Origin of the sequence: Sediminispirochaeta bajacaliforniensis DSM 16054 (genome assembly GCF_000378205.1) — a bacterium.
In the GTDB taxonomy this organism is placed as follows: Bacteria; Spirochaetota; Spirochaetia; order DSM-16054; family Sediminispirochaetaceae; genus Sediminispirochaeta; species Sediminispirochaeta bajacaliforniensis.
This window is the reverse complement of record NZ_KB899409.1, coordinates 57,672-173,014: the sequence shown is the minus strand read 5'-3', so window position 1 is coordinate 173,014 and position 115,343 is coordinate 57,672. Positions and strand designations below refer to the sequence as shown.

Genomic DNA, 115,343 nt, shown 5'->3' with positions numbered 1-115,343 from the left:
AACTGGTATACCGCAAAGCGGATTCGCATTGTAAAAATATCGCAGGTCAACATGCGTTTTGATTACTTTACCCAACTTATTAAGGTGGATCTGGAGGGAGCACCATCCCAGTACTTTCTTCCCGATTGGCAGGGCTATATCGGAAGTGGATGGACCAGCGAAGCAAAGGCAAGCGCGGTATGGCCGCGTCTGTAGGAGAAAGGAGATATACGATGAGATCGAACCGAGGAAGTTTCTGCAAAAAGGGAATCATTCTCATCCTGGCGTCGCTTTCTTTACTTGTCGTCTCTTGTACTGCGCTGCAAGAGCTTACCGCTTCGGGATCTTCTCCGGAAACGGTAACGCCTGGAGAGCCTGCCAAACTTGTGCTTTCCATCCCGAAAGACGATCTATGCGAAAGCCTTCGGGTCGCCAGTTCCATGATTGTTGCCGATGAAAAGGGGAGAAGGTGGTACTATCTTACCCTCGTTCCCGAAGCGTCGGTCCAAGAGTTTGACTACATCTGGTTCCAGAAATATGAACTTCATACGGGAAAGCTTGCTCAGACAAAGAAGATCAAGACCGTACTGAAGCATAAGCCCTACGCCGGCCCCCTGGCGTTGCCCTTCGACTCTCCTCCTATTTGGGACGAGATTCAGGTGTTGTCCCCGGAGCTTGCCGTTACCGCTTCCGGCGTCGGCTTCGCTCGTAATAGCTCATCTGATAGCGATACAGGTGGAATATACTCACCGACAACAGGGAGGGCCCTTATCAATTTTCACAAGCCCCCGATAGTTGGAGAGTTGAGTGACCGTTTCGGCCACGATTTATCCATGCTTACACAGATCTCTTCCTCCATACCCATACGACCTTTTGCCTCGTATCTTCCTTCTTATACCGGTATCAGTCCGTTCGGACGATACAGTGCAGCAAAGATTCTTCCCACCATGAGTTCTCCCCAACAATTCTACAGCGAGGGGATGGAAATGGTGATATGGGACAACAATAGCGGAGCGGTTTTTCTCTCGTTTCGCCATGCCGATGTCCACACACCTGCCGGCGGCCCCGCTTTTCGGTTCAGCGATGATGAAAAGAGTCTCTTGTACTGCGCGAGCTATGCCAGGCTTTTTGCCGACGACTTTGATCCGGCACAAGATGCCGACCTGATGACCTATTCGCTTCTTGACGGCAAGGCTCTTCCCCTGTTCTGGAGCATCAAGCCGGAATCCCATCCGAAAGGGGCGAAAGATTTGCTTTCCGGTTTATTCGAGAGTGACGACACCCTCCTCATCGACGGTGCCGGAAATCTTTTGTTTAGCGGATATTGGCTTTCGAAGGGGCTTCTTGATGCCAAGGGTGATCTTCTCTGGTACCGTGATCGGACCTATCCCGTCAGCCAGTGCTACGACGAGTCCGGGCTTTTGCTTGAGCTTTGGTCTAATGCCGTCGACGTTTCTTATACAAACGGAAAGACCTATATTCCCTCTATTGCAAGGACCATTGTTCCAAACTACTACGAAACCAACGGCATCGGGGCAATAGGCCTGAAATTATGGTACGGGGGAGGGGATGGTTTCTCCTATATAGTACCGAAAAAAGATGCCTCCCTTGCTCCGGGAACAAGCTTTGACTGTGGTCCTTATCTGATCAATAAGCCTCCTACGGAACGAGTCGAGGCGATCGATGAGTTTCTGCGTGGCCTCGAACTCCTTTCCATGGACCTTGTCGACCTTGAGACGTCTGCCCTTCCCTCGCTTTTTGAGAACAATGCGTATGATTTCTGGGAATTCGGTCTTACCTCCGCTTTTCCCGCGGTGGCGGAGGATTATGGCATCACTCCTGCTCTCGCCGATCGCATTCTCTTTCAACTTTATTCTCAGGCCGAGAGGGGCGCACCCGAGGCTGCGGATGGTGGTGGACAGGACCGCTTTCTCATAGATATCGAGCTTGCGTATCATCTGCTTGGTATGAAACAGATCGATCTTTCTTCCCAAGCCTATGCCACGGCCGTCTCCCTTATGGAGTCGGGGGCTGTCGAGGACAACGGCAGGAACAGGGCGGCCCTTGCCATGCTTTGGGCGCTCGGCCGTGCCGTGAATGGTTATACAGAGGATGCCGTCAAGGCCCTTGTAACGGTTCCCGAGCCCGACTGGAACCTTGCCCTTTATCACATGCGCTCAAGGCAAGAGCTTTTTGCACCGCTTTTGGCAGATAAGGAAAGGCTTGCTGCGGCCATGAATATCGACATATCACAACTGCCCTGATCCCACGATATGGTCCGCCATCTTCTTACGGCTTCCGCTTTCCCCTTTGGGCAGGCGGAAGCCTTCTTTTTATAGTGTTGCGAATCGTGGTGATAGTCATGTATGATGGGGAAAAATATCAGTGAGGTTGAAGATGCTGGTTACACTGAAAGATGTTTTGGAAAGAGCAAAGCGGGGAAACTATGCGGTCGGGGCCTTCAATATCACCAACGGCCTCTGTTTGTCTCCTCTTCTGAAGGCAGCGGAGGCACAACGCTCCCCTGTTATCATAAATATTGCGGAGATCTCCTTTGAGGATGTCGACATCCTGAGGCTCTATCCCGCCATCATCCACTCGGCAAAGGAAGCAACGGTACCTGTCGTCGTGAATCTTGATCACGGGTTGACGGAAAAGGCATTGATGACGGCCCTGCGATGCGGTTTTAGCTCCGTCATGTTTGATGCGACGAAGTATTCATATGAGGATAACATCAGACTCACGAAGCAGTATGCTGATATGGCACACAGCGTGGGTGTTTCTCTCGAGGGGGAACTCGGTGTCATCGGTGGTTCCGAGGCGGGTGAAGGGGTTGCCGTTGCGGCCAACTACACCGATCTACGGAAGGTAAGGCCCTATGTGGATGCTACCGGGGTGGATGCCCTTGCGGTTTCTATTGGGAATGTTCACGGTTTTTACAAGGGCGAGCCGAATCTTCAGTTTGATCTTTTGGCCGATATAGCGGCTGCATCTGCGGTTCCTCTTGTCCTTCACGGGGGATCGGGCATTTCCGACGACGATTTCAGAAAGGCCGTTTCTCTTGGGATTTGCAAGATAAATTTCTACACCGGCTCGAGTGTCTCGGTTTTTCATGCGCTGAACGCCTATATGAAGGAACTCAACGACGGCTATGCAGATATGGCTGCCATATCCTGGACCATGATGAACGCCTTTCAAAAAACAGTGGAAGAGCGGATGCAGGTTTTCGGAAGCGCCGGAAAGGCGTGAGTGTTCCGGATGGAAGGGCTATAAATGTCTGAGTTCGAAATGATCTGCGCCGGAATTACCTGTCTGGATATCGTTGTGACCGGAAACATCGGCCCCCATGTCTTTCAGGTGGATAGCACGCCGGTCGATACTATTTCCCTCGGCATCGGGGGGGATGCTGCAAACCAGGCGATTACCGCCTCTTCTTTGGGGCTGTCGGCAGCACTTTTTAGCTGCGTGGGGAATGATTGGAAGGCCGAAAATCTCTCCGGGCTCCTATCGGAGAAGGGGATTTGTACCGAGTATCTCCAGAGGTATGAACACGATACCACCATGTCCTCTCTCGTTTTGGTCGGCAGGGAAGGACAGCGGAATTTCCTTTTCGATCGCGGTTGCGGTAAGAACTATGTTCCAAACGCATATAGTCTGGAGGCGGTAAAAAAGGCCCGACTCTTGTCAATCGGCAGCCTTTTCGTTATGCCGGAATTTGACCGTCATGGGGCCGGAAGCTTGCTCGCCGAGGCTAAAAGACATGGAGTGATTACGGTGGCGGATATGACCTGCGATACCGAAGGAGCTGCCGATGAAGTCCTTGATGTTCTTTTGCCGCATATCGACTATTTGATGCCGAGCCTTGAGGAAGCCTCCGCGGTGACAGGGGCTGGTGATCCTGCCGAAATGTGCCGGAAACTTCGTGATCGTGGGGCCGGTAACGTCGTAATTAAATTGGGTTCTCAGGGGTGTTATATCGATATCGACGGTGTGAGAGGGCAAATCCCCGCTTTTACGGATATAAAAGTGCTTGATACCACCGGCTGTGGCGACACGTTTGTGGCTGCCTTTTCCTACGGCATTCTGAAAGGGTATCCGCCGGAAGAGTGTGCTGCCTTTGCCCAGGCCGCAGCAGCGATAAATGCCACCCACATCGGGGCTTGCGGTCATATTCCTTCGGTGGAGGCGGTATGTTCTTTTCTCCTCGACCATCCGACGCAAAAGATCGTGTCGTAATGATGATGTTTTTTTACTGAATTTGTCGGGATTGAAGTTGTCGATGGCAAAGCGGCCTTCGCTACCGATCACACAGGCCGCTTTACTTCACCAACGGTTATTTGAACCTATTTGAACAAAAAGGCCTCAACAGCGTCGAGCTTCGGTTCGACGCTGTTGGGCATCTTTATCGTATCTTCCACAGCCTTCATATCCTTAAAGCCTATGCCGGTAAGAAGGACGACCGCTTCCGCTTCTGGAGTGATCTTGCCTGAAGCCAGATCTTGTTTGTATCCGGCCCATGCTGCCGAGGCTGCCGGTTCTGCAAAAAGGCCTGCCTCTTTGCAGAGTTCAAGCTCCGCTTCGATGATAGCCTCGTCACTCACCTGGCTTGCCCAGCCCTTACACTCGTTGATAAAGTCAACAGCCATGCGGCCGTTGGCGGGGCTTGCCACGCTGATGGAATCGGCCTTCGTCGTTGCCGCCGGGATGGTTTTTGCCTCACCGCTTTCCCAGGCTTGGGCTATTGCGTTGCTTTTTGTCGATTGAACGCAGATAACCTTCGGCAAGCGTTCGATTAATCCTGCATCGAGGAGGTCCTTGAAGCCCTTAACCACGCCGCTGTAGATTACTCCATCCCCCACCGGCACATAGACATATTCGGGTGCACGCCTTGCAAACTGCAGGAAGAGTTCGATGGCCACGCTCTTTTTGCCTTCGACGGTCATAGGATTGTAGGCGGTGTTCCGATTGATGCCCCCATGTTTTTCGGTAAACTCGATGGAAAGTCCGAAGGCATCATCATAGGTTCCCTTTACCGGAACTACCGTTGCTCCGTAAAGCACCGACTGCATCAATTTGTTCCTCGGCGCCGTTTCCGGAACAAACAGTATGATCTCCAACCCGTAGGCGGCTCCCGCACAGGCCATGGCACTGCCTGCATTCCCCGTCGAAGCGAGGGCAACCTTTTGTTCCCCGAAGTGGAGGGCCTGCCCCACCACAAGCTGGCTTGCCCTATCTTTAAAGGAACCGGAAGGGTTCATGCCGTCGTTTTTCAAAAACAGCCTGGGGACCTTATATCTTTTTCTCAGCCGCTCGGGACCGAGAAGGGGAGTATTCCCTACCGGATATGCCTGGGGTGTGGGGATCTCATAGGGAAAGAAGTCAAAGGGCGAAAGGTTTTTTTTGTCCGCCAGGCTTTTAAGATAGGCAGGATCGATGATGGTACGCAGGTTTCCCCGTTGCATCTCTCCCTCTGCTGCCTTTCCGCTGCAGGCCGGGCAGCGGTAGATGATATGTTTCGAGTCGTATTCTGCTCCGCAGTCGTTACATATGTAATGAAACTCCATGGAAGGCTCCTCTTGAATAATCCTTTTTGCGTAAACGTTCTTTGAGACGAAAAAAAGGCCGGCACAGTGCCGGCCTTTTTTTGTGAAATCGCTTAGATAAGGCCGACTTCGGCGTTGAACTCTTCGATCAGCTTATCGATTTTAGGAGTAAGGGCCTGGATATTTGTCCAGTAGTCCCTGTCGTACCACTGAGCATTGATCTGGGCATAGGTCTTTCCCTGCTGCTCGACCCACGTGTAGTATTTGAGGTTGTGGACCCGCAGGCGGTCCCGGTAACCGAGCTCCATCATGTTGTCGATGCCCTGCTTCTCAAGGCTGCCGTGGTAAATCTGCGCCGCCTTTACAGTATCCAGTTCGCCGTCCCGCTCTTGCATCTCTTTGATTCTGCTGGGGTACATCTCGAAGGAGTCGGTAAGGACGGTTACCACAACATCATCCTCGTCCATCTCGTAGTATTTCGCCATCTTAATGGCACCGAGGACATTAGCAATGCCGCTGATTCCAAGAAGCTCGGCGTTATCGACGAAAGAGGCAGGGATTCCGATTTTCTTCATATATTCCTGGCCTGCCGGCTCGTTGAAAAGTCTGAGCAGATCCATGGAATCGTCATCGTCGATGGCGATGACCATATCGGTATTCCGTACGTTATGGATCCAGGGCACATGCTTGTCGCCGATCCCTTCGATTCTATGCCCGCCGAAACCGTTACTTAGCAGGGTCGGGCACTGAAGTGCTTCCCCTGCCGCGATCTTCAATTCTGGAAATTTCTGCTTCAGATAATCTCCCGCACCGATGGTGCCCGCAGAACCGGTGGTGGAGAAATAGCCCTTAAACCGACTCTTCGGCCCCATCTCTTTTTTCACGATCTCTTCGATGGCATTTCCTGTTACTTCATAATGCCAGAGATAGTTCCCGAACTCATCAAACTGGTTGAAAATAACGATGGCATCGCCACGCTGGGAAGTCAGCTCATGGCACTTGTCGAAAATCTCCTTAACGTTACTTTCACAACCGGGAGTGGCAATAACCTCTCCTGCCACCTTTTTAAGCCAGTTAAACCTTTCGGCACTCATCTCTTCAGGGAGGATGGCGATGGAATCACAGGCGAGAAGGTCGGAGTTATATGCGCCGCCGCGGCAGTAGTTGCCGGTAGAGGGCCAAACAGCCTTCTGCTTTGTAGAGTCGAAATTTCCGGTTATGAGGGCGGGAGCAAGACAACCGTACGTGGCTCCTACCTTATGGGCTCCGGTGGGAAACCATTTCCCTACAATCGCAAAGACCCGTGCTTTGACCCCGGTTATTTCTTTGGGAATCTCAATGTAGTTGACCCCTCCGAAGGTTCCTCCATCCTTGGTCGGCTCGTTTTTCCAGGTGATGCGGAAAAGGTTGAGGGGATTGATGTCCCACAGGCCAACCTCTTTTAGTTTTTCACGGACAGAAGCCGGAATTTTTGAAGGATCTTTCATTTGGGCAAAGGTGGGCAGAATGATGCCTCGTTCACGACATCTTTGAACATTTTTCTTTTTTACGTCCTCGTGCATGGTCAGATCGATCATTTCGTATCCCTCTCGTTATGATGTTTTTTTGGTTACTGGAACTTCAAAGCGAGCCAATCGCCTAAAAGATACAATAACCTGTACATTTACGCAATCACTACAGCATAAAGATCGGAAAAATTGAAATATCTAAGTGAAACTTTCGTATTTCTCAAATTCCAACCCTACTTCATCTATACTACACCCTGTCCCCCACGTCAAGATACGAGCGTAAAAAATGTTGCAAATTGTTGCATTCGTTGTTGACAACAGAATGAAACACGGTACAATAAAGTCAGACCGGGACACAAAAGTCAGCTTTATTCTATTTCAACGTAATAAGGGGTGCGTATGGGAGATATCATGCGGCCTGTTCCCTTGCGGGAGCTGGTAGAGAGAGTTTTTGGAGAATATAGGAAGTCACAGTCGATATTCGGTATACCTGTTTCACGATTTTACCGACCGTCGTCGGGAAAACGGATTTCCGTTTTTCACGGAAGCTGTAGTTCTCCCATGGGACCTGCCGCCGGGCCTCACACTCAGCTCGCTCAGAATATTATTGCCGCATATCTTTCCGGTGGCCGTTTTATGGAGCTGAAGACTGTTCAGATCATGGATACCCTTGAGATTGCAAAACCATGTATCGATGCAAGAGATGAATGTTACAACACCGAGTGGTCCACCGAGTACACCCTCACCAAGGCATACGATGAATATGTAAAGGCGTGGTTGCTTCTTCACGTGCTTGAGGAGTTGTTTGAACTTGGCGACGGTAAGGGGCCCTCTTTTATCTTTAATATGAGTGTCGGCTATGATCTCGCCGGCATCAAAACGGAACGGATGGATCAATTTATCGAGAGGATGATTGATTCTTCACATGATGCGCGATTCAAGGAACAGCTTGAGAGCCTTGAGGCTGTCCTTAGCGACGGCGCTTTGTATGCAGGCACCGATCTGGAAGCTCGGTTTCCTGCTTTACAGGGGATATCGAAGAGAATCGGTTCGAAGATCACTCCTTCGGTGACCCTTTCGACTATGCACGGCTGCCCACCAGACGAAATCGAGGCGATCTGCAGCTACATGCTCACAGAAAAGAAGATCCCCACCTATGTCAAACTCAACCCGACCCTTCTGGGCTATGACAGGGTACGGGAAATATTGGATGGTATGGGCTACTCTTATTTGCACCTAAGCCGAGAAGCTTTCGGCCATGATCTTCAGTGGGAGGCCGCCAAGGAGATGCTTCTGCGGCTTAAGGGGCTGGCGGAAAAAGAAGGGCTGACCTTTGGGGTTAAGCTTTCCAATACCCTCGGATCGGTCAACGACCAGGGGGCACTGCCCGGAGACGAAATGTATATGTCCGGCAGGGCCCTTTATCCCCTGACCATTAATCTCGCGGCCCTCATCTCAGAGGAGTTTGACGGAACGATGCCCATCAGCTACGCCGGTGGTGCCTCCGCCTTTAATGTGAAGGCCATTTTCGAGGCTGGAATCCGTCCCATCACCTTGGCAACGGATATGCTCAAACCCGGCGGTTATTTCAGAATGGCTGAACTTTCGGCCCTCACCGACGCCTCTTCAGGGTGGGAAAAGGGTACGGTCGATGTCGGGGCGGTAAAGAAGATGGCACAGCAGGCCCTTTCGGCGCAGAATGCGGTGAAAGATTTCAGGGGAAAGAGCCGGATAGAAACCCACCGGCCGCTGCCGCTGTTCGACTGTTATGTGGCTCCCTGTACCATCGGCTGCCCCATCGGACAGGATGTTCCCGAGTATGTCAGGCTCACCGGCGAAGGTCGCTACAGCGAGGCCCTGGATCTTATCTATGAAAAAAACGCCCTTCCCAACATCACCGGCCAGATCTGCGACCATCAGTGTCAGTATAACTGTACACGGCTTGACTACGAAGGGGCGGTAAAGATCCGAGAAATGAAACGAATCGCAGCCGACAACGGCTGGGATGAGTATATTCGCCGCCACAACACGGCGACCAGGAAGAACGGCCGGAAAGTTGCGGTAGTCGGGGCAGGTCCTGCCGGATTATCCGCCGCCTACTTCCTTGCACGGGAAGGGTTTGATGTAAAGGTTTTTGAGAAACACGACTCTGCCGGCGGGGTTGTGCGTCATGTCATTCCCCATTTCCGTCTTCCCCTTTCCGCCATTGAAAAGGATGTGGAGTTCATCAAATCCCACGGCGTTGAGTTTGAGTTTAATATCAATTCCAAGTCCGTCACCATCGACGGACTGATTGCAAAGGGGTTTGAGTTTATCTTTCTCGGGGTAGGAGCGGAGAAGGGTAACGTAATGGCCCTCGACGGCTCCGACAACAGGGTCCTGGAATCCCTTGACTTCCTGTGGGAGTTCCGAAACGCCCCTGAGAATGTGAAACTGGGACGGCGTGTTGTTGTCGTGGGCGGGGGAAATACCGCAATGGACAGCGCCCGGGCGGCCCTTCAGGTCCCCGGTGTGGAGAAGGTTTCGGTCCTCTACCGCAGAACCAGGGAGCAGATGCCCGCCGACCTGGAAGAATATGATATGGCCGTTGAGGACGGCGTGGAGTTCCATTTTCTCCGTAACCCCGAGTCCTTCGATGCCGACGGCAGTGTCACCTGCCGGGTGATGGAGCTCGGCAACATGGACGCCTCGGGACGACGCAGACCGGTTGCCACTGCAAAGACCGAAACCATCGAGGCCGATACCATCATCACTGCCATTGGGGAAACCGTCGATGCACAGGCCCTCCGTGATATGGGACTTCCCCTTGGCCCTGACGGATGGCCCGAGGTGGATGCCTCTACCCTGGAAACGAAAATTCCGCGGGTATACCTTGGCGGAGACGCTCAGAGCGGGCCTTCTACCATTGTCCGCTGTGTCGCCGCAGGGCGAAAAGCAGCCGATTCGATCTGCCGTTCTGCCGACAGCCAGTGGAAGCACGAGATACGGCTTCCCGAATCCGGCGATCGTGCAGCTGTTTTGCTTCAGCGAAAGGGAAAGATTCTCGAATCCGAAGATGTGAAGGCCGCGGGCGATGCGAAATTCGCAGAACGGGAGGCCGCGAGGTGTCTGGAGTGCAACTACGTCTGTAACAAGTGTGTGGAAGTGTGCCCCAACCGGGCAAACATCGTCATAGAGAGCCCTGAGTTGGCCGATTTTCACGATCCGGCGCAGATCCTCCACATAGATGCCTACTGCAACGAGTGCGGAAACTGTGCGACCTTCTGCCCCCACGACGGCAGGCCCTATCGAGACAAGTTCACCATCTACAACAGAAAAGACGATTTCGAGAATTCGTCCAATCCCGGCTTTTTCATCCAGGAAGGAAGGCTCTTCCTGCGCCAAAACGGACAGGTTACCGAATACTCGATAGACAAAGAGGGTAGGATTTCCGGCGGCTTTGTGGACAGAAGGGTTTCGGCTGTGATCGGAAAGGTGGCAAGTGAATACAATTATCTGCTTACGGCAGTGGGAGAATAACCAGTGATCATTATTAAAGATGCTCAGGCAATGCAGTTTAACCCTCCCAGGGTTTGGGAGAAGGCCGATATCGTTATCGACGGTGATACCATACTCGCCGTGGGGGAAAATGCCGGAGTAGCGTATCGGGACCGGGCGGAGAAGGTGATCGATGCATCGGGCAGACTGGTCTATCCGGGCCTTGTCTGCAGCCATCATCACTACTACAGCGGCCTATCCCGTGGGGTCATGGCCAAGGTCGGTCCGACCCCGGACTTTGTCTCGACCCTTCGGAACCTCTGGTGGCTCCTTGATCGGGCCCTGGACGAGGAGTCGGTCTACTATTCCGGACTCATTTGCTCTATGGATGCCATCAAGTCCGGAACCACTGCGGTCATCGATCACCATGCAAGTCCCAGTTATATCAAGGGAAGCCTTGCCACCTTGAAGAAGTCCTTCGAAAAGGTGGGCCTTCGGGGTATGACCTGTTACGAGACCACGGATCGAAACGGCCTTGAGGGCATGGAACAGGGGATCGAGGAGAATATCGAATTTGCCAAGCTTATCGACGAAGAGAAGAAAAGCGGCAGGGGCGATCATCTTGTGGAGGCGGCCATCGGAGGACATGCCCCCTTTACCCTTCCCGACGCAGGGCTTGTTGCAATGAAGGAAGCGGTCGATGTAACCGGCCGGGGAATTCACCTTCATGTTGCCGAGGGGCGCTACGATGTCAGTGATTCTCACCTGCGTTTCAACAAGGATCTCGGCCGTCGGCTTGCCGACCACGGTCTCCTTAACGAGAAGGCGCTTTTGGTCCACGGCATCTACCTTTCCGATGAGGATATTCGGCTTATCAACGAGGCCGATGCCTATCTTGTGCATAACGCCCGAAGCAACATGAACAACGGGGTCGGCTACAATGTCAATCTGCCGAAGTACAAGAATCTTGCCCTGGGAACCGACGGGATCGGCGCAAACATGTTCGAGGAGTTTAAGTTCGCCTACTTCAAGCACAAGGATGCAGGCGGCCCGCTCTGGCCGGATGATTATCTGAGGTTTCTCTACAACGGAAACGCTATCCTGGAGCGCTATTTCGATGAAAAGTACGGCCGCCTGGAAGCCGGCTACAAGGCGGATATCGTTATTGCCGACTATCTTAGCCCGACGCCGCTTGCCCCCGAAAATATCGCTGGGCACATGGCCTTCGGTATGACAAGCGGTGATGTCAAAACCGTACTTGTTAACGGCCGCGTGGTGCTGGAAGATGGCCGCTTCCCCTTTGATGCAGAGGCACTGTATGCCGAAGCCCGCAAGGCGACAATGCGGGTCTGGAAGAACATAGACAGATTAGCCGATTGAAAAAGACGGCGAATATAGAACGACAGAGGAGAATTAATATGGGAGTTCGTGACGATATTCTAAAAAAAGCGAAGGAATACCGTGACTATACGGCACAAGTCCTGAGCGAAATGGTAAAGATCAAAAGTTACAGTGGGGATGAAGAGGCAGTCTGCCGAAAGATTGTCCAGATGTGCCAGGATGCCGGTTTCGACGAGGTTCGTATCGACGGTCTTGGAAGCGTGATCGGCAGGGTTGGAAACGGACCTAAGACCATTGCCTTCGACGCCCATATCGATACCGTAGAGGTTGGCGACCCCGACCAGTGGAAACTCGATCCCTTTTCCGGCCTTATCAAGGATGGCCTGATTCACGGTCGCGGTACAAGTGATCAGAAGGGTGGAGCCGCCAGCATGATTGCCGCTGGTCGAATTCTGAAGGAACTTGGCTACAGCGGTGAATACACCATCTACTTTACCTTTACCGTCATGGAAGAGGATTGCGATGGTATGTGCTGGAAGTACCTTATCGAAGAAGAGAAGTTCAAGCCGGACCTCTTTGTCTCTACCGAACCGACCAGCTGCCGTATCTACCGCGGACACCGGGGAAGGATGGAGATGATGGTGCGCCTCAAAGGGGTTTCCAGCCATGGTTCCGCCCCTGAGCGGGGTGAAAGTGCCGCCTACAAGGCAGCTCGTGCCGCCCTTGCCATGGAAAAGCTCAATGCAGATCTCCAGCCCGACGACGATAATTTTCTCGGAAAGGGAACCGTCGTGGTAAGCCAGATTGATGTAAAGGGCCCAAGCCAGTGCGCGGTTCCCGATCAGGCTATGCTCTACCTTGACCGGCGCCTGACCTGGGGTGAGGACAAGGAACTTGCCATCGCCCAGGTGAAAAAGTACATTTCCGAGGCCATCGGCGAGAGCGAGGATAAGGTACAGGTCGAGATGCCCATGTACGAAGAGTTCGGCTGGAAGAAGCTGGACTATCATCAGGAGCTGTACTTTCCCACATGGAAAATTCCCGAGGACCATACACTGGTCCAGGCAGGTGTGAGCGCTTATAAGGAGCTCTGGAACAAGGAGCCGGTTGTCGATAAGTGGACGTTTTCCACAAATGCCGTTGCCACTACCGGACGCCATAAAATTCCGGCCATCGGCTTCGGCCCCGGGGATGAGGCACAGGCCCACGCCCCTAATGAGATCACCAGGGTAGATGATCTTGAGATCTGTTCGGCTTTTTATGCCATGCTTCCCTATGTACTTGAGGGGAAAAACTAGTATATTACTAGTGTATAGAATTGTATGCCCGTCCGCCGATGACGACGGACGGGCTTTTCGACGCTAACCTCCGTCCGGGAGGAAGAAGGGTAGGTCTTGAATGAATGCAAACATCAGTAAGGCCGTGACGCGAGTCGATGCCACCGCAAAGAGTACCGGAGCTGCCAAGTATGTCTCAGATCTCCAGTTTCCGGGACTCTTATACGCCAGGGTTCTCCGCTCGGATCGCGCCAGGGCAAAGATCCTTGAGATACATGTCCCAACGCTACCCGAGGGCTATTTTTTCATAGATAAAAACGATATCCCCTCTGGTGGCACCAATGAAGTCTTAATGATCAAAAAAGATTGGCCCGTATTCGCCGACGGCCGGGTCCGTTATATCGGAGAAGCCATCGGCCTGGTTGTAGGGCCTGATCGACAAAGGGTGCTGGAAATCCTGAAAGGAATCGAGGTAGTCTACGAGGATCTCGATCCTGCTTTCACGCTGGAGGAGGCCCTGGCACTCAAAGGGGGGCCGCTATACGGTGATGATAATCTCTATGCCGATTACCATCTGGTAAAGGGAGAACCCGACGCCGCCTTTGCCGCTGCCGATCAAATCATCGAAGATGAGATCAGCACCGGCTATCAGGAACATATCTACATGGAGCCTCAGGGGGTCATCGGAACCCTGGAAGAGGGGAAGATTACCTTTTACGCCTCAAGCCAGTGTCCCTTTTATATTCGAAAGGCCGTTGCGCATTGTTTAGGCCTTTCTTCCGACGAGGTGAGGGTGAAGCAGGCTGTTACCGGAGGCGCTTTCGGCGGCAAGGAGCACTTCCCCGATGTGATGGCCACCCCTGTCGCCGTTGCGGTACACAAGATAGGAAAGCCTGTTCAGCTGGTTCTCGACCGCATCGAGGACATCAGCTTTACCCCCAAACGGCATCCCAGTACAACCCGTTTCCGAACGGCCCTGGACAAAGATGGGAAAATCATCGGTATGGATATCGATGTACAGATAAACGCTGGGGCCTACGAGAGCTGCTCGCTTGTCGTTCTTCAGAGGGCGATTTTCAGCTCCAACAGTGTCTACGACATTCCCAACGTCAAGATTCGGGGCAGGGCCATTGCCACGAACAATGTGCCCAGCGATGCCTACCGCGGTTTCGGGGCGCCCCAGGGGCTTTTTGCGGTTGAGATGCATATGAGCCATCTTGCACGGCAGCTTGGCGCCGATGAGCTTACCTTTAAAGAGCGTTATTTTACGGAAAAGGGTGGTGTAACCGTCACCAACGGCAAGATCAAAGAGGATGTCAAGCTGCCGGAGATGCTCCAAAAGATCAAAGAAGCCTCCGACTACGATCGAAAGGCCTCCGAGTATAGTCGTGGGGCCCTTCGGGGAATCGGCATATCGATTTTTAATCACGGCAGCGGTTTTACCGGTAATGGAGAACAGGCGATCATAAAGGGCCTTGTTACCATGCGGGGAAGGCGTGACGGAAAGGTTGACCTGTTGGTGAGTAACGTAGAGATGGGGCAGGGACTCCAAACCACCTTTCGTAAGATCGCTGCCCAGGTTCTCGGCCTGCCGGTGGATGATGTCGGTTATGATAATCCCGATACCGACCGTGTCCCCGATTCCGGCCCGACCTGTGCCTCTCGCTCCATTGCGGTTGTGGGTTTTCTGGTCCAGGAATGTGCAAAGAAGTTGAAAGCCGCCTGGAAGCCGGGGAAAATGGTCGAGGTTTCCCACCGTTACGCCCCGCCTCCCGGACTGGAATGGAACCAGGATGATCTTCAGGGGGATGCATATCCCTCTTTCGGCTGGGGCATTAACGTTGTCGAAGTGGAGGTTGATCCTGTTACCTATGAGGTTTCCACAAAGGGAATCTGGTCGGTTTTTGATGTGGGAACGGCCATCGACGAGAGGGTGGTTGAAGGGCAGGCTCATGGCGGTATCATCCAGGGGCTCGGTTATGCCAGCCTTGAAAAGCTGGAGGCGGTAAACGGACGCTTTCGCCAGCATACCATGGCCGATTATGTCATTCCGACCTCCATGGACTTCCCATCCATCCACAACCAATTGGTAGACAATCCCTATCCCTACGGTCCCTTTGGAGCAAAGGGGGCGGGAGAGCTGGTTTTCGACGGCGCCGCTCCTGCCTATGCCGATGCGGTTCAGTGGGCGATCGACAAGCCTATAGACCGGATTCCGGTCACGCCGGAATATCTGATGGAGGTGATCGAAGGATGAGCTTGGTATCTTTTACATTAAACGGGGAACCGGTAAGCGTGGAAGCCGATCCGCTTCTGCGCCTACTTGATCTGCTTCGTGAAGATCTCGGCCTTACCGGCGTCAAAGAGGGCTGTGGAGAGGGTGAGTGCGGAGCCTGTTCCGTTCTCAAGGACGGAAAGATTGTTAATTCATGTCTGATCCCCGTGGCTACCGTTGCGGGATGCGAGATCGTAACCCCGGAAGGACTCCGGGACACGGATCGGGGTAAGTGCATCGTCGAGGCCTTTGCGGAAAGCGGGGCTGTTCAGTGTGGTTTCTGTACGCCCGGAATGATGATGGCAACCGAGTCTCTTTTGCGCAAGAATCCCGATCCGAGCGAGGCAGAGGTGCGGGAAGGGCTTTCCGGTAACCTCTGTCGTTGTACCGGTTACGACATGATTGTTCGCGGGGTTTTGCTTGCCGCGAAAAAGGGGAGGGGGCTATGGTAACGGGATACAAACCTCAAACCCTCCGCGAGGCGCTCGAATTACGGAAAAATAGCGGGGCTCTTCCCTTTGCCGGAGGTACGGACCTCATGGTTCGCTACAAAAGCTGGGCGGGGACGCTTCCTGCTTTTCCAAAATCCGTGCTCTTTTTGGGCCATTTGAAGGAACTCCAAAACATTGAGCTAAGCAGTGGAAAGATTATCTACGGTGCGGGTGCCACCCTGACCGAAATCATGGAGTATCCCGGCACCCCGGCCCTTCTTGCCGAAGCAATCCGGGGAATCGCCGCACCAGCCTTGCGAAATGTCGGCACCATGGCCGGGAACCTCTGCAACGCATCTCCTGCCGGAGATTCGATTTGCGCCCTCTATGCTCTTGGAGCCTCTGTCGTCTGTAAAAGCCTTTCCGGTGAACGACAGATTCCCGTCATTGATTTTGTGACGGGGCCGGGCCGAACAGCCCTCGCCGATGATGAGATTGTGTCGGCCATCATTGTCCCCGCTCTCGATTGGACGCTTACTTTTTATCGCAAGGTGGGAACGAGAAAGGCAAACGCCCTTTCGAAACTGAGCTTCTGCGGCCTCGCCAAGATCAAGGGCGGCCGGATCGATGATGTCAGGATTGCCGTCGGTGCTGTTGGTCCGACGGTTGTTCGTAGCCTTGAGTCTGAAAGGCTCCTGGCCGGGGCGGGATCCGGCGAGCTTGAAGAGCTTCGCGAGCGCCTCCTGCAATCCTATGGTGCCATGATCGTGCCTATAGACGATCAGCGTTCCACCGCAGCCTATCGAAAAAGGGTTGCCCTCAATCTTCTGGAACTATTTATCGATGACGAACTGAAGAAAGGAGTCTCCTGACCATGGCAAAACTGCTTTTAAAGGATATCTATTACCTGCATCCCGGAGGCCAGGCCGAAGGGCTTCGCGGTTATGATATGTTGGTCGACGGCAACAAAATTGCATCGATCGCCCCGAAGATCGATCCTGCCGGGGCCGACCGGGTTATTGACTGTTCCACCCATGTGGTGGTTCCCGGTCTGGTAAATACCCATCACCACTTTTACCAAACCCTGACACGAAATATTCCGGCGGTGCAGAACGCCAAACTTTTCGACTGGCTGGTCTATCTCTACGAGGTCTGGAAGCACATTGACGAAGAGGCTGTCTACTACTCAAGCCTTCTCGCCATGGCCGAGCTTCTGAAGACCGGCTGTACCCTTACTACCGATCACCACTACCTCTACCCCAATAATTTTGCCGGTGACCTCATGGGGCTTCAGTTCGAGGCGGCCGAAACCCTCGGTATGCGCTTCTCACCGACCCGGGGATCCATGAGCCTCTCGAAAAAGGATGGGGGGTTGCCCCCCGACTCGGTGGTGCAGACCGAAGAGGTTATCTTGGCCGACAGCGAGCGGGTCATCTCCCAATATCACGACAGAAGCGATTTTTCTATGCGCAAGGTTGTTCTGGCCCCTTGTAGCCCCTTTAGCGTAACCGAACAGCTCATGAAAGATTCTGCGGCCCTTGCGAGGCAGCATGGGGTTCGCCTGCACACCCACCTTGCCGAGACCCTGGATGAAAATGATTTTTGTGTTCAGGTCTACGGCAGACGCCCGGTACTGGTGATGGCCGACTGCGATTTTCTCGGTGATGATGTCTTTTTTGCCCACGGTATCCATTTTAACGATGAGGAACTCGATATTTTGGCCCAAACCGGCAGCCACATCGCCCACTGTCCAGCCAGCAATATGCGCCTGGGAAGCGGTATCTGTCGGGTTTCGGAGATGCTGCCGCGGGGGATAAATGTCGCCCTTGGGGTGGATGGCTCTGCCAGTAACGATACCAGCGATCTTTTGGGAGAGGCCCGTCAGGCCATGCTGCTCCAGCGGGTCAAGTACGGAAGCGGTGCCCTTACCGCAAAACAGACCTTCAAGATCGCCTCGGAAAACGGTGCAAGGTTACTTGGTTACGAAAAGGTGGGAAGGCTTGAAGAGGGGATGGCGGCCGATATGGCTATCTGGAATGTCGATCGGCTCGAATATGCCGGGGCCCTTTCCGATCCCCTTGCCGCGTTGCTTTTCTCCGGTTACGACCATGGGACCGCCTACACCATCGTGAACGGCGAGGTGGTCGTCGATGAGGGCTGCCTTGTCGGTTTTGACGAAAGAGAGCTGACCGGGAAGGCCAATGCCATTGCTGCCAGGCTTCTCGAGGAGCGATAGGGAGGTGGATATGGTAGGAGAATACGTGAAACCATCTCGGGCCGAAGAGGCTCTGAAGTTAAAAAATCGGTATGGAAGCGAGGCCTTTTTTCTCGCCGGCGGGAGTGAGGTGAACAGGCTTCACTCGTCTGTTTCCGGGAGTATCGCAATTGACATTTCCGCTGTAACGCCGAAAAGGATCGAAACGTCGGCTTCTTCCCTTATCATTGGAGCTGGTATATCGCTTCAGCAGATAGCGGAAGAAGGTTCCCTGCCTGATCCTCTTCGCCATGCTGCCGGTCAGGCCGCAAGCCGTCCCCTGCGTCACATGGCGACGGCCGGAGGCAATATTGCCTCCGATCGCCGGGACAGTTATCTCATCCCTGTGTTGCTTGCCTACGATGCCCTCCTTGAGATGTCATCGGGAGAAACAGTATCCCTGGAGCAGTGGCTTTCCGATAAGCAGGGTTTGATCATGAATATCATCGTCCCTGATCCGAAGCGACTGTTGCGAACCGCAAGGCTTACCAGGACCTCCCAGGGCTCTCCCGTTTTTGTCATGGCCTGTGCCTTTACCGAAGTTCCTGAGAAGGGTGTTCGTTTTGTCGTCGGAGGGCTTCCGGGAAGTCCCCGGCGAGTGAAATCGGTAGAGACGCTTTTGGCTTCGGAACCCGAGGCTCTTGAAAGGCTTCCTCAGCACCTTGAAAACGCGATAAAGCCGGTTTCCGATTATCTCGGTTCTGCAGAATATAAACGTTACATTGCAGGCGTTAGTGCTATGGATCTTTTTACGGCCTGTATCGCTGCCGGGGATAGGGGGTAAACGCAATGGAATTGACATTCACCCTAAACGGGGTTGAGAAACGACTTTTTACACATCCCGGCGAGAACCTACGCGAATTGCTTTATCGCCTCGGCATGCTCTCTGTTCGTGACAGTGATGACGGCGAGGGTTTCGCCGGTAGCGATCTCATCCTCGTGGATGGAAAACCTGCCTATGCCAATCTCATGATTGCAGCCCAGGTAGGGGGGCGGACGATCCGGACCGCCGAGTCTCTGGTGAAAGGAAAAAAGCTTTCGATCGTCCAGGAATCGATGATAGATGCGGGGGTAGTCCAGTCTGGTTACAACAGCCCTGCCGCGGCTCTCGCCCTTGCCGATCTCCTCGAACGGAGTCCCGATCCTTCCCGAGTGGAGGTGATAGACGCACTTTCCGGGATCTATAATCGTGCCACCGGGTATCAGCAGTTTTTCAAGGCTGTGGAACTCGCATCCCGACGGATGAAAGAGCCTGGCTATACCACACAGATCGCTCCCGAGTTTCGGGAAGACCTCGATGTGGTCGGGAAGGTGAGAAAAAAGGTGGACGGTGCCAAATTGGTTACCGCCCGCAAGGCCTTTGTCGAGGATTTTGTGGAACAGGATGCCTGCATCCTCAAAATGCTCAAGAGCCCTCATGCCCATGCATATATTACCAGTATCGATACCAGTAAGGCCGAGGCCTTGCCCGGGGTCGTCATGGTCATCACCTATAAAAACTGTCCCGATGTTTGGTACACCTTCGCCGGTCAGGGCTTTCCCGAGCCCTCTCCCTATGACAGACGGATGTTCAATCAGAAGCTTATGCATGTAGGTGACCGTGTCGCTGCAGTTGTTGCCGAAAACGGGGAGATCGCCGACAAGGCCTTGGGCCTTATCGAGGTCGAATATGAGGTACTGGAGCCTGTATTTACCATCGAAGAAGCCGCTGCCGAAGGCGCACCCGTCATCCACGGTGGAACCGTTGAGTATGTGGCGGGAGCTCCCGACGACCTGGATTCCTACAACAAAGGGGCAAATCCCCGGGACGGTAAGATCATCTATCAGTTTCCAATCCACGGTGATCCTCGTCATAATATTGCCGCTAGTGTGACAGGCGGGATCGGAGATGTCGACAGCGGCTTTGCTCAAGCCGATGTGGTCATCGACCGAGAATATGAGACCAGCCAGGTGCAACAGGCCCCTCTGGAGACCCATGTTGTCTATACCCAGATGGATGGGGAGCGACTTGTTATCCACGCCTCTACCCAGGTTCCCTGGCATCTTCGCCGGATTGTTTCCACGATCCTCGGTGTCAGTGAAAACCAGGTTAGGGTGATCAAGGAACGTGTCGGCGGCGGTTACGGATCGAAGCAGGATATCGTTCTCGAAGAGGTCGCCGCCTTTGCCACCTGGAGTACCGGTAGATCGGTCTTCTATCATTACACCCGGGAAGAGGAGTTTACCAGCAATTCCAGCCGCTTTCCCATGAAGGTCCGGGTCAAGCTGGGGGCAAAACGCGACGGTACCCTCACTGCAGTCTACATGCGGGTGCTTGCAAACAGCGGATGCTTCGGCAATCATTGTCTCACCGTTCCGATGAATGCCTGTTCCAAGAGTCTTCCCTTGGTGATGTGCGACAACTTTAAATTCGATGTTGTCACCTATTATACCAATATCCCCATAACCGGTGCCTACCAGGGCTACGGAGCACCTAAAGGCTCCTTTGCCCTGCAAATGGCTCTGGCGGAACTCGCCGATGAGTTGAAGATTGATCACCTCAAACTTGTGGAAAAGGTACGGGTCAAAGAGGGGGCCATGCTGGAAATCCTTCGCTGTCTCGGTGAGGGACGGGAGGGTACTCCTGCGCCGGTCGGCAGCTGCGGTCTTGGCCCTGCTCTGGAGGAGGGAGCGGATCTGATAGGCTGGGGAAAAAAGAATCAGCCTGCGGATCCCGATATTCGCATCGGTCAGGGGCTTGCCATCATTCAGCAGGGGTCGGGACTTCCCGGTCTGGATCATTCCTGTGCCGATGTCAAAATGCTTGCCGACGGAAGCTTCATGATCCACTCCGGCGGTGCCGACCTCGGAACCGGCCTTGATACGGTTTCGGTGAAGGTGGCTGCCGAGACCTTGAAGGTGGATATGGAGCAGGTTTCGATCCTTTCCGGCGATACCGATACAACACCCTTCGACACCGGCGCCTATGCCTCAAGCGGAACCTTCTTTTCCGGCAACGCTTCCCTCAAGGCGGCCGAGGATTTAAAAGAAAAAATTCTGCAGGCCGCATCGAGGATGCTCGGTGAATCCCTGGAGGATCTTGCCGTTGAACGCCCCGGTATGGTTGTCGGAAGGAAGGGGAAGGTGAGCTACAAGGAGATTGCCCAGGACACGCAGGCAGGGCTCGGTTCAGGTCAGCTGGTAGGCTACGCAAGCTTCACCAGCGAGGATTTTGCCTTTCCCTATGGGGCCCATTTCTGTCAGGTCGCGGTCAATACCCGTACCGGCGAGGTAAAGGTGCAAAAGTATCACGCCCTTCAGGACTGTGGGACTCCCATCAACCCGGAACTTGCTCTCGGACAGATTTACGGGGGTGCCTTTAAATCGATCGCCCACAGCTTGTGGGAAGAGATGGTGATCGATAAAGAGGGCGTCCTAACCAACCCGACCCTGAGGGACTACGGCATCCCCATGATTACTGACTTACCTGAGGAGTTCGGCGCACATTTGGTCTTTACCGACGACGCCTACGGCCCCTTCGGCGGAAAATCCGTATCGGAGATCAGCCTGAACGGTGCCTCTCCCGCCCTTGCTTCGGCAATCCACGATGCCGTCGGGGTTTGGATCCGGGACTGGCCCTTTACACCGGAGAAGGTGCTTCGGGCTCTGGGAAAGCTCTAAGATTCGGCTAATAGCGCTCGCATTGCCCCTCCTTATGGCGGGGCGAATATCATACTGAAATAGAGAGAGAATAATTTTTGGAGGAACAGTTTACATGGACAAAATTGGAATCGAGGAGATGATCAGATCCCTCTCGACCCTTAGAACCGAGAAAATGTATCTGAAGGATTTTTTCCACACCTGGAAGCACAGTGACGATGAAATTCGGGCCACCTTTGAGGTTGCCGAAATCCTTCGCGGCATGAGGGAAAACAACATATCGAGCCGGGTCTTCGATAGTGGTCTTGCCATCAGCCTTTTTCGGGATAATTCGACCCGTACCCGCTTCAGCTTTGCCAGCGCCTGTAATCTTCTCGGCCTCGAGGTACAGGACCTTGACGAGGGAAAGAGTCAGATTGCCCACGGTGAAACGGTTCGGGAAACGGCAAATATGATCAGCTTTATGGCAGATGTCATCGGTATTCGTGACGACATGTACATTGGCAAGGGACATACCTACATGAAAGAGGTTGCCCAGGCCGTGGAAGACGGACACTACGACGGGGTGCTTGAGCAGCGTCCCACCCTTGTCAACCTTCAGTGTGACATAGACCATCCGACCCAGGCCATGGCCGATGCCCTTCATGTCATCAATGAGTTCGGCGGTGTTGAAAACCTCAAGGGAAAAAAGCTTGCCATGACCTGGGCCTACAGCCCCTCCTACGGCAAGCCACTCTCCGTTCCTCAAGGGATCATCGGACTCTTTACCCGCTTTGGTATGGATGTGGTCCTTGCTCATCCGGAAGGCTATAATGTCATGCCCGAGATGGAAGGGGTTGCTTCCAAGAATGCTCAAAAGAGCGGAGGCTCCTTCTCCAAGGTTAACTCAATGGCCGATGCATTTAAGGATGCCGATATTGTCTACCCGAAAAGCTGGGCTCCTTTTAGCGTCATGGAAGAACGGACCAAGATTGTTGAGACCGGTGATCAGCAGGCGCTCAAGGAGCTGGAAAAGCGTTGTCTTGCCCAGAATGCCCAGTTTACCGACTGGGAATGTACCGAAGAACTGATGTCGACCACTCGGGAGGGAAAAGCTTTGTATATGCACTGTCTTCCTGCCGACATCTCCGGCGTTTCCTGTGAAAAGGGTGAGGTTGCGGCATCGGTTTTCGACCGCTACCGGGATCCTCTTTACAAGCAGGCCTCTTTTAAGCCCTATATTATTGCGGCAATGATTTTTCTTGCAAAGTTCCGCAATCCTTCGGAAAAGCTTCTTGGCCTTTTAACCGACGCCCGCAAGCGCATCTATTAATCACCTTCACCGATGGGATATCGTGCCGGAGCCTTTTGGCTCCGGTTTTTTTGTCGCAGCGGAGAATGTTAATGATCGTTGAGAAGGCTGTGTAGGCTTTAAGCGGTGTATCACCACTATTCGGGACAGTAAAACGTGCGAAAAATCCTTGACAGCACCGGTTTTTTCTTGTTTAATTAATTCATTGAATGAATTAATAAGGAGGTTTCTATGACAGAAACTGCACGTAAGAGAGTGCGATCACTGGCTTTGGCCGGACTGATCTTGCTACTTTCATCTACGCTTGCCTGGGCAGGAGGTGACCAGGAAAAGGGAAACGGAAAGATTGTTCTTTCCACCTATTTTCAGATCGACCCGGCAAACCCGCAGTACGAAGGACACAATGAGGTGATGAAAGCCTTTGCCGCGGCACATCCCGAGATTGAATTCAAGCATGAATATGCCACCGGCGAATCGTTTCATCAAAAATTTCAGGCCATGGCTGCTTCCGGCCGCATGCCCGATGTCTTTACCACCTATGTGGGGAAGCGGACTGCATATATTACCGAAACCGGGAAGGTTCTGGACCTTCGAGCCTACCTGGATGATGCCTTCATGAAATCCTTTAATCCCGCGGCGTGGGAAGCGCAGGGGAGTGAAGGGGAGATCTACACCATTCCACCTTCCATGGCAGTCTGCCATGTGATGTATGCCAATACGAAAATTCTCAATGAGCTTGGTCTCTCCTTTCCCAAAAGCTATAAAGAGCTTCTTTCCCAGGTCGACACCATCAAGAAGGCAGGCTATTATCCCGTTTCTCTCGGAAACAAGGACCAGTGGCCCGTCAATTCGTGGCTTTTAAGCGCCCTTGTCGATAGGATGGGAGGCAAAGAGTGGTTCCAAAAGGCAATGGTTGGCAAGGCCTCCTTTACCGATGAACCCTTTGTTCGCTCGCTTGAAATCGTAAAAGAGATGGTGGATAAGGGCGTCTTCAGCCCCGGCGTAAACCAGATGTCCAATACCGAGGCCGATCAGGAGTTTTACCAGGGCAAGTCTGTCTATTTGATCGATGCGGGCTGGAGAACCTCTGCCATGACCACTTCACTGCCTCAGGATTTTCAGAATGCGGTCTATATGGGGGTGTTCCCCGAGATAGCGGGGGCTGTCGATCATGGTACCAGTGTTGCCGTTCCTTCCGAGGGCTTTGGCATCAACAAGGAACTTGCGGATGATCCTGCAAAACTTGAGGCTGCCCTTACCTTTCTGAAGTTTTACAACGGTCCCGAAGGGGCTGCCATTCGCTTAAAGTATGGAGAGATTCCCACCTGTAAGCTCGACTACTCCCAGTATGATCTTCCGCGTCTTCAGATCGCATATGCCGATTTTCAGGAAAATACTCCCATGGGCTATGTGATCGATGCAAAGATGGATGGTGAAGGTATGGGCGTCCTTAATCCTTCCATTCAGGCGATGATGTTCGGTAATATGACCCCGAAGGAGGTCGCCGAAAAGTACGAAGCCTGGGTAAAGGAAAACGATTCCAACCGGCTTGGTAACTAAATAAAGGGGGAAGATAATGATCGAGTCGAAAGATAAAAAGCTTAGCTTCTTTATTCTACTTTTACCCGCTTTGTTGATTTACCTGTCGATCATTATCTTTCCGATAGGTGTCAGCACACTACTCTCGTTTACCAAATGGAAGAACTTCGCCCTTGTGGGGTTTATCGGGGTGAAAAACTACATCTCGATTTTTACCGATCCGGAGTTTCTCCAGGCTCTGTGGCACAATATTCAGATCATGTTGATCTCGATTTTGGGGCAGATTCCCCTTGGAATCTTACTTGCCTATCTGCTTTATCGGAAGCTGGTCAGGGCCACCCGCTTTTTCGAGATGATGATATTTCTTCCTATAACCATTTCCGCGGTTGTCGTCGCACTTTTGTGGAACCGGATTTTCTCCCCGGTGGGTATCTTCACCATTTTTATGAGGATGATCACAGACAATCCGGACTATGTGGTGACCATATTCGAGAGTCCCCAATGGGCCATGATTCCGATTCTTTTTGTGCTTCTGTGGATGCATACCAGCCTGTATATGGTCATGTTTTTGGCCAATATGCAGAGAATTCCCCAATCGGTTATCGAAGCGGCCAAGATCGACGGGGCATCGGAATCGGCGATTCTTACCAGAATTGTTATCCCTGCCCTGGCCAATGTGATTTTCACCAGTTCGATTTTCGCCATTTCCGGAAGTTTGAAAAGCTTCGATCTTGTCTATGCCATGACAGGGGGAGGGCCGGTGAATTATACCAGTGTCATGTCGATCTACCTCTATAAACACACCTTCACCTACAACAACTACGGTTATGGAAGCGCCGTTTCTGTGATCATTGTGATTCTGAGTGTGGGCTTGATCACACTCTCCCGCTCGCTCTACGGCCGATACCAGAAAAAATACGAATAGGGGGATGTGTTATGCAGAAACTGAACCGGGATATTTCCGCCGGATGGCGCTTGTTCGCATATGTTTTTTTGATTTTCTTTACGCTTATTACGCTTATGCCTCTCCTCTGGATGCTCTATTCCTCCTTTAAACTTCAGGGAGAGATCATGATGTACCCCCTCGCTCTTCCCAAGGAACCGACTTTTAAAAACTACCAGGATGCCTGGAGTATCGGCCATATGGGAATTGCCGCAATCAACAGTATCCTCTACACGGGGATAGGAACCTTCTTCACCGTTCTTTTTTCCCTCGCGGCGGGATTTGCACTGACGAAGTTCAACTATGCTTCGGCAAAGTGGTATTATGCCGCCTTTACCCTGGGGCTTTTGATTACGGTGAATTCGGTTATTGCACCGCTTTTTATCATGGAAACACGCATGGGACTCTACGACACCAGAATTGGTGTGATTCTGCCCTATATCGCCTTCGGCCTCCCCATGGCTGTACTTCTTGCCACCTCCTACATCCGGGGGATTCCAGATTCTTTGATCGAGGCGGCGGTGATCGACGGAGCCAGTTACATCCAGATTTTTCTCAAAGTGATCATTATTGTATCGACACCGGTGATGGCGACCATTACCGTTCTCACCTTTCTTCGCAACTGGAATGAATTTATCCTTGTGTTTATTCTCACCAGCGGCGAGCATATGCGAAGTCTTCCCGTATCCATCAATGCCTTTGCGGGAAGGCTCAACGTGAACTACGGCATGCAGTTTGCCGCCTTGGTCATCGGCACGATTCCCATGATTCTCTTTTACATCGGGGCACATAATATGGTTATCAAGGGTTTTGGTGAAGGTGCACTCAAGGAATAGCATAAGGAGTTTCTCTTACATGGACACACAACAAATTTTACAAGAAATTTCAATTGAGGTATGTCTGGACTCTGTCGAGTCGTCAATTAATGCACAACAAGGCGGAGCCGACAGGGTTGAGCTCTGCGACAACCTCTTTCAGGGCGGCACAACGCCCAGCATCGGTACCATTCGTGCCGCCAGAAAGGCGATCGATATTGGCCTTCAGGTCATCATCAGACCCCGCGGAGGTGATTTTTTCTACAGCGATTACGAGTTTGAGGTTATGAAAGAAGATATTCTTGCTGCCAGAGAGGCCGGGGCCGACGGTGTCGTTTTTGGTATTCTTACGCCCGACGGCCTGGTCGACAGCGAGCGTAATGCACTTCTTCGGGAGCTTGCCGGTCCCATGAATGCTACATTTCACCGTGCTTTCGATGTGACACGAAATCCCTTCGATGCTCTTGAAACTATCATCGATCTCGGCTTTAACCGTATTCTGACCAGCGGGCAGGCTCCCACGGTGCTTGAGGGGGTTGATCTGGTACGTGAACTTGTTGATCGGGCACAGGAGCGTATCATCATCATGCCGGGCAATGGTATCACCCCCCGGAATATGCAGAAAATCATTGAGCTTACCGGTGCCCGCGAGTATCATGTTTTTGTCGATCGGGAGCGAGAGAGCGGCATGACCTACCGTCCCGGTGATGTATACATGGGCGGACTCCTTAGGCAGCCGGAATTTGTCAACAGCTTTACCGACCGGGATATGGTCACACGGCTCCGGAGTCTCGGCTCAAAATAGGAAACGAGATCGGAGAAGATCATGAAGATTGTAGGTAACAGCAAATACCAAAAAGCGGCAAATGGCTCTCTTATCCTTAACTATCTGCGAAAGCAGGGTGGCACCTCCAGAAGTAGAATTGCGGAGGAGCTTGGTCTCCAGCCATCCACTGTTACCTACATTATGAATAGGTTGCTGCAAGCCGGCTTGGTCCGGGAAAGCTCCGGTATCGGTGGGAACGGGAGCGGGCGTAAGGCGATCAGAATCGAACTCAACAATGATTACGGTACGGTGATAGGTCTCGATTTGCAGGCCGATTACTACAATGCCGTGGTTACCGACATAGGTGGAAGGGTTGTCGGATCTTTCCACCGGGAATACGACGGTGAGGCAAAGACCTTTGAAAGGCGTTTTGCAGCTGTGCTGAAAGAGGTTCGTGAATCCGTGGGAGGGGAAGGCCCTGTCCTCGGGGCAGGGGTTGCCATCCCGGGGGTGGTCGATCCTTCCGGACCCATCATCGAAGAGTGCTGGACCCACAACCTTCAGCATCATAACCTCGGCCCTTTTCTGGAGGAGAACTTTTCCTTTCCGATTTTGGTGGAAAACGATGCAAATTGCTGTGCCTGGAAAAATCTTTGGTATGAGAGTAGCGGCGACCACGATTCGTTTATCTATCTGCTTCCGCGTTTTCATCGCAGCGAGTTGCTTCCGGAGAATTACCCTTCGGTCGGTATCGGGATGGGCCTTGTCTATAACGGCGAAATCTATCAGGGCTTTACCCATCGTGCCGGTGAATATCGGAGCCTTTTCTTCAGGCAGGAGGAGAAGGTCCCGGGACAGCTCTCGCTCTCTCTTGCGGAGATGAGGCTTGTGGCCTCCGATCGTGCCGTTCGGCGGAAGCTTGTCGTCGAGCTGCTGGGAACCCTGATCCTTATTATGCATATCACCAATCCCCGGGCCCTTTTTATCGGTGGAGATCTTGCCGGAGAACAGGATCTCATCGCAGGTGTCCTGGAAGGGGAGTTCGCCCCTCAATGGAGGCGTCTCTCTGCCAACGGGGTACGAGTCGAGGTTCTTGAGGATGCCGCTTATGATGCGGCGACGGGGGCCTCTGCCGCCATGCTGAATACCTTGTATGCAATTCCTCAGGTTGGTAACGGAGAGCAGAATGTGAGAATTTGGAATTCACTTTTGACAAACCTTATTGATCAATGACGATATATACAAATCTATGTTTAGGAGTCATGCGATGCGTAAGATATTAGTGGCTGGAATCCATCACGAATCAAATACCTTTAATCCGATCCTTACCGGGAAAGAAGATTTTTCCGTGCAGCGGGGGGATGAACTTTTTTCTTTTCTGAACGACAGCGACAGCGTCAGCGGGATCGTCCGGACGCTTCAGGCGGCCGGCTATGAGGTCGTTCCCGCACTTGTCGCCCGGGCCGTTCCCAACGGTGTGGTCCAAAAACAGTTGTACCTCGATCTGAAGCGGGAACTCTTGCAGCGTGCCGAGGCCTCAGGCCCCTATGACGGCATAGCACTCTCACTTCATGGTTCCATGAGGGTTGAGGAGATAGGGGAGGCCGAAGGAGATTTGTTGCGGGACCTCCGTGCCCTTTTCCCCACGCTTCCGATCACGGCTTCCCTTGATATGCATGCCACCATTACCGATGCCATGCTGGATGGGCTCGATGCCTTTACCGGCTACAAACAGGCACCCCATACCGATTGTTTCGAGACCGGCGAGCATGCGGCAAACATGCTGATCGAAATTCTGGAAAAGGGAACCGTTCCCTCCATTGCCTGGTGTAAACTTCCTCTCCTCATCGCAGGAGAAAAGAGCGAGACCAGTGTGGAGCCGATGCATGAGCTTATCGATCTCCTGCGCGAGTATGAAACCCGAGAGGAGGTGATGGCAGCCTCGTATCTTCTCGGTTTTCCCTGGGCCGATTGCCGGGAGAATGGGGTTTCCGCGGTTGTCGTTACAAGGAACGGCAGGGAGCAGGCGGGAAAACTTGCCGAGGAACTGGCTGATGCCTTTTGGCAACGCCGGGAGCAGTTCAAATTCCATACCGTCACCCGGGAAGAGGACGAAGCGATTGCCCTTGCCTGTCGGGCGACGACGGAAGTAGAGGGGCCTGTCTATCTTTCCGATTCGGGAGACAACCCGACCGCCGGATCTTCTGCAGATTGTACCGGCTTCCTCAAAAAGGTACTTGCAAGCGACTGTCTTGCCTCGCTGAAAAAGCCCGTGGTCTATGCGGGCATCTACGATCCTGCGGCCACCTGCGCCTGCTTTGCCGCCGGCGTTGGCGGCAACGTTGATATAAGCGTGGGCGCCGCTTTCGATCGAAAGACAAGTGCCCCGCTTCCCATATCCGGGAAGGTCCGTTCCCTTGTCTCCGGTTGGGAGCGCTTCGCCGCGAATATGGCCATGGTACGCGTCGGTCATGTCGACCTAATCCTCGTTTCGAAGCACATCGGTTTCATCACGCCCGATATGTTTACCGCCTTGGGATGTGAGGCTGAAGATTATAGCGTTGTGGTTGTAAAGCTGGGCTATCTCACCGCATACCACAAGGCAAGGGCGAAGCGATCGATAATGGCCCTGAGCAAAGGCAGCAGCAACGAACTTCTGGAAAGTCTGCCCTACAAGAACCTTTCCCGACCAATCTTTCCTCTCGACCGTGAGCTGCATTATAGGCCGAAGTCAGTTGGCAAGGAAGGTCGGGAACGGAAATAGCATCTTTTTCCTTGTACTTCCGCCGCTCTCCCTTGTGCTTTCAAAGAAAAAAACGTACCCTGTTCGGAAAATTCAATAAAACAAGGGAGGCCTGCCATGGCAAAAATCCTGGAAGATATTTCCAGAACCTTTGACGAATACCTGATTCTTCCCGGGCTGACGACGAAGGAACATCTTCCTTCCAATGTTTCTTTGAGAGTTCCTGCGGCAAAGTATCGTCCGGAAAAAGAGGAACCGGCAAGATATCTTGAAATCCCCTTCAGCAGTGCGGCCATGCAGTCCGTCTCCGGTTCCGATCTTGCCATCGCCCTTGCCCGAAAGGGTGGTTGTTCCTTTATCTTCTGCAGCCAGCCCATCGAAGAGCAGGCGGCGATGGTTCGAAAGGTCAAGGAGCATAAGGCAGGTTTTGTAGATTCCGATTCAAATATTTCTCCCGATGATCCCCTTTCCGCGGCAATCGCCATCAGCAAGCGGACCGGCCATTCCACCATCGCCGTTACCGAGGATGGTGGGCGCCATTCCAGGCTCCTGGGGATTTTGACCGATAAGGATTATTGGGAATTTAAGGATGATCCCGATCGGCCTGTCAAAGATTATTTCACCCCGCTAAAGCGACTGGTCTGGGCCCCTGAGGGGGTCTCCCTTGAAGAGGCTACGGGGATCCTTCATCGGGAAAAGAAGGAATGTCTGCCGATTATCGACAAAAACGGTAATCTTGCTTCTCTTGTTTTTCGGAAGGATTATTTCGACCACAAGGCAAACCCCTACGAACTTACCGATAATCGCAAGCGTCTCTTTGTTGGAGCCGCCCTGAATACCCACGATTATCTGGAACGGGCCGAGGCACTCATTGCTGCGGAGGCCGATATTTTCTGCTTCGATTCTTCCGATGGCTATTCGGAATGGCAGGTTGCTGCGGCCAGGGATCTGCGTGCCCGTTACGGTCGTTCCATCGTTCTCGGCGGTGGAAATGTCGTTTCTGGAGACGGTTTCCGCTACCTGGTTGAAGAGGGTGATCTTGATTTTGTCAAGATAGGAATCGGCGGCGGATCGATCTGTATCACCCGGGAGCAGAAAGGAATCGGAAGAGGACAGGCCTCCGCCGTTGTCGAGGTTGCGGCCGAACGTGATCGCTATTTTGAGGAGACCGGTATCTATGTTCCGATCTGTTCCGACGGCGGACTTAATAACGATACCAATATCATTATGGCTCTTGCCCTTGGTGCGGATTTCGTCATGATGGGCAAATACTTTGCCATGGCAGAGGAGAGTCCTACCCAGAAGGTCAACTATCGCGGGATGCTGTATAAGCCCTACTGGGGTGAGGGGTCGGTTCGAGCACGGAACTGGCAGCGCTATAAAGACGAAGAGGGCAGTGGCATGCTTTTCGAGGAAGGTGTCGACGCTTATGTTCCCTATGGTGGCCCTTTAAGCGAGAAAATGGATACGACTTTAGCGAAATTACGCGCTTCGATGTGTAATATCGGCGTTCTTTCGATGAATGAACTTCACAAACAGGCAAGGGTTGTTCGGGTCTCTTCTATGACCCTCGTGGAAAGCGGGACCAGCAGGGTGGAGCAGTTCGACAGGATGCGTACCGAGCAGTAGCTTCGAATATTCTTTTATCCTTTTCAGATCCTTGGGCGATATCCCTTGCTTTCGAAGTATATATCGTAGGCAAGGCCTTGTCCCCCTTCCCATTCGATGCGGCCTTCCAGCTGCTGGACCAACACCTGCACCGTTTTGAGTCCGAGGCTTTTTGTCTTATCGGGTGAAAAGTCTTTGGCTACTCCTTTCCCGTCGTCTGAAAAGTGTAAATGGAAGCCTCGCTCCTTGACCAGCTCCATGGTGAGGCTTATTGTTCCCGTTCTATCGTTGGGGAAGGCGTGTTTGATTGCATTGCTTATTAATTCGTTGACGATGAGTCCGATAGGAATGGCGACGTCGATCAATATTCGGACGGGGGCACAGCTGAAACTGACCGAGATATGCTCTTGGTTCGGAAGCAGCGCATCAAAGAGCTGAGATAGCAGGTCCTGAAGATAATTCTTTAGGTCGATGCTTGAAAGGTCCTGGGATCTGTAAAGGTGCTGATGCACCAGAGACATAGCCAGGATTTTCATTTCTGCCTTTTGGAGTGCTGTTGCAACCTGTTCGTCACCTGCGTCGGAGGCCTGCAGGGCAAGCAAGGATTGGATAAGCTGCATGTTGTTTTTTGTTCGATGAAACAGTTCTTTGATCAAAAGCTCCTTTTCCTTTAGTGACGATTCAAGGGCCCTGTTGGCTCTGCGGATGGAGCTAATGTCGCGGATGACGGCAATGGCGTCGTTTGCCCCGCCTATAACGAGCCGACATTCAAATTCACGAATTTCACCATTAATCTCCAATTCATAGTCGTACTCCTGCCTGTGGTTTGTTTCGAAGAGGTTCGCCAGTTTTTCTAAGGTCAACTCGGTTAGATAGGGGGGCAAAACCTCTCGCAGCTGCTTCGAGATGATTTCTTCAGGCGCTTTTAACGCTTTCGTTGCGCCTCCTTCCCGAATGTCCAGGATTGTTCCTTCCCTGTCCAGGAGGAGAACAAGATCGGGAAGGGCTGTAAGAAGGGCCATATTGTGGGCTTTACTGCTTTCAAGATCTTTGACGACCTGTGACCACTGCCTGAAAAGTTCACGCTGTTTGACGTTGTTATAGGCCCTGAAAGAAAGATCTCCGGCAATGACCGATAGTGATTCGACGATCTGATCAAATCGTTTCAGTTCGATCATGGGAACCTCTGAGAAAGCCTTCATAAACGCATCACGGTCGGCCCCGATATCGTCTGCATAGGCGGCAACTGCCTTTTCGTCTGTCTCTTTCGTTCGTACCTGCCCGATGAGCCAATTGGCAATATGAATACCTCCGACAATGATCGGAGTTCCCGCATCCAGCAGGCCACAACTAAGGCATGCATGGATAGACGGGTGCCCGTCGCTACCTTTTCCAATGAGCGCATCCGAATACCGGCAGTTTTTCATCCCGATTGTTGTACCTCGTATCATTTTACAGAGCTGGGTGAAATTGCTTTCTTTACTTATTGGGGTGCCCTCCGGACTTGTTATGAGGGAAGCAAGGCCTGTAGCATTGGAAAAGGCATCCTGAATTTTCTGAAGCTCATCCCTGTCGAAGATATCGAGAATTGTAAAACGTATATCCGTTGTTTTAATGTTTTCTTTCATATTGACGTCACTATAGTATAGACGTTATATGTCAGCGTAAACAAGGATTTTATGCCGTAACAGGGCCTCTTTCACTATAACAGGTATCAGAACATCGACATGAAGAAATTTTCTCTGAGGAGAAAAAAACGGCGGTGCAGAAAAACACCGCCGTCAGCAAAAAACATGTACTTCTGCAATCCCTATTCTTTCCAGGTCCCTCTTCTGACCTCGCCGTTTAGAGATGGAATTTCTAAAACCAAACCGGGATGAATCAGGGATGGATTATCGGGATCGACAAGTTTGTCCTTATTTGCCTTGTACAGTTCTTTCCATTGATGGGGATCGCCGTAGATAAAGTCGTACTCGGCTATTCTCCAGAAACAATCCCTTCGTTTGGGGATTAGTCGAACCGTATAGTATTTCGGCAGAACCTTTGCATTCCCCGCTCTCTGGGGAGCAATACCTTCTAGGATGCTAAGTACCCTCTGGGATTCGGTCATACTTTGCTCGTAGGCCTTCTGATCCAGAGCCTCCTTTGCCTTGGCATAGGCTTCTTGTGCCTCTGCATATCGATCGGCTACACGTTCCGCCGCTCCAATGAGGCGTACGTAATCAATTCTTGCCTTTGCCCGATTGAGAAGGGTATTTGCCCGGTAGGCCAGGGCCATCTCCTCTGCTTTACGTTTTCCCTCTGCGGCAAGCTCGTCGGCCCGGCGTGAGAGTTCAATAGAATGCTCGTAATCTCCCTGGTCTAAGGCCTTTTGGGCTTCGATCTGTAATTGGCGGGACTGACGAAGTTCATCGTTTTGAAAGAGGTTTTGAGAAAAACCGGGGATTGTCAGTATCGAAAGGAGCAGCACTGTAATAATCGTATGGCGCTTCATTCGCTTGCCTCCTCCTGGCCGATCGTACTTGCCTCTGCTTCCGCCTCGGCTTCGCTTTCGCTTCGTTCGGTTTGAACATCGCTTTCAAGCTGGGTCACCTCTTCCTGGGTTTTCTGATATGTAGCTTCGGAATTCCTGATCGCCTCCAAGGCATTCTTCCGTTTTTCCGCGGCAATGGCTTGCGACTCTTTGAAGGCTTCTGCCGCCTTTTCATAAGCCTCGATTGCTGCTGGATAGTGGAAGCTGCTCCTCTGCTTTTGCGCCTCTTCCTGATATGAAGTTCCCTGAGTATAGGCCTGTGATGCTGCCTTTGGTGCAAAAAGCTTATCGGCTTTCTCTTTTTCAGCCTGTGCGGAGTCTCTTGCCTCGGTCAATCGGGAACCGTAACGCTTTTCCAGGATGGACAGAAATCCTTCCTTGGCCTTGAGAAAAAGCGCCTTTGATTGTTCATTGTCGCTTCCGTAAGCGGCTTCTGCTGCATCAAAGTCGGCTTGTGCAGAAGCAAAGCCTTCGACCTCGGCTTTATCGGTTCCGGTTTCAATGATGATGTCTCTGATACGTGTTGCTTCTTCCCGTTCCGCTTCCGGCAAAGGCTTTTCTTCCGCGGCCGGTTGCTGTTGCATTTCCGGTTCCGGAGCAACGGGTTCGGGTTCCGGCGTTCCTGCACAACCTGCAATAAGGAGAGAAAAAAGGACGGCTAAAGACGCCGATGTTAACCATTTTGTTTTCATAGGTCCTCCTATCTTGGTATAAGATAACACATTATAAAAGGGATACCCAAGCATTTTACTCTTGCAGACAGCCATGATTTTTAATACGATAAAAATGTATCATTATTTGAAAAATAGCAAAAAATCTATAATAAAATGAGTATATGATAAAAATTAATATAGATATTTGATGAGATACTTGACTTTTTTATCTATGTTGGTATATTGGTCACATAACGAATGAATTGTTCTTTTTTTTACGAATCGATATGTTGTGGAGGTTTTACCATGAAAAAGCTTATGTCTGTTTCTTTTGCGGCTCTTCTTATCGGGATTCTTTTGCCGATTATCGATAGCACGGTCGTCTCTGTCGAGATCGGTATTCTCGTGAGTGCTTTTGCTCTCACTGCCCTTTTCCTGCTTGAACAGCGGCGTCGCTATTATAAAGAGACAATCCTGCCGGGCAATTTTAGAGGCCGGAGAAAGGCTGCCTGATTCTGCTTTTTATGCGTTTTACCCTTCGCCGTGCTGGCGAAGGGTTTTTTGTTTTCAGGAAAGAGTTGGAGCTCCTTGGCCTGGAAAAGAGAACGTGTTATATTGGGCGAATAGCAATTGCCAAAGGAGCGTCTATGACGATTACACGAAAACCGCTTTTTCTTTCCTTGTTTCTAATAGTGGTGTTCCTATTTCCCTCTTTAATGTGGGCGGGGGGAAAGAAAGAATCAAGCGAGCCTGCGCCTGAAGCAACCGAAAGTGTAGAGACCCCTCAAAAAGAACGTACACCCATTGAGGTAGCGTCCCCATCGGATAATGCGGCTATTGTCAACGGAGTCGCCATTCCTCTGGACAGGTATCAGCAGCAGCTTAGTGTGGTTCAACAGCAGTATCTTATGCAGGGTATATCGGTACCTGAAGAGCAGATGGCCGAATTAAAGGGGCAGGTCCTCGAAAGCCTGATTGATCAGGAACTTCTTGCACAGGAAGCGAAGGGGCAGGGGTATGAAGCGGATCAGACGAAGGTCGATCAACAGCTGCAGCAGATTAAAGGACAGTTTCCTTCGGAGGAACAGTATTATCAGGCTTTGGCACAGCAGGGAGTTTCCGAGCAGGACTTCCTTACGGAGTTGAAAAAATCATTGGTTGTTCAGCAGTTCGTTTCCGATCGATTTGCAAGCCAGGTCGCCGTAACTGAAGAAGATACGAAAACCTATTACGATGATAATCCTTCCTATTTTGTTCAGCCAGAGCGTGTTAGAGCCAGCCATATTCTGTTTTCTGTTGCTGAAGATGCTTCCGATGAAGAGGTAGCCACAGCAAAGGCAAAAGCGGAGGCGGCTCTGGAGCGTTACAAAAATGGTGAAGAGTTTAGCGACCTTGCCAGAGAGCTATCGGAGGGGCCAAGCGCTTCACAAGGGGGGGATCTCGGCTTTTTCGGAAGAGACCAGATGGTGAAGCCCTTTGAAGAGGCCGCCTTTTCTATGAAGGTGGGAGAAGTTAGTGATCCTGTACGAACGAAATTCGGCTTTCACCTCATACGGCTTACGGCAAGAAACGAGGAAGGAACACTTCCTTTTGATCAGGTTAAAAACCAGATTTCAGATCATCTTTATAAGCTTCGGCTTGGCGAATTGGTGAAGGCCTTCCTTGATCAGAAGAAAGAGAAATCGGAAATCAATAGACTCCTTGATCTTCCCCAGATTTGATTTCTTTTTGTTGCATTGCTGCAAATTTAATGCAGAAAAAAAGCCGCCGATGGGAAAAAAACATCCCCGGCGGCTTTTCTATGGCTTTTAGGATTCGAAATTATTCGGAATCAGACTTTTTATTTTCAATTTCGTCATCATCATACACGCAGACCCGTTCAACCGCTCCCTCAAGGAGTTCACTTGCGTCGTCTTCATTTTCACAGGCAGTCTTAAAGCGTTCGACCTGATGATGTAACTGATCGATTGAGTTGCTACTCTTTTCATTCAGGTCGTTCACATGAGTCATTGCGGTGCTTATATCTTTGGCTCCCGACTCGATTTCCTGAATACCGTCGCGAACCTGATCACCGATCATGGTTATACTTGACAGTGCAGTACTGACTTTAACGGTATTCTGGCTTATCTGCTCGGAATTTTCTTGAATATCCTGTGTCGTGGAGGAGAGACTGGTCATGGCATTCATAATCTCATTGCTGCCCAGTGATAGTTCTTTCATGGTGGAAGCAATTTCCGCCATTGCCTTGCTGTTTTCTCGCGTTTCCTTTTCAATTCTCTGATAGGAGTCACGACTTTCGTTGCTGGCTTCAAGCACCTGATTAATTCTGTCCGCAATAGTGGTGATGGTTTTTCTTATTCGTTTTGAATTCTCGTTTGTAGATTCGGCAAGCTTACGAATCTCTTCGGCGACCACGGCGAACCCCCGGCCTGCTTCTCCGGCATGGGCCGCCTCAATGGCAGCATTCATGGAGAGGAGGTTGGTCTGGCTGGCTACATTGTTGATGATTTCAATGACTTCGAGGATTTCTTTTACATCGGCGACACTTTCCTCGACCAGCTTGTTGGTTTCGTCCACCTGTTCTCCTCCACGGGTGGTGATCTCGGCCAGCAACTCGGAGGATTCCTGTCGCTGATTGGCTATCTTCGTCACATTCTCGATACTGGCGGTCATTTCTTCAATGCTGCTGGAGGATTGCGTTACTGCCGACGACTGATCCTCGATTTTCTCGGCCAATGCCCGTATCCCGTCGGTGATGACTCTCGTTGCATTGTCCGATGTGGAGAGGTTATCAACAAGGTCCTTGATTTGCTGGCTCATCGAAGAAATATTTGCCGACATTTGATGTACCGATGCCGCCGACTCATTGGTTGCACTGGAGACCTCACTTTTAAGATCCGCGCTTTCTACGGCAATGTCTTTTACCTCATCAATGACCGAGGAAAATTCATCAATAAAAAGATTCATCGCCTTTGCCAGACCCGCAAGTTCATCGTTTCCCTTCACGACAAGACGGCGCGAGAAATCTCCGGTAGCGAGGATTTGCATTGATTTATGCAACCCCTCAAGCTGGTTCCTTAGTTTCCGGATCATTCCCAAAGAAAGGATAAGAACTAAGACTAATAAAAGGCCTATGGTACTTCTGCTTATAATACGTATGCGCAATTGTACGGCGGCCGCCTGCTTATTGAGATAGTCGATAAGCTGTGTAAGGGTTCGTTCAAAGGAATCTCCGAGGTATATGGTAAGGTTCGTTACCTCATTACTCGCCACGTTAAGATCGACATCACCGTAGAACTGGTATGCGGCATACAAACCGGGGAAATAGGCGGGATACCGAGTCATCAGAGCGTCAAGCGTTTTTTCAACCTCTCCCACCTTTCTTTTGGCATAGTCGGCGATATTGGTCATGGCCTCGGCCTGTCTCTTCCCCTCTGCATTGGAAAGAACCAGTTTCTGAAACTGGTCCGACTGAAAAAATTGATCAAGAAGCTGTTCAAACTGCTTGTATTGATCCTGAAAGACCTTATAGCCAGTTTTCATGTTCGAGGTCAAAAGTAGTTCCTTTGTCATGGAATTGCTTCTGAAGAGTTCCGCTTTGATGTTGATACCCGTTTCAACCGTTTGGCGGATGTCGGCTTGCAGCGTCTGGTCGTATTGCATAATAAAAGTTGTTCCGATTATACCTGCAATGAAGAGCGCATTCAAAATAAGTAAACGGGTTTTTATTTTCATACTTGCCTCCCAGAGATCTGCAAGTATACTCAATAGAGGGAAGGGGATCAAGAAAAGATTTTTCTGCTTGATTCTTTCTATATAATATATTACTTTCCATATATACAAAAGGAGCCTTCACCGAAGGCAAAGGAGCGGAAAACATTATGGCGGAACACCTAACGAAAACCGATTTTCTTGAAAAAATCTTTGATTATGAAAACAAAAAAGAGTGGGAATATCAGGGAGAGCTACCGGCCGTTATCGACTTTTATGCGGACTGGTGTGGACCATGTAAGATGGTTGCTCCCATTATCGAGGAGCTTTCTCAGGAGTATGAGGGAAAGGTCAATTTTTTCAAGATCGATACCGAGGCGGAGCAGGAACTTTCCATGGCGTTCGGGATCCAGAGCATTCCTTCCCTGCTTTTTATTCCTAAAGAGGGAAAGCCGCAGATGGCTGCGGGCGCATTACCAAAGGATACCTTCAAAGAGGTTATCGATAAGGAATTGCTTGGCTGAAGGAGCCGGTAGAGCTTGGAGAATCCCGCTTAGGCGGGATTCCCTGAAAAAATAAGTGACATAATGCCGTCGATCCTTTGCGGGCCGAAGCCGAGGGTCGAGTGTACGATGCCACCTGTAATCATGATGAGCAGCAACTCCGCATATTCGGCCACTTTTTCCGTATCGTTCATGAGAACGGATAATCCCTCTTTAATCATGACAAGCCACTGGTCATAGGCCGATATAAGCCTTTTTTTGAGCATATCGTTATTTGTTATTGATTCATAAATAAGATAAAGGTGAAGCTTTCCTCTATTCTCCGCCGAAAACAACTCTTTAAGCACTTTTCCCACAACTTCGTCGGCAGGCATCGGCTTTTTTAGATTCTTTGCCCATTCCAGCAGACGATTGGAAATCCGCGTCATGTAGCTCTCGGAAACATCGAACAGAAGGTCGGCCTTACTGGAGTAATAGTAATAGAGCGTTCCCTTGCTGATCGACAGACTGCGAGCGATATCAGAGAGACTGGTATCCTGGGCTCCCTGCTTTATGAACAGTTCGGTTGCTGCATCGATGATACGACTGCGATTATCGACATCTGCATAATCGCGCTTACTCTTTCTCATAGGAAAACCATAAGCGGCATACTTCCTTCTGTCAAGTTCTCTCTTTTTCTTGACAGCGGTGGAAGGGATAATAATGATGGAAGAGGAGGTTCTTCACATGAATGTTGTTCTCGTCGAGGATTCCAATACGACGCGTCTTTATCTGGAGTCCTTGTTTCGTTCCCGTGATCATAAGGTGGTGGGGTCCTTTGGTGATGCCGATTCGGCAATATCCTCCATCTTGGAAATGATCGACGAGATAGACCTGATGCTGATCGACATTTTTCTCGGAGGAGAGCGTAACGGCATCGATGTCGTGGAATCCGTATCCGCGCAAAAGCCTATTCCCGTAATTTATCTTACCGCATCCGAGGATCCTCAAGTTGCCGCAAGGGCGCGTAAAACCAGTCCCTATGGATTTCTCTTGAAACCGTTTAAAGAGCTTGTTTTTTTCAGCACGATCGAGATTGTGGAAAGCCGCATTGATGCTGAGAAACGCTTTCGGCGGAGAATAGCCTTTGAACAAATGATATCCGGGATCTATCGTCGTTTGCATGAAGCCGGCGATCCCGATTTCGCCGCTATATTAAACTCGCTCGGGACCTTTGTTCAGGCCGACAGGGTGGTGCTCCTTAAGCTTTTTCCCCGGGAAGGAATCGTTCGGCATATGGCCCTCTGGCCTCCTTCCGATCAGGGGAAGATTAATATTCCGAGCGATGAGCTTCCCTCTCTTTTACACCTCCTCCCTGAGCGAAGGGATCAGTTGCTTCGGCTCCGCTCCCGCGAGGCTCAGCTTATATTTTTTGCTCCGCCGCTCAATTATCTTGCCATGCCGATTTTCCTTCCCGAAGGGGGAGCAGCAGGATGTATTGCTTTCGATCGTGAAGAATCCCGCAGGCCTTGGAGCGGAGCCGATGGGAGGCTTTTACGCATGGCGGCCGAGATGATTGGCGGCTGGTGGCATAGAAAAGAGACCGAGGCCTCACTTCGTCATGCGCAGAGTTCTGTGATCAGCAAAGAAAAACTGGCCTCCATCGGTATGCTGTCGGCAGGCATCATTCACGAGATAGCAAATCCCCTCTCTTTTGTCGAATCGAATGTCAGAACCCTCGGAAAATCGATCAACCAGCTTCGTGAAGAATCTACAAGTCCCGGTTGCGAAGGTTTTTCAAAGGAGGGGCCAGAGCTGAGTGAGATCATCGATGAGACGGTTCAGGGGCTTGAACGTATTGTCGGGATTGTCTCTAGTATCCGCAGTTTTTCTGCGGGAGGAGGCGACATAGGGGCCCGCAAGGGATGGTACGAACTCAATGAAGGGATTCGATCCACCTTGGCTCTAATACGCACCTTTGCTGGCGAAAGCGCCGAGGTTGTCTTGGAACTTGGTGAGGTTCCGCCCATCTACTGCTATGGAGCGCGAATCAATCAGGTCCTCCTCAATCTCCTTACCAATGCGGCCAGGGCCATACGGGAGAAACAGAATCTCAAGGATGGAAAAATTATCGTAAGGAGCGGATCGTCCGAGGGGTATCTCTTTTGTACGGTTAGCGATAACGGCAGCGGTATTGATCCGCGGTTGATCGATACCATTTTCGAACCTTTTTTCACAACACGGGAAGATGAAAGCGGCAGCGGCTTGGGACTTGCCATTGCCCGAGAGATTATCGAAACGGACCATGGCGGAAGGTTGACGGTCGAATCCGAAGGAATCGGAAAGGGAAGTTCGTTTACACTGACGATTCCCCTTCGGCCCGAACCATGATATAGACCCGCTAGGTTTCTGCGGATATACTTATACGTTATGAAAGAGATTATCGAGCTGTCCGATTCCTCCCGCTTAGAGGATCGGCATGCCCTGGCGACGGTAGTGGATATTGCCGGTTCCGGTGTCAGAGGCGTGGGGGCTACTATGCTTGTTTCCGCCGATGGAGCAATAACCGGTTCAGTCAGCGGTGGGTGTATCGAGGGAGAGGTGATGCGGGCGGCCGTCCGCTTGCTCGAAGGGGGCGATCCTCTTCTTCTCAGCTTTTGTGAGGTGCAGGATCCCATTTTCGGTACCATATCCCCCTGTGGGGGGACCGTATCGGTCATGATCTACCCGGGATCCGAGCTTGTTGAAAAACGATACATCGAGTTAATACGAGAGGGTAAAGGAGCTCTGTGGGGAGTTTCCCTGGACGGAGAATCCGCTTCCGCCGGGCTTTTATTTGCCGGAGAGAGTGTCGATGAGCTTGTCTTTTCTTCCGATCTTTCTCTTGCCCAATTGGGGGCCCTGAAAGCGTTCATTGCTAAGGCTCCCTCTGAAGCGTTGAAGCGGGGCATTCGTGATGAACACTGGTTTGCCATGATGTCTCCTCCTCCGGTCAATCTCTGCATCGTGGGCGGCGGCCATATTTCCGTGGCCTTGAGCCGTATTGCAAAAGCCCTTGCTTGGCGTGTCGTCATCGTCGATCCCCGTGAGGCTTTTCTTTCAGCTGACAGATTTCCCGAAGCGGACGCCGTATTGAACATGTGGCCGAAACCCGCCTTCGAAAAACTATGCATCGACAAGCGTTTTGCCGTTGCCGCCTTGTCTCACGACAGCAAAATAGATGACCAGGCTATTTTCGGGGCCCTGGACTCGGACTGCTTTTATGCAGGGGTGCTCGGTAGCCGCAAGACCCTCGCCGCTCGCCGGGACCGGCTGGCGGAACAAGGGATAAGTGCCGCAGACCTTGCCCTGCTTCGAGGTCCCATCGGCCTTAATATCGGTGCAAAAGAGCCCGAGGAGATTGCCCTTGCCGTTGCGGCTGAAATTGTCGAAACAGTAAGGAGCAAGCGGGGATGAAGACCGTTCAATCACAGGACGACATGAATTTACTGCGCCAGGGGTTTTCCTATGCCCATCGCTATCGGGATGCCGTTTTTGTCGTGAAGATTGATTGTACCGTTATCGATCATCCTCAATTTCCTCTTCTAATAAAAGATATCGCCCTGCTTCAGCAGCTGGGTATCAACGTGGTGCTTGTGCCAGGCGCCAGAGAACGTATCGATGAGATCATTAGCCGTTACGGCTTTACGACAGGATATCATCGCAGCATCCGTATCACGACCGAAGAGACGATTCCCTTTGCCCGCATGGCCGCCTTCGATGTTTCCAACCGATTGATGACAGGATTGGCGGGCCAGGATGTGAACGCCGTGGTAGGCAATTGGGTCAGGGCAAAAAGCCTCGGTGTCATAGACGGTATCGATTTCCATTATTCCGGTACCGTTGAGCGGATTCTGACCGATCCCGTTCGCGAGGTCATCTCCATGGGGATGATTCCGATTTTCCCCTGCATCGGTTGGAATTCGACGGGTAAGCCCTACAATTTATCCAGCGATGAGCTTGTACTGCAAATCGCCGTTGCTTTAGGGGCGGAAAAACTCTTTTTCATCACCACCGAAGCTCAGCTTTCGGCCGATCACTACAACTGTCCTGCGGAATGCGGGATTTCCCGTGACGGAAGAATCAGCCGGATCGATGCCTCTACCGCCGCTCATTTTCTCGACCTCAATCCAGAAAAAAGCGGGGAGCTCTTCCGTATCAATCTGGCCCGAAGGGCCTGCGATCAGGGTATCTCCCGGGTCCACATCCTGGACGGGCGGCGTGAAGGGGTGCTGCTTCAGGAGATTTTCTCCAACCAGGGCGTCGGTACCATGGTTCATACGAATCTTTACGAGAGCATTCGTGATATGCGCGCATCGGATGTTTCGGATGTGCTGCGCATCATGGACCCCTACGTGGAAGAAGGTATCCTCGTACCCAGGGACAAACAGACGCTCCAGCAGTTCTATCACGATTTCATTGTCTTCGATGTCGACGGAATCGTTCATGGTTGTGCGGCTCTTCATACCTATGGGGATGACCAGGCCGAAATTGCTGCGGTGGCTGTAAATCGAAAGTATCATGGTACCGGTATAGGAGGACGCCTCGTTTCTTTTTTGATCGAACGGGCCAGAAACAGGGGGCTGCGACAGTTATTTGTTCTTACGACCCGTACTGCGGACTGGTTCGAGCAACAGGGCTTTCGCCGTGCATCACTGGATGAGATACCGGCGAGAAAGCGTCAGCAATACAACTGTGAAAGGAACTCCTCGGTCCTTGTGTATCCGCTGGATGAGAATGCCGATGCTACACTTCGGTGATAGTCTTGCAAGCTCCTTGATACCTGTCGGCGTAATACGAATCAGCGAAACCAGAGCATCAGGAAAAGCAGATATGTGGCTGCAGGTACGAACAACATGATCGCTTTCTTTTCAAGGGGGCCGAGCCTGGGTGGAATGTTGGAACCGTCTCGTCCCGTTCCCCGGCATTCCAAAGCCTCAATCAGCTGCTGACTCCGCTCCAGAAGCAAGGTAAACAGAGGATTTACGGTAGTACGTATCCTCCGGATGGGATTGCGGCACGCGGCAATCCCCCGAGCGGTTTTTGCCTCTTCAATCTCGTCTATCAATTCAAAAATCATCGGCAGAAAGCGGATGGTAAGGGCTATTGAGAGTGCACACTTTGCAGCAAAGCGGGGAGAGATAGGGGCCAAATAGGCATAGACCGCTGCCCCAAACTGCTGGGTACTTGTTGTCTCAACAGCGATATGGGCAAGGAATACGATTGAAAGAAAGCGGCAGCCCTGGAGCAACGCTTCTGCCACATGGCCTTTGTCCGGCCTCCCATCGGATAGGGCCGTAGCGACCACGAGCAATAGGGCAATCAGCAAAAGGCCACGGCTCTCCCTGAATGCTCTCAGCGGCGATATCTTTGCAGATACCGCTGCAGCGGTAGGTATCAAAAGGGATAGCAGGTATGCCATAGGGGGAAGCTTTGCCAGGCTGAATGCGCAAAGCAAGAGCATCGGAAGTTTCAACCGCGGATCGAAGCCTCTGACCGGATCATCGCCGGGCAGAAACCTGAATAGTTCACGCTGTTTCATCAAGCCAGCTACATTTTTCGATGGGAAAGGCCTTAGGCGGAGGTTTGATGCCGAAGCCTTTCAACCGCTCTCTCATGGTTTCCAGAGAACCGTTTTCCACGACACTGCCCTTCGACAGGACGATGGCCCGATCCGCCAGGGCCGCGCTCTTCATCAAATCGTGTGTCACAAGGATGATGGTCCGTCCGCCTTCCTTGAGATCTTTGAGAATCCGGAGCAGTTCAATGGCCCCCGGATAATCAAGGTTCCCGAATGGTTCGTCCAGAAGTACGATGTCCGGTTCCATCGCTTCCACTCCCGCCACTGCAAGCCTCCGTTTTTCCCCTCCCGAAAGAAGGTGAGGCCGTTTATCTTTCAGATGTAACAGTCCTGTCTTTTCAAGAGCCTTCTCACTACGTTCGATAATCTGTGGTTCAGTACATCCTAAATTTCTCGGTCCGAAGGCAACATCCTCCGCCACGGTCTGACCGACGATTTGGCTGTCGGGATTTTGAAAGATAAAACCAATTTTTTGGTGGAGGCTCCGACCATGATCGGAGAGGGGCTTTCCTTCCAGAAATACCGAACCTTCCTGAGGCTCCAAGAGGCCTGCAATGATCTTTAGAAGCACCGACTTCCCCGATCCGTTGGTTCCAAGAAGGAGGGTAAAGGATCCTCGGGTGAAATTAAGAGATACGTCCCGTAGCGCCGTTGTACCGTCGCGAAATCGGCGACTGACATTCTGAAGCTCGAGTATCACCTCTGCCGTTTCAGTCATGGAGAATCTCTTCCAATCGTTCTTTTAAGGGGAGGGCCAGCACGGCAGCGGCACAAATCTTTAGTAGGTCCCCGATGATAAAGGGATAGAGCCCGGCTGCAAGGGTCGCCTTCCAGCTGATACCTGCTGCAATCTTAAGCCAGGGCAGTCCAATTATGTAGGTAATAAGCGCCGCAACCAAAGCTGCCGAGAAATTGATGATCAGAGCCGCTGTTTTTGAGCCTTTTTCACGACGCAGATGGGCAATGAATGATCCCGCTATCATCGCCGGCAGATAGGCAAGCAAATAGCCTCCCGTGGGGCCGAAGAAGTGGGCAATGCCCCCGGTACCTCCTGAAAAGACCGGCAGGCCTGCTGAACCGATGGCCAGATAGAGGAGGATGGAAAAGAGCGCATCGCGGGGCCTCAGCAGTAAGGCGGTAAGAAAGACAAAAAAGTTCTGCATAACCAGAGGGACCGGGCCCAGGGGAATCATGATGTAGGCTCCTGCCGATATGAGTGCCGCAAAGAGGGCCGCAAATACCATCGAGGCCAGAGGCCTTGCTTTGTTCGTGTCGTTGTTAGCCATTGTAGTTCCTTTCTGTTTATTGTTCTGAAAGCATGATGCAGTCGCCTTCCCTCACCGCTTCTACATATCCTTCGTCCGATTCGATCAGGAGGGAGCCGTCGCTTCCGATATCTTTTGCTCGACCTGTCACCGCCGTCCCCCAGCTTTTTTCAATTCGGACTCTTCTGCCGATTGTTGCTGAGGCAGCCTTCCATGCAGCAATGGTCTGCTGTGGGCTCCACCGATTCATTCGAGAATGAAATTCGGAAAAAATCCCCATCGCCAGATCCGCAGAAGATGGTAGTTTTTTTTTCCTATCGACGAATTCCTGAAGTGCGCCGGAACGCGGGACCCCCGGAACGGGTTGAAGATTGATTCCGATACCAATAATCTGCCGGTCGACAAGATCGTATTTGCCGTGAAGCTCGGTGATGATTCCCGCAATCTTTCGTTCTCCTACGACAATATCGTTAGGCCAGGATATTCGGGCCGGGATATGATATGTTTTTCGAAGAACGTTGACCACGGAAGCGGCAAGCTTCATCGGCGAAAAGAAAGCGGCACCGTACTCACTGCCGGGAAAAAAAAGAACGCTGGCGTATAGACCTCCCTCGGGGCTCTGCCAACTCCTGTTTTTTCTCCCGCGTCCGGAACTTTGCTCTCCCGCGAGAAAGAGGGTGGCGATTCTCTCCTCTGCTTTTCGAGCATCTTCCATGGTAGAGCCTGTTTTCTGCCGATATTCCACCTTGAAGGGAAAAGACGAAGGAAATTGTTCCGCTCGAGGTTCTTCCGGAAGCTTGATCAGCCGATAACCGCGCGAGCTTGATTCAATCACATACCCCCGCTCTCGTAACTGCTGTATCTGTTTCCAGACGGCCACTCTGCTTAAGCCCAGATGTGTTGCCATGGTTTCACCAGAGATGCATTCCCGGTCGCCGAGCATATGAAGAATGTTTCGTGATGTGTTAACCTTCATTGGTTATATGGTTAACGAAAAATAAAGAAAAAGCAAGCACCTTGTGTACTATTTTTTCAGTAACGAATCAACCGATTGGGTAAATTCGAAGATATCAAAGGGTTTTTCGAACACCACATCAATATGAAACTGCCTGGCAAGTCCCTTCATTGAATCGCGATCGGTAGAAATTTTTCCGGTAATGGCGATCACTTTTAGGTTTTCGTTTTTAAGCCGCAGATCCATAAGCGTTTCAAGCCCACCCTTATGCGGCATTACCATATCAATGATCAAAAGATCCACGGGATACGCTTCCAGAATTCTGGTTGTTTCATTTCCGTCGGAGGCTTCAAAAAACGAATGAGGGCCATGTGCAAGACTTCTTTTTATCAGATCGCGCACATATATTTCATCATCGGCGATCAATATTTGCGCCATTGTTGTTCTCCTTTGAACAATTTTTATTTCCTACATTATAACTCATCTTTCGATATTAATCGAGGTTTAAGGGTATCTGCTATCAAAGAACTTAGTGTCTCTATGGAATAAGGTTTCGGCAAAAAAGCGGCGGCTCCCGCTTCTATTCCCTCACTGATTTGTTCGTCCCCGGAATTTCCGCTTGTAAGAATCACCGGAAGCGATGGAGCCTCTTTCTGGATCGCTTTCAAACATTCTAATCCACTAAATTCAGGCATGATAATATCGACGACGGCAATATCGTAGCGATCCGGGGTTTTTCGAAGCAATTCCATGGCGTTTTTGCCCGAGGAGGCGGTCGTTACTTCATAGCCGCAGGCGTGCAACATAGCGGATCCGTTGGAAAGAAGCATCTCTTCGTCGTCCACGAAAAGAACGGTTCCCGATCCTTTGGTCATCCTGGGGCGCCCAGAGCCATGATCGGCTATAGGCAGAGATCCGTTCATGACCGAATGGGGGAGGGGGAGATGAATGATAAAGCTTGTTCCTTCCCCAGCGGTGCTTTTTATTTCGATTATACCTCCGTGCTGCTGGACGATGTTGTAGACCATGGTGAGACCTAAACCTGTGCCCCGTCCCCTGCTCTTTGTAGAGAAAAAGGGATCGAATATTTTTTGCCGATTTTCTTCCGGAATTCCGATTCCCGTATCACGTACCTTGATATTCCAATATCCTCCCCGGTTGCTCTCGGGATGGGACGCAAAGAATTCTTTGCTTAGTATCGATCGCTCCACGGAAATCGAAAGTTTTCCGCCATACTCTTCTTTTTTCTCCCTCATGGTGGTCATGGCATGAATACCGTTGATTCCGAGATTGAGAATCACCTGCTCGATCTGAGAAGGCGATCCTTCGCAAATCGCCGCTCTTGTGAAGGGTGTAAAAGCTATCTCGACACTTTTATCTGTTGAGTTTCGTAGAAATTCTACCGAACGACTGGCTATCTCATTCAGATCGAAAATCTTTTTCTCCGATCCCTTTTTTTTTGCCAGCGTAAGCATCTGCATCACAATGTGAGAGGCGCTGGATACCGAATCCGAAATAGTCTCGAGATGATGGAGGATTGTATCCCGATTTGGGCTTGGCTCCTCTTCCAGCTCAAGCTTCATCAGGCTGATCGTCCCACTGATACCCCCGAGGATATTGTTGAAATCATGTGCAAGTCCGCCTGCCAAATAGCCGATGGTTTCCATACGCTGAGCCTGTCGTATCTGCTCGTCTTTGCGTTTGCTTTCCGTCACGTCGTCAAGGCGAATAACCCATTGGGAGTTTTTACCTTGGACGGTGAAAATCGAGAGGGCGAAAAGTAGTTCATTCTGGTTCCTGTTGATTTTTAGAAGTCGGGGACTTTCGACGCTATTGTGTGAAGTTCCTTTCGCGATGTCGGCCAGCATAGGTGAAACTTCCGGAAGAAGCTTGTCAAAGGCCATTCCCACAATCGTTCCTTTCTCCATTCCGAACATTGAGGCTGCGGTATCGTTTCCACTCTCGATCATACCTGTTTCATTCACGATAAAGATGGCAGAAGGCATTGCATTGATGATATTGCGAAAAAAAATTCTGGTTTTTTGAAGTTCTCCCGTTCGCTCGTCAATACGTTCGGCCATTTTGATGATTGCAGAGTCGATTGCCTGAAGATCATTATCTCCGGTGTGATCGCGTTTGCGAGGATGCTCTCCTCGCTCAATTTTGTGGATATTTGCTTCGATTGCGGAAAGTGGATTGAGAAATAATTTCTGCAAGAGATATATGAAGGGAATCATAATGATAAAAAGGAAAAAGAGCATAAGCGTGAAGCCATGGGCAAAGGAGCCCCTTTGAATGGCCTGTATAGGAGAAAGGTCGTAAGCAATTTCGATAAAAAGCGGATAGGAAAAATCCGTAGTTATGCTTCTGATCTGCAGCGGTTGGTATCGATAAAGGCGGCCCCCCTCCCGTATTGTTATCGTTTTACCCTCTCTGAGTTGGGGGACGACGGAAAAACGGTCGACAAAGGATCGATCTTCATCTATGAGCGACCACTGTATCCCGTGGCTTAGGTGGTAAATTCCAATTGAGGAGACATAACTTCTTCCGTTTGTAAGATCGGAAAAGTAATCGTGGAAAAAATAATCGTAGAAGTGTGGAGGATAATTTTTTCCGAAAAAACTACTGACGGAGAGGCTTCCTTCCAAGAGGTAACGTGAGGAGGGGGAGCCGTAATAAAAATATGTATTGATAATACCGGTTGTACTGGAGGGAACAAGCTTCTGGGCTGCAATGCGTCCCGATCCGGCGATATCAAAAAGAAAACGTGAAAAACGTCTGCTGAATTTTCCGATGTCGATCCCGATATCGGAGATAAGAGAGCTTTGTACAATAATCTGGTTCGGATCGATTACATAGATTTCATCTAGGCCGTAGACACTTGCTATCTTCTTTAATTCCGCAGGCGGGATCTTCAGCAGCTTTTCGATGTCGGGATAGTCGGAACTCAGGCGTGCCATTGCCTCTGTTCCTTCCTTCTGCATAGCCTCTTCGGTCCAAAAAAGAAGGAGATCGAAATTAGCGACCCGTTCTTCCACCTGACCGACAATATCTTCTTGTATTTGATCGATAATCTTCCGTTGGCTTTGCCAAAAGGTATTTCCGGCTATGCCTATCAAAAGCGTACCAGTCAGGAGGATGACGGCGGCAAAAAAGAGCAAAAGTCGTTTTCTCATTGTTCTTCTGCCTCTTCTCCTGCACATCTCCAAGGGAGAAGGACACAGTCGAGCCTTGAGGGAAATCGGTGGGCAGCGAGAAGAGGCTTGAGGTCGTCAAGGAGGGAGCCCTTCGACCACGAGGAATCTTCCGGATGCTGCAGCAGCGTTAGAATCCGTTTTACCTCGGTCCTTATCGTTTCCTCGGTAGCTCCGTTTTCGTTTCTTAACTCCTCGATCCTTCTGCAAAGCAGTTCTGCAGAGGCGGTACAAAGGGCACAGGCATACCCGTCGAAACGTCCAAGGCTGAGAGACACTTCAATATCGTCCCCACAGATGGGATTACGCAAGCGTCTGCGTTCGGGGTCCTTGTCGCATGGGCCCTTATGGAGTGGATTTCGGGAGAGTGAGAGCAAGGCCTTTTGATAAAGGTCGGATGGATTTGTCATGATTCCTCCTTGCTTAGCGAAAAAAACGAATGCAGTTTTTGATTTCTCTGGTGAGGGTCTCTACCTCCTCTTCTGTTGAGTAGATACCGAAGGATGCTCGAATACTCCCGCTCCAGTGGAGCGCAGTGTGAAGGGGATGGGCGCAATGGAGCCCGCCCCGCAGTTCAATTCCCTTGCTATCTAAAAAGGTAACGGCGTCATGGGGATGTACCCCCTCGATACGAAAGGAGACTACACCGCAGTGAGGGCGGCTGGCCACATCTATAATCTGTACCCCGGCAAGGGCTGCAAGGGCGTCGGTACACGCCTTTGTCAGCATGCATTCGTGGCGGTATATTGCCTCCATTCCGGTTTCCCGCAGAAAATGCAAGGCACTTCCTAAAGCCACGGCTCCACCGATGTCCGGTGTTCCCCCCTCATGGAGGGCGGGAAGTGATGCATACGCAGCTTCCTTTTCGTCGACCCACCGTACCATGCCTCCTCCGAGGCGGAAAGGCGGAAGCTTTTCAAGTAATTTGCGTTTGCCGTAGAGGATTCCACAGCCCGTGGTTCCGTAACATTTATGGCCGGAAAAGGCGAGGAAGTCTATGTCCAGTCTCCGCACGGAAAGGGGAATGCGTGCCGCTGCCTGGGCTCCGTCCACAAAGACCAGGGCCCCGCAGGCCTTGGCCCTGGCGATGACAGACTCCAGATCGACAACTTCACCGCTGACGTTTGAGAGGGCTGTAACGGCCACGAGACCGCAATCGGGGGTAATGATCTCTTCAATCTTGCTATAGTCTATGCCCCCCTCCTCGGTAACCGGTATGATGCGAAACGGCACGCCAAGCTCTTGGGCCGCCCTTCGCCAGGGGAGAAAATTTGAATGATGTTCGGCTTGGGTGGCGACGATGGCCTTTCCCTTTCCGAGCCGACCGCGGCTCCATCCGTTTGCAGCCATATTAACGGCATCGGTGGTGCCTGCTGTAAAAATAAGCTCGGCGGGCTCTGCGGCATCGATGAAGCGGGCAACCTCTCTGCGTGCCGCCTCATAGGCCTCTGTCGCCTTCATCGAAGAGCGATAGCCCCCTGAGTGGATGTTGGCCCGGTAGTCGTTCAGGTAGGCCTCCATCGCATCTATACTGCAGCCCAGACTCAGACTTGTGCCTGCCGAATCTAAATAGATTCGCTCCTCTTCCTCTTTTTGTCGCCCGAAAAAGGGAAAGGCCTTTCGCAGATCCGGGAAACGATTCATGGAAGCCGACCCAGGGCCTGCTCCAGATCCCCGATGATATCGACAACGCTTTCGAGACCGATGGAGAGCCGTATCATGCTTTCGGTAAGCCCGAACTCGGCAAGATGCTCCCTGTCGTAACCGCGGTGGGTCATGGCGGCGGGAAGTTCTACGAGGGTTTCACAGTCGCCGAGGCTTACGGCAAGGGCCGGAAGTTTCATGGCGTCGACAACACGACTTGTGGCAGAGAGATCGCCCGCCACCTCGAAGCTTATCATGGCCCCAAAGCCGCTCATCTGCTTTTTTGCCGTCTCGTGTCCCGGATGATCGGTCAGACCCGGATAGAGAACCTTAGAGACCTTCGGATGCTGAAGAAGGAATTCCGCAACTTTTCCCGCATTTTCCTGGTGGCGTTCCATCCGCAAAGAGAGGGTTTTCATTCCGCGAAGCAGGAGCCATGCGTTGAAGGGGCTCATGGTTCCCCCAAATTCGCACATATAACCAAATTTCAGTTCGTGGATGTAATCCATATCCTTTGAAACCGTCACTCCACCCAATACATCACCGTGCCCGCAAAGGTACTTCGTCGCACTATGAACCACTGCAAAGGCGCCGAGGTCAAGGGGCCTTTGCAGAAAGGGGGTCGCAAAGGTGTTGTCGACTACGACCTTTGCACCAATGGCTGCCGCCTGTTCGGCGATTTGCCGTATATCGATAATGGAGAGATCGGGATTGGCCGGTGTTTCGAAGTAGACAAGCTTGGTGCTTGTATCGGCCTTCCGTTCCAGCTCGCCAGGGAGCGTGAGGTCGGCGATGATGGAACGAATTCCGTAGCGGGGCAGGAGCGTCGTTATTACCGAATGGCTTGATCCATAGAGGGTTTTATGCGCTACGACAGAATCCCCCGGTTTCAGGAGACTGAAAAGAGTCGAGCTTATTGCCGCCATCCCGGATGCAAAGGCAACAGCACCGACGCCGTTTTCCAGGTCGGCCATCCTGTTTTCGAAAAGCCTGAGCGTAGGATTGTTCCCCCTGGTGTAAACGTAATCGTCGCTGCGAAAGCTCATAACATCATCCACTGCGGCGATGGAATCGAAAGTGAAGGTACTTGTCATGAAAATAGGCGGATTTAACGCCTTTTCTGGATTGGGACCAGTGCTTCCTGCGTGAATTTGCCGGGTTTCGAAGCCGTGCCTGGAACTCATTGCAGTTCCTCCTGCAGGAGCTTCATCGCTTCGGCATAGGGTGGGCGTAGAACGCCCCTGTCCGTGATGATGGCGCTGATATGTGCCCCCGGTGTGACGTCGAAAGCTGGGTTATAGACATCGATCGTTTCGGGGGCAATCTGAACACCACCGATATGGGTCACCTCTTCGGCACTACGTTCTTCAATGGGTATCTGGGATCCCGAGGAGATTTCAAAATCGATGGTGGAAACAGGGGCCACGATATAAAACGGAATACCGTGTTCTTTTGCACAGATGGATAACATATAGGTTCCGATCTTGTTACTGGTATCGCCGTTGGTGGCAATTCTGTCTGCACCAACCATGACAAGGTCTATCTTTCCCTGTTGCATGAGAAATGCAGCAGCGTTGTCGGGAATGAGCTTTGCCGGAATACCCTCCTGGACAAGTTCCCACGCGGTAAGCCGTGCCCCCTGGAGCCGGGGGCGCGTTTCATCTGCATAGACGAAGATGCTTTTGTCCTTGGAATAGGCCTCCCGAATAACCCCCAGGGCGGTTCCCCAACCCGCTGTTGCCAAGGCACCGGTATTACAGTGGGTAAGAATCCTTGCCCCTTCGGGGACCAGTTCGCCTCCGTATTCGGCCATTCGGTGATTCGTTTCGATATCTTCGGCATGGATAAGATCCGCCTCTTTTTTCAGACGCTCGATAACGAATCTGATCCCCTTCGCGCTCTCCTTGTCGGCAAGGGTGTACATGCGCCTGATCGCCCATCGTAGATTGACGGCGGTGGGCCGGGATGCCTCGAGAACATCGCAGGCCTTCTTCAGTTCGCGTAAAAATGCCTCACCCTCCAGTGTCGAAAGATCCCTTGCTGCAAGATAAACCCCGTAGGCCGCGGTGGCGCCAATCGCGGGAGCTCCCCGCACCACCATATCTCGTATGGCGAACTCCACATCGCGGTAATCGCTGCAGACGAAGATTTCATAGTGTCCCGGGAGCTTTCGTTGGTCGATCAGGTGAAGGGACCCCTCTTTAAACGCGATAGTTTCTATGCTTTTCATCTATATCATTCTCCTCTTTTTATTTCCTGACGCGATCAACGCGAGACCAAGCGGCTTGCCGCCTCTTGTGCCTTTTTGATGATCTCCTCTTCGTCGAGGGTTTCGATTATTCCCCCTGTCATGATCACTTTGCCGTCACAGATAAGGGTATCGATATCCGAGGGACCGGCTCCATAAACAACGGCCGCAACCGGATCATGCAGCGGCCGCATGTGGGCCTTGTCCGTTCGCAGCAATAGGAGGTCGGCCGGGGCTCCTTCGCTGAGTGACCCTGCGGCTTCGGCAAGCCCCAATGCCTTCGACCCTCCCTCGGTGGCTATCTGAAGGGCCTGTGCCGCAGGCATGGCCGTGGGATCACCAGAAACGACCTTGGCGAGAATAGCCGCGAGATGAATTTCCTCAAGCATGTTTTGGTTATTATTGCTTGCCGGACCATCGGTGCCGATGGCAAGGGATACCCCTGCCTCTATCATGGCTGCCGTTGGAGCAAATCCACTGGCAAGTTTCAGGTTACTTGTGGGATTGTGTACGACATGGACTCCCTTGTCGGCAAGAAGCTCTATATCGGCCTCGTCCACATGGACACAATGAGCGGCAATGGCCCTTCCTTCAAAAAGGCCTGCCCGCTCGGCGAGAAATATCGGAGAGAGCCCGTAACGCTTTTTACACTCATCAACCTCGCCGGAGGTTTCGGCCAGATGAATATGCAGCCCGCAACCCAGATCACGGGCCACCCCGGCAGCGGCCGAAAGACAGTCACCGTCACAGGTGTAGGGGGCATGGGGCGCAAGGTCCACGATAATTCTCCCATCGGCCTTTCCGTTGTAGCGATCGTAGAATTCCCGAAAGGATTGTAACTTTGGTTTACTTGTTTCCCCGTCGCCGGTAAGGCCCACCCCGATATTTGCACGAAGGCCTGCTTCGGCTGCTGCGGCCGCCACCTGGTCCATGGAGAAATACATGTCGGCAAAGGCGGTAATCCCGCTATGGATCATCTCCACCATGGAGATAAGGGCCCCGATATGGACATCTTCTTCACTCATCTTCTCCTCAATGGGCCATACCTTATCTTGAAGCCACTTCATCAGTTCAAGATCATCGGCAAGATTTCTGAGAAGACTCATGGAGACGTGGGTGTGGGCGTTAACCAAGCCGGGAAGGGCAAGGGCGCCCCCTGCGTCAATGACGCGGTCGGGAGAAAAACTCTTTGGAATTTCTCCTATACTCCGGATGGTGCCTTCCCCGATTGCAATGCTGCCCCGGAGGAACTCTGCTCCTCCATCCTTCCATTGCATGATTTCGCAATTTTTGATTTCGATCTTCATCTGTTCCCCTTCGGCGGTATGCCTTTCTTGAAAATATCACCGATGGCAACGGAGGTCAAACTATCCTTCTTTCACCCATCTACCAACCTGGCAATGAACAGGGCTTTGGTGTATGATGGAGACATGAGTGCAAGCGCATTAATATTAATTGATATTCAGAACGATTTTTGTCCCGAAGGTGCCCTGGCCGTTACGGACGGGGATGCAATTGTCCCACCTATCAACCGTCTGCTTGACTCCCCCGGCCGTTCGGGATTCGGGAAAGTGGTGGCTACCGCCGATTGGCACCCCTTAGGTCATGTTTCCTTTGCCTCCACCCATGAGGGGAAAAAGGTCTATGATCGGATAGAGACCAACGGTATCGCCCAAAATTTATGGCCGGATCACTGTGTGGCAGGAACGACTGGAGCCGATTTTCATCCCGCCCTGGATATCGACAGGGCCGATCTGATACTAAGAAAAGGAACCTCCCTCCACCTCGATTCGTACTCGGCTTTTTTTGAAAACGACGGAAAAACCCCTACCGGACTTCATGGCTATCTGCAGACCTGCGGAATCGATACGGTTTTTCTTTCGGGCCTCGCCCTGGATTGGTGTGTCTTTTTTTCAGCCCTTGATGCCCTTGCCCTTGGGTATAAAACGACGATACTGCAGGATCTTTGCAGGCCTGTCGATCAGCCTGCTGGTTTTTCCGATAAGCGGATAGGGGAACTTAGGACGAAGGGCGTTCTCGTCAGTTCATCGGAGAGCTTGATATGACGGAATGCGATGTCGAGGAGGCTGTTCCCGTCTCTCCTTTTTCGCTCATCATTTTTGGAGGAGCAGGGGACCTGAGCAGGAGGAAACTTTTTCCCACCCTGTTCAATGCCTTTAGCTCGGGAGAATTCCCTCAAACCTTTTCCATTGCTGCCTATGGACGGCAGGAACTGGATGACGGCCAATTTCGCTCTCTTGTACGTCAGTCTATTGAGGAGGAGTGCCCCGATCATCGGGCTGACGATCTCGACAGCTTTCTTTCCCGCCTCTATTTCCTTTACGGCCATTTTGAGAAGGCGGAGGGCTACGATCGTCTTGCGACGCTCATCGAATCTTTCCCCGATGCCGAACAGCTGCTCTACTATCTGGCTGTTCCCGAGGCAAGTTACGAAACCATTATCAATCAAATTGCCGCCTCTTCTCTGCCGACGGAAGCCGGGCGGGTGAAAATCATCATCGAAAAACCCTTTGGGAAGGATCTTTCCGGCGCCCGAAGGCTGAATATCCTTGTTGCCTCCGCCTTTCGGGAGGAGCAGATCTTTCGTATGGATCACTATCTGGGGAAGGAGACGGTTCAGAATATCAGCTTTTTTCGTTTTGCCAATGGTATTTTTGAGCCGATATGGAACCGCAACGGGATCGATTCTGTACAGATCACCGTGGGGGAAGATATCGGCATCGGCCATCGCGGAGGTTTCTACGAAAGGACCGGAGCAATCAGGGATATCTTTCAGAACCATCTCTTGCAGCTGCTTGCTCTTGTTGCAATGGAGCCTCCTACCGATTTTCACGCCGAACGGGTCAGGGATGAGAAGATCAAGGTGCTCCGCTCGCTTCGTCCCGTCTCCATCGACAAGGTTGCCGACTGCTCGGTGGTTGGGCAGTATGCTGCGGGGAACATTGCAGGTAAAAAGGTGCCGGGCTATCGCGAGGAGGACCGGGTCGATTCCGCCTCTGTCGTTCCCACCTTTTTCGCTGCAAAGGTCTATATCGATTCCTGGCGCTGGGCAGGGGTTCCCTTCTACCTGCGTACCGGTAAGCGTTTCCCTGTAAAGGGAACGGAGATCATCTTACAGTTCAAGCAACCCCCGCTTAAGCTTTTCCGCGACGACTGCAACCCCTTAGAACCCTCGTTTCTCAGGATTGTTATTCAGCCGGAGGAGATGATTGATTTGCATATCGGCGTAAAATATCCGGAAGCCGCCAATATGCTCTATCCCGTAGACCTTCGCTTCAGTTATAGAGAAACCTTCGGGACCCGGGCCATCCCTCCCTACAGGCGGCTTATCCTCGATGCCATGCGGGGAGATGCCTCGTTGTTTGTTCGTCAGGATGATGTGGAGGCTTCCTGGTCCTTTACCGATCCGTTTGTTAGCTACTGGGAGTCACGGGATTCGATTCCGTTCTATCCTGCCGGAACCTGGGGGCCTGGTGAGGCCCACGACTTGATCGAACGAGAAGGCAGGCACTGGATAGAGCCTCTGGGGGTAAAATGAATTTTCTTGCGGTACAAGATGCCGATCATGCGGCGCGACTAATCTATGGGCGTATCGAAGCCTTGGTTTCCGCTTCCCCATACCCCGTCGTTGTTGCCGTGCCCGGAGGAACTTCTCCCTTACCGCTGTTCCATCTTTGGCGGGATGAAGGGAAGAGCAGGGGAGCCTCCTTCTGGGAGCCCCTGGTTTTGATACAGGCCGATGAGCGCATCGTGCCTCAGACCCACCCCGACAGTAATGCCCGCCTTATTCGGGAACACCTGACAGGCGGCTGGGAAGGGCTTGAACAACGCTTTCATCCTTTTCCGCCCGATGCCGATCCTCGCGATTTTCTTGTTCAGGTGCTCGGTTCAGGATCTCCAGGTTCTGATGAGAGGCTTGCGCCACCGACCTTGACGCTTCTCGGGCTTGGGAACGATGGCCATGTAGCCTCTCTCTTTCCCTGTTGTCCTACCGATTGGAAGCGGCGCGAAGAGGCCTTCATCTCCGAATCCCCTAATCATCCCCATCGCCGCATTACCCTCTCTTTTCCCTGGATCAATGCCGGTTCCGAGATAGTGCTCCTTGCGTTGGGTGAAAAAAAACGAACCGCCATCGCTCGCTTCCTTTCGGGCGACGATAGCGTTCCAGCCGTCTCTCTTGCCCGGAATAAGCTCACCCTTGTTTCCGATATTGTTTCTTCTGATGGAAGATTAATAGGGCCTGGAGTCGTTTAGGCTTCCGGCTCTTTATCCTGGTCATCCTTGCCTTCATCCTCGTTTTCGATGAGGTGAAAAGGGGTGACCTTGTGCCGTAGACCGAGTTCGTCGGCAGGATCGCTGTCTTTTAACTCCTCTATGAGGGAGACGGTCTGAAAAGGGATCATGATATGGTCTGCTTCCCCGAAGGCCTTTGTGAGTTCATCCCGACTGGGATCGATGATGAGGCCGTTGCTTTCCGGAAGGATAAGCCCTTTCATGGAGACGAAGTAGGGATGAGTCAAATCAAGACTGGTCGCCTTTATGGCAACCTCTTTTTTGTTCCAGGTAAAATGAATTCGGTACACAGACATCACCGAGCCTCCATAAAAAAAGATGGTAGCAGATTGTTCTTGCTTGGCCAATAGCGCGTCACAGCGAGGAAACGAACGAGGCAATTCCGCTGAGGAGCATCTGTATTGCCATGGTGGTGAGAATCATTCCCATCAGCCGCTCGATCGCCTTAATTGCACGGGGTCCGAGAAGTTTGCTCAAGGTTTCGGCACTGATGAGGATAAGTGCACTGAGACTCCAGGCTATGAGAAGGGCGAGAAGCCAGAGAAGTATTTTCTCCGGTGCCTGAGTGGAAAAAAGGATGACCATTGCCATCGCGGAAGGGCCGGCGACCAGGGGGACCGCAAGAGGCACAACAATAGGTTCACTTTCCGGCTGCTGCCTGTCTCCTCCGCCGCCTGTTGGAAAGATCATTTTCACCGCAATGAGAAACAGAATCGTTCCTCCCGATATGCTTAAGGCCGGTTCGGTGATCTGCATTCCCTCAAGAATATATTTTCCAAAGAAGAGAAAGAGCATAAGAATGACGAGGGCGATAAGCATTTCACGAATGATAATCTTTTTTCTTCGTCGCTGGGGAACCGAGGCGAGGACCGAAAGAAATGTTGCAATGTTTCCGAAGGGGTCCATGATGAGGAATAGTGTTGCGGCGGCTCCATAGAGGGTAAGAGGACTCATAGTTTGTCACACCTCTTTGTGGGTTTCGTAGAAAGCGAGTATCTCGGGCAGTGTGGTCTCGAAGGCCTCCACCACCACCGGATCAAAATGACTACCCTTGCCGTTTCGTATAATTTCTAGGGATTTTTCCACAGAAAAGGGTTCTTTATACGAACGCCTGCTTGTCAATGCATCGAATACATCGGCAATGGCGGTAATTCTTCCCGCAAGGGGAATGGATTCCCCCCTCAATCCGTCGGGATAGCCGCTGCCGTCCCATTTTTCATGATGACTTTTGATGATGTCGATGGCGGTTCGCAGCAGTGAATGTTCCATCGTCTTCCGCAAGCCTCTGTCCATCGACCAAATCACCTCTTCCCCTATGGTGACATGACTTTCCATGATGCTTCGTTCTGCAGGGTTGAGAGGTCCCGGCTTTAACAGAATGGAGTCGGGGATACCTATCTTACCGATATCGTGGAGGGGGGCAAACCAGAGTATTTCCCGAATGAACCTGGGAGATAGTGAGTATACTCCTGAATTAAGAAGCTGGCGGGCGGTAAGATAGCTGTAGCGGGCCATTCGAAGAATATGGAGACTCGTTTCGTTATCTTTTTTTTCCGTCAGCTTTACAAAGGCTGTGGCGGATTCGGCTATGACCTGCTGAAGGACAAAGGTGTAGTAAAGGTTCTGCTTTATGGTATAGGCGATTCTTCTTGCATGATATGCGTGGTTTTTACGGTATGCATCTTTCATCCTGCTCGAGATAAAAAAGAAGCCGACGCATCGATTTTCGAAAAACAGCGGGACTGTTATGCTCGATCTGATTCCCTCTTCGATAATATTCCTGGTCGCTATCGATGCATGTACTGTCTCGTAGTGGGATTCAAGATCGTTAATGATCCTCGGTTCCTTCTGTGCAATGACCCTGGACAGGGTGGTGTTGTTTATGTGCTCCGTAAACCCAGGTTCGAGTACGACTTTTTCCATGGAACTGATGGCCGCCTCTGCAATGACGATTCCCTGGGTGTCGAGAAAGGCAACCGAAATGCGATCGCATGGAATTTTGTTCCCCATTAGCTCCTTTACCATGGGAAGAAGCGCTTCGATGTTTGTCTGTAGCTCCATCTCCCGCAGTGTTCGATCCTGATCGATCTGTTCGGTGAAACGCCTGACCGCCTCATTTAAGCGCCGTCCCTCTTCCCATTTCGGGGGGATGAGTTCAAGTCGATCCTGCTCGTAGTTGAGAACCTGTTGCATAGATTCCAGACCTCTGCCGATTTGTCCGTAGAAGTAGTGTGTCGCGCTCCTGAGGCTCAGGGTTACCACAAGGAGAATGACGATAGCCGCCAGGTTGAGAATGATATCAAAGGCTGCGATGGAGATGACCCACTTCCTGTTTTGATAAAAGCGGGTGGACAGGTTTCGTGCAACAGAACCCACCACATCGACGGCTTGATCAAAAGTGATGCTCCCCTCTTTCAGCTTCGCCACAAGATCATGTAGATCCTCTGTCGGCTCGGCCCTTCCCCTTGTAATCGCCGGGGTTTCGAAAAGGGCGGCCAGACGCTCCTCAAGGCGGTCGAAGCTTCGCTGATCCGGCGGCATGAGTCTGATATGGTGTAATTCAGTGATTACTCCGTTGATCTTATTCAGAGCCGCCCGGTAGTCGGTACTCATTGTCTCAAATCTTACGGCGGTAACCGAAAAAAGGATGACCAGCACTAGGATGAAGAGCAATAAAAAAAGCAAAAGGTAAAGGCGGCGTGTCGTCAAACTTGAAAGTGTTTTCATATGTAGACTATACGCTCTCCCATTTCCCTTGTTCGGCTGCCCTGAAAAGGGCCAATATGACGGCGGTGTTATGCCTGCTGTTTTCCAGAGGCACAGGTACCTCTCCTCCTGTTCTGATTGCTTCGGAGAAGGCCTCCAGTTCGAGGGTGTACTGATCTACAGCGTCGAAGGAGATCGTCTGTGGTTGTTTATTCGCTTTCGTGCCGGAGAGTAGGATATTGGCCTTTTCCTTGGGAGAAGGATTGAAAGGCATGGGAATCTCAAGCGTTCCCTTTGTTCCGAAGAAGCGAATATGCTGATAACTGTTTGTCTGCGTACCGCAGATGAAAGAGAATTGTCCGGAAGGGAATTTCAGTATCGCAGATGCAAGTCGATCAATACCGAATTGGGGGTCGCTTTCCACGACCGCACAGACCGATTCCGGCTCTTCTCCAAAGAAGAGACGGCTGGTGAAAACCGGATACACACCGATGTCCCACAAACCTCCTCCTCCCTTGTTGTACATGTTTCTGACATTTTGAGGATTATCGTTGTAATAGGTAAAACTTCCCTGTCCTCCGGTCAGCGTTCCTATGGCTCCCTCTTTTTTCAATGTTACGGCAGCCTCCCACTGGGGATGGCTTTTTACCATGAAGGCCTCACCAATCTTCATTCCTGTTTTGTCTCTGGTTCTGATCATCGCATCGATCTCCTCCAGAGAAAGGGCGATGGGTTTTTCACACAATACGTGCTTGCCTGCCTCCATTGCCGCGATCGCCCATTGTGCATGGAGATGATTTGGCAAGGGAATGTAGAGTGCATCGATGTTGGGATCCTTCAGCAGCGCTTCATAGGTTCCGTAGTATTTCTTTATGCCGAGGGATTCGGCCGCTTCCTGCGCCTTTTCCTCCGATCTGCTGGCAATGGCTGTTATTTCAAGCTGTCTGGATTTCTGGGCCGCGGGAATAACGCTTTTCCGTGCGATATTTGCGGCACCGAGGACTCCCCATCTGATTTTTTCGTTGATTGTTTTCATAGGTAAATTATAACCAATCTCTCCGATCATGCAAGCTTCTCTCCGATTTTGTGGAGACAACGCCGTATAGGATTGGCATAGGATAATGAAGTGGGCTATGAAAGGGCTTGCAAAAAAATGTGTTTCTCGGGTATACTCCTCCTAATATGGGTCAAGCAAGGATAATGCGGAGTATAGGCAACGTAAAGCATCCGGTGGGAAACGGGATGCATCTTCCGTCCTGTTTTTCCGATGAATTTTTTATGATTAATCAACCGGCCGTTGTGCCGGTTTTTTTTTGCCCCAATGTTATTAAGGAGGAAGGATGAATACCAATACGTTTCAGGGGAGGACCCTGGCAGTTATCAGGGACTTCAGTCAGGAAGAACGGCTTTATCTTTTTTCGCATACTAGAAGATTGAAGCAGGCACTTTTAGAGGGCGACAGGAAAACCGTCGATGAGTATCGCATCGACGACGGCGACTTCGGTATCTACGAGGTATTTCTGGAGGACAGTACCCGGACAAAGGAGTCGTTCAAAAATGCGGCCCAGTTTCATGGAGTCAAACTCAACAGCCTCGATGTCGGACACAGCTCCATCAATAAAAAAGAGAGCTATGCCGATACCTTCAATACCCTTTGCGGCTATGATAATAAGATCTTTATTGTCCGCAGTACCCTGGAAGGGGTCTGTCGATGGCTTGAAGAAAACGGAAAGGAGTTTGCCCGCCGAAACGGGCTTTCCGTGCCCCCTGCCTTCATCAATGCCGGAGACGGTAAGCACGAGCATCCGACCCAGGAGCTGCTCGATGAGTTCAGCTTCCTTGAACAGCTTGATTGGGACGAATCCAGGCTGCATATTGCCCTTGTGGGAGATTTGTATCACGGCAGAACGGTCCATTCGAAGGTCGACGGGTTAAGGCTCTTTGGTTCGGTTTCGGTTGATCTGATTGCACCGAAGGAACTTGCCATGCCCGAATACTATGTTAGGAAAATGGAAGAGAACGATTTCGCTATCCGCACATTTCCTTCCATCGAAGAGTATCTTTCCCAAGCGAATACGGCACCGATCTGGTATTTTACCCGCCCTCAGCTGGAACGAATGGGCGACGATATTCTGAAACGGCAGGATGAACTCCGCAGCAAGATCGTTTTTCGAAGGGACTTCCTTTCGAAAATCGCTGACGGAACGAAATTTTATCATCCCCTTCCCCGGCACAAAGAGCACCCGACCATTCCCACCTTTCTTGACGATACCGAGCTCAACGGCTGGGAGAACCAGTCGATCAACGGGAAATTGATCCGTATCGTACTGCTCTCTCTCATCGCCGGAAAAATCGGAGATGATTTTGTTCCCAAGTCAAAAAGGGCTTTTGCTTCGGTCGATGATGAGCCCTTCCTTCAGGAGGTCCCCGTTGCCCAGGATGGGCCGCCGAAGCAGTATGCCGAGGGGGTAAATCCGATCTCCGACGGTATCGTGATCGATCATATTTGCCGGGGGGACAGCGAGCAGGAGATCAGAGAGCACATGGCACGAATCATCGGGGTTCTCAAGCTCTACGGAAAGGGCGGCGAGTGGGTAACCAGCAGCCGCATCGCCCCCGGTACCATGAAAGGGATCATTTTTCGTCCCGGTTTCTCGGGCTTTGACGGGAAACAGATGAAGCAACTTGCGGCTATCGCACCGGGAAGCACCCTCAACATCATCCATGAAAGCAGGGTTGTGAAAAAGCTGCGGCTGCATATGCCGCCGAGAATATACAATTTCGACACCATCAGTTGTAGTAATACGGCATGTATCAGCCACCCCTCGAACGGCGAGTCGGTCCCTGCTGAGTTCTTCCGGGTTGCAGGAGATATTTTCGTATGCAAATATTGCGAGAAACCACACACCTTCAAGGAGATCTGGAAATGAACAGTAGGCATAGAGCACATGAATATGCGGTTGCTCTCGCAGAGGCAAGCCTTACCATCGGGGCAATCCGCCTGAGCCCGGAGAATCCCTTTCTTTGGGCCTCCGGCTATCATATGCCGATCTATAATGATAACCGAATGCTGCTTTCTTCCTGGGAATCCCGAAACCTGGTGGCATCTGCCTTTCGTCTCATGCTCGAAGAGGAAGAAAACGTCGACATCATCGCCGGTACCGCTACAGCAGGGATACCCCATGCAACTACGTTGGCGGACCAGCTCAAGCTTCCTCTGGTTTATGTCCGTTCTTCGTCCAAGGGCCATGGCATGGGCAATCGCATAGAAGGGGTTGCTTCTCCGGAAGAACTCGCTGCCAAGCGTCTGGTTTTGGTGGAAGACCTTATATCCACCGGCGGCAGCAGTATTGCCGCCCTCAACGCCCTGCGGGAATGCGGGGCGGACGTTCCCCTTTGCCTCGCCATCTTTTCGTACGGCCTGGATAAGGCGGCCGATGCCTTCTCGACCTTAGATCCGGCATGCCGCTGTCATCCCATTCTTGATTACAACACTCTCATAGAGGTGGCCCGCCGCCGCGGCGATATCGATTCGGAAGAAGAGAAGCAGCTTCGCAGCTGGAGAAGCGATCCCTTTGGATGGGGAGAAAAAAACGGTTTCCCGCCGAAAAAAGGAGAGTGAAGATGTATATAGAGTCATTGCGTACAAGCGCGCAGAAACAGGGCAATATCGTCTGTCTCGGGTTGGATCCGCTGCCCGAGCATTTCCCCTTTGAAGAGCTGCCTCCTGCCCAACGGGTGATGAAGACCTTCGAAACCCTTTTTGACCGTATGATCACCCTTTCTCTCTATCCCGCTGCCTTTAAGCCGAATATCGGTTATTATCATCGGCTGGATCGGCCCCGTGAGGGCGATTTCTCGGGAAGTCAGGCCCTTGTACAGGTGTTGACGATGATCGAGGAAGCCTTTCCCGGTGTTCCCGTCATCCTCGATGCGAAGCGGGGAGACATTGCAAGCAGCAGTGCGAACTATGCCCAGGAGGCCTTTGCCTGCTGGGAGGCAGATGCTGTGACAGTAGCCCCCTACATGGGCAGTGATTCCACCGCTCCCTTTGCCTCCTGGTGCGAAAAGGGAAAGGGGGTCTATATCCTGAATCGTACCAGTAATCCCGGTGGCGCGGAGCTTCAGAACTTGGAACTTCGTGACGATGCGGGAGAGGTTGCGCCGCTCTACATGACGGTAGCCCGGGCCATAACCGAAAGCGCCGCTCGTTTTCCCGGTTGCGGGGCGGTTGTCGGGGCTACCAATCCCCAGGAGCTTGCCCAACTCGCCGCTTTTTACGCATCGAAGCAGGTTCCTCTCCTTATTCCCGGTGTCGGCGGTCAGGGGGGTAGTGCCGGGGTGACGGTCCGCACGCTTTCGCAAAGCGGCTATCCCATCGATCTTGCACGCATCAACTCTTCCAGCGGCATCACTCATCCCTGGGTGAAACGGAAGCTTGCCCCTCCCCCGGATTGGGATAGGCTATCCACCGATGCCCTTGCCCGGCTCATCGAGGAGAGCTGCCGTGAGTTCTGAGAAAAATCGCTTCGGACTTTCCTGGCCGAAGGATGCTGGCAGCAGGCGGGATATGCTTCGAAGTCGTCTTGGTTGCGAAGGTGGGTTATTCGGTGGTTTTGCCACGGTAAGCGGCATCCTCTCAACCCGCCCCGAGATGATTCGGGAACTCGATCGCCGTATCCCCGGTTTGGTGATGATTACCACCAAGAGCTACCAGCTTGCCCCGAATCCGGGGAACCGGGAGCCTGTCATCGTCGAGGCCTCTGCAGGCTCTTTTGGAAATGCCGTCGGTCTACGTAATCCCGGGATGGGAAAGGCTGTCGAAGAACTGATTCGCCTCAGAAGTTCCTGGAAGATGCGTGCGCTTCTGAACGTAAGCCTTTCCGGCAGCAGTCCGGAGGAGTTCGTTCGACTTGCCGAGGGCTTTTCCCCTGTTGCGGACACCCTTGAATTAAACTTTTCCTGCCCCCATGCTGCGCCTGGCTACGGTATGAGCATCGGAGTCGAGCCTGAGCTTGTGGCGCGTTACGTCAGGGCAATCCGTGAGGTGACGGACCTTCCGCTTCTCCCAAAGCTTACGCCCAACACCGAAGATATCGGGGCTGTGGCTGAAGCGGCAATGAGGGCGGGGGCCGACGGCCTTGTTGCGGTCAACACCTTCGGACCCGAGCTATACATCGAAAAACATTCCGGTAAGCCGATACTGATGAACATCCACGGAGGAAAGGGCGGGAAGTCCGGACGTTGGATTCACCACGAGGCCGTGGAAAAGGTCAGGAGCATCAGAGAGCAGATCGGGACAGATCCCCTTATCATCGGTATGGGGGGGGTCGAAGATGCGAAAGGTGTGACCGCCATGCGGGAGGCCGGGGCAAATGTCGTCGGCATCGGTAGTGCCTTTGCCATGGTGAGGCCTGAAGACTGGGAGGGATGGTTCGAGGAACTTGCCCTTTCGGAAGAATCCGAAAAAGCTGTACGCCCGGCCGTTCCAAGGATAAAAAGGCCTCAGATGGTCTACCGGCCCTATCGAATCAGCTCGGCGCGGTCGGGGATCGGGGGCTTGCGTCGGATCACCCTCGACGGGAGGGTTCCCTTTGAGGCCGGGCAGTTTGTGTTCCTCTGGATTCCAGGAGTAGGGGAGAAGCCCTTTTCCGTTGCCCTTTCCGATCCTCTCACCTTTTTGGTTCGTGAGCGGGGCGAGATGACCCGTGCCCTCTGTGCCCTGGAAGCGGGGGATACCCTGTACATGCGGGGAATGTACGGCAGCGGTGCAAAGCTTCCTGTTACCCGGCGGGCCTGGATCCTTGCCGGAGGCACGGGACTTGCCGTGGTCCCCACCCTCGCCTCCGCCCTAGTCGGCAGAGGAAGCGAGCTTTCGATTTTCATGGCCCTTTCCGATCGGGAAGCGGCGGCAGGGACGAAGAGTGAAGCCGACACCCTCTTTTCCAAAGAGCTTTCCGCCTTGGGCTCATACCAGGTGGTTCAGGACGATGGAGTGATCGGCAGGGCTGTCAAGGTCTTTGCCGGCGAGCTTGCTGCAGAGGGAGCGGCGGAGGAGGGTGCTCTTTATGTTATAGGCCCGGCTCCCTTCATGGAGGCCGCCGCAGCCGCTGGCCGGGCCGCCGGGATTCCTTCGGATCGAATCAGCCTCAGCATAGAGACACCCACCCGTTGCGGTGTGGGGCTCTGTGGCGAATGTGTCTGTGCCGGAAAGCTCACCTGCAGAGAGGGCACCTTTTTCACCCTTGCCGAACTTGAGGCGCGGGGCGTAAAGCCGGGAGATTTTTCCGATGATCATTGATCCGCATGTTCACCTTCGCGATTGGGAACAGATAGACAAGGAAAGCCTGTACCACGGCATGGAGAGTGCCATGCTCTGCGGAGTCTGTGCCCTTTTCGATATGCCCAATTGTCAGCCGCCTTTAATCGACGAGTATCATGTGCGCAGGCGACTTTCCGATGCCGCAGGGGCCGCTGCCGCTCTCTCTGCACGTGCAAAAAAGGCTGCCCCCTTTTATGCCCTTTACGGGGGGCTTACTTCTGACGGAGACCAGGTTGCCGAGATGGTGGCCCTCTGGCGGGAACTTTTTCCCCGAGTCATCGGTATGAAGCTTTTCGCCGGTCGCTCGACCGGCTCTTTGGCCGTTGTTGAAAAAGAACGGCAAGAAGCGATTTGGGAACGTCTTGCCCGGGAATCATACAAGGGCCTTGTAGCGGTCCATTGCGAAAAGGAGGGGCTCTTTTCCCCTGATCTTTGGGACCCTGCGAAGCCTTCCACCCACTCCCTTGCCCGTCCTGAGGAGGCGGAAGCTGCTTCGGTTGCCGATCAGATAGCATCCGCGCGACTGGCCGGCTTTTCCGGAACACTTCACATTTGCCACATCTCCTCTCCTGACGCCCTTCGCCTTGTTGAGGAAGCGAGAAGGGCCTCGGCCGACGGCGAGCTTTCCTTTCGCATCACGTGTGGGGCGACCCCTCACCATCTGCTTTTGGACAGCTCCCTGGTTCCTGAAGGAGAGGATGGCCTGCTTTTTAAGGTCAATCCTCCCTTACGTTCTCCCGAGAGCAGGAGCGTGCTTTGGGATGCTCTTGTGAGCGGACGGATCGATTGGATCGAGAGCGATCATGCGCCCCACCGTATCGATGATAAGCGGAAGGGCTTTGCTTCCGGACTTCCCTCTTTGGTCGCCTGGCCTCTCCTCATAAGGGAGATGAGGCGAGTCGGTATGTCAGAGGAGAAGATCGAGATGCTCACCGCAGGGAATGCTATCCGCTCTTTCGGCCTCGAGTCCGGGGAGTTGCCCGACTATCCGAAGGAAGGCGATGGGGCTGTCGATGCGGCCGTTCAGGCCCTTTGCGGACGCTATGAGGCAAATGGTTGGAGTAGATACTTGACCTTCTGATCTACTCCGGTGCAAAGTGGGCGGATATGGACAGATCAAAAATGATGGGCACGGGGAGTATACCTCGCCTGTTGCTCAGCTTCTCACTGCCAGCCATCGCCGGCATGATGGTACAGGCTACCTATAACATCGTAGACAGAATCTACATCGGAAACGGGATCGGCCCCATGGGAATTGCCGGTGCTACCGTGGGTTTTCCCGTTATGCTCGTAATTATGGCTTTTGGTATGTTGATCGGAATCGGCGGAGCGTCGGCACTCTCTATCGCCCTGGGGGAAGATGACCGGGATTTTGCCCGTAGGATACTGGGAAACTCCTTTACACTGCTGATCATTGTCTCTCTTTTGCTCATGGCCCTCGGGTTGATCTTTCTTGATCCCATGCTGAAGCTTTTCGGAGCCAGTGAACAATCGCTTCCCTATGCCAGAGATTATCTGAGCGTTATCCTGCTCGGTGTTCTGGTTAATCAGATCGGATTCGGTCTCAATAACTTTATTCGAGGCGAAGGAAATCCTCGGGCGGCCATGATCACTATGCTGATTGGGGCGGGAATCAACATCATCCTTGATCCTGTTTTTATCTTTGTGCTCGATATGGGGATTCGCGGAGCAGCCATAGCAACGGTTATCAGTCAGCTTGTCAGCAGTATCTGGGTCCTCAGCTACTTCTTCGGCCCGAAAAGTGTTCTTTCCATCTCTCTTGCAGGGATGCGTCTGGACAGAACCACCGTGCTGCGGATATGCGGACTCGGCAGTGCCCCCTTTGTTATGCAGCTGACATCCAGCGTCTTGAATATGATTCTCAACAACCAGCTGCAACGATACGGTGGTGATCTTGCGATCAGCAGCATGGGGATCATCTATTCCATCCTGATGTTCATCATGATGCCCATTTTCGGTCTGAACCAGGGATCTCAACCTTTGATCGGCTACAACTACGGGGCACGTTCCTTTGCCCGCGTGCGGCAGACCATTTGGCTTGCCATCTTCGCAGCCACGGCGATTACAAGCCTCGGTTTCTGCCTTGCCCAGCTTTTCCCTTCTAAGCTGATCGCTTTTTTTGCTCCGGGAAACGGAGATCTTCTTGCCATGGCCGTTCCTGCCATGAGAAAATTCTTTCTGATGTTACCCATCGTTGGATTTCAGGTGGTCTCCTCCAACTACTTCCAGGCCACCGGTCAGCCTCAGAAGGCTATGATTCTTTCCATGAGCCGTCAGGTGCTTTTCCTCATTCCGCTTATTGTTTTTTTGCCCTCGCTTCTCGGATTGAACGGAATTTGGTTTGCGCCCCCTATTTCCGATTTCCTTGCCGCGATGGTCACCGGATTTTTCTTTTTGCGTGATCTTGCACTGTTAAAAAAAGAACCGCTTTTCACCGAGGCGCAAAACGGGTAGAATAGCGTGCGACCGGACTTTACGATTCTGACCAGAAGGGGAGGGGCGTGTAATGCAAAATGTGGTGATTGTTGGAACCGTGGCCGACAATCCTGTTGTGGAAGATGTAGCCCATCATCTCCAGCAGCACGAGGATTACTCCGATCTTATTAGTCTGAAAAGCTTTGTAAACACCGAATTTTGTCCCCGTTTCATCATCTCCGACAGATCCAACGACCAGCCCGGCAGGCAGCTTGAAGGGAAGGCCGTTGTGATCATCAGCACCAATTACGGGAGCAGCAGCCGGGATGAACTTGCGATGCGTACGCTCCTTATTGCAAGGGCTGCCCGGGACAACGGGGCCGATAAGGTGATTCTTCTCGAACCCGATCTGTTTTACAGCGCTCAGGACAGGGGGCCGAGACGCGAGCACGGTTATACCGCCTTCGTGAGAAACGAAGAAGATTATCAAAAATTCGACGGCCAGCCCTTTTCCGCCCGCCTCTATGCCGATCTGCTCAAGGCGGCGGGGATCGATGAAATCGTGACCGTGCACAACCATTCTGTTTCCGTTCAGGCTATTTTCATGGACCGTTTTGAGGGACGTTTTCATAATCTTCTTCCCGATGATCTCTATGCGGACTATCTCAGCGATTCCGACGTCGTTTCACAGAAGGGCATGGTACTCTGCGCCCCCGACAAGGGTGCACTTAATTTTGTACGACGTGTAAAAGAGTCCGTCGGAAGAGATGATGTCCCCCTGGTCTTTCTTGACAAATGTCGCAAAGACGAACGTTGTGTCGAGATCGATCTGTCACCCGAGTCAGAGATCGCGCTTTCCGATCTTGCCGGACGGGATATCGTCATCATCGACGACATGGTCAGAACGGGAAATACCATCATCGAGGCGTGCCGCCTTCTCAAGAGTGCCAATCCCAATCGGATTGTTTTTTTCGTAACCCACTTCTATTCCAGCCGAGAGTGCAGAAGCAACCTCAACGATTCCGTTCTCGACGAGATCGTTACCACCAGCACCATCCCCGAGATTTTGAATCGGGATGTGCAGGGGCGTTTGCGCCATAAAATGGTTGTTCTCCAGCTTTCCCGGTGGATAAGTAACTACCTTCTGCGAATCATTCAGCCCGATTCGACTCCTCTTCCGCCTCCCTTCTACAACGAGGACATGTCCAGTAAGAACCCCCGTTGGAAGGGGCACATGGGCCCACTTTTTTCAGTACGATAGGATAATACTCTATGGCAAAACAGGTACCCGACACCTTTCGTGTGGCAATCATTTGTGGAAAACTGGGCGATGTTGACGGCGTTTCCCTCGAAGTAGACAAGTGGATCGATGTCCTTCTCGCCCAGGGGCATGAGCTCTATACCTTTGCGGGATTCTACCCGAAACCCCTCTCTTCGATCCCCGAAGAGAGGCAGTTTGTGGTTTCCGATCTCCGTTTCGGCAGTGAGGACCAACTCGAGTATGAGAATTGGTTTTTTCCCCATCTTCGCAGCGGTCCGTTTCGGCTTTCCGACGACCGTAAGGAACGTCTGCTTGAGAAGCTCGAGGATCAGGGAACTAGGCTGGCGAACGAGCTTTTCGGTATGATCCAGCGCTATGGTATCGATGTGATCATCGCACAGAATACAAATGCCATGCCGATGGCACTGCTTGCGGGTATGGCGGTATACAAGCTTTCTACGGAGCGGCGGGTCGCCACTATCTTTCATCACCACGATTTCTGGTGGGAGCGAAGTCGTTTCAGCCACAATCATATCGAAGAACTCCTTGGCATGATCATGCCTCCCGCCGAACCGGGCCTCGAGCATGTAGTGCTTTCAAGTTATGCCGAACATATTCTGCGCTCCTTTAAGCGGGTTCACCCCCGGGTGATTCCCAACTGCGAGGATTTCGAGCATCCGCCGAAAAGGGATGATTACAACAGCCGTTTTCGTGCCGAACTTGGTTTTTCCGATGATGATATCCTCATTATCCAGCCGACGCGAATCGTCAGAAGAAAGCGGATCGAGGACTCGGTGGAATTAGTTGGGCGCTTCCTGCTCCGCTATCCGGAACTGGCCTCCAGAGTTCGTTTTGTCATCAGCCTTTATCAGGGAGATGAACCCGATCAGGACTACATCGGCCAGATTCGTTCCATGTGCAAGGAGCGGAAGATTGATTTGCGGCTTATCAGCGACAGGGTCACCGCTCAGCGGGGGAATGATGAAAAGGGGCGGATGATGTTTACAAACCGGGATGTGTTGGTCAATGCCGATCTGGTCACCTACCTCCCCATCTGGGAAGGGTTCGGTAACGCGCTTCTGGAAGCAGTTGCTGCAAAGGTCCCGATTGTAACGACAACCTACCTGGTCTATAAAACCGATATAAAAATTGCCGGTTTCGATAATATCGAAATACGTGATGTCTACGACGAAGAAAACCGCCTCATCATCCCGGATTCGGCGGTAGAAGAGATGCATCGGCTTCTGCAGGATGGCGAACGAAGAGAGCGAATGGTTGAGCACAACTTTGAGGTAGGTGCCCGTGAGTTCGGGCTTGCGACCCTCCGGCGTCTTCTCAGGGAAACCTTTGACGACTACGGCGATGAGATTCGTGCAAGCCGAAAAAGGATCGAGAAGAGCCGAAGGGAATATCCGGTATAGCCAAGCAGCGGGATCTTCCTTTACAAGCTGTAGAAGGCAGGGCGACGGTCTTCAAAGAGGTCGTTCAACGCCGTTACCGCCTTGTCTTTTGCCTTCCGGGGATCGATATCGGCATAGATGATCTCGTCTGCTCCCTGTTCGTTTCCCTTTGCGACCGCAAGAAGCGAACCGTCGCAGGAGACGATCTGGCTTGCACCGGTATAGGAAAGCTCTCCCGCCGCTCCCTTCTCTTGCCCTGTCCTGTTTGCCAAAAGCCAGAAAACCCTATTCTCCAGCGCCCTGACACGGCTTGTAAGCTGGCCGTACTCCGGCAGCACCAGGTTGGAGGGGTGGCAGATAATCTGTGCTCCCTTTAGGGCGAGAGTCCGTGCCGCTTCGGGGAACATATGGTCGAAACAGATCAGAAGCCCGATTTTTACCCCGTCGACGTCGATCAGGGGGAAGGGGGCCTCGCCGGGCCGAAAGAACTCCTTCTCTTTATAAAAGAGGTGGACCTTGCGGTAGCTTCCCTCAAGACCCTGTGGACCAACCATAATGGCGCTGTTGTAGAGTTTCCCGCCGGAAGCCTCGGGAATACCGACGACATATCGGGCGCCGGTTTTTTTTGCAAGAGATGTGAGAGTCTCCGCAGTTTTTCCATCTGCCTCTTCGGCAAGAGAGAGCAGTTGTTGTTTTGATGAAAAGTTATAACCGCTGACGGCGAGCTCGGGCAGCACCACAAGCTCCGCATCGATGGACGCTAAAAGCTCGACCATCCGTTTGCGGTTTTCTTCCGCCTCTCCAAGACGGGGTTCAAACTGGCAGACGGCCACCTTCATCAGCGGTAGGCCTTTTCGTAGATCGCAATGACCTCCTGCTCGCTCAGCGGGGCCCTGTCCATTTCAAAGAGTCCTCCCATGGTGTTGCGGGCATTTTGTGCATACGCAGGGATCTGGGCCTTCTCAAGGCCGTAATCGGACATCTTCAGTTCATCGACTCCACATGCCCTCTGGAGCTTTTCCAGGGCCGTGACCATCAACATGGGGCGATCGGCCTCCGGTACCGCGGAGGTCTCCTCTCCCATGGCCGCGGCAAGCTCTGCAAGCCTCTGGGGGACTACCGATGCAAAGTGGGTGAAATAGGCCTTGCTGAGCATGATAAGCCCTGCCCCATGGGGAAGTTTCGGCTTAAAGGCGCTTAGCGCATGCTCCATGCTGTGTTCCGAGGTACAGCTTGAGGTGGACTCCACCATCCCCGAGAGGGTATTGGCCAGGGCAACCTGACTTCTTGCCTCGATGTCGTTTCCGTCCGCAACGGCCCTGGGGAGATATCTGCTAATCAGCCGAACGCTTTCAAGGGCGTAGAGGTCGCTGATAGGCGTGGCGATATTGGCGATATACCCCTCTGCTGCGTGAAAGAAGGCATCGAAGCCCTGGTAGGCGGTTAGTTTCGGCGGGACCGAAAGCATAAGCTCGGGATCGACGATCGAGAGGGTGGGGAATGTGTCGGGGGTGCCGAAACCGATTTTTTCGTTTTTATCCTGGTTGGTGATAACGGTCCAGGGATCTGCCTCGGTACCGGTGCCTGCGGTGGTCGTTATCGCAACAATGGGCAGCACTGCTTCAGTAACCGGCTTTCCCTTACCGCTGCCGCCGTTGATGTAGTCCCAGTAGTCTCCAGGATTATTCACCATGACGGCGATACTCTTTGCCGAATCGATGCTGCTCCCTCCCCCCAGACCAAGGACGAAGTCGCAACCCTCTTGTCTTGCCAGCGCCGCTCCCTCCATGACGTGGGAAAGAATCGGGTTGGGCAGAATTTTATCGAAGATAACCGAATCGATTCCCTGCTTTTTCAGGAGAGCCACCGTCCTGTCGAGGTAGCCGTGACGCCTCATTGAACCGCCGGCCGAAACAACGATAAGCGCCTTTTTTCCCGGCAATTTTTCACGTCCGAGGCTTTCGAGGGATCCCGAACCGAACTGAATTTGCGTAGGAATATAGGTGGAAAACTGTTCCATAGGTACCATCCTTATCACTATTGATAGTTTAATAATACTAGTGTTATAGAGATGCGGCAAATATCTCTCTATGTTTCTCTTGACAGAAACGTATTTGCCTTCTACCATACTTCTATCTTAAGGCCATGCACCACATCGCGAAGGAGAAAAACATGCGCGACTATTTCAAGCAACAGCCCGATGCAAAGGGTTTTTTTGGTTCCTACGGGGGAAGTTTTATTCCCGAAGCATTACAAAAAGAGATGGACAAAATCACCGATGCCTACTATTCAATCAGCAAAAGCCATCACTTCATTTCCGAGCTTCGCAGTATTCGCAAGCACTTTCAGGGGCGTCCTACTCCGGTCTATTACGCCAGGACCCTTTCCGACGAATTGGGGGGGCGGATTTATTTAAAGCGGGAAGATCTCAACCATACCGGGGCCCATAAGCTGAACCACTGTATGGGTGAGGCCCTTCTTGCCAAATACATGGGAAAGAAAAAGCTGATTGCCGAGACCGGTGCTGGACAACATGGTGTCGCTCTTGCAACCGCCGCCGCTTATTTCGGACTCGAGTGCGAGATTCATATGGGTGAGGTTGATATTCGGAAAGAGCATCCCAACGTCATCCGCATGAAGCTTCTTGGGGCAAATGTCGTTCCTGTTAGCTCCGGATTGAAGACCCTAAAGGAGGCGGTTGATTCGGCTTTTTCTGCCTATCTTGAGGACCCTGTCAATTCAATCTATTGTATCGGGTCGGTGGTCGGTCCCCATCCCTTTCCCATGATGGTTCGCGATTTTCAGCGGGTTGTGGGAATTGAGGCAAAAGAACAGTTTTTCGAGATGACCGGCGAGATGCCGGACAATGTTGTGGCCTGTGTAGGAGGTGGAAGTAACGCCATGGGCATTTTCACGGCTTTCCTCGACGAAGAGGATACCACCCTCTACGGTGTTGAGCCTTCCGGCCGTTCCCTGCAGAAGGGGGAGCATGCCGCAACCATGTGCTATGGAAAGCCCGGACTCATACACGGTTTCAAGTGCTATCTTCTGCAGAATGATGAAGGGGAGCCTGATCCCGTCTATTCGATCGCCAGCGGTCTCGATTATCCAGGGGTGGGGCCTGAGCATTCGGCCTTGAAAGATGCAGGGAAGGTGGTATACGAGACTGCCAGCGATAAGGAGGCCCTTGCAGCCTTTTATACACTCAGCCGCAAGGAGGGGATCATTCCCGCTCTGGAAAGTGCCCATGCCGTTGCCTTTGCCATGAAGCTTGCCAGACAGGAGCCTCGCAAATCCATCCTGGTCAACCTTTCGGGACGAGGGGATAAGGACATCGACTTTATCGTGGAAAACTACGGAACAGGGCCTGAGGTAGAGGCGTAATTCCCCTACAGCCTATAGCGTATGCCCGCCAGGATGTAATGAAACATTCCAAAGGTGTATACTTCCCCGCCGCCGTCGGAGCCCCCTTCGAGTATCCTATAACCAAGGCGTAATTCGATATCGGGTTCCGGACGGTAGAGGAGGGCGGCCATGAAATCTTCTGCGCGCCCCTGGGGTGCCGCAAGGCCGTCGCCGGAGATGACAAAGCTGTAGCGTTCGGCAATGTTCCATCGGGCATCGAGATGAATAAGCGGGACAAAACCGAGATTTTTGCGAATTTCCTCGTCGCTTTCGCTCTTCAACTCGATTGAAGCGTCCCGTATTTTTCCGGTGATCCCGGCTTCAAAGCGAAAGCGGCGCTCATCAATGAGAGCATAGCTCCAGGTCAGACGGTAGGAGTTGAAAATATAGGTTCCTTCGAGGTTCGTTCCTGCAGGAAATAGCGTATCCCGGAAGGTAATGTCTTTATTCACACTTCCGTTGCTGGTGATACGCAAGGGAGCATAAAGAAAGGAAACACTATGGCGGCCGAAGTCGGCGCCGAGGCGGAGGCGGAAGAACCAAACAGCATCGGGATCAAGATCATCTGCCAGGGAGAATCGGGTACCCGTATCGGAGGGGATCTGCACATCGTTGTAGCCGGTAAAGGCCCCACCACTTTCCAGGTCTATCCAGAACGGACCGGACCAGAGGCGGCCGGCCATGAGCGTAAACAGGATCAATACCAAAAGTTTTTTGCAGCGTTTTTGCCTTCCGCGCTTATCCATGAAACTCTCCTCATATGATTCTTACCCTATAGTCTTGTCTGCGGCCAGTAAAAAATCAACAAGGGTAAGGGCTGCCATGGCTTCTACCACCGGAACGATCCTGGGGCAGATGCAGGGATCGTGGCGACCCCTTACCTCGATGATCTGTTCTCTGCCGTCGGAGTCGATGGTTTTTTGTGGTAAAGAGATGCTTGGGGTAGGCTTTACCGCCAGACGGAAGATGATGGGCTCTCCCGTCGATATGCCGCCGAGAATTCCGCCTGCATTGTTGCTTAAGAAGCCCTTCCCGTCCATTTCATCGTTGTCCGCTTTCCCGGCCATGCGTGCCGCCGCAAAACCGACACCGAATTCTATTCCCTTTACTGCCCCGATGGAGATCACCGCTCCGGCGAGCCGTGCATCCAACTTATCGAATACCGGATCGCCGATACCGGCAGGTACTCCGCTTATGGTACACTCCACAATACCCCCTGCGCTGTTGCCTTTTTCTGCAAGAGCGGTTACGGCTGTCAACATCTTTTCGGCGGCAGTAGGATCACACGCCCTCATCGGGTTTTTTTCTACGACGGAAGGATCGCAGGTTTCACACCTAATGCCTGCGGCCTCAAGGGTCCATGCCTGGACCCTGATACCCCGGGCTTCAAGAAGCAGCCGGGCAAGTGCTCCTGCGGCAACCCTGGCTGCAGTTTCTCTTCCGGAACTCCTGCCGCCGCCTCTATGGTCCCTGATGCCATATTTCTTGTCGTAGCCGAAATCCGCATGTCCAGGCCTGTAGATGTCCCGGTACTGATCGTAGTCTCCGCTTTTTTGATTTCTGTTGGCGATGAACATGGCAATGGGGGTGCCGGTACTCTTCCCCTTAAAGACCCCGCTGAGGATCTCCACCTGGTCATTCTCTTTTCTTGGGGTGGTCACCTGAGACTGGCCCGGTTTTCGCCGGTCGAGTTGAAACTGGATTGCGGCCGGGGCGATCTCTATGCCCGGAGGCATTCCGTCGACCACGACGCCGATTCCCTTTCCGTGCGACTCCCCGAAGCTTGTAATACGAAAACGAGTTCCGAAGCTGTTTCCCGCCATTGTCTACTCCTTTTTACCAGAAAGGAAGGTATCCACCCCCCTGATGATAATCTGACTGTTTTCCTTTCTCGAACGATCTTCCAGGTCAAAAACGAGATCGGCATACCTGCAATAGACCTTCTCCCTCCTGAGGCAGAGGAGATGGAAGCGTTCCCGTGCCCCCTCGATTCCTCCCTCACCCTCAAGGAAGGGAGGCAGGCCCCCTGCCACGATCCTGGCAAAAAGGAGTTCTTCGGGAAGCCTTAGATGAATGATGAGAAAAGATCTTCCACCCGTATCGTGAAACCCCGCAAGAACTCCGTCGTTGTCGGCAATTCCTCCCCCGGTAGAGACAACCATTGCCCGTTCGTCTTGTTTCAAAGCCCTGGCGGCCTCAGCCTCCAAAGCCATGAAGCATTGTTTCCCCTCATTACGGTAGAGTTGCCGAATCGAGGATTCCTTGCCTCCCGCCGCCCAATATCGTTTCATAACCAATCGGTCAAGATCGGTAAAGGGAAGGGTAAGATGTTTTGCAAGGGCCTCGCCGTGACAGCTCTTCCCGCTATGCTTCATTCCCGTTATAAGAATCGATGGTAGCTCTTTACCTGATTGCATGGCAAAGAGTATTCTATGGGCGATTCAAAGTGTCAATGGGAGCATTCATGGCGAGCAAAAAAGGGTTTCGTATCGAAAAAGATTCAATGGGAGAGATGCTTGTACCCGAGCATGTCTACTGGGGGGCCCAAACTGCACGGGCCGTTAAAAATTTCACCGTCAGCAGTCGACGGATCCCCGAAGGGCTTCGGCTCGCCCTCGGCTGGATAAAGGAGGGGGCCGCAGTTGCCCATGGTGAGCTCGGGACCTTTCCCGAATCGGTCTGTGATGCCGTAGAAGAGGCTGCCCGTGAGTTGCGTCGCGGTAAGTTTGGCGATCAGTTTCCCATCGATCTCTATCAAACCGGAAGCGGGACCAGTTGGAATATGAATGCCAATGAGGTGGTTGCCGCCAGGGCCAATGAGCTGCTTGGCTTCCCTCTCGGTTCCAGAGGGCCTGTCCACCCCAACGATACGGTTAACCGCGGGCAGTCGAGTAACGATGTCATTCCCGCTGCAATTCAGATTGCATCCAGGCTCTCAGCCAAGGGCCTTGCTCGGGATCTTCGTTATCTGACGGAAGCGGTGGAGAAAAAGGCAGAGGAGAGCAGGGACGTTATCAAACTTGGGCGTACCCACCTCCAGGATGCCGTTCCCATGACCGGTTTTCAGGAGCTTTCGGCCTGGGCCGATCAACTGCATCAGGCCCTGCGACGCCTGAAGGCCCTTTTTCCCGTTCTCGAGCGCATCCCTCTCGGCGGGACCGCGATCGGCACGGGACTAAACAGCAGCCGCAGCTTTGCCGATCTTACGGCTGCTCATATCGCCGAGGGAACGGGATGTCCCTTTGTTGCCATGGATCGCAGCTTTTCCGCAATAGCCGCCAGGGATGCCAGTCTTGAATACGGGGATGTCCTCAACGCCCTGGCGGTGATCATAATGAAGATCGCCCAGGACCTCAGACTCCTTTCCAGCGGCCCCCGGGCAGGTCTTGCGGAGATCAGGCTCCCAGAGCTTCAGCCCGGCAGCAGCATCATGCCGGGAAAGGTGAACCCCGTTATTCCCGAAATGGCCGTACAGGTGGCCGCCTCGGTCATGGGCAAGCACGTAAGCCTTACCATTGCCTGTCAGAACAGTCCCCTTCAACTCAATATCATGATGCCCCTTATCGCCGGCGAGCTGCTTGATTCCGCCGAAATGCTGAGTCGGCTCTGCCGCGCCCTTGCCAATAGGTGCATCTCCGGTATGAGCTACGATCGACAGCGCTGCCGAGATTTGATCGAAGGAAGCCTTGCCATGGTTACCCCTCTTGCCCTGAAAATCGGTTATGAAAAGGCTGCCCGGATCGCCAAGGAGGCCTACGCCAGCGGCCGGAACGTCAGAGATGTTGCCCTGGAGCAAAGCGGCCTTGATTCCGAAACCGTACAGCGCCTGCTTGATCCCGAACGGATGTGCGGCGGAGTTGATTAACCGAAAGCGGTCGGGTGCAGCATCTTGATGGGGGTGGGCTTTCCGAAGAAGTAGCCCTGGGCATAGTCGACACCAATCTGCTCAAGTTCCCGCAGTATGCCTTCGTTTCCGACGAATTCGGCGATGGTCTTAATCCTCATCACCTTACCCATGCTGTTGATAGCCTCTACCATGGCCCTGTTTACCGGATCGGTATCCATGTCCTTCACGAACATCCCGTCGATCTTCAAATAATCGACAGGCAGTAGCTTCAGGTAGTTGAATGATGAAAAGCCGCTTCCGAAATCATCCAGGGCAAAGGTCGAGCCGATCTTTTTCAGCTCGTTGATAAAGTGACTTGCAGTTTTCATGTTGCTGATCGCCTCTGTTTCCGTTACCTCGAAGCAGAAGGCGGAGGGGGGAACACCGTATTCCTGGAATTCGTAGACGAGAAAGTCGAGGCTGGTCTCATCTGCAAGAAAAGCACCGGAGAGATTGATGGTAAAGAAAAAAGGATTCCGATCCTGGCCAAGTTCGTCGGAAAGCAATTTGTACGCCTTAAATGCGTTTTGCACTACCCATCGGTCCACGGCAGGCATCAGGTTATAGCGTTCGGCAGCAGGAATAAAATCGGCAGGCATGATGGTGTTTCCTTCCTGGTCGATCATCCTGATCAGGAGTTCACATTTCTTCATTCCCGAGTTTGAGCTGTTGATCGGCTCTATCGGTTGGAAAAAGAGTTGGAAACGGTCCTCCTCAAGGGCCTTTGTCAGCCTGCTGATCCACTGCATCTCGCCGCGTCGCTTTGTAAAGAGGTTCTCCTCTACGTTGTAGACCTTAATCTTGTTGCCCCCGGCGTCCTTTGCAATGTAACATGCATCGTCCGCCGCGGCAAAAACATCGTGGATATCCTGATCGTTGCCGTTTATCATGACGATACCGATGCTTGTGGTGATATTAAAGACGTGTTTGTCCCATATCAGCTTGGTTTCCCGCAGCCGGGATTGAAGCCTCTGGGCGATCTCTGTGGCCTGATTAATGCTTGCCCCCGTAAGCAGGATGCCGAACTCGTCACCCCCAAGGCGGGCCGAGAGATCGCTGGAACGAACCACGCTTTTAATGACCGTGGTGGTTTTTAGAAGCAGTTCATCACCGGCGGTGTGGCCGCAGAGGTCGTTCACTACCTTGAATTGGTCGATGTCGAGAAAAATAAAGGCATTTTCGCTGCCGCTTTCCTTTGCAAGACCAATGGTACGGCGCAGCTGCTCGGAAAATTCGTCTCTATTGATCAATCCTGTGAGGGTATCATGGCTCGCCTGATAGCTGATGGTTTCACTCATTCTCCGCATTTCCGTCGTATCACGGAAGGCGAGAACCTGCCCGTCAAGTTTGTCCTCTCTGTCCCGAATGGCGGCAAGGCTCCCCTCGGTATGGATCGTTGCCCCTGCCCGATTTTTGAGGATACAGTTTTTAAAGACAAAGGGGCTTTCTTCCCCATCGGTAAGCAGGTTCGGAAAGGCAACCGCGGTTTCGTCCGGACCATAGTAGAGCTGAAATACCATACCGAGGGTTCGCTCTGTTGCCTCGTTTTCTTTCCAGCCTGTGATATTTTCCGCGACGGGATTCATAAACTGGATTTTCCCGTCCTTCCCGGTTGCAATGATTCCGTCTTCAATGCTGTGGAGGATGGCGGAGAGCCAATGCTCCTGCCTCTTGAGGGCCTGATCGACATTAAACTTGTACAGCGCAATATCGATGGTTGTGTATAATTCTTTTTCTTTAAAGGGTTTAAGAATATATCCGAAGGGTTCTGCTTCCTTTGCCCTGGAAAGGGTTTTTTCATCGGAGTAGGCGGTAAGAAAGATGACCGGGATACCAAAACGCTCCTTGACAACCTTTGCCGCATCGACTCCGTCGATTCCCCCGGAAAGCATGATATCCATTAAGATAATGTCGGGACGGTGCTCTTCTACTCTCCTCAGAGCCTCGTCCCCGGTTGCCGCAAGAATAGGTTCTGGATAACCAAATCGTTCCAGACGACGCTGGAGATCAAGGGCAATGATCCTCTCATCTTCTACAATCAGTATTTTTTCATTTCGCATGGTGCCGATAACTCCGGTTACACAATTTCAATATCTCCAATACTTCACTCATCATAAATACTTTTCATCGAAAGATCAAACAAATTGACGAATCAAGCCAGGGAAAGCTATAGTGAAGACATGTTTAGTTCCAAATCTTTTTTTCATTATATAAAAAAATCTCCTACGTCTCTGCATGCTGCCGCAGTCTCTGCCGACATCGTTGCCGAGAAGGGGGCCGTTGCTTTACGGCCGGAAGAGCCGTGGAGCCTTGAGGCAGGAAAGATCTATCATCTCCAGAAACGGGGGCTTTTTGCGGCGTTTCGTCCGGGCAAGCTTCCCCCCTGGGAAACGGGTATTGCCCTCTGTGCCGCCCATACCGATAGTCCCTCCCTGAAGCTTAAATTTGAATCGGGCACGAGGACCAGCCCTTTTCTCAGAGTCCCTGTGGAGCTCTACGGAGGCGCCATCGTCTCTTCCTGGCTTGATCGGGAACTCTCCTGCTCCGGACTTGTTGTCTCCGCCGATTCCAATCGTCTTTTCACGACCGATGAACCGGTTGCAATTATTCCGAATCTTGCTATTCATCTGAACCCGAAGGTAAACGACGGTTATGGGTATCAGCTTCAGGATGAGCTTCAAGCTCTCTTCCCGGGGATTCCTTCTCTCCGGGAACTGGTAAGTAACCATTCCGGTTTGCCGGGGGATGATATTCTTGCGGCGGATCTTTTCCTTCACGACCATGTTGCTCCTTCGGAACTCGGTGGAGTGATGGTTTCGGGGAGAATCGATAACCTTGCCTCCTGTTATGCCGCCCTTTCCGCTTTCCTTGATGCTTCGGCCTTGGGAGCCGGTTGGACAATGATTCTCTTTTCCGATGCCGAAGAGGTGGGCAGTACCATAGACTCCGGAGCGGATTCGGCCTTACCCATCAATCTGCTTAGACGGATCGTCGCCGTCTCCGGCGGGGGCGAGGAGGAGTTCCAGCGGACCCTTGCCCGTTCCTTTCTTGTTTCTGCCGACGGAGCGCATGCCGTTCATCCCAATTTTTCCTCGAAACATGATCCTGACTTTGCTCCGAGAATCGGAGGCGGTCCCGTGGTAAAAATGAATGCACTGTACCGTTATGCGACAAATGCCGAGAGTGCCGGTGTCTTCATATCACTTTGCAACGAAGCAGGGGTTTCCTATCAGCGGCTTATCGGTCGTTCGGACATGAAATCGGGAAGTACCGTCGGCTCTATCTTGTCGGCAGCACTTTCCATCAATACCGTGGATGTGGGGATTCCCATGCTGGCAATGCATTCGATTAGAGAGTGCGCGTCCTTCGAGGACCTTGAGGCCCTCTATCGGGTCCTGCTCCTTTTTTTCCGAAAGGCGGAGGGACAATAGAGATGGAACCTACCCCTTATCGTTTTGAGAACAGCTTACCTGATGAGTTGCTCCAGCAGCGGCAACAACCCCGAGTCGAAGATATTCGCGGTCGTTATTTTCGTGACACCACGGCTATTATTCACTGCAACCCATTTCGCCGCTTGAAACACAAGACACAGGTCTTTTTCAGTCCGAAAAACGACCATATCTGTACCCGCATCGAGCATGTCATGCATGTCGCATCCATAGCTGCTGCGGTATGCAGGGGGCTCGACCTCGATGCCGATCTCGCCTGGGCCATTGGTCTTGGCCATGATCTTGGTCATACCCCCTTCGGTCATGTGGGTGAACACATCATGGCCGATATTAGGAAAGATTCAGGGGGCTTTGTACACGAGCTCTACAGCCTGCGGGTTGTCGATCATCTTATCGGCTACGGGAAGGGACTCAACCTTACCTATGCGGTAAGGGACGGTATCGTAAGCCACTGCGGGGAAAAGTTCGAGCAGTCCATCATCCCCGTTCAGGAGATGAAGGACCTTGGAGCCCTTACCGGCCGGAACCACCTCCCCTCGACCTGGGAGGGGGCTGTTGTCCGTATGGCAGATAAGATTGCCTATCTGGGGCGGGATCTGGAAGATGCCCTTCAGCTGAAGATTGTAAAGCGAGAGGATGTACCCGAAGAGGTTGTCGCAAACCTCGGAGCGGAGAACGGCGTTATCATCAATACCCTGGTCAGCGATCTGATCGATACCAGCCGAAAGAGTGGAGCCGTCGCCTTTTCCGATGAAAAATATCATGCGATGAAGGTGCTTACTGAGTTTAACTATCGGAACATCTATCGTAATCCCCTGCTCTCGGATTATCATCGCTATTTCGACCGTATTCTTCGTTCGCTTTACGATTATCTGGAGGAACTATTCGATCGTTACCGTTTTGATGAGGGGCAGTACCGGAGGGAAAAAAATCTGCTTGCGGTACGATTCGGGGATTATGTGTGTAAAATGCGTTCTTTCTACGAAGGGGAGGATGGCGGATTTCGAAATTTGGCCGTCGACTATGTTGCGGGCATGACCGATGACTACGCCTTAGAGTGTATCCAGGAGATTATGCTGCCGCAAAAGATGGAAACTCAGTTCGACCAATTCCTTCTCGGCAATTGATCGCTTTTTCGCTTTAGATTCGAAAACGCTCCGCCAGTTCCTTCAGCTGCGCTAAGGTTTCCGGACTGTCGCTCACCCTTTCCCTGTCGCTGTTTGCAAAGGTAACATATCCGAGATTTTGGGTGGAATAGTCTTTGAACAGGCCTCCTATCACCAGCTCTGCGCCGAGAAACTGGTGCTCGAAGGCCGGGGCTCCCCCGACAAAAAGGGCGGCTCCCCGTTTTGTGGAGTGCAAAGGTTTGTCCTTGCGTACCTCACTGGCCCAGAATACCTGGAAACGGTCTATCAAAACCTTCATTTTACCGGGGATGGAGTGAAAATAGACGGGGGAAGCAACAATGATATTGTCCGCCGCATCCATCTTCGGATATATCTCCTGCATCTCATCCTTAATCGAGCAGCCGCGTTTTTTCCAGCAATAGCGGCAATCAATACAGGGAGCCACATCGGTCCTATAGCAGTCAATTTCCTCGACTTTTCCCGCTGAATTTCCCATCTCCGCGAGAAGAATATCCAGCATTGATCGGGTTATTCCCTTTTTCCGCGCAGAACCATACAATACCAATGTTTTCATCCTGTTCACTCCGTAAGGAACTCTATCACAGGATAGCTTGTCTAGTCATCCCCGTATGATGATTTCCGTCGAAAGGCCTGCTGCTTTCAGGACATCGGCATATCTCTGCATCTCCTCTTTCCCTGTGGCCGGTCTATTATTCCAGTCGGGATCAAGGCAGCTGCCCGGTCTGAAAGCCTGGAGCGACCATCTGGTCGGTGTCTCGATCCTTCCCGCTTCAACCTCCTGAGCAAGCGACTTTGCAAGGGCCGAAAGATCCTCTGGGGTGACGACGGCAGGATCGACGGTGGTCCTTGCCTCCCAGGGTACCGCGTGTCTGGCAAGTTCTCCTATACTTGTAAAGATCGCTTTTTTTACCTCTTCTGCAGCCGACCCGTCCTTGGTTTTGTATCCAAGCAGCCTTGTATAGCCCCCGAAGGAGCTTTTCAAATCTAGGGCGACAAAAGCCGGGGGATGATCGGAAAATCGGTCCAGGAGCTTCCCCAGTCGTTTGGGAAGTGTGCCGTTTGTATCCAGCTTCCAGTCGAGGTTTACCGATGTCAGCATGGCTGCAAGATCAAAGAGCCCGGGCGATAACAGAGGCTCTCCTCCGCTGATGCAGGCCCCCCCGAGAAGGGGGGCCCTTTTTCGAAGAAAGGCCTCAATTTCCGGAATGCTTTTTCCCTCCTCCTGGGATATCTGACCCATGACAAGAGCGGCATTGTGACAATAGGGGCAGCGGAGGTTACAGCCGGCGGTAAAAATCACCGCCGCAACCCTGCCCGGGAAATCGATCAGACTGGTCTTTAAAAGGGCGTAACGCTCCATACCCTACATTACCGCCTCCAGCTCGGCTCTGCTGCCAGCCCTCGCCACGACTTTTCCCGTTTCGTCGAAAAGGATGACCGTAGGGGTGCTGTAGACCTGATGATCGGCTGCGAGGGCGAGTCCATCTTCCTTATCCACATCCACGGCCTCGCCCGGGAAGGGGAGGGTAGCTGCCGCTTCCTTTACCGGCGGGCAGGAGGGACACGCCTTTCTGAAAAAGCCGAGCCACCTGACTGCTGCTTTTCCGTTTTCTTCTTTCACATGCTCCGTGGCTTCCGCCGTTTTTTCGACCTCTTCGGTCGAGTTCTTTTTCTCGTTGTTCGTGTCGAGGCTTTCCTTTACTTCGAAGAGCTTGCGCTTTCCGTATTCCTCCCTCTTGCCCTTGTTCCAGTTCGCAACGGAACGGTAGTAGCCGACGATCCTGGTGTAGACCTCGGCCACCTTCCCGCAGCGGGGACAGGTGAAATGCTCTCCAGAGAGATAGCCGTGATCTGGGCAGACGGAATAGGTCGGGCTGATGGTATAGTAGGGAATGCGGTACCCTTCCGCCATGGCGCGGACCAGGGCCCTGCAGCTTTTCCAGTCGTCGATCGCCTCTCCCACGAATCCGTGGAATACGGTTCCTCCGGTGTAGAGACTCTGGAGCGCTTCCTGGTGATCGAGTGCATCGAAGATATCGCTGGTGAAGTTGACTGGAAGCTGACTCGAATTGGTATAGAAAGGCTCGTCCTCCCCCGAAGTGATGATATCCGGATAGTGGTTGCGGTCGTGAAGGGCCAGGCGATAACTGGTGCTCTCGGCCGGTGTCGCCTCCAGGTTGAAGAGATCACCGGTCCGTTCCTGGAAATCGGCAAGCTTTTCCCGCATATGGGAGAGTATTTCCAGGGCAAAAGAGCGTCCCTCTTCGCTGGTGATATCCTTACCGAGGAAGTTGAGCAGCGCCTCGTTCATGCCGCAGATACCGATGGTGGAAAAGTGGTTTGAAAGACCGGAGAGATACTCTCTCGTATAGGGAAAAAGCCCCGCATCGTAGAGGCGTGCAATCACCTTCCGCTTAATGATCAGACTCTCGGCTGCCAATTCCATAAGATGATCGAGTCGTCGAAAAAACTCCTGCTTCCCTGCCGAGAGATACCCGATCCTCGGGAGATTGATGGTCACGACCCCTATGGAACCTGTCAGCTCATCCGATCCGAAGAGTCCGCCGCCGCGTTTTCTTAGTTCCCGTTTGTCGAGCTGCAGGCGGCAGCACATCGACCTGACGTCGCCCGGATCAAGATCGCTTGAGATGAAATTCTGGAAATAGGGTGTTCCGTATTTGCCCGTCATCTCAAAGAGCAGGCGGGCATTTTCACCGTCCCACTGGAACTCCTCGGTGATATTGTAGGTTGGAATGGGGTACTGAAATCCCCGCCCCTCTGCATCCCCCTTCAGCATCAGCTCGATAAAAACCTTATTGATAAGATCCATCTCTTTCTGGCAATCGCCGTAGGTGAACTCCTGTTCTTCTCCTCCCACAATCGCTTTCCGTTCTGCAAGATCCCGGGGGACGGTCCAGTCGAGGGTGATATTGGTAAAGGGTGCCTGGCTTCCCCATCTGCTGGGGGTGTTGACGCCGAAGAGGAAACTCTGAATGGACTGGCGGACCTGCTCCTCTTCCAGCTTTTCGATTTTCACAAAGGGGGCAAGGTAGGTATCGAAGCTCGAGAAAGCCTGGGCCCCTGCCCATTCGTTCTGCATGACCCCGAGAAAGTTGACCATCTGCTGCACCAGGGTCGAAAGATGGCGGGCCGGTTTGCTGGATATTTTCCCGGCAACGCCGCCGAGCCCTTTGATGATCAATTCCCGGAGCGACCATCCTGCACAGTAGCCGCTGAACATCGAAAGGTCGTGGATGTGGAAGTCGGCATTGCGATGGGCCTCGGCAATTTCGGCCGGATAGACATTTTTGAGCCAGTAGTTTGCCGTGATTGTACCCGAATTATGGAGAATCAGGCCCCCGAGAGAGTAATTGACATTTGCGTTTTCATTTACCCGCCAGTCGCTCTGAGAGAGGTAACCGTCCATGGTAAGATCGATGTCGAGAAGCAGTTTCTTTGTATCGCGTATTGCCTCGTGTCGGGCCCGGTAAAGTATGTAGGCCTTGGCGACGGCGGCTTCTCCTGCCTCGATAAGGGTTGTTTCCACGATGTCCTGGATCTCTTCAACCGCCGGGGCTGAGTTCGGGTGGCGGGCTGCAAAACCGCTGCGAAGCTTCTCTTCCACCGCGAGGGTGAGACCTTCGGCAAGCGATCCCTCTTCGCCCCTTCCTGTGGCCTCTATTGCCCGTGCAACGGCCGATAGAATCCGTTCCCTGTCATACGGAACAAGGCCCCCGTCTCTTCTGACGATCCACCTGACCGGTGCTTTTTGCTCTCCTGCGTGTCCCCCGTCGTGAATTTCGCTGCTGCTGCGTATTTTTGCCCACTCACTCTGCAAACTTGTCACTTTTCCCTCCCGTTTCTGTTAGTTGTTCGATTTCCCGGAGAAACTCTTCCACATTGTCGAACATGCGGTAAACCGATGCGAATCTGACATAGGCGACCTTATCCACCTTGTATAGTCGCCTGAGAACAATCTCTCCAAGCTCTTTTGTTGCTATTTCGTGACTATTTCTGGCACCGTAGGCTACCTCATCCTCTATTGCCTGAAAGAGGCTTTCTCTGGTAGCTTGTCCGATAGGACGCTTTTCCATGGCGATGTTGATCCCACGCTCCAGCTTTGCCGGTTCATAGGGCTCTAATCTGCCGTCACGTTTGACTACCATGATCGGTTTTTCTTCGATCCGTTCGTAGCTTGTAAAACGGTAACCGCAGGAAAGACACTCCCGTCGCCTCCTGATGGCACTGCCTCCGGCATTTTGCCTGGATTCCAGAACCCTGTCTTCTAGAGCTCCACAATGAGGGCATCGCACCATAAACCTCCATATGTCGAAAAGTACTACTAAATGTAGCGTTGTTAGTGCTTTTAATTGATATTATCACACTGTATATTGTGTCACAATAGATTTTCATTTTTTTTCTGTCGAATTTCTCAGGTGATGTACTGTTCTTGACCGCGGCAGCAAATCAACGTATGCTCATGATTGTTATGGATGAAGATATCTCCTATGAACATCAGCCCGTGCTACCCCTCCCGAAGTTCAGAGAGCGAGTCGTAGAGCAACTCAAGCTCAATTTCGCTCATAATAATATAGAGGTAGATGAATTCGAGCGAAGGGTCTCTCTCGCTCACGAAAGTGACGACCGGCAGGTGCTTGGGAACCTGATCCGGGATCTGCCCGTACTTCGGGATGAAGAAAATCAAGAGTGCTCTTCATCCGTTGCCTGGAATAACGGGAGGGTGAAACGGGACGATACCATGCTGGCTTTGCTCAGCGGCGTGGAACGTCGGGGGCCATGGTCTCCTGCACGAAACACAAAGATTCTGGCCCTCATGGGTGGAGTCGATCTCGATTTTACCAATGCGAAATTCCCGCCTGGAACGACGGAAATCGAGATTGTATGCCTCTTGGGCGGTGTGGAAATGGTGGTTCCCGAGGGGGTCAATGTCGATATTTCCGGGATTCCCCTTATAGGCGGTTTTGAAAACAAGATGGAATATGACTACTATCCAGATGGGCCTACGTTAAAGATTCGTGGATTTGCCTTGCTGGGTGGTGTGGAAGTACGACCTCCAAGGAAACGGAAGAGGTCGGATCGGCATCGTAAGCGGCGCCGGGGACATGGTCGCATAGAGTAATATATTCCAGTTGAAAGATAGAGGAAGAGAAGCTATGGCAGAGCGAAGGGTAAGATATGTAAAGATGGGAAAGGGCCTTGTAGCCCTTTTTGTTTTTATTACGGCGATGGTGCTTCCGTTTTCCTGTAAGAAAAACGATAGTGTCCCCGTTGAGAATTCAAGTAAGGCTGTCGGCGAAACGGAACAAACTTCCAGCCTTAAGGTCGACCGGTCGGTCTCTTCCTGGAGAAGTCGTCTCGATACCCTTTCCATCGCTTATTATCAGGAAGCAGCCTGGGGGCTTTCCGAAGGGAGCTTCGGTACTGCGACAGACGCATCTTTCCAGACAGCTCCTTCTCCTCTAAAGCTTTCGGCTTACGGCCCCGAAGGCGAACTTCCCTCCGAGGTAAAAGAACCTCTGGTCTGGATACTCTTTTCCGATCCTGTTATTCCGCTGTCCAAGATAGGTGAGAGCCGGGACGCCTCTTCCGTTTTCTCCATTGCACCGGAGATTGAGGGCAGCTTCCGCTGGTATAGTACCCGGATGATTGTCTTTCAGGCCAAGGCGAAGGTCCTCCCTCAGCGGGAGTACCGAGTGACGGTGAATGAATCGGTTCAGTCGGTTCATGGTGCGGCCCTTATCGGTAAAACCGGCTTTTCCTTTCGGAGTGAAGAGCTTGCAATGCGTAGCGCCTTGCCCGGTGCCGGAGCCCTTGAGGATTCCTATCTTTGGAAAAAGGGTGGAGTTCCCCTTGATGCTGCCGGTAAGATCCTTGTCAGATTCAATTACCCGGTCGAAATCGAAACGATTGCGGACTACCTGAAGCTTCGAAGCGAAGGATACGACTATCAGGTCACCTTTTCCAGGCCGGATAATAGCTCGGGGCGTTATTCACAAGAGGAGCTGAAGAGCCTCGTTTTGCTTTCGGTGACCGAGACGCTTCCCGAAGATAGCGATATCATCGTTGCTCTTGGCCCGGGTGCTCGGAGCCGTCCCGATTATATAGGAAGAAAAGCGGAGCAGGAGATCGTCTTTCATACGATAACCCCCTTTAAGCTGCTGCGTCACACCACCCGGTCCTATTCCTTTTCCGGAGACGCAGGGGCCACGAATCCTCTTTTTCTCGAATTTTCCCATCCCGTGGACAAGGCGAGCCTTTTGGGAGCATGTTCTTTTCAGCCTGAAGTACGGATTGCTGAGGAGAATATTACCGTTTGGCAGAACACCGTCAGACTTTCAGGCCTCGCTTATGCCTATGATTCGGAATATCTGCTTACCATCGCCGCCTCGGTGAAAGATGTTTATGGGAGAACTCTCGGCAGCCCTCAGCTTGTGAAAGTGAAGGTACCCGAGGCCGCAAGCTTTGCCAACTTCCCCAACACCGGTACCAGGATGCTTGAGTCGCAGTTTCCACCCAAGATCGTTTTCGATTACCAGAACATAGAGGACGGGATCTGGAAGGCCGGCGCAATAGACGATCCTTATGGCTTTTGGCCCGCCACGGCACTGGAACCCTATCCCTTTCCCGAGGTCGGAAAGAACGTTCACCATTTTGAGGAGATCGATCTTTCACCTTGGCTGGGAAGCGACGGCAAGGGCTGGGTCGGCTTTTCATGGAATTTTTCCCCTATAGACAAAAAGAGCGGGCAGCGGCCCCGATGGGGCCAGCGCAATCTCACCCTTCAGGTAACGGACCTTGGCCTGACCGTTCGTTATGCCTACAACAAGGTTGTCGCATGGGTGACAAGCCTCTCCTCCGGGACGGCCGTCTCGGGGGCACGCGTCACCCTTATGAGCCAGCAAGATCGCATTTTCGAAGGGACAAGCGACGATTCTGGTCTCGTGGTCTTTCCCCTTGATGATGGAGAGTTTACCCGTTACTTTCAGGACCCGAAGAGTGACTGGAGCGATTTCCTCCGTTTGCAGGTGGAATACCAGGGGGACCGTATCGAGTTTAAACCCAACGGGAGCCATAATCTTTGGAGAAGCTCACCCCTTGCCGTTTCGACGCCGGCCCGTATCCAGAGGGCTTCTGCGCAGGTTTTTCTCTTTACCGACCGTGGGCTATATCGCCCCGGAGAGGTCCTCACCTTCCGCGGCATCGACAGGACGCTGCAGGACGGCAGTTACGTTATCTACGAAGGCGATTATACCCTCAAGGTGGAAGAGAACCGCTGGAGGGGAAAAGAGATCTTTAAGAGCTCCGGTACCACCACGGCCAGCGGTGGTTTTTACGGTGAGATTCCCATCCCCTCCGATCTGGAACCAGGCAGTTATGTGATCGAATATTCCAGGCCCGGAGGTGAAACTCGTCTTCCTTTTCAGGTTTCACAGTTCGAACGGCTCAAATTTCAGGTGGGGCTTTCAATACCTGACCGGGATTATTTTGAAGGTGATACCCTGAGTGCCGAGCTTTCTGCCGATTATCTCGCCGGCGGGGCCCTCAACGAGGCTCATTACAGTGCTTCCTGGACGAAAGAACCGGCGTGGTTTGCTCCCGAGGGAGAGGAGTGGAAGGATTACCGCTTCGGTCCCTCCGGATATGATCGGCGCTACTTTCTTTCCGAATCCGAAGGGGTGCTGGGCAGCGATGGAAAGGCAACACTTCGCCAGGCAACAAGCCCTGAGGGGATTGCCGGGCAGCCTCAGCGTTACCGGGGAGAGGCACGGGTGGATGATGCCGGTGGCCAGATGATTGCCGCCCGGACATCGGTAATCGTTCATCCCGCGGCCTTTTACATCGGCGGCCGTATGAATCACAAGGGATGGTCGGGTTTCGTCCGAAAGGGTGAGGATGTCGACTTCGACTGGGCCTTGGTGCGCCCCGACGGCCGACCTTACCGGGACGACGCAAAGGATCTGACCGTTGAACTTTTTAAGAGAAGCTGGAAACGTGCCCAGCAACAGGGTGTGGCGGGTCGAATTAATACTCATTACGAAATGGTCCTCGAACCGGTAGAGAGTCTGTCTCCTGCAATCGGCGGGGAAACCAAAGGCTCCGTCACCTTTACTCCTCCCAGCAGCGGTTCTTTCCTGGTCCGTTTCAGTGCATCGGATGCCGCCGATCGCCTTGCCGTTACCGAACTCTCTTTTTATGCAACCGGCTCGGATATTGTCAGTTGGGGCTTCGATAGCCCCGAGATGATCGGCCTTGAGACCGACCGGCCTTCCTATGCCCCGGGGGATACCGCAACCATACTGGTAAAAAGTCCCCTTGCCGCTGGTGATTATCTGATTACCGTGGAGCGGGAAGGCATTTTCGACGAACGTATTGTCCATCTCGACGGCTCGGCAAACGTCATCGGTGTTCCCATTAGCGAAGAGTTTGTCCCGGTAGTCTATGTCGCCGTAAGCAGTTATTCCGTCAGGAAAAAGAAGCCGGATAATTCCTATCTGGAACCGGACCTTGATAAGCCGAAGGGCTATTTCGGTGTCGTTCCCGTCATGGTGGATACCGATTCCAAAAGGTTCAATATCGATATCCGGCCGGAAAAGGGCTCCTACCGTCCGGGGGAAGAGGCCGTGGTACACCTGAAGGCGACAAACAAGGCGGGAGATGCCGTGCCTAATGCCGAGATCACCTTTCTTGCCGTGGACCGAGGGGTTCTCGATCTGATCGATTATCATGTTCCCGATCCCCTCGATTTCTTTTACGATCCGCGTAAATTCCCCATTGCGGTTTCCGGCGGCGATAGCCGATCGCTATTGATCGATCCTGTTACCTACGAGGTCAAAGACTTACAGGGCGGCGGAGGCGAAAATGAAAAGATGGAACGGCGTGAGGATTTTCGTCCTCTTGCGGTCTTTGAACCGTATGTGACTACCGATGAGAAGGGGGAGGCGGTGGTTCGCTTTACCCTTCCCGATACCCTTACTACCTACCGATGTACCGCCGTCGGGGTCAAAGAGAACCAGTTCGGCCGTAATGAGCAGGAACTGGTGGCCCAGAATCCCGTCAATGTGCAATCCGTTCTCCCCGAATTGCTCCGTCACCGGGATACGATGGAGGGAGGGGTGATCGTTTCTAATCTGGGATCCGAGGCGGTGGATATGGATGTGACCGTGTCGAGTACGATCCTCGGAATCGAGGGAGAGACGAGCAGGCATGTGCATGTCGAGGGAGGAAAGACGAACCTCGTGCATTTTCTCTTTTCTGCTCCGGTTTCAGGCAAGGGGAAGATAAGCTTTACCGTTTCTTCCCCGGTGCTTAACGAAGAGCTTGTCCGAGAGGTCGAGGTGCAGAAGCCGGCGGTTTTCGAGAGCGTTGCTACGGGAAACCGGATTATTCCTGAAAACGGGAAGGCCAAGATCGACACCGAGATGATCCGCCTACCAGGGGGAGATGATCAGATGCCTGATCCCGAGGGCTCTCTTGCCGTTTCCCTCTCGGCTTCGAAGCTGAGTCTTTTCGAGGGAGCCGTTTCCTATCTCCTCGATTATCCCTATGACTGCTTTGAACAGCGAACCTCCAAGTTGATTCCCTATCTGCTTTTCGGAGAAACCGGCGCATTTCCTTCCTTCGAGGAGCTTGCGCTTCCGCGTTCCCACATAGCAGAGCAACTAAGGGAGATCGGAAAGGTACAGACCTCCGAGGGGGGCATTCCCTACTGGGGCGGCAGTCGATGGGCCAATTACTACGTTTCCGCACGGACGGCTCAAATCATCGCCCTTGCAAGAAACGCAGACTATCCGATTCCCGATGAGCTTGATGAGGACGCACTGTTGTCCTATCTGCGCAAACCCCGGGATACCGTAAAGAAACAGCCCTATCTCTACGTCTTGGGCCTTTATGCCAGGGCGCTTCTCGGCGACGACGTGAGAGGGGAGAGTGAGACCTTTCGTAGGCGAGGCGATGAGATCGGTATCGCCGGTTATGCACTTTCCGGCCTTGCCTCTTTTGCCTCGGGAGACCAAGATGGCGCACGGTCGGCCCTCACCAGAATTTCTTCTTTCATCCGTCCCTCTGCAAGAAGCCTGGATATTACCGAAACCTGGGAAAGCGGTGCTTCCTGGTACGGCTCGGAGGTTGAACGGCTTTCGCTGCTGCTGATGCTGATTCAACGGGCCGATCCCTCGAATAGTTTTCGGGAACTTGCCCTCGAGTCTCTTATCCAGCGTCGGCGCAGTGCCAGATGGACGAATACCGTTGATAACGGCTGGGCACTTATTGCGGCTGCCGGGGAACTTGGCCTTGATAAGGCACCGGATATCGATGTGACTGTACGTATCGCCGATAAGGATCTGCTTTCGGATCGATTTGATTCGATAGCAAACCCTCCTGTAGAAAGGATCTTCTCCTTTGATGCAGAGCCCCTTTCCGGTATCGAACGCGGCAAGACTCTTCCTTTATCGGTGGAAGCATCGGGAGAAGGCACACTTGCCTACCGTCTGGCCATGCGCTACAGCATCCCGGCAGAGAGTGCTCCTCCCATGGATATGGGAATCGGTGTTTTGCGGGAATTTTTTGATATGGAGGGGAGACCCGTTTCCGGAGATTGTCTTACTGCCGGAGAGACCTATCGAGTCGTAGTTCACCTTTCTTCGCCACTGCGGCACGATTTTCTTGCGGTGCGGGTGCCGGTTCCGTCCGGCGCGGTCATTCTCGATACCGGGTTTGTCACCACCGCCAGGTATGAGGGCTACGACGAGCCTTCGGCCGGGGAAGATGGAGTACGCAATGTAAGCCCCGATCGTTCGGTATACTATCTCAACGAAGGGCGCTTCTTTTTCGATCGTTTTCCTCAGGGAACATGCGACGTAAGTTTCATGATCAGGGCGGTTCGACCAGGTGTCTATCCGACGCCTCCTGCCCAGGCCGAATGTATGTATGAACCAGAGGTTTTCGGCAGGGACGGTGGGAAACTTCTTTTCATTGATGAGCGTTCATAAGATCCGAAGGCGGCCCGGCCGCCTTCGAATGCTTCTTTTACTGCCTCCCCTAGGCGTATTACTTTTTTTGCTCCTTCTCTTTTTTGTTTTGCGGTTCACGCCCTATCCGGAGCTTGACCATTTTCGTGTGCGGGAATGGAGCCGGGAGTATCTTGATCGCTATGGGGCACTCCTGTACGTCCAGCCCCTGGCCAATGGTATGCGGAGAATTTTTCGCGATCTGGATGAGATGCCCGATTCTCTTGTATCGACCTTCCTCGACGCAGAAGATCGCCGCTTTTACCTCCATCCCGGCATCGATCCTCTTGCCGTGCTCAGAAGTGCCGTACTTAATCTTCATGAGGGACGAATTGTTTCGGGGGCTTCCACCATAACGATGCAGCTGGCCAGGATTATTGAAACAGAAAGCGGAGGCGGCTGGAGCGGCTTCGAAGGTAAGCTTAGGGAGACCTGGAACAGCTTCAGACTCGAAAGTCGGCTTTCGAAGCGGGAGCTTCTTCAGCTCTGGATCAATGCCATTCCCTTTGGTTTTCGCTGTGAAGGGGTCCCCGCCGCAGGAATGACCTTTTTCAACCGGCCCGTGGAAGAGCTTTCTCCTGCGCAGTTTGCCCTTCTGTCAGTCATCCCCAGAAGCCCCTCCCTTTATGATCCTGTGGAACACCCCGAGACAGCCGCCCGTGCCGCGGCCAAGGAACCCGGCATAAAGGGCCGCTTTTCCTACCGCGAACTCCTGTCCGCGGCCAGGGAAGCCCGACGCGGGGTTTGGACGAATCAGGCCCCGCACTTCATCAATTACTTCAATAGCATTGCTCCTGTTCGCAGTAAGGACCTTCGTGTAAAGACCTCCATCGATGCTGAGCTCAATATGCGTCTGCGGGAACGTATTGACCAGACCCTTGATAAGCATAGCCGCAACCGGCTTGGGAATGGAGCAGGGCTGATTGTTCGTAACGACACCGGCGAGATCATTTCTTGGGTCGGCAGCAGGGAATTCTGGGATGATGAGCACCAGGGGCAGATCGACGGGGTCCTTGTGCGCAATCAGCCTGGCTCCACCCTCAAACCCTTTCTCTATACCCTTGCCATTAGGTCTGGGTTTCTTCCCAACTCAATCCTTCCCGATCTCCCATTGGAACTTGGGGGGGCTGCGGTCTATCAGCCCTTCAATTTCGACCGTAGGTTCCACGGTCCGGTGCGGCTGCGGGTAGCCCTTGCCTCGAGTCTCAATGTCCCGGCGGTCTATCTGATAGAGCGGCTCGGGGTCGATGCCTTTGCCCAATTTTTGGTGGATCTTGGTTTCTCCTCCATTAAAGAGCAGCGGGGAAGTCTCGGTACCGGCCTCGCCCTGGGAAACGCCGAGGTATCACTTTTCGAACTGGTCCATGGCTATACCCTGTTCAGTCGAACAGACGGCCCTGTTCCCTTGCGTCCCCTGCCGGTGGAACTAGGAAGTGTGGAATCTTCGGAAATCGGTCTTTCATCATCCCGTGATCGCTATGCGGTAGCCGTTGTCAGGGATATCCTTGGGGACAACCGGAGCAGGGTACTCGGCTTCGGCAGCGATTCGGTTATGAATCTTGCCTTTCCCTCCCTTTTTAAAACAGGGACGGCGAACCAGTTTCAGAATATCTGGGCGATAGGGGCGATCCCCGAGTATACCGTCGGTGTGTGGATCGGAAATTTCACCGGAGAAACAGTTATCGGGAAGACCGGAAGCAGTATCCCGGCATCCATCGTTGCGGAACTCCTTGATGTGCTGCACAAGCCGGATAGTGGCTATCCTGCCATTCCCGGTGCCGTGAGGGTGAAGATTTGTGCCGTCTCCGGTATGGCGGCAACCGCCGATGACCCTTCGACACTCTACGAATATCTTCCGCCCGACCGATTACCCGATCCCTGCACCTGGCACCACCGTGACGAGAGGGGAAAGCTTCAGGTCTCGTATCCCGATATTTTCAGGGTATGGGCACAGACAAAACGCTCCGGCGCTTTTGTAGCGGCACGTGAAGGGGAAGCTGAAGGAGAGATTGTCTTTCCACCCGACGGTTCACGTTTTTTCGCCGACCCCTCACTTTCTCAAGAGGCCCAAGCCGTCAGGATAGAGGGTAGGGGGCTGGGCCCTCCTCCTTATGCATTGACCCTCTACCGCCACGGCATGGCGGTCTTGCAACGCTCTTCAAACCTGCCGCTTTTCCTGCTTCCCTTTCCTGAAAAGGGGGCGTATCGTATCGTCATTACGGGTTCCGGTGGCTGCAGCGCCGAGAGCGGTTTCGAGGTGTGGTGATTACGATTACCTGATCTCGGGGAAGGGGGTTTTCCACTGCCATCCTGTTTTGCCAGTTTGCCGAAAGCGTTCCAGCCTTCTGATAGTCAGCTCGGCGAAAACGGGATCGATGTCGCAGGTGAAACAGCGCCTTCCCAGGATCTCGGCGGCAAGAAGGGTTGTGCCGGAATGGGCGAAAAAGTCGGCCACCACCTCGCCGTTCCGGCTTCCCGATGAGATGATCCTTCGGAGGGCTGCCAGAGGCTTCTGGGCATAGGCACCCGGAACATTCTCTTCCATACGATAGAAAACCTGTTGGATGTCGGTCCAAACATTTCCCGCCCTGAGGGTATTTGACCTGCCACGTGCGAGATTTTCTTTCCGTACGCCTCCTATCTTTTTATAATAGCCGGCAACCTTCTTGGGTTGATTCGTGTACTGCACCGTAAAGCCGGGCTTACCCTTGACGTAACAAAGCAATTCCTGCCTGACGCTCATCCAGTTCGATAGGGTGCCGTATCCCCGCTGGTTTCTCAGGGTGATGAAACTCTTTGCCGCAAGATCGGGAAATCCTCTCATGAGCATCATCACTTCGGGAAGGGGCTGGAAAGAGCGTTTCTGATCAGCCCCGATCCAGATGTAGAAATAGGCGTCCTCTGCAAGAGCGGGAAGGGCGGCCTCGATCCAGCGACGGGAAAAATCGATGTAGCTGGTGATCTCGAGGCGGGAGAGGGCATCACTCTGCATTCCCCCGACCTCGACATTGTAGGGGGGATCGTGAACCATTAGTACGGCCCGTTCCCCCGCAAAAAGATTTTTTACGGCATGAGCATCGGTAGCATCGATGACGGCAACCCTGTGTCTGCCTTCGGGATCCTCCCAAACCTCTCCAGGCTTTAACCTGCAGCAGGGAAGAATCTTGCGGTGCAGTTCCTGATTGCCGTCTATGCGTTGAAGCTCTTCGGCCGCCATGTTCTGTGGCTTTTTCTCCTTTACACCTTTACCGGAGCACCGGGAAAGCGCAGGGTGGCGAAAAGGTCGTCCATGGTCTCTGCCCGACGTATAAGCTCGACGGTTTCGGGATCTTTGATAAGCACCTCGGCGCTTCGCAGTTTTCCGTTGTAGTTGAATCCCATGGCATAGCCGTGTGCCCCTGCGTCGTGGATGGCAACAAGATCGCCGACTTCGATCTCGGGCAGCTTCCTGTCGATGGCGAATTTATCGTTATTCTCGCAAAGCGATCCGGTAACATCGCAAACCATGGCAGACGGCTCGTTTTCTTTTCCCAAAACGGTTATGTGGTGGTAGGCACCATAGATGGCCGGCCGCATCAGGTTGGCCATGGAAGCATCCAAACCAACGTAGGTTTTGTATTTTTTTGCAACATGGCGGACCCTGCTGATGAGGTAGCCGTAGGGGCCGGTGACCACTCTGCCGCACTCCATAACGATTTTCAGGGGATCGAGGCCTGCGGGAACAATCATCTTATCGTACCATCCCCTGATGCCCTCGGAGACCCGCACCAGATCCACCGGTTCCTGGTCGAGACGATAGGGAATACCGATACCGCCGCCGAGATTGATGAATTCCAGCTTGATGCCGAGCTCTTCTTTGATCTTTACGGCCAGTTCGAAAAGCATCCTTCCCGTCTCGATGAAGTATTCGGGATTAAGCTCATTACTGGCCACCATGGTGTGCAGTCCAAAACGCCTGGCCCCTTTCTCCTTTGCCATGCGATAGGCGTCCAGAATCTGGTCTCGCGTGAGGCCGTATTTTGCCTCTTTGGGCTCGCCGATAATGACATTGCCGCTCCGGCTGTCGCCGGGATTGTAACGAAAGCATATCAGCTCGGGTATCCCCGCCGTCTTTTCGAGAAAATCGATATGGGAGATATCGTCGAGGTTGATGATTGCTCCCAGTCGTTTTGCCTCTTTGAACTCCTCGGCTGGGGTATCGTTACTGGTAAACATCACCTCTTCGCCTGAAATGCCGCTTTTTTCACTCAAAATGAGCTCGGGCAGGCTGCTGCAATCGGTACCGAAGCCTTCCTTATGGAGAAGGTCGAGGATCGTTGGATTGGGACATGCCTTAACAGCAAAATAGTTTTTGAAGCCGGGTGCCCAGGCAAAGGCCTTTTTTATGTAGCGGGCATTTTCGAGTATTGCCGCCTCATCGTAGAGATGGAAAGGGGTCGGCAGGGTATCGGCAAGCCGTTCTATCACTTCTTTGGAAAAGGGAAAGCGTTTTTCGCTCATCTATCGTACCTCGTTTCTTTGATCTGTTTGCTTTCTCAGAGCTTCAAATTCGACTTGATGCTCTCTACCGCACGGATAATATCTTCACGATGGCCGAAGGCGCTCAGCCTGAAATAGCCTTCTCCTGCCGGTCCGAAACCGCTTCCGGGGGTTCCTACAACATTGGTTTCTTCGATAAGCTTATCGAAGAAGTCCCAGCTGCTCATGCCTCCCGGAGTCTGAAGCCACAGGTAGGGGGCATTGTCTCCCCCGAAAACGGTAAGGCCGAGAGACTGGAGTCCTTCCCGTATAATACGGGCGTTTTCCATGTAGTAGGCCACCAGCTTGTTGCTTTCCTCAATCCCCTTGGGAGAGAAAACGGCAAGGGCCCCTTCCTGGACGATATTACTGGCACCGTTAAAGAAGGTGCACTGTCTGCGGTTCCAAAGCGAGTTCAATGCTCCGGCTTCGCTACCCTCGACCGTTAACTCCTTCGGCACGATCGACCAGCCGAGACGGACGCCGGTAAAGCCGGAGAACTTTGAAAGGCTGTTGATCTCGATGGCGCATTTCTTTGCTCCCTCGATCTCGAAGATCGACTTCGGAAGAGCCTCATCGGAGATGTACTCGGCATAGCTTGCATCGTAGATGATGACCGCCTTGTTTTTGATTGCATAGTCGATAAAGGCTGCAAGCTGCTCTCTGGTGGCAACGGCGCCTGTTGGATTGTTGGGGCTGCAGAGGTAGATGAGATCCACTTTTGTATCGGGGACCTCCGGGAAAAATCCGTTTTCACTGTTACAAGGCATGTAGTAAATGCCCTCATAGCGTCCCGAACCCTTATCGTAGCTGCCTGTCCGTCCGCTGATGACATTGGAGTCGACATAGACGGGGTAGGCAGGGTCCTGTACCGCCACGATATTGTCGATGCCGAAGATCGACTGGATATTTCCCGAATCCGGCTTTGCCCCGTCGCTGATGAAGAACTCATCAATGGCCAGCTTCACTCCCCGGGCGGCATAAAAATCGCCCAAGGCCTTCCGCAATTCCTCCTGGCCCTGTTCGTCGCCGTAACCCGTATAGGTCGCAGGGGAGGCCAGCTTTTCCACTCCCCGATGCAGCCCCTCGATGACCGAAGGGGTGATCGGCTCCGTAGTGTTCCCGATACCGAGCTTCAACAGCTTGCGATCGGGGTGACTTTTCAAAAACGCCTGACTTCGTCGTGCAATCTCAGGAAAGAGATAGCCGGCCGAAAGCTTGCGATAATGTTCGTTGATGTGTGCCATAATGCTATGTACTCCTTGTTGTACTGTTTTACCCTCTGGGAACTTCGAGTCTTTCGAGCAGCTGCTTCAAGGTCTCCCGATGGGTATCGTCGGAGAGGCTGCACATGGGAAGTCGAAACTCCTCCTCGCACCAACCCTGTATGGCCATGGCTGTTTTGACGGGGATGGGGTTGGTTTCAAGAAACATCGCACGGAAGAATGGCATGAGAGCCGTCTCTTCGTTTCGTGCCTTTTCCATATCCCCGTCAAGGGCTGCATGAACAAATTCCACCATTCTTTTCGGGATCAGATTGCTTGCCACCGAAACTACGCCGTCTCCGCCTGCTTCGATGAGCTGCAAGGTCATATTGTCGTCTCCGGAAAGGACACTGAAATCCTTCCGCTTACTGTTTCTTTCAAAAATGACATCTTTCATTTGGTCGAGATTTCCCGATGCTTCCTTTACGCCGGCAATCATGCTGCTTGCTTCCATAAGCTTCGACATGGTTTGCGTCTCGACATTGACACCGCTACGGCCCTTGATATTGTACACAATGCAGGGAATATTGACCACCTCGGCCACGGCCTTGAAGTGGAGGTAGAGCCCCTTCTGGGTGGGTTTGTTGTAGTAGGGATTTACCAGGAGAAGGCCCGAAGCCCCGGCCTCTTCCGCATGGCGCGAAAGGCGTATTGCTTCACTGGTTGCGTTGCTTCCCGTACCTGCTATAACCGGTACCCTTCCGTTTGCGAACTTGATGGTGAGTTCGATCACCCTGTCGTGTTCGGTATGGCTGAGGGTCGGACTTTCTCCCGTCGTGCCGCAGGGTACCAATCCGTCGATGCCGGATACAATCTGATCTTCTATGATTTTTTCAAAGGCCTCTTCATCGATATTTCCCTTTTTGGTAAAAGGGGTAATCAAGGCCGTATACACACCACGAAATTGTCGTTCCATGAGGAACCTCCTTACTGGTTTCTATACATTCTACAGAAAATGTGATAGAATGTCTATATATAAACATATTGTATTTATAATAACAGATTGTTATTTTTGTTGCAAGGGGCGGGTGTATGGAAACCATCAGCAGTGTTGTAAAGGGATTAATCGAGCGCAACCCGTTTTTGCTCGAAGCAATGGCGCGAGGTATCTTGAGTTACGGGAATTTGGCATCTGAGCTTGCGCCTCAAGTCGCAAGCCGTTTAGAGAAACCGGTCAAGGAGTCTGCCGTGGTCATGGCTCTTCGTCGCTACGGAGAAGAGGTCGCCCGCCTGGCAAAGCTTGGAACAGAAAGCGGCATCTCCTGTCAGATCGTAATGAAAACGAATATCTGCGACTTCAATGTTGTAAAGCGTTCGGAACTTTTGGATAGGCTCCAGGATCTTTATTCGATCGTTCATCTCGGGAGAGGGGATTTTCTCAATATCTCCATTGGAAATGACGAAATCAGTATCGTCATCAGCGATAAATATGCCGATCAGGTCGCTCAATTTTTGGCTGAAGAGACACTTCTCGGTCATAAGACCGGTTTAGTCTCTCTGACCCTTCTGTTTGAAGACGGTTTTATCGAAACACCGGGTATGGTCTATCAGGCTGTCAGACGCCTTGCCTGGGAACGTATTAATGTCTACGAGATTGTTTCGACCATGACCGAGCTGACGGTGGTGGTCGATTGTGACGATTCTCTGAAGGGTTATGAAGTGCTTCAGGCTTTCATAAGCGGCAGGGAATGAGTACATCTTCTTCTCCGTCGCTTGTACGAGTGATTACCGGACCGATTAACGGCGGGAAGAGCACCCTGCTGCGGCATCATCTTGATCGTGCCGCGAATCAGGGGCGCAGCTTTGGGGGCTTTCTTACCCTTCCGCTGTGGGAGGAAGAGGGGATCAGAAAGTCGGGCTTTCGGCTTGAGACACTTCCCGACCGGAGCCTGGTTCCTATTGCCGGGCTTGCGCCTGCGCCAGATGCCTGCCGGGTAGGTCGCTTTTTCCTCTACCGTGAGGGAATCGAAGCTGGACTTTCTTCTGTGCTTGCGAGCTTATCCCTCGACATCGTTGTTCTCGACGAAATTGGTCCTGCGGAGCTATCCGGCGATGGACACAGGCGGGCCCTCGATGCCGCGCTTGATGGGGCAAAAGGAGAGGTATGGCTCTCCCTTCGCAGTTCCTTGCTTGAAACCTTTCTTGGCCTGTGTGCTTCCCACGGCCGGGATATCATGGTGGAACAGCCCCTTTTCCGCTCTCAACCGCGGAACGGATAATCAAGACCGGAACGGTATGAGGGGTTCAGGCGAGCTGCCCCCGTCCCAGCTTGAGACGAAATACGCAGCCCGCCACTTCGCAGGCAATCTTTACCTGCGTCTCGGGATCTCTGGTCGCTATAAGTTGTATCGTCCCCTGGGAGGAACGGATGGAAATACTTTTGATCTCCGGAATGGCCCGTAATGCACGCTTTATCATCTCCGCTCGTTCGGAATTCAGGCCGTCGAGCAGATAGCCGTATTCTTTTCCTCTTGCCATAGCGCCTACTATATTGAATTTGAGGCCTGCATGTCAAAAAAAAAGCGTTATCTATTGAAAAATAAGCTGCCAAGAGTTACCTTTTCTAACGTTCTGTATCACTATTATTGTAAAGAGGAGTAGAACAAATGAAAAAATTTGGTATTGTCGTTGCGGTGGTTCTTGTCGCCGCCTCCCTGATCGGTTGTGCCAGTGACGCCAAAGTAGCCGATGCAAAACCGGCGGATTCGAATCTTCCCGATTATGTGCTCAACCCACCGACGGCTACCGATGCGATCTATGGTGTTGGTTATGCAAAACAGTCCAGCCTTCCCCTTGCCATTAAAGTTGCCGAAGCCAATGCCAGGGCCGATATAGCGGCTCAGCTGAAAGCAACCATCCAGGCTGCCGTTATTTCCTATGCTCAGGAAGCTGGGGTTGACGACAACACTCAGGTCATCAATTTTGCGGAAAGTATTACCCGTCAGATTACCGATACCACATTAAGCGGTGCTGTTACACAAAACAGAACACCCATGGAGGATGGCGGTGTATGGGTTCTTATGATTTACAGCAAAGACAGTCTCGTTAACTCATTCGAAGAGGTATCAAAAGAGTTCGAGCGCAACGAAGATGCGGCTTTTGCAGAGTTTAAAGCCGACCAGGCATTGCAGAAGCTTGACTATCAGCTTGCCAATAATCCCACGACTTCCAATCCTGTTACAGAATAACAAACTCCGACAATGATATCGGGCCGGCCTATACAAGGGTCGGCCTTACTTTATGTGGTTGAACTAGTATGCATCTTACAAAGCGTTTTCGTTCTCGTATTATATCTTTTGGGTTGCTTTTTTTATTTTCTGCCGGTATATGTGTATCCGAACCCCTCTCTGTGTCGGTTCGCCTTACTGAACGTCTTTTACCCGGAGAATTTGATTCCGGATCGTATCGAGGAGCATCCGATTTGCCGTTTGCGGAAATGGATGCAGGTCCCGTACCCGAGCTTTCCTGCAGGTCCGCAGTACTGATCGATGACGAGACCGGTGCCATTCTTTTTGTGAAGCATGGTGATGAGGTAATCCCTCCCGCTTCAATGACGAAACTGGTTTCCCTCCATCTCATGTATCGAGAGATTGAGGAGGGGCGTCTTTCCATCGATCAAGAGATCATTGTTCCCGATTTTGCCGATTTTCGTTCGGCTCCCCCCAGATCCTCGCTCATGTTTCTGCAAGCGGGGCAGCGCGTCCGGCTGATCGACCTTATGCGGGGCCTTGCTTTGCCAAGTGGAAATGATGCCGCTGTGCTTGTAGCGGATTTGATTGCCGGCTCCACCCCGGCATATGTCGCCATGATGAACGACGAAATGAGACGCCTTGGCTTTTCTTCCATCTTTTTTGAAGACAGCTCCGGTTACAGCGAGCATAATCGTGCCACGGCCCTGGACTTCGCCCGATTCGCCCGTTTTTATGTGGATACACATCCTGAAAGTTTGAAGGAGCTTCATAGTCTGACAAGCTTCAGCTATCCGAAAACTGAGAACGAGAACGGCGTGAAATCGGTATATGGCACCGTTACTCAGCCGAACCACAACAGCCTTGTGGGCCGCCATCCCTGGGTCGACGGCCTTAAGACCGGCTATATCGATGAGTCGGGCTACAATGTTGCATTGACTGCCGAAACCGGGGGACGGCGCCTTATTGCCGTGTTGATGGGTGGTCCCGGAGAGAATAGCCGTGACGGCGACCTCCATCGGGTCATAGACGGCACAAACCTTCTTTCATATGGATTCTATCGTTTCGCCGTAGTCTCCCCCGAGTTGCCCGAACTACCTCCATTCTCCGTCATCGGAGGAAAGGATCCCTCCGTCGAGGTCGCCGTGCCGCTGCCCGATGCGCAACTGCTTTTCGCCGAGGAACTGGGAGAGCTTCACTGCTTCTTTGAGGCCGCGGCCGCGGTTGCCGCACCCGTGAGAAAGGGAGAAGAGCTAGGACAACTCTATCTCACGGCAGGCGATCGGCTTCTCGCCTCTTATCCCGTTCGTGCCGCAGCGTCGGTTGAGAAGGCCGGCTTTTTCGAGCAGATCTTCCGTGCGCTCTTTCGATGATGCTCCGGCTGAGATGTGTGGCATCTCAGTACGGAAATTTATCATCGGGCCGTCGCTCGGGAATGGCAATCGGCTCTTCACCCGAATCAAAAAACTTCTGACTTTGAAAGAGTGCACAGTAGCAGTGACCGAATTCCTCTATATCGTCGGCCGCATAATTACAGGGACAGATGATGTCTCTGTCTTTCTCGCGTTCACCCCAGCTGTCTCTGCATGGACACTGCATATAGCCGAAGCGCTCATAATTGGCAAGCAGCCCTTCGGCAAGATCCGATAGGAGCTGCTTATCCTCAACCACCTTCCATCCGTTATGTGTTGCGGCATTATCGATGAAACGAAGGACCCTCTCTTTGTCCATTTCTACACCCCCAACCGTTTTTCCCATGCCGGACGAACAAATCCCATCTCGTAATGTTCGTCGTCGATGATAATGGTAGGGTAGTGGAGCCGGGTATCGAACTTGTCGCGGAACTCTTCGACAATTGCCTTTTTCGTTTTCGGATCGATCTTATCGACATATATATATTCATATTCGAAACCGTTGTCGTTCAAGAATGCGATGCCGCGCTTACAGAAACCGCAGGTCGAAAGCCCGAGAAAGATAATGTGGTGCTTATTCTTTTTCCCTTCAACCCTCTGAAACGTAATCTGATCAAACACTGTTCGCTCTCCTTTCGTAGTTGATCTTTTTTAAAGATGCTACAAGGAGAGGCGGAAGTAAAGTATTTTATGACATGGGCTTCCCGATTGTGCGAAGGATGATCAGAAAATCGACAAAGCCGTTATGCTCCTCATCGAGCAGCGCTTTCTTGTCGAAAAGGGGTTCGATCTCCTTGAATCTGTTTCCGAGTGCAATGGGGAGGTGCAGAAAGGCTTCCTTCAGCTCTGAGTGAAGTCGGCCGAGCAATCTCTGTATATGGTTTTCCTCTCGCCACAGGAGTGGAGAGTAGGCAATTAGGGGAAATGCTTCCCCTGCCTTTTCCCCCGTATCCTGCTGGTTATTCCCCTGTCTGACCCAAAGTAGTGCCGATTCGTTGAGGAGCGTGGCCGCCTCGGACGACAGCCTGGCAAAAAGCTCAAGCTCTGTTTTCGTGGCCCCCCCATTTCTTGTGTCCCGTTTGGATGCACGTAAGAGGGCAAAAAGAAGTGCTCCCGCGATAACGATAAACGCAAAGAGGGTGATCTTCGGTGAATCGGGGATCATACGAGAGCGCTCCTGTCGATTTCGGAAAGCGAAGCACAACCGGTCATCACCATGGTACGATAGAGTTCCTGTTGCAGTGTTTCCATCAGTGTCCTGACGGCTGCTCTGCCGCCTCCCAGCGCCGCGACTGCAACGGGTCTTCCGATCAGTGCAAAATCGGCGCCGAGAGCAATCATTTTGAAGAGGTCGATGCCGCTTCTGATTCCTCCGTCCACAAGAAGAGGGATCCTTCCCTTTACAACATCGGCTATCTTCGGCAGCACCTCTGCCGTACCGGGAGTTGCATCAAGGACCCGTCCGCCGTGGTTCGATACCACGATTGCACAGGCTCCGGCATCCATGGCGGCCTTAGCCTCATCGACAGTCATGATCCCCTTGAGAATGACCGGCATATCTATCTCTTTGATGAGTGAGGCAAGCTCATCCCTTTTGCGGGGAAAAACCGGCTTACCCATTAACTTGAGGGTTATCAGCCCCGAAGCATCGATATCGATACCGATCTGCCGGGCTCCTGCCTTCCTTGCTTCCTCGGCCTTTTTTACAATCTCTTCCCGCCTCCAGGGTTTGATGAAGGGAATTCCGTATCCCCCGGTTCCTGCTATGGCACGGCACGCTTCGTGGTGAATGATCTCTTCTTCCCCGTCGCCGGTACCGGCAATTGTACCCGCGTCCCGGCATCCCGTGACAACGGCATTGATATAGCTTGCTTCATCGCTCTTCGTGCTCATATTAAAAGAGACGCCGCCGACAGGGGCCGCCATAGCAGGAAAGGCAAGGGGGTAGGAGAGGAAGGTTCGGGTTGTATCGGGATCACGTACGTCGTGGATCGTCCGCATGTTCAAACGGACGGCCCCAAGGGACTTGACATTGGCGAAGAAGGAAGAGCCTGTTCCTGTCCCTCCCATACCGGGGACCTCACCGGCACAGCTTCTGCCGTCACAGTATCGGCAGACCCTGCAAAATCCCTCCATGACTCGTCTTGCCTCTGCTTCTGTTTTCTTGTCGTATAACATCGCTATTGCTCCAGTGTATTCAGGGCCGATCGGGCCTCTCTTTCAAGGGATGCTGCCGACTGCACCCCCTTCAGCTCTGTAAGAATTCTACCATCGGGGGCCATAATAATGGTGGTCGGAATGGATGATACCGCGAAGGAGGTCGAGAGCCTTCCTTCGATATCCTCGATCACAGGAAAGGGGAGTTGTTCCTTGACAATAAAGGAGGCAACCTGACTGTGGCTTTTTTCGGTTGCGGTCAGATTGACGGTCAGAAATCGAATTCGGCCGCCGGCCTCTGCAGATAGCGTTTTCTCATAGAAGGAGATCATCTCCGGCAATTCCCCTTTACATGGACCGCACCAGCTTGCCCAGAAGTTGACAACCGTGACGCTGTTTTCCTCAAAAAGGGGATAGCTATTTCCGTCAAAGGCTTGATAATCGGAGGCGGGGAGAGTCGATGATTCGATATCGGTTCCCGCCGGTAAAAAGCCGTGATGCGCAGTCCCTTGGTAGACAATGGCGGTAAGAGCCGCTGCAAGGTACCAAACAAGAAGCAGAAATGCCATTTTTTTTCTAATCTCAAGCGCAATGGCATGCTTTCCTCGGCGAGCGAGCCTAAAGAATGATACGAGTAATGCCGCAACCGATCCGGTCGCTATGCCGATACCGGCTCCCGGGGCAAAAAGCAGGGCGCCGGGATGAAGGGCGAAATATCGAGCATGAAGAAACAGGGGACTCAGCTTCCAGACAACCAAGCCGGCAAGAAGGGCATCCAGGAAGATGGAACCGGCTGCAGCGAATGACTCTTTCCCCTTTACCCTAAAAGCGGGGACAAAGCGGGCGACAAGGGCGGCACAAAGCGCGCCTGTCGCCATGGCGGCAAAGAGGGGAAGAAGTCGCATCATCCCTTACGATTTACCGACTCAATGATGAGAACACTCGTGGTCATGACCGTGATCGCCACATCCCACATCGTGATCCGAAAGCCTTCCCGCAAGAAAAGCCTCTACAGCCTCTCGTGCATTCCCCTCTGCGCCTCGGTAGAGATCAATGCCGTTATCGCCGATCAGCATCGCCGCCCCCGGACCCATATTTCCTGCGATCATGATCGTCACCCCTGCATGTACAAGATCGGGAATGATGGTACTTTTGCATCCGCATCCCGGAGGTGGGATGATTCTTTCTTCCGCAGCAATGGCACCATTTTCGATGGTGAAGACAACAAAGCCGGAACAGTGTCCGAAGTGCGACTCTATCTCTCCGCTTTCAGAGGCAGGGAGTGCTATTTTCATGACTGGTTCTCCTTGATTTATTCTAAGCTGCCACGGTTATACACCGGAATGGAAAAAAGCTCAAGTTTGAGGGCGCTGGGCATCATAGCCGATGGTTCTGACGATTTTGATCACCCTGTCGGTGATTTCTGTCTGATCGTCATTTTCTTTCTCATCGAGGTCGATCACAATCTTGGAGCGGATACTATCCACCTTGATATCTTTTACTCCCTTGATCTTGCGCCCCGCATGCTCTATGGCAAAGATACAACTGGCGCAGCTTGCACCTTGTAGATCCAATTCGATTGGTTTCGGCTTATCTTTCATCCTTATAAGGTAATAACACGAGAAGAAAAAGTGAAATCTGCAGCTCTTAGTAACCCGAGGCCTTTCCCGTCATGGATGTGATCTCCAGGCGAAAAATTCCGGTAGCTTCGAGGCTTTTATCGGGAAAGGCGAAATCGCTCCTGCCCGTGTATTTGTGCATGATCCTATTGAGCCCTTCCCGTTTTTCGTCGGGATCTTCAAGAAGGACGGGGAAAGCAGTCCCCATTATCGAACGATAGCGCATCGAATAGCTGCAGGCCGCCTCGCCCTGTTTCAGTTTTGCGTCGCACCATGCAAGAAAGAAGATGGGTTTCGCCTGGTTCAAGAGGTCCCACTTTCTCCCCTCCCTGGCGCAGTGGATAAAGAGGGCGTCTTCGCCTGTCCCGAAGGATAGCGGGACCCCGTAGGGACTCCCCTCATCGTTGAAACAGAGGGTCAGAACCTCCGCTTTGTCAAGAACGGCCCATAGCTGGGCCATCTCTATTAATGCTTTGTCGCCTCTTCTCATTGCCCGTTTTTCCATGAGATATCAGGTAAAGTCGGAAAGAAGCGATGTGATCGATTCCAACTTTGCCGAAAGGAGCTCATCGGTTTTCGCTTCGACGACGAGCCGCAGATAGGGTTCGGTGTTGGATGGGCGTACATTAAACCACCAGTCGGCGAATTCGATCCGGTATCCGTCGAAATCAAAGAAGGCTGTCGGTTTTTCTTTCCCCTCAAAGTGCTCTTTGAGGGCATCCATCGCCTCCTTCTTTTTTTCGATCCGGAAATTTATCTCTCCGGAGTTGGCATAGCTGCGAATAGCATCGATCAACTGGGAAAAGGTGCGCCCCTGCTTTTTTGCCTCGGCGAGAACATCGAGGACGATCAGGCTGGCAAGCATACCGCTGTCGCAGTTATAGAAGTCCCGGATGTAGTAGTGCCCGGCCAGCTCACCCCCGTAGATGGCTTTTAGCTCCCGCATCTTCAGCTTGGCAAAGGCGTGGCCTACCTTCCACATATGGGCCTTGCCTCCGAGTTTTTCGATATACTCGTAGACGGACTTGCTGGTGCGGATATCCATGAGCACATTGCCCTTTTCGTTTTTGAGAAAATGGTGGCCCATGAGGGCGATGATGAGATCGGGGGGGACAAACGCTCCCTTCTCGTCGACGAACATCACCCTGTCGGCATCACCGTCGTAGATGATCCCCACGTCGCTGCTGTCCGCTCTAACGGCCTGTTTCAACGCCTCTACGTTCTTTTCTTCGAGGGGATTGGGCTCGTGGTTGGGAAAGGAGCCATCCAGAGTATCGAAAAGGTAGCGGGGGCTCTCTCCCAGCAGTTCGTGTACCAGGATGGACGCCATTCCGTTCGAACAGTCCACCGATAGTTTGATCCCTGAAAGGTCAGGGACCGATGCCTTCATATAGGCTATGTAGGGGCTGCGTATATCCACGCTCTCTACCGAACCCCGTTTCTTTACGGGGGTGATGGGGTCATCGAGCATCTTTTCCAGCTCTGAGAGGCCGGTATCGTAACCTACCGGAAGTGCTTCGCTTTTTGAGACCTTCAGTCCGTTATATCGTGCCGGATTGTGGCTTGCAGTGATCTGAACGGAGGCATTGTAACCGAAACGGGCCGTTCCCCAATAAACCATTGGCGTCGTGGCCAGACCCGCATCACAAACATCCGCTCCGGCATCGTTTATGCCGCGGCAGAGGGCCTCGAAGATTGTTTCGCTGGATAATCGAACATCTCGACCGACCAGGACCTTGTCGGCACCCAGAAGGCCTGGCAGGTGAAAACCTATCTTATAAACATCCTCGGCATTAAAATCTTCGTTCCAAACCCCTCTTATGTCGTAGGCTTTAAATGCTTTCATACAAGCTCCTTCATGTGCCGGATAAATCCCTTGATATCGAAAAGCTCAAAATAGAAGGCCTTGCCATCATTCAGGCGAATTTCAACGGCGCTTCGTCCCAACATCTTACGGAGACCTGTCGATTCCGCCACACGTTCGGGAGGGATCCTTCCCGTAACGGCGGCCTTTACCTGTCCCATCACAACGGCCCTGACTCCCGTAATCTCCGAAGGGGAAAATTCCACCTTGTATTTCGTATATTCAGGTTTCTTGGTATTAAATAACGCCAAAAGCATGTTTGGGGGGCGTTCGAAGTCTTCGAAAATCAGACGGTCTTCGATTCCGTAGAACAGGCCGCCCAAGTCCTGTTCTCCCCCCCCGCTTTTACCGAGAAACAGGGCATAGGTTTTGTAACGAATCTTACCGCCGTTCTGCTCTTCAAGTTCTCTGAGCATTTTGTCTGTGTCGTCGTTCATGAGGAACAGTTTCCCATAGCATGCTGAAAAAGACAAGGGAAAAGCGTTATTCCAGATATTCTATTCGCCAGTTTACCTCTGCTCCCTTGGAAAGTTGAGCACTTACCCCGCAGTAGCGTTCCTGGCTCAGGCGGACCGCTTTTTCCACCTTCGCCTCATCAAGTCCGTCACCTTTCTTAAACTGATAGACGATTGTTACTGCTGTGTAGTAGCGAGGATGTTCTTCTGCCGCCTGGCCTTCGATTTCCATATTGAACCATGTAAGAGGTTCCTGCATTTTTTTCAGGATCGATACGACATCCATTCCAGAACAACCTCCGAGGGCTGCAAGGAGGAGAGGCTTCGGCCTCGATCCTGTATCGTTTCCACCTGAAGAAGCGTCTGCGTCCATCACGATTGTGTGTCCCGTTACATCTGCCTCAAAAGCCATTCCCCCCTTCCATTCACAAGAGACCTTGTTGCCCATACTATCCTCCTTCGGTTAATAGTCTTTTTTTAATATACTACAAGAATAGCCGATCGTGGAGCTTCTTGCATATCATCGGCATCATGGGTAGAGTGGGGCGATGAAATCTTTTTCTACCATATTGAAGGAGCGGCACCAGCGCTTCCGCAGGCTTTTTGCCGACGACGGAACGAACTGCTTCCGGGTCTACGATAGGAACGATGCCCTCTATCCCTATACCATCGACTTGTATGATAGGCGTATTTTGATTACCGAATATGAGGGTACTGCGAAGCACGTTCCTGTGGGACTGAAGAGAAAAGAACTGGAGGCCTTGGTCGCCTCTTCGCTTTACAGCGATCCTCATGACGTGTTCTACAAATTTCGTCCGAGGCTCCACGGACGAACACAATACGAAAAGCTGGGCAATACGGGTGAACTCTTCCCGGTGACGGAAAACGGGCTGACCTTTTTGGTAAATCTCACCGATTACGTGGACACCGGGCTCTTTATGGATCACCGTCTGACACGGAAGATGGTGGCCGAAGAGAGCTTCGGGCTTCGGGTTCTCAACCTCTTCGGCTATACCGGGGCATTTAGTGTGGCAGCAGCGGCAGGGGGGGCTCTCGAGACGGTTACCGTCGATCTGTCCTCTTCCTATCTTGCCTGGGCGGAAAAAAATCTGCGGGCAAACGGTCTTATCGGTGATCAGCACCGTTTTATAGCCGAAGATGTGCGAAAATATCTCATGGAGGCCGATAAAGAGCGTTCGAAATTCGACCTGGTTATTCTTGATCCCCCGCTTTTCAGCAACAGCAGGAAGACCGACGGAACCTTCGACCTTCAGCGTGATTATGTTTGGTTCGTGGCCGCCGCCATGAAACTCTTGAACGATGGAGGCAGACTACTCTTTTGTACGACCAAGAAAGAGTTTCACTTCGATCCCGGCAGGATTATGGGATCGGAAAGTTTGGAGATTACCCGGGAAACCCTGCCACCCGATTTCGATGCGAGAAAACCACACCGCTGCTGGCTTTTGAAACGAAAAACCGTTACCGTTGCCCGAAAAAATTCTTCACACGGTCGAGGGGCCCATCTTCGGTAAAGAGAAAGTGCCTCGGATTCGTCGAAGAGAAGAGATGAACCTCCTCGTCTGAGAAGGGCGAGGACTCGAAGGTCAGATAGTAATCGAGATAGCTTCTCACCTTGGAAAGGTTTACCATGAAATCTGTTCCGAACATCGTCCGTACAAGAGCCTTTGCCCGCAGGCGGGGGGGCAGTGCGAGAAGGTGCTGCTGAAGAAAGGGGTAATACTCTGCCCTTGTGCCGTCGAAACTGAAGTCGGCATAGACGTGATCGTAACGATCCATAAGATCGAAGATCTCTTTTAGCCAGTCGAGCTTTCTGATGGTTCCCCACTTCTTATTGTACTGGTAGCCGTAGTGGCCGAAGTTGATTTTGAGCTCCGGGAATGCCTCCAGTGCCGATGCCCAGCGCCGGGGGGAGCTGTTGCGCCACGCCACCTTTACCGGGATGGTGCGATATCCCTGGTCGTCGCAGTGGGTCGTAATTGGAATCTTTCGTTTTTGACAAAATCTGAAAAGAAGTTTTACCTTTTCCAGTTCTTCGGGCTCATCAGTGGGCCACGGGTCAAAGCCGAGGGGAGGGTAGACCTTGATGCCGGCGAATACGTTGCTGCCAACCCCCTCCATGAGGCCCATAAAACTACTTATGAGCCTCGTCGTTTCTGTTCGGAAGGTGAATGAGGAGCTGTACACCGAAAAGTACTTTTTCAGGAGTTCTTCCAGCTCCCGAAGCGAATAGTTTCTGGTATTGATACCGAGGAAAGGATAAATCCTCAGTATGCCGTCGGGGCGATCCTTGTGGTAACGTTTGATTCCTTCCAGGGTATCCCTGACGTATTGCCACAAGGGACGTTCGGGGGGACGTGAATAGTAAAGGCCGCCATCCACTCTTCGCTTGTTCGAAAAGTCCATAACCAGGGGAGTGAGTACCAGCTGACGATATTCCCGCTCTCGAAATTTCAATACCCCATGTTCGATGAGTGGCCGCCTTCCTCCCTCATCATTTTTATCTGTCGCTTTGAGAAAATGGCCGGAAAGGTCGTCCTCCATGAGCTTAAAAATGCCTGCAATATCATGCTCCATCACCGCAAGCATGTTCTGAGCATTATGAACGGGGTGGCGAACCTGTGAATCGATGAGGTAATTCGGCGAAAAAATATCGTTGATTACCTCATCGGTGAAATTCTTCCTGAACTCCTGAATAAACATCAGGAGGTTTGGATGGGCAAGGGTCATTGCGTGACAATGAGGATCGTAGAATATCTCCTCCTTGTTCACCGGCATGCCCTTTAAGCCTCTATCTTTTTCTGAAGCTTTGCCCAACTATCCCTGAGAGTGGCCGTTCGATTGAAAACCGGAGCTCCCTTTTTACTCTCCTTTGGGTCTACGGTGAAGTAGCCCTTCCTCAAAAACTGATAGTGCGCTTCCGGTTCGGCATCGGTTAAAGAGGGTTCCGCCATCGCCTTGATGGTGGAAAGGGAGTCGGAATTCAGATCGTCGAGAAAGTTACCGGTACGGGACCCTGGCTCCGGCGAGGTAAAAAGGTTGTCGTAGAGACGAACCTCAATCTCTTTTGCATGGGCAACGCTGACCCAGTGGCTCGTCCCCTTGACCCTCCGTCCGTCGGGAGTACCTCCCCCCCTGCTTTCGGGATCATAGGTGCAGTGGATGGTCGTAATCTTTCCCGATTCGTTTTTCTCAACCGAGACGCAGGTAATGTAGTAGGCGTGCTTAAGTCGTATCTCCCTGCCGGGAGCAAGGCGGAAAAACTTCTTCGGAGGATCTTCCATGAAATCTTCCCTTTCGATGTAAACCTCTCTCGAAAAGGGAACCATGCGCATCCCTCCGTCGGGATCCTCGGGGTTGTTTTCCGCTTCGAGCATTTCCTCTTTTCCTTCGGGATAGTTGTCTATGACAACCTTGACCGGATCAAGAACCACCATCACCCTCAGCGCTCGCAGATTCAGATCTTCACGCAGGCAGTGTTCGAGAAGGGCCATATCAACAGTGCTGTTTACCTTGGCAACCCCGATGATATCGGCAAACTGACGGATTGCCTCAGGCGTATAGCCTCGTCGCCGAAGCCCGCTGATGGTCGGCATCCTGGGATCGTCCCAGCCCGATACATGCCCCTCCATTACCAGCTGAAGGAGAATTCGCTTACTCATTACCGTATACGTGAGATTCAGGCGAGCAAATTCTATCTGCCGGGGATGGCATTCCATCTCTGTCTCTTCAACGGACCAATCGTAGAGAGGGCGGTGA

100 protein-coding genes (2 of these 100 cut by a window edge) are annotated in these 115,343 nt (G+C 52.4%); 50 read left to right on the top strand and 50 right to left on the bottom strand.

The genetic code is table 11. The annotated features are described in order from the left end of the window. From F459_RS0105215 to F459_RS0105200, 4 genes are all read left to right on the top strand, one after another. On the top strand, positions 1-195 hold the 3' portion of the coding sequence (locus F459_RS0105215) for a hypothetical protein (protein ID WP_020611680.1). 168 nt of this gene lie to the left of the window's left edge; the window shows 195 of its 363 coding nt (coding positions 169-363); its start codon lies off the left edge, out of view; the stop codon is at positions 193-195. A gap of 17 nt (positions 196-212) precedes the next feature. After that, the gene (locus F459_RS0105210) at positions 213-2,243 is read left to right on the top strand and encodes a hypothetical protein (RefSeq protein ID WP_020611679.1); all 2,031 of its coding nucleotides are present in this window, start codon (positions 213-215) and stop codon (positions 2,241-2,243) included. Positions 2,244-2,376: 133 nt separating this feature from the next. Beyond that, positions 2,377-3,228, top strand: a complete 852-nt coding sequence (locus F459_RS0105205) for a class II fructose-bisphosphate aldolase (RefSeq protein ID WP_020611678.1) — start codon at positions 2,377-2,379, stop codon at positions 3,226-3,228. Between the two features lie 24 nt (positions 3,229-3,252). Further along, positions 3,253-4,215, top strand: a complete 963-nt coding sequence (locus F459_RS0105200; protein ID WP_020611677.1) for a carbohydrate kinase family protein — start codon at positions 3,253-3,255, stop codon at positions 4,213-4,215. A gap of 107 nt (positions 4,216-4,322) precedes the next feature. Here the strand turns inward: F459_RS0105200 and F459_RS0105195 are convergent, their stop codons facing one another. Together F459_RS0105195 and F459_RS0105190 are read right to left on the bottom strand one after the other, a co-directional pair. Then, the gene (locus F459_RS0105195; protein ID WP_013253975.1) at positions 4,323-5,543 is read right to left on the bottom strand and encodes a threonine synthase; all 1,221 of its coding nucleotides are present in this window, start codon (positions 5,541-5,543) and stop codon (positions 4,323-4,325) included. Between the two features lie 92 nt (positions 5,544-5,635). Continuing rightward, positions 5,636-7,099, bottom strand: a complete 1,464-nt coding sequence (locus tag F459_RS0105190; protein WP_020611676.1) for a pyridoxal-phosphate dependent enzyme — start codon at positions 7,097-7,099, stop codon at positions 5,636-5,638. Positions 7,100-7,429: 330 nt separating this feature from the next. Between F459_RS0105190 and ygfK the strand changes: the two genes are divergently transcribed. The 17 genes from ygfK (at position 7,430) to F459_RS0105105 (ending at position 31,450) form a co-directional block, all read left to right on the top strand. Further along, positions 7,430-10,549, top strand: coding sequence for a putative selenate reductase subunit YgfK (gene ygfK / locus F459_RS0105185; protein WP_020611675.1), 3,120 nt, complete (start codon positions 7,430-7,432; stop codon positions 10,547-10,549). Between the two features lie 3 nt (positions 10,550-10,552). Then, positions 10,553-11,887 carry a putative aminohydrolase SsnA gene (ssnA, locus tag F459_RS0105180; protein WP_020611674.1) on the top strand — a complete coding sequence of 445 codons (1,335 nt, stop codon included), beginning with the start codon at positions 10,553-10,555 and terminating at the stop codon, positions 11,885-11,887. A gap of 38 nt (positions 11,888-11,925) precedes the next feature. Further along, positions 11,926-13,146 (top strand): YgeY family selenium metabolism-linked hydrolase, encoded by a 1,221-nt coding sequence (locus F459_RS0105175; protein ID WP_020611673.1) that lies wholly within the window; start codon positions 11,926-11,928, stop codon positions 13,144-13,146. A gap of 100 nt (positions 13,147-13,246) precedes the next feature. After that, the gene (locus F459_RS0105170) at positions 13,247-15,382 is read left to right on the top strand and encodes a xanthine dehydrogenase family protein molybdopterin-binding subunit (protein WP_020611672.1); all 2,136 of its coding nucleotides are present in this window, start codon (positions 13,247-13,249) and stop codon (positions 15,380-15,382) included. Further along, positions 15,379-15,852 (top strand): (2Fe-2S)-binding protein, encoded by a 474-nt coding sequence (locus F459_RS0105165; RefSeq protein ID WP_020611671.1) that lies wholly within the window; start codon positions 15,379-15,381, stop codon positions 15,850-15,852. The genes F459_RS0105170 and F459_RS0105165 overlap by 4 nt, the downstream gene beginning before the upstream one ends. Then, on the top strand, positions 15,846-16,703 hold the full coding sequence (locus F459_RS0105160) for an FAD binding domain-containing protein (RefSeq protein ID WP_020611670.1): 858 nt from the start codon (positions 15,846-15,848) through the stop codon (positions 16,701-16,703). The genes F459_RS0105165 and F459_RS0105160 overlap by 7 nt, the downstream gene beginning before the upstream one ends. Positions 16,704-16,705: 2 nt before the next feature. Beyond that, positions 16,706-18,067 (top strand): 8-oxoguanine deaminase, encoded by a 1,362-nt coding sequence (locus tag F459_RS0105155; RefSeq protein ID WP_020611669.1) that lies wholly within the window; start codon positions 16,706-16,708, stop codon positions 18,065-18,067. A gap of 25 nt (positions 18,068-18,092) precedes the next feature. Further along, positions 18,093-18,869 (top strand): FAD binding domain-containing protein, encoded by a 777-nt coding sequence (locus F459_RS0105150; protein ID WP_245540087.1) that lies wholly within the window; start codon positions 18,093-18,095, stop codon positions 18,867-18,869. Between the two features lie 5 nt (positions 18,870-18,874). Further along, positions 18,875-21,745: a molybdopterin-dependent oxidoreductase Mo/Fe-S-binding subunit gene (locus F459_RS0105145; RefSeq protein WP_020611667.1), complete on the top strand. Its 2,871-nt coding sequence runs from the start codon at positions 18,875-18,877 to the stop codon at positions 21,743-21,745. Between the two features lie 94 nt (positions 21,746-21,839). Next, on the top strand, positions 21,840-23,036 hold the full coding sequence (gene ygeW, locus F459_RS0105140; RefSeq protein WP_020611666.1) for a knotted carbamoyltransferase YgeW: 1,197 nt from the start codon (positions 21,840-21,842) through the stop codon (positions 23,034-23,036). A 210-nt stretch (positions 23,037-23,246) separates the two neighbouring features. After that, positions 23,247-24,575 (top strand): ABC transporter substrate-binding protein, encoded by a 1,329-nt coding sequence (locus F459_RS0105135; RefSeq protein ID WP_020611665.1) that lies wholly within the window; start codon positions 23,247-23,249, stop codon positions 24,573-24,575. A 16-nt stretch (positions 24,576-24,591) separates the two neighbouring features. Beyond that, entirely contained in the window at positions 24,592-25,479 is an 888-nt protein-coding gene (locus F459_RS0105130) for a carbohydrate ABC transporter permease (protein ID WP_020611664.1), read from the top strand. Positions 25,480-25,490: 11 nt separating this feature from the next. Continuing rightward, positions 25,491-26,333: a carbohydrate ABC transporter permease gene (locus F459_RS0105125; protein WP_020611663.1), complete on the top strand. Its 843-nt coding sequence runs from the start codon at positions 25,491-25,493 to the stop codon at positions 26,331-26,333. Positions 26,334-26,352: 19 nt separating this feature from the next. Continuing rightward, on the top strand, positions 26,353-27,117 hold the full coding sequence (locus F459_RS0105120) for a copper homeostasis protein CutC (RefSeq protein ID WP_020611662.1): 765 nt from the start codon (positions 26,353-26,355) through the stop codon (positions 27,115-27,117). 21 nt (positions 27,118-27,138) lie between these two features. After that, complete coding sequence (locus F459_RS0105115; RefSeq protein WP_020611661.1) at positions 27,139-28,311, top strand: ROK family transcriptional regulator; 1,173 nt, start codon at positions 27,139-27,141, stop codon at positions 28,309-28,311. Positions 28,312-28,345: 34 nt separating this feature from the next. Beyond that, positions 28,346-29,842: a M81 family metallopeptidase gene (locus F459_RS0105110; RefSeq protein WP_020611660.1), complete on the top strand. Its 1,497-nt coding sequence runs from the start codon at positions 28,346-28,348 to the stop codon at positions 29,840-29,842. 96 nt (positions 29,843-29,938) lie between these two features. Next, the gene (locus tag F459_RS0105105; protein ID WP_020611659.1) at positions 29,939-31,450 is read left to right on the top strand and encodes an IMP dehydrogenase; all 1,512 of its coding nucleotides are present in this window, start codon (positions 29,939-29,941) and stop codon (positions 31,448-31,450) included. Between the two features lie 23 nt (positions 31,451-31,473). Here F459_RS0105105 and F459_RS0105100 read toward each other — a convergent pair whose 3' ends face one another. From F459_RS0105100 to F459_RS0105090, 3 genes are all read right to left on the bottom strand, one after another. Further along, positions 31,474-33,057 (bottom strand): PocR ligand-binding domain-containing protein, encoded by a 1,584-nt coding sequence (locus F459_RS0105100; protein WP_020611658.1) that lies wholly within the window; start codon positions 33,055-33,057, stop codon positions 31,474-31,476. Positions 33,058-33,239: 182 nt separating this feature from the next. Further along, positions 33,240-33,923: a LysM peptidoglycan-binding domain-containing protein gene (locus tag F459_RS0105095; RefSeq protein ID WP_020611657.1), complete on the bottom strand. Its 684-nt coding sequence runs from the start codon at positions 33,921-33,923 to the stop codon at positions 33,240-33,242. Further along, positions 33,920-34,654, bottom strand: a complete 735-nt coding sequence (locus F459_RS0105090) for a hypothetical protein (RefSeq protein ID WP_020611656.1) — start codon at positions 34,652-34,654, stop codon at positions 33,920-33,922. Before F459_RS0105090 ends, F459_RS0105095 begins: the two co-directional genes overlap by 4 nt. A gap of 267 nt (positions 34,655-34,921) precedes the next feature. Between F459_RS0105090 and F459_RS0105085 the strand changes: the two genes are divergently transcribed. Together F459_RS0105085 and F459_RS0105080 are read left to right on the top strand one after the other, a co-directional pair. After that, complete coding sequence (locus tag F459_RS0105085; protein WP_020611655.1) at positions 34,922-35,128, top strand: hypothetical protein; 207 nt, start codon at positions 34,922-34,924, stop codon at positions 35,126-35,128. A gap of 134 nt (positions 35,129-35,262) precedes the next feature. After that, a complete protein-coding gene (locus tag F459_RS0105080) occupies positions 35,263-36,336 on the top strand; it encodes a peptidylprolyl isomerase (protein WP_154651627.1) in 1,074 nt (357 codons plus the stop codon). 100 nt (positions 36,337-36,436) lie between these two features. Here F459_RS0105080 and F459_RS0105075 read toward each other — a convergent pair whose 3' ends face one another. Then, the gene (locus tag F459_RS0105075; RefSeq protein ID WP_020611653.1) at positions 36,437-38,350 is read right to left on the bottom strand and encodes a methyl-accepting chemotaxis protein; all 1,914 of its coding nucleotides are present in this window, start codon (positions 38,348-38,350) and stop codon (positions 36,437-36,439) included. A 146-nt stretch (positions 38,351-38,496) separates the two neighbouring features. Between F459_RS0105075 and trxA the strand changes: the two genes are divergently transcribed. Then, positions 38,497-38,850, top strand: coding sequence for a thioredoxin (gene trxA, locus F459_RS0105070; protein WP_013254000.1), 354 nt, complete (start codon positions 38,497-38,499; stop codon positions 38,848-38,850). 29 nt (positions 38,851-38,879) lie between these two features. On the opposite strand, the gene F459_RS0105065 is transcribed toward trxA, so the two are convergent. Next, positions 38,880-39,458, bottom strand: coding sequence for a TetR/AcrR family transcriptional regulator (locus F459_RS0105065; protein ID WP_020611652.1), 579 nt, complete (start codon positions 39,456-39,458; stop codon positions 38,880-38,882). A 97-nt stretch (positions 39,459-39,555) separates the two neighbouring features. Between F459_RS0105065 and F459_RS0105060 the strand changes: the two genes are divergently transcribed. Genes F459_RS0105060 through argA form a run of 3 tightly spaced genes read left to right on the top strand, consistent with a single transcriptional unit; the run spans position 39,556 to position 43,607 of the window. Then, entirely contained in the window at positions 39,556-41,199 is a 1,644-nt protein-coding gene (locus F459_RS0105060) for a hybrid sensor histidine kinase/response regulator (RefSeq protein WP_245540086.1), read from the top strand. A 39-nt stretch (positions 41,200-41,238) separates the two neighbouring features. Further along, entirely contained in the window at positions 41,239-42,264 is a 1,026-nt protein-coding gene (locus F459_RS0105055; RefSeq protein WP_020611650.1) for an XdhC family protein, read from the top strand. Beyond that, positions 42,261-43,607, top strand: a complete 1,347-nt coding sequence (gene argA, locus F459_RS0105050) for an amino-acid N-acetyltransferase (RefSeq protein ID WP_020611649.1) — start codon at positions 42,261-42,263, stop codon at positions 43,605-43,607. The genes F459_RS0105055 and argA overlap by 4 nt, the downstream gene beginning before the upstream one ends. 41 nt (positions 43,608-43,648) lie before the next feature. On the opposite strand, the gene F459_RS0105045 is transcribed toward argA, so the two are convergent. The 11 genes from F459_RS0105045 to F459_RS0104995 are packed head-to-tail and all read right to left on the bottom strand — an operon-like array spanning position 43,649 to position 55,041. Beyond that, positions 43,649-44,389 (bottom strand): energy-coupling factor transporter transmembrane component T family protein, encoded by a 741-nt coding sequence (locus tag F459_RS0105045; RefSeq protein ID WP_020611648.1) that lies wholly within the window; start codon positions 44,387-44,389, stop codon positions 43,649-43,651. After that, positions 44,376-45,146 carry an energy-coupling factor ABC transporter ATP-binding protein gene (locus tag F459_RS0105040; protein ID WP_020611647.1) on the bottom strand — a complete coding sequence of 257 codons (771 nt, stop codon included), beginning with the start codon at positions 45,144-45,146 and terminating at the stop codon, positions 44,376-44,378. The genes F459_RS0105045 and F459_RS0105040 overlap by 14 nt, the downstream gene beginning before the upstream one ends. Continuing rightward, positions 45,139-45,714 carry a biotin transporter BioY gene (locus F459_RS0105035; RefSeq protein WP_020611646.1) on the bottom strand — a complete coding sequence of 192 codons (576 nt, stop codon included), beginning with the start codon at positions 45,712-45,714 and terminating at the stop codon, positions 45,139-45,141. The genes F459_RS0105040 and F459_RS0105035 overlap by 8 nt, the downstream gene beginning before the upstream one ends. Positions 45,715-45,730: 16 nt before the next feature. Then, positions 45,731-46,669, bottom strand: a complete 939-nt coding sequence (locus F459_RS0105030; protein ID WP_033301268.1) for a biotin--[acetyl-CoA-carboxylase] ligase — start codon at positions 46,667-46,669, stop codon at positions 45,731-45,733. A gap of 48 nt (positions 46,670-46,717) precedes the next feature. After that, on the bottom strand, positions 46,718-47,086 hold the full coding sequence (locus tag F459_RS0105025) for a response regulator (protein ID WP_020611644.1): 369 nt from the start codon (positions 47,084-47,086) through the stop codon (positions 46,718-46,720). A 35-nt stretch (positions 47,087-47,121) separates the two neighbouring features. Then, positions 47,122-49,824, bottom strand: a complete 2,703-nt coding sequence (locus F459_RS0105020; RefSeq protein ID WP_020611643.1) for a hybrid sensor histidine kinase/response regulator — start codon at positions 49,822-49,824, stop codon at positions 47,122-47,124. Continuing rightward, positions 49,821-50,252, bottom strand: a complete 432-nt coding sequence (locus F459_RS0105015; RefSeq protein WP_020611642.1) for an iron-sulfur cluster assembly scaffold protein — start codon at positions 50,250-50,252, stop codon at positions 49,821-49,823. Before F459_RS0105015 ends, F459_RS0105020 begins: the two co-directional genes overlap by 4 nt. A gap of 13 nt (positions 50,253-50,265) precedes the next feature. Next, positions 50,266-51,486, bottom strand: coding sequence for an aminotransferase class V-fold PLP-dependent enzyme (locus F459_RS0105010; protein WP_020611641.1), 1,221 nt, complete (start codon positions 51,484-51,486; stop codon positions 50,266-50,268). After that, entirely contained in the window at positions 51,483-52,670 is a 1,188-nt protein-coding gene (locus tag F459_RS0105005; RefSeq protein WP_020611640.1) for a trans-sulfuration enzyme family protein, read from the bottom strand. Before F459_RS0105005 ends, F459_RS0105010 begins: the two co-directional genes overlap by 4 nt. Continuing rightward, the gene (gene mtnA, locus F459_RS0105000; protein ID WP_020611639.1) at positions 52,667-53,716 is read right to left on the bottom strand and encodes an S-methyl-5-thioribose-1-phosphate isomerase; all 1,050 of its coding nucleotides are present in this window, start codon (positions 53,714-53,716) and stop codon (positions 52,667-52,669) included. Before mtnA ends, F459_RS0105005 begins: the two co-directional genes overlap by 4 nt. Before the next feature lie 35 nt (positions 53,717-53,751). Next, entirely contained in the window at positions 53,752-55,041 is a 1,290-nt protein-coding gene (locus tag F459_RS0104995; protein WP_020611638.1) for an amidohydrolase, read from the bottom strand. A 123-nt stretch (positions 55,042-55,164) separates the two neighbouring features. Here F459_RS0104995 and pncA point away from each other — a divergent pair, with 123 nt between their 5' ends. From pncA to F459_RS0104980, 3 genes are read left to right on the top strand one after another with little or no spacing between them, the layout of a single operon-like run. After that, complete coding sequence (gene pncA, locus F459_RS0104990) at positions 55,165-55,800, top strand: bifunctional nicotinamidase/pyrazinamidase (protein WP_020611637.1); 636 nt, start codon at positions 55,165-55,167, stop codon at positions 55,798-55,800. Then, positions 55,797-57,293 (top strand): glucose-6-phosphate dehydrogenase, encoded by a 1,497-nt coding sequence (gene zwf / locus F459_RS0104985; RefSeq protein WP_020611636.1) that lies wholly within the window; start codon positions 55,797-55,799, stop codon positions 57,291-57,293. The genes pncA and zwf overlap by 4 nt, the downstream gene beginning before the upstream one ends. After that, positions 57,290-58,009, top strand: coding sequence for a 6-phosphogluconolactonase (locus F459_RS0104980; RefSeq protein WP_020611635.1), 720 nt, complete (start codon positions 57,290-57,292; stop codon positions 58,007-58,009). The genes zwf and F459_RS0104980 overlap by 4 nt, the downstream gene beginning before the upstream one ends. On the opposite strand, the gene F459_RS0104975 is transcribed toward F459_RS0104980, so the two are convergent. From F459_RS0104975 to F459_RS0104960, 4 genes are read right to left on the bottom strand one after another with little or no spacing between them, the layout of a single operon-like run. Further along, positions 58,006-58,344 carry a DUF1820 family protein gene (locus tag F459_RS0104975; protein ID WP_020611634.1) on the bottom strand — a complete coding sequence of 113 codons (339 nt, stop codon included), beginning with the start codon at positions 58,342-58,344 and terminating at the stop codon, positions 58,006-58,008. The two genes, F459_RS0104980 and F459_RS0104975, sit on opposite strands and share 4 nt — an antisense overlap. Before the next feature lie 58 nt (positions 58,345-58,402). Beyond that, positions 58,403-59,002, bottom strand: coding sequence for a MarC family protein (locus tag F459_RS0104970; RefSeq protein ID WP_020611633.1), 600 nt, complete (start codon positions 59,000-59,002; stop codon positions 58,403-58,405). Positions 59,003-59,008: 6 nt separating this feature from the next. Beyond that, entirely contained in the window at positions 59,009-60,775 is a 1,767-nt protein-coding gene (locus F459_RS0104965) for an HD domain-containing phosphohydrolase (RefSeq protein WP_020611632.1), read from the bottom strand. Positions 60,776-60,782: 7 nt separating this feature from the next. Then, positions 60,783-61,790, bottom strand: a complete 1,008-nt coding sequence (locus F459_RS0104960; RefSeq protein ID WP_026294904.1) for a Gfo/Idh/MocA family protein — start codon at positions 61,788-61,790, stop codon at positions 60,783-60,785. 304 nt (positions 61,791-62,094) lie between these two features. Between F459_RS0104960 and F459_RS0104950 the strand changes: the two genes are divergently transcribed. Genes F459_RS0104950 through F459_RS0104915 form a run of 8 tightly spaced genes read left to right on the top strand, consistent with a single transcriptional unit; the run spans position 62,095 to position 72,194 of the window. After that, complete coding sequence (locus tag F459_RS0104950) at positions 62,095-63,684, top strand: bifunctional aspartate carbamoyltransferase catalytic subunit/aspartate carbamoyltransferase regulatory subunit (RefSeq protein WP_020611629.1); 1,590 nt, start codon at positions 62,095-62,097, stop codon at positions 63,682-63,684. Then, entirely contained in the window at positions 63,681-64,376 is a 696-nt protein-coding gene (locus tag F459_RS0104945; RefSeq protein ID WP_020611628.1) for an orotate phosphoribosyltransferase, read from the top strand. The genes F459_RS0104950 and F459_RS0104945 overlap by 4 nt, the downstream gene beginning before the upstream one ends. A gap of 2 nt (positions 64,377-64,378) precedes the next feature. Next, positions 64,379-65,272, top strand: a complete 894-nt coding sequence (gene pyrF, locus F459_RS0104940) for an orotidine-5'-phosphate decarboxylase (protein ID WP_020611627.1) — start codon at positions 64,379-64,381, stop codon at positions 65,270-65,272. Beyond that, positions 65,262-67,055: a hypothetical protein gene (locus tag F459_RS0104935; protein ID WP_020611626.1), complete on the top strand. Its 1,794-nt coding sequence runs from the start codon at positions 65,262-65,264 to the stop codon at positions 67,053-67,055. The genes pyrF and F459_RS0104935 overlap by 11 nt, the downstream gene beginning before the upstream one ends. Further along, entirely contained in the window at positions 67,045-68,157 is a 1,113-nt protein-coding gene (locus tag F459_RS0104930; RefSeq protein ID WP_020611625.1) for an amidohydrolase family protein, read from the top strand. The genes F459_RS0104935 and F459_RS0104930 overlap by 11 nt, the downstream gene beginning before the upstream one ends. A gap of 26 nt (positions 68,158-68,183) precedes the next feature. Continuing rightward, positions 68,184-69,551, top strand: coding sequence for an MATE family efflux transporter (locus F459_RS0104925; protein WP_020611624.1), 1,368 nt, complete (start codon positions 68,184-68,186; stop codon positions 69,549-69,551). 52 nt (positions 69,552-69,603) lie between these two features. Beyond that, complete coding sequence (locus F459_RS0104920) at positions 69,604-70,773, top strand: ribose-phosphate diphosphokinase (protein WP_020611623.1); 1,170 nt, start codon at positions 69,604-69,606, stop codon at positions 70,771-70,773. An 11-nt stretch (positions 70,774-70,784) separates the two neighbouring features. Beyond that, entirely contained in the window at positions 70,785-72,194 is a 1,410-nt protein-coding gene (locus tag F459_RS0104915) for a glycosyltransferase family 4 protein (protein ID WP_020611622.1), read from the top strand. Between the two features lie 20 nt (positions 72,195-72,214). Here the strand turns inward: F459_RS0104915 and F459_RS0104910 are convergent, their stop codons facing one another. Together F459_RS0104910 and F459_RS0104905 are read right to left on the bottom strand one after the other, a co-directional pair. After that, positions 72,215-73,012 (bottom strand): nitrilase-related carbon-nitrogen hydrolase, encoded by a 798-nt coding sequence (locus F459_RS0104910; protein ID WP_020611621.1) that lies wholly within the window; start codon positions 73,010-73,012, stop codon positions 72,215-72,217. Next, a complete protein-coding gene (locus F459_RS0104905) occupies positions 73,012-74,193 on the bottom strand; it encodes an iron-containing alcohol dehydrogenase (protein WP_020611620.1) in 1,182 nt (393 codons plus the stop codon). The genes F459_RS0104910 and F459_RS0104905 overlap by 1 nt, the downstream gene beginning before the upstream one ends. Positions 74,194-74,345: 152 nt before the next feature. On the opposite strand from F459_RS0104905, the gene trpB reads away from it, so the two are divergent. Continuing rightward, the gene (trpB, locus tag F459_RS0104900; RefSeq protein ID WP_020611619.1) at positions 74,346-75,557 is read left to right on the top strand and encodes a tryptophan synthase subunit beta; all 1,212 of its coding nucleotides are present in this window, start codon (positions 74,346-74,348) and stop codon (positions 75,555-75,557) included. 5 nt (positions 75,558-75,562) lie between these two features. Here the strand turns inward: trpB and F459_RS0104895 are convergent, their stop codons facing one another. Genes F459_RS0104895 through F459_RS0104885 form a run of 3 tightly spaced genes read right to left on the bottom strand, consistent with a single transcriptional unit; the run spans position 75,563 to position 77,995 of the window. Next, entirely contained in the window at positions 75,563-76,324 is a 762-nt protein-coding gene (locus F459_RS0104895) for a hypothetical protein (protein ID WP_020611618.1), read from the bottom strand. Positions 76,325-76,345: 21 nt separating this feature from the next. Beyond that, a complete protein-coding gene (aroC, locus tag F459_RS0104890; RefSeq protein ID WP_020611617.1) occupies positions 76,346-77,401 on the bottom strand; it encodes a chorismate synthase in 1,056 nt (351 codons plus the stop codon). A gap of 3 nt (positions 77,402-77,404) precedes the next feature. Next, entirely contained in the window at positions 77,405-77,995 is a 591-nt protein-coding gene (locus F459_RS0104885; protein ID WP_026294903.1) for a shikimate kinase, read from the bottom strand. Between the two features lie 47 nt (positions 77,996-78,042). On the opposite strand from F459_RS0104885, the gene F459_RS0104880 reads away from it, so the two are divergent. Then, on the top strand, positions 78,043-79,443 hold the full coding sequence (locus F459_RS0104880; RefSeq protein ID WP_026294902.1) for a class II fumarate hydratase: 1,401 nt from the start codon (positions 78,043-78,045) through the stop codon (positions 79,441-79,443). Here F459_RS0104880 and F459_RS0104875 read toward each other — a convergent pair. Then, the gene (locus F459_RS0104875; RefSeq protein ID WP_020611614.1) at positions 79,440-81,524 is read right to left on the bottom strand and encodes an EAL domain-containing protein; all 2,085 of its coding nucleotides are present in this window, start codon (positions 81,522-81,524) and stop codon (positions 79,440-79,442) included. The genes F459_RS0104880 and F459_RS0104875 overlap by 4 nt on opposite strands. 120 nt (positions 81,525-81,644) lie before the next feature. Here F459_RS0104875 and F459_RS0104870 point away from each other — a divergent pair, with 120 nt between their 5' ends. After that, positions 81,645-82,895, top strand: coding sequence for a M18 family aminopeptidase (locus F459_RS0104870; RefSeq protein ID WP_020611613.1), 1,251 nt, complete (start codon positions 81,645-81,647; stop codon positions 82,893-82,895). 2 nt (positions 82,896-82,897) lie between these two features. Further along, positions 82,898-84,040: a deoxyguanosinetriphosphate triphosphohydrolase family protein gene (locus F459_RS0104865; protein WP_026294901.1), complete on the top strand. Its 1,143-nt coding sequence runs from the start codon at positions 82,898-82,900 to the stop codon at positions 84,038-84,040. A 13-nt stretch (positions 84,041-84,053) separates the two neighbouring features. Here the strand turns inward: F459_RS0104865 and F459_RS0104860 are convergent, their stop codons facing one another. The 4 genes from F459_RS0104860 to nrdR are packed head-to-tail and all read right to left on the bottom strand — an operon-like array spanning position 84,054 to position 88,374. Further along, complete coding sequence (locus F459_RS0104860) at positions 84,054-84,614, bottom strand: flavodoxin family protein (RefSeq protein ID WP_020611610.1); 561 nt, start codon at positions 84,612-84,614, stop codon at positions 84,054-84,056. A gap of 45 nt (positions 84,615-84,659) precedes the next feature. Then, positions 84,660-85,421, bottom strand: coding sequence for an anaerobic ribonucleoside-triphosphate reductase activating protein (locus F459_RS0104855; RefSeq protein ID WP_020611609.1), 762 nt, complete (start codon positions 85,419-85,421; stop codon positions 84,660-84,662). A 3-nt stretch (positions 85,422-85,424) separates the two neighbouring features. Then, positions 85,425-87,908, bottom strand: a complete 2,484-nt coding sequence (locus F459_RS0104850; RefSeq protein WP_020611608.1) for a ribonucleoside triphosphate reductase — start codon at positions 87,906-87,908, stop codon at positions 85,425-85,427. Next, the gene (gene nrdR / locus F459_RS0104845) at positions 87,889-88,374 is read right to left on the bottom strand and encodes a transcriptional regulator NrdR (protein ID WP_013254046.1); all 486 of its coding nucleotides are present in this window, start codon (positions 88,372-88,374) and stop codon (positions 87,889-87,891) included. Before nrdR ends, F459_RS0104850 begins: the two co-directional genes overlap by 20 nt. 176 nt (positions 88,375-88,550) lie before the next feature. On the opposite strand from nrdR, the gene F459_RS0104840 reads away from it, so the two are divergent. Genes F459_RS0104840 through F459_RS0104830 form a run of 3 tightly spaced genes read left to right on the top strand, consistent with a single transcriptional unit; the run spans position 88,551 to position 97,354 of the window. After that, positions 88,551-89,201 (top strand): DUF1707 SHOCT-like domain-containing protein, encoded by a 651-nt coding sequence (locus F459_RS0104840; RefSeq protein ID WP_245540084.1) that lies wholly within the window; start codon positions 88,551-88,553, stop codon positions 89,199-89,201. 34 nt (positions 89,202-89,235) lie between these two features. Next, a complete protein-coding gene (locus F459_RS0104835; RefSeq protein WP_020611605.1) occupies positions 89,236-95,070 on the top strand; it encodes an alpha-2-macroglobulin family protein in 5,835 nt (1,944 codons plus the stop codon). Continuing rightward, on the top strand, positions 95,009-97,354 hold the full coding sequence (locus F459_RS0104830) for a transglycosylase domain-containing protein (protein ID WP_245540083.1): 2,346 nt from the start codon (positions 95,009-95,011) through the stop codon (positions 97,352-97,354). Before F459_RS0104835 ends, F459_RS0104830 begins: the two co-directional genes overlap by 62 nt. Before the next feature lie 6 nt (positions 97,355-97,360). Here F459_RS0104830 and F459_RS0104825 read toward each other — a convergent pair whose 3' ends face one another. From F459_RS0104825 to dapA, 4 genes are read right to left on the bottom strand one after another with little or no spacing between them, the layout of a single operon-like run. Further along, complete coding sequence (locus F459_RS0104825) at positions 97,361-98,305, bottom strand: DNA-methyltransferase (protein WP_020611603.1); 945 nt, start codon at positions 98,303-98,305, stop codon at positions 97,361-97,363. A gap of 20 nt (positions 98,306-98,325) precedes the next feature. Next, positions 98,326-99,588, bottom strand: coding sequence for a diaminopimelate decarboxylase family protein (locus F459_RS0104820; RefSeq protein WP_020611602.1), 1,263 nt, complete (start codon positions 99,586-99,588; stop codon positions 98,326-98,328). Between the two features lie 35 nt (positions 99,589-99,623). Beyond that, entirely contained in the window at positions 99,624-100,853 is a 1,230-nt protein-coding gene (locus tag F459_RS0104815) for an LL-diaminopimelate aminotransferase (protein ID WP_020611601.1), read from the bottom strand. Between the two features lie 28 nt (positions 100,854-100,881). Beyond that, positions 100,882-101,787, bottom strand: coding sequence for a 4-hydroxy-tetrahydrodipicolinate synthase (gene dapA / locus F459_RS0104810; RefSeq protein WP_020611600.1), 906 nt, complete (start codon positions 101,785-101,787; stop codon positions 100,882-100,884). A 116-nt stretch (positions 101,788-101,903) separates the two neighbouring features. On the opposite strand from dapA, the gene F459_RS0104805 reads away from it, so the two are divergent. Further along, the gene (locus F459_RS0104805) at positions 101,904-102,563 is read left to right on the top strand and encodes a hypothetical protein (protein ID WP_020611599.1); all 660 of its coding nucleotides are present in this window, start codon (positions 101,904-101,906) and stop codon (positions 102,561-102,563) included. Beyond that, the gene (locus F459_RS0104800) at positions 102,560-103,090 is read left to right on the top strand and encodes a nucleoside-triphosphatase (RefSeq protein ID WP_020611598.1); all 531 of its coding nucleotides are present in this window, start codon (positions 102,560-102,562) and stop codon (positions 103,088-103,090) included. Before F459_RS0104805 ends, F459_RS0104800 begins: the two co-directional genes overlap by 4 nt. Before the next feature lie 25 nt (positions 103,091-103,115). Here F459_RS0104800 and F459_RS0104795 read toward each other — a convergent pair whose 3' ends face one another. Then, positions 103,116-103,349, bottom strand: coding sequence for a hypothetical protein (locus F459_RS0104795; RefSeq protein WP_020611597.1), 234 nt, complete (start codon positions 103,347-103,349; stop codon positions 103,116-103,118). A 128-nt stretch (positions 103,350-103,477) separates the two neighbouring features. Between F459_RS0104795 and F459_RS0104790 the strand changes: the two genes are divergently transcribed. Then, the gene (locus tag F459_RS0104790) at positions 103,478-104,059 is read left to right on the top strand and encodes an LPP20 family lipoprotein (RefSeq protein ID WP_020611596.1); all 582 of its coding nucleotides are present in this window, start codon (positions 103,478-103,480) and stop codon (positions 104,057-104,059) included. 233 nt (positions 104,060-104,292) lie between these two features. Next, entirely contained in the window at positions 104,293-105,432 is a 1,140-nt protein-coding gene (locus F459_RS0104785; RefSeq protein WP_245540082.1) for a D-alanyl-D-alanine carboxypeptidase family protein, read from the top strand. 25 nt (positions 105,433-105,457) lie between these two features. Here the strand turns inward: F459_RS0104785 and F459_RS0104780 are convergent, their stop codons facing one another. From F459_RS0104780 to F459_RS0104730, 11 genes are all read right to left on the bottom strand, one after another. Further along, positions 105,458-105,790 carry a ferredoxin-thioredoxin reductase catalytic domain-containing protein gene (locus F459_RS0104780; RefSeq protein WP_020611594.1) on the bottom strand — a complete coding sequence of 111 codons (333 nt, stop codon included), beginning with the start codon at positions 105,788-105,790 and terminating at the stop codon, positions 105,458-105,460. A gap of 2 nt (positions 105,791-105,792) precedes the next feature. Then, positions 105,793-106,092: a glutaredoxin family protein gene (locus F459_RS0104775; RefSeq protein ID WP_020611593.1), complete on the bottom strand. Its 300-nt coding sequence runs from the start codon at positions 106,090-106,092 to the stop codon at positions 105,793-105,795. A 67-nt stretch (positions 106,093-106,159) separates the two neighbouring features. Further along, the gene (locus F459_RS0104770; protein WP_020611592.1) at positions 106,160-106,636 is read right to left on the bottom strand and encodes a hypothetical protein; all 477 of its coding nucleotides are present in this window, start codon (positions 106,634-106,636) and stop codon (positions 106,160-106,162) included. After that, a complete protein-coding gene (locus tag F459_RS0104765; protein ID WP_020611591.1) occupies positions 106,633-107,649 on the bottom strand; it encodes an alpha-hydroxy-acid oxidizing protein in 1,017 nt (338 codons plus the stop codon). The genes F459_RS0104770 and F459_RS0104765 overlap by 4 nt, the downstream gene beginning before the upstream one ends. Before the next feature lie 2 nt (positions 107,650-107,651). Then, positions 107,652-108,536, bottom strand: a complete 885-nt coding sequence (locus tag F459_RS0104760; protein ID WP_245540081.1) for a TlpA family protein disulfide reductase — start codon at positions 108,534-108,536, stop codon at positions 107,652-107,654. An 18-nt stretch (positions 108,537-108,554) separates the two neighbouring features. Further along, entirely contained in the window at positions 108,555-108,923 is a 369-nt protein-coding gene (locus tag F459_RS0104755; RefSeq protein ID WP_020611589.1) for a NifB/NifX family molybdenum-iron cluster-binding protein, read from the bottom strand. Between the two features lie 60 nt (positions 108,924-108,983). Then, on the bottom strand, positions 108,984-109,229 hold the full coding sequence (locus F459_RS0104750) for a heavy-metal-associated domain-containing protein (protein WP_033301258.1): 246 nt from the start codon (positions 109,227-109,229) through the stop codon (positions 108,984-108,986). Positions 109,230-109,275: 46 nt separating this feature from the next. Continuing rightward, positions 109,276-109,737 carry a pyridoxamine 5'-phosphate oxidase family protein gene (locus tag F459_RS0104745; RefSeq protein WP_020611587.1) on the bottom strand — a complete coding sequence of 154 codons (462 nt, stop codon included), beginning with the start codon at positions 109,735-109,737 and terminating at the stop codon, positions 109,276-109,278. Positions 109,738-109,758: 21 nt separating this feature from the next. Beyond that, a complete protein-coding gene (locus F459_RS0104740; RefSeq protein WP_020611586.1) occupies positions 109,759-111,093 on the bottom strand; it encodes a phosphomannomutase/phosphoglucomutase in 1,335 nt (444 codons plus the stop codon). After that, positions 111,090-111,548 carry a hypothetical protein gene (locus tag F459_RS0104735; RefSeq protein ID WP_020611585.1) on the bottom strand — a complete coding sequence of 153 codons (459 nt, stop codon included), beginning with the start codon at positions 111,546-111,548 and terminating at the stop codon, positions 111,090-111,092. The genes F459_RS0104740 and F459_RS0104735 overlap by 4 nt, the downstream gene beginning before the upstream one ends. Before the next feature lie 46 nt (positions 111,549-111,594). Further along, positions 111,595-112,014: an OsmC family protein gene (locus F459_RS0104730; RefSeq protein WP_020611584.1), complete on the bottom strand. Its 420-nt coding sequence runs from the start codon at positions 112,012-112,014 to the stop codon at positions 111,595-111,597. Between the two features lie 100 nt (positions 112,015-112,114). Between F459_RS0104730 and F459_RS0104725 the strand changes: the two genes are divergently transcribed. Continuing rightward, complete coding sequence (locus F459_RS0104725; protein WP_020611583.1) at positions 112,115-113,098, top strand: class I SAM-dependent methyltransferase; 984 nt, start codon at positions 112,115-112,117, stop codon at positions 113,096-113,098. On the opposite strand, the gene F459_RS0104720 is transcribed toward F459_RS0104725, so the two are convergent. Continuing rightward, positions 113,046-114,362, bottom strand: coding sequence for an amidohydrolase family protein (locus F459_RS0104720; RefSeq protein WP_033301257.1), 1,317 nt, complete (start codon positions 114,360-114,362; stop codon positions 113,046-113,048). The two genes, F459_RS0104725 and F459_RS0104720, sit on opposite strands and share 53 nt — an antisense overlap. Before the next feature lie 5 nt (positions 114,363-114,367). Beyond that, positions 114,368-115,343 carry the 3' portion of a glutamine--tRNA ligase/YqeY domain fusion protein gene (locus F459_RS0104715; protein ID WP_020611581.1) on the bottom strand. The gene runs 707 nt beyond the window's last position, so only the last 976 of its 1,683 coding nucleotides appear in the window; its start codon lies off the right edge, out of view; the stop codon is at positions 114,368-114,370.

Excerpts from the sequence above, each read along its gene's own strand:
- F459_RS0105005 (WP_020611640.1), bottom strand. The coding sequence starts at position 52,670 with ATGAGTTCCAGGCACGGCTTCGAAACCCGGCAAATTCACGCAGGAAGC.
- F459_RS0105175 (WP_020611673.1), top strand. The coding sequence starts at position 11,926 with ATGGGAGTTCGTGACGATATTCTAAAAAAAGCGAAGGAATACCGTGAC.
- F459_RS0105090 (WP_020611656.1), bottom strand. The coding sequence starts at position 34,654 with ATGAAAACAAAATGGTTAACATCGGCGTCTTTAGCCGTCCTTTTTTCT.
- F459_RS0104815 (WP_020611601.1), bottom strand. The coding sequence starts at position 100,853 with ATGGCACACATCAACGAACATTATCGCAAGCTTTCGGCCGGCTATCTC.
- F459_RS0105160 (WP_020611670.1), top strand. The coding sequence starts at position 15,846 with ATGGTAACGGGATACAAACCTCAAACCCTCCGCGAGGCGCTCGAATTA.
- F459_RS0105120 (WP_020611662.1), top strand. The coding sequence starts at position 26,353 with ATGGACACACAACAAATTTTACAAGAAATTTCAATTGAGGTATGTCTG.
- ygeW (WP_020611666.1), top strand. The coding sequence starts at position 21,840 with ATGGACAAAATTGGAATCGAGGAGATGATCAGATCCCTCTCGACCCTT.
- F459_RS0105135 (WP_020611665.1), top strand. The coding sequence starts at position 23,247 with ATGACAGAAACTGCACGTAAGAGAGTGCGATCACTGGCTTTGGCCGGA.
- F459_RS0105025 (WP_020611644.1), bottom strand. The coding sequence starts at position 47,086 with ATGGCGCAAATATTGATCGCCGATGATGAAATATATGTGCGCGATCTG.
- F459_RS0105100 (WP_020611658.1), bottom strand. The coding sequence starts at position 33,057 with ATGAAAGAAAACATTAAAACAACGGATATACGTTTTACAATTCTCGAT.
- F459_RS0105045 (WP_020611648.1), bottom strand. The coding sequence starts at position 44,389 with ATGAAACAGCGTGAACTATTCAGGTTTCTGCCCGGCGATGATCCGGTC.
- zwf (WP_020611636.1), top strand. The coding sequence starts at position 55,797 with ATGACGGAATGCGATGTCGAGGAGGCTGTTCCCGTCTCTCCTTTTTCG.
- F459_RS0105055 (WP_020611650.1), top strand. The coding sequence starts at position 41,239 with ATGAAAGAGATTATCGAGCTGTCCGATTCCTCCCGCTTAGAGGATCGG.
- F459_RS0104965 (WP_020611632.1), bottom strand. The coding sequence starts at position 60,775 with ATGAAAACACTTTCAAGTTTGACGACACGCCGCCTTTACCTTTTGCTT.
- F459_RS0104770 (WP_020611592.1), bottom strand. The coding sequence starts at position 106,636 with ATGATCCCCGATTCACCGAAGATCACCCTCTTTGCGTTTATCGTTATC.
- trxA (WP_013254000.1), top strand. The coding sequence starts at position 38,497 with ATGGCGGAACACCTAACGAAAACCGATTTTCTTGAAAAAATCTTTGAT.
- F459_RS0104800 (WP_020611598.1), top strand. The coding sequence starts at position 102,560 with ATGAGTACATCTTCTTCTCCGTCGCTTGTACGAGTGATTACCGGACCG.
- F459_RS0104930 (WP_020611625.1), top strand. The coding sequence starts at position 67,045 with ATGATCATTGATCCGCATGTTCACCTTCGCGATTGGGAACAGATAGAC.
- dapA (WP_020611600.1), bottom strand. The coding sequence starts at position 101,787 with ATGGAACGACAATTTCGTGGTGTGTATACGGCCTTGATTACCCCTTTT.
- F459_RS0105165 (WP_020611671.1), top strand. The coding sequence starts at position 15,379 with ATGAGCTTGGTATCTTTTACATTAAACGGGGAACCGGTAAGCGTGGAA.
- F459_RS0104950 (WP_020611629.1), top strand. The coding sequence starts at position 62,095 with ATGAATACCAATACGTTTCAGGGGAGGACCCTGGCAGTTATCAGGGAC.
- F459_RS0104720 (WP_033301257.1), bottom strand. The coding sequence starts at position 114,362 with ATGCCGGTGAACAAGGAGGAGATATTCTACGATCCTCATTGTCACGCA.
- mtnA (WP_020611639.1), bottom strand. The coding sequence starts at position 53,716 with ATGAAAAGCATAGAAACTATCGCGTTTAAAGAGGGGTCCCTTCACCTG.
- argA (WP_020611649.1), top strand. The coding sequence starts at position 42,261 with ATGAAGACCGTTCAATCACAGGACGACATGAATTTACTGCGCCAGGGG.
- F459_RS0104825 (WP_020611603.1), bottom strand. The coding sequence starts at position 98,305 with ATGGCGGCCGAAGAGCTTCAACGCATAGACGGCAATCAGGAACTGCAC.
- aroC (WP_020611617.1), bottom strand. The coding sequence starts at position 77,401 with ATGGCGGGAAACAGCTTCGGAACTCGTTTTCGTATTACAAGCTTCGGG.
- F459_RS0104730 (WP_020611584.1), bottom strand. The coding sequence starts at position 112,014 with ATGGGCAACAAGGTCTCTTGTGAATGGAAGGGGGGAATGGCTTTTGAG.
- F459_RS0105210 (WP_020611679.1), top strand. The coding sequence starts at position 213 with ATGAGATCGAACCGAGGAAGTTTCTGCAAAAAGGGAATCATTCTCATC.
- F459_RS0104910 (WP_020611621.1), bottom strand. The coding sequence starts at position 73,012 with ATGAAGGTGGCCGTCTGCCAGTTTGAACCCCGTCTTGGAGAGGCGGAA.
- pncA (WP_020611637.1), top strand. The coding sequence starts at position 55,165 with ATGAGTGCAAGCGCATTAATATTAATTGATATTCAGAACGATTTTTGT.
- F459_RS0105020 (WP_020611643.1), bottom strand. The coding sequence starts at position 49,824 with ATGAGAAAACGACTTTTGCTCTTTTTTGCCGCCGTCATCCTCCTGACT.
- F459_RS0104790 (WP_020611596.1), top strand. The coding sequence starts at position 103,478 with ATGAAAAAATTTGGTATTGTCGTTGCGGTGGTTCTTGTCGCCGCCTCC.
- F459_RS0105080 (WP_154651627.1), top strand. The coding sequence starts at position 35,263 with ATGACGATTACACGAAAACCGCTTTTTCTTTCCTTGTTTCTAATAGTG.
- F459_RS0105115 (WP_020611661.1), top strand. The coding sequence starts at position 27,139 with ATGAAGATTGTAGGTAACAGCAAATACCAAAAAGCGGCAAATGGCTCT.
- F459_RS0104880 (WP_026294902.1), top strand. The coding sequence starts at position 78,043 with ATGGCGAGCAAAAAAGGGTTTCGTATCGAAAAAGATTCAATGGGAGAG.
- F459_RS0105155 (WP_020611669.1), top strand. The coding sequence starts at position 16,706 with ATGGCAAAACTGCTTTTAAAGGATATCTATTACCTGCATCCCGGAGGC.
- F459_RS0105035 (WP_020611646.1), bottom strand. The coding sequence starts at position 45,714 with ATGGCTAACAACGACACGAACAAAGCAAGGCCTCTGGCCTCGATGGTA.
- F459_RS0104870 (WP_020611613.1), top strand. The coding sequence starts at position 81,645 with ATGTTTAGTTCCAAATCTTTTTTTCATTATATAAAAAAATCTCCTACG.
- F459_RS0104835 (WP_020611605.1), top strand. The coding sequence starts at position 89,236 with ATGGCAGAGCGAAGGGTAAGATATGTAAAGATGGGAAAGGGCCTTGTA.
- F459_RS0105065 (WP_020611652.1), bottom strand. The coding sequence starts at position 39,458 with ATGAGAAAGAGTAAGCGCGATTATGCAGATGTCGATAATCGCAGTCGT.
- F459_RS0104970 (WP_020611633.1), bottom strand. The coding sequence starts at position 59,002 with ATGAGTCCTCTTACCCTCTATGGAGCCGCCGCAACACTATTCCTCATC.
- F459_RS0105085 (WP_020611655.1), top strand. The coding sequence starts at position 34,922 with ATGAAAAAGCTTATGTCTGTTTCTTTTGCGGCTCTTCTTATCGGGATT.
- F459_RS0105030 (WP_033301268.1), bottom strand. The coding sequence starts at position 46,669 with ATGAAGGTTAACACATCACGAAACATTCTTCATATGCTCGGCGACCGG.
- F459_RS0105110 (WP_020611660.1), top strand. The coding sequence starts at position 28,346 with ATGCGTAAGATATTAGTGGCTGGAATCCATCACGAATCAAATACCTTT.
- F459_RS0104765 (WP_020611591.1), bottom strand. The coding sequence starts at position 107,649 with ATGTTATACGACAAGAAAACAGAAGCAGAGGCAAGACGAGTCATGGAG.
- F459_RS0105200 (WP_020611677.1), top strand. The coding sequence starts at position 3,253 with ATGTCTGAGTTCGAAATGATCTGCGCCGGAATTACCTGTCTGGATATC.
- F459_RS0104905 (WP_020611620.1), bottom strand. The coding sequence starts at position 74,193 with ATGGAACAGTTTTCCACCTATATTCCTACGCAAATTCAGTTCGGTTCG.
- F459_RS0104760 (WP_245540081.1), bottom strand. The coding sequence starts at position 108,536 with ATGATGCGACTTCTTCCCCTCTTTGCCGCCATGGCGACAGGCGCGCTT.
- F459_RS0104885 (WP_026294903.1), bottom strand. The coding sequence starts at position 77,995 with ATGCAATCAGGTAAAGAGCTACCATCGATTCTTATAACGGGAATGAAG.
- F459_RS0105190 (WP_020611676.1), bottom strand. The coding sequence starts at position 7,099 with ATGATCGATCTGACCATGCACGAGGACGTAAAAAAGAAAAATGTTCAA.
- F459_RS0104995 (WP_020611638.1), bottom strand. The coding sequence starts at position 55,041 with ATGAAGATCGAAATCAAAAATTGCGAAATCATGCAATGGAAGGATGGA.
- F459_RS0105130 (WP_020611664.1), top strand. The coding sequence starts at position 24,592 with ATGATCGAGTCGAAAGATAAAAAGCTTAGCTTCTTTATTCTACTTTTA.
- F459_RS0105060 (WP_245540086.1), top strand. The coding sequence starts at position 39,556 with ATGAATGTTGTTCTCGTCGAGGATTCCAATACGACGCGTCTTTATCTG.
- F459_RS0105105 (WP_020611659.1), top strand. The coding sequence starts at position 29,939 with ATGGCAAAAATCCTGGAAGATATTTCCAGAACCTTTGACGAATACCTG.
- F459_RS0104830 (WP_245540083.1), top strand. The coding sequence starts at position 95,009 with ATGAACCAGAGGTTTTCGGCAGGGACGGTGGGAAACTTCTTTTCATTG.
- F459_RS0105075 (WP_020611653.1), bottom strand. The coding sequence starts at position 38,350 with ATGAAAATAAAAACCCGTTTACTTATTTTGAATGCGCTCTTCATTGCA.
- F459_RS0104840 (WP_245540084.1), top strand. The coding sequence starts at position 88,551 with ATGGATGAAGATATCTCCTATGAACATCAGCCCGTGCTACCCCTCCCG.
- F459_RS0104735 (WP_020611585.1), bottom strand. The coding sequence starts at position 111,548 with ATGAACGACGACACAGACAAAATGCTCAGAGAACTTGAAGAGCAGAAC.
- F459_RS0104980 (WP_020611635.1), top strand. The coding sequence starts at position 57,290 with ATGAATTTTCTTGCGGTACAAGATGCCGATCATGCGGCGCGACTAATC.
- F459_RS0104865 (WP_026294901.1), top strand. The coding sequence starts at position 82,898 with ATGGAACCTACCCCTTATCGTTTTGAGAACAGCTTACCTGATGAGTTG.
- F459_RS0104915 (WP_020611622.1), top strand. The coding sequence starts at position 70,785 with ATGGCAAAACAGGTACCCGACACCTTTCGTGTGGCAATCATTTGTGGA.
- F459_RS0104920 (WP_020611623.1), top strand. The coding sequence starts at position 69,604 with ATGCAAAATGTGGTGATTGTTGGAACCGTGGCCGACAATCCTGTTGTG.
- F459_RS0104805 (WP_020611599.1), top strand. The coding sequence starts at position 101,904 with ATGGAAACCATCAGCAGTGTTGTAAAGGGATTAATCGAGCGCAACCCG.
- F459_RS0104780 (WP_020611594.1), bottom strand. The coding sequence starts at position 105,790 with ATGGACAAAGAGAGGGTCCTTCGTTTCATCGATAATGCCGCAACACAT.
- F459_RS0104895 (WP_020611618.1), bottom strand. The coding sequence starts at position 76,324 with ATGGATAAGCGCGGAAGGCAAAAACGCTGCAAAAAACTTTTGGTATTG.
- F459_RS0104960 (WP_026294904.1), bottom strand. The coding sequence starts at position 61,790 with ATGAAAACAATCAACGAAAAAATCAGATGGGGAGTCCTCGGTGCCGCA.
- F459_RS0105170 (WP_020611672.1), top strand. The coding sequence starts at position 13,247 with ATGAATGCAAACATCAGTAAGGCCGTGACGCGAGTCGATGCCACCGCA.
- F459_RS0104820 (WP_020611602.1), bottom strand. The coding sequence starts at position 99,588 with ATGAGCGAAAAACGCTTTCCCTTTTCCAAAGAAGTGATAGAACGGCTT.
- F459_RS0104745 (WP_020611587.1), bottom strand. The coding sequence starts at position 109,737 with ATGAGAAGAGGCGACAAAGCATTAATAGAGATGGCCCAGCTATGGGCC.
- F459_RS0105205 (WP_020611678.1), top strand. The coding sequence starts at position 2,377 with ATGCTGGTTACACTGAAAGATGTTTTGGAAAGAGCAAAGCGGGGAAAC.
- F459_RS0104925 (WP_020611624.1), top strand. The coding sequence starts at position 68,184 with ATGGACAGATCAAAAATGATGGGCACGGGGAGTATACCTCGCCTGTTG.
- F459_RS0104875 (WP_020611614.1), bottom strand. The coding sequence starts at position 81,524 with ATGCGAAATGAAAAAATACTGATTGTAGAAGATGAGAGGATCATTGCC.
- ygfK (WP_020611675.1), top strand. The coding sequence starts at position 7,430 with ATGGGAGATATCATGCGGCCTGTTCCCTTGCGGGAGCTGGTAGAGAGA.
- F459_RS0105015 (WP_020611642.1), bottom strand. The coding sequence starts at position 50,252 with ATGACAAATCCATCCGACCTTTATCAAAAGGCCTTGCTCTCACTCTCC.
- F459_RS0104795 (WP_020611597.1), bottom strand. The coding sequence starts at position 103,349 with ATGGCAAGAGGAAAAGAATACGGCTATCTGCTCGACGGCCTGAATTCC.
- F459_RS0104860 (WP_020611610.1), bottom strand. The coding sequence starts at position 84,614 with ATGAAAACATTGGTATTGTATGGTTCTGCGCGGAAAAAGGGAATAACC.
- F459_RS0105125 (WP_020611663.1), top strand. The coding sequence starts at position 25,491 with ATGCAGAAACTGAACCGGGATATTTCCGCCGGATGGCGCTTGTTCGCA.
- F459_RS0104975 (WP_020611634.1), bottom strand. The coding sequence starts at position 58,344 with ATGTCTGTGTACCGAATTCATTTTACCTGGAACAAAAAAGAGGTTGCC.
- F459_RS0104755 (WP_020611589.1), bottom strand. The coding sequence starts at position 108,923 with ATGAAAATAGCACTCCCTGCCTCTGAAAGCGGAGAGATAGAGTCGCAC.
- F459_RS0105010 (WP_020611641.1), bottom strand. The coding sequence starts at position 51,486 with ATGAATCGTTTCCCGGATCTGCGAAAGGCCTTTCCCTTTTTCGGGCGA.
- F459_RS0104750 (WP_033301258.1), bottom strand. The coding sequence starts at position 109,229 with ATGAAAGATAAGCCGAAACCAATCGAATTGGATCTACAAGGTGCAAGC.
- trpB (WP_020611619.1), top strand. The coding sequence starts at position 74,346 with ATGCGCGACTATTTCAAGCAACAGCCCGATGCAAAGGGTTTTTTTGGT.
- F459_RS0105195 (WP_013253975.1), bottom strand. The coding sequence starts at position 5,543 with ATGGAGTTTCATTACATATGTAACGACTGCGGAGCAGAATACGACTCG.
- F459_RS0105095 (WP_020611657.1), bottom strand. The coding sequence starts at position 33,923 with ATGAAGCGCCATACGATTATTACAGTGCTGCTCCTTTCGATACTGACA.
- F459_RS0104725 (WP_020611583.1), top strand. The coding sequence starts at position 112,115 with ATGAAATCTTTTTCTACCATATTGAAGGAGCGGCACCAGCGCTTCCGC.
- F459_RS0104945 (WP_020611628.1), top strand. The coding sequence starts at position 63,681 with ATGAACAGTAGGCATAGAGCACATGAATATGCGGTTGCTCTCGCAGAG.
- F459_RS0105040 (WP_020611647.1), bottom strand. The coding sequence starts at position 45,146 with ATGACTGAAACGGCAGAGGTGATACTCGAGCTTCAGAATGTCAGTCGC.
- pyrF (WP_020611627.1), top strand. The coding sequence starts at position 64,379 with ATGTATATAGAGTCATTGCGTACAAGCGCGCAGAAACAGGGCAATATC.
- F459_RS0105145 (WP_020611667.1), top strand. The coding sequence starts at position 18,875 with ATGGAATTGACATTCACCCTAAACGGGGTTGAGAAACGACTTTTTACA.
- F459_RS0104740 (WP_020611586.1), bottom strand. The coding sequence starts at position 111,093 with ATGAAAGCATTTAAAGCCTACGACATAAGAGGGGTTTGGAACGAAGAT.
- F459_RS0104855 (WP_020611609.1), bottom strand. The coding sequence starts at position 85,421 with ATGGAGCGTTACGCCCTTTTAAAGACCAGTCTGATCGATTTCCCGGGC.